The 115,343-nt window shown below is 69.4% G+C and carries 78 protein-coding genes and 1 pseudogene (2 of these 79 cut by a window edge); 35 read left to right on the top strand and 44 right to left on the bottom strand.

From position 1 onward, the window contains the following. Positions 1-359 carry the 3' portion of a hypothetical protein gene (locus tag K8640_RS22425; protein ID WP_223748886.1) on the top strand. Its footprint begins 274 nt before the window's first position, so 359 of the gene's 633 nt are visible here — the last part of the coding sequence; its start codon lies off the left edge, out of view; its stop codon occupies positions 357-359. Positions 360-457: 98 nt separating this feature from the next. Here K8640_RS22425 and K8640_RS22420 read toward each other — a convergent pair whose 3' ends face one another. Both K8640_RS22420 and K8640_RS22415 read right to left on the bottom strand, forming a co-directional pair. After that, positions 458-892 (bottom strand): RidA family protein, encoded by a 435-nt coding sequence (locus K8640_RS22420; RefSeq protein WP_223748885.1) that lies wholly within the window; start codon positions 890-892, stop codon positions 458-460. A 77-nt stretch (positions 893-969) separates the two neighbouring features. Then, positions 970-1,308, bottom strand: a complete 339-nt coding sequence (locus tag K8640_RS22415; RefSeq protein ID WP_223748884.1) for a helix-turn-helix domain-containing protein — start codon at positions 1,306-1,308, stop codon at positions 970-972. A gap of 109 nt (positions 1,309-1,417) precedes the next feature. Here K8640_RS22415 and K8640_RS43195 point away from each other — a divergent pair. The 4 genes and pseudogenes from K8640_RS43195 to K8640_RS22395 form a co-directional block, all read left to right on the top strand. Beyond that, positions 1,418-1,600 (top strand): annotated as a pseudogene (locus K8640_RS43195) (NAD(P)-binding domain-containing protein); the annotation flags it as partial. Between the two features lie 303 nt (positions 1,601-1,903). Then, complete coding sequence (locus K8640_RS22405; RefSeq protein ID WP_223748882.1) at positions 1,904-2,392, top strand: hypothetical protein; 489 nt, start codon at positions 1,904-1,906, stop codon at positions 2,390-2,392. A 245-nt stretch (positions 2,393-2,637) separates the two neighbouring features. Then, on the top strand, positions 2,638-3,690 hold the full coding sequence (locus K8640_RS22400) for a fatty acid desaturase (RefSeq protein ID WP_223748881.1): 1,053 nt from the start codon (positions 2,638-2,640) through the stop codon (positions 3,688-3,690). 281 nt (positions 3,691-3,971) lie between these two features. Continuing rightward, positions 3,972-4,547: a hypothetical protein gene (locus tag K8640_RS22395; protein ID WP_223748880.1), complete on the top strand. Its 576-nt coding sequence runs from the start codon at positions 3,972-3,974 to the stop codon at positions 4,545-4,547. Between the two features lie 267 nt (positions 4,548-4,814). Here K8640_RS22395 and K8640_RS22390 read toward each other — a convergent pair whose 3' ends face one another. From K8640_RS22390 to K8640_RS22380, 3 genes are all read right to left on the bottom strand, one after another. Next, positions 4,815-6,038 (bottom strand): lipase family protein, encoded by a 1,224-nt coding sequence (locus K8640_RS22390; protein WP_223748879.1) that lies wholly within the window; start codon positions 6,036-6,038, stop codon positions 4,815-4,817. A 191-nt stretch (positions 6,039-6,229) separates the two neighbouring features. Further along, entirely contained in the window at positions 6,230-7,447 is a 1,218-nt protein-coding gene (locus K8640_RS22385) for an SGNH/GDSL hydrolase family protein (RefSeq protein WP_223748878.1), read from the bottom strand. A gap of 163 nt (positions 7,448-7,610) precedes the next feature. After that, positions 7,611-7,997: a hypothetical protein gene (locus K8640_RS22380; protein ID WP_223748877.1), complete on the bottom strand. Its 387-nt coding sequence runs from the start codon at positions 7,995-7,997 to the stop codon at positions 7,611-7,613. Positions 7,998-8,181: 184 nt separating this feature from the next. Here K8640_RS22380 and K8640_RS22375 point away from each other — a divergent pair, with 184 nt between their 5' ends. The 3 genes from K8640_RS22375 (at position 8,182) to K8640_RS22365 (ending at position 13,698) form a co-directional block, all read left to right on the top strand. Further along, complete coding sequence (locus tag K8640_RS22375) at positions 8,182-9,207, top strand: DUF3592 domain-containing protein (RefSeq protein ID WP_223748876.1); 1,026 nt, start codon at positions 8,182-8,184, stop codon at positions 9,205-9,207. Positions 9,208-9,441: 234 nt separating this feature from the next. Next, entirely contained in the window at positions 9,442-11,070 is a 1,629-nt protein-coding gene (locus tag K8640_RS22370) for an alpha/beta-hydrolase family protein (protein WP_223748875.1), read from the top strand. Between the two features lie 189 nt (positions 11,071-11,259). After that, the gene (locus K8640_RS22365) at positions 11,260-13,698 is read left to right on the top strand and encodes an aminotransferase class V-fold PLP-dependent enzyme (protein ID WP_223748874.1); all 2,439 of its coding nucleotides are present in this window, start codon (positions 11,260-11,262) and stop codon (positions 13,696-13,698) included. 311 nt (positions 13,699-14,009) lie between these two features. Here the strand turns inward: K8640_RS22365 and K8640_RS22360 are convergent, their stop codons facing one another. Next, complete coding sequence (locus K8640_RS22360; RefSeq protein WP_223748873.1) at positions 14,010-14,381, bottom strand: hypothetical protein; 372 nt, start codon at positions 14,379-14,381, stop codon at positions 14,010-14,012. Positions 14,382-14,784: 403 nt separating this feature from the next. On the opposite strand from K8640_RS22360, the gene K8640_RS22355 reads away from it, so the two are divergent. The 5 genes from K8640_RS22355 to K8640_RS22335 all read left to right on the top strand — a co-directional run bounded on the left by K8640_RS22355 (position 14,785) and on the right by K8640_RS22335 (position 21,747). Further along, positions 14,785-15,069, top strand: coding sequence for a hypothetical protein (locus K8640_RS22355; RefSeq protein WP_370640378.1), 285 nt, complete (start codon positions 14,785-14,787; stop codon positions 15,067-15,069). Between the two features lie 31 nt (positions 15,070-15,100). After that, entirely contained in the window at positions 15,101-15,445 is a 345-nt protein-coding gene (locus K8640_RS22350; RefSeq protein ID WP_223748872.1) for a hypothetical protein, read from the top strand. A gap of 135 nt (positions 15,446-15,580) precedes the next feature. After that, the gene (locus K8640_RS22345; protein ID WP_223748871.1) at positions 15,581-19,657 is read left to right on the top strand and encodes an IPT/TIG domain-containing protein; all 4,077 of its coding nucleotides are present in this window, start codon (positions 15,581-15,583) and stop codon (positions 19,655-19,657) included. Between the two features lie 30 nt (positions 19,658-19,687). Beyond that, positions 19,688-20,374: a response regulator transcription factor gene (locus K8640_RS22340; protein WP_223748870.1), complete on the top strand. Its 687-nt coding sequence runs from the start codon at positions 19,688-19,690 to the stop codon at positions 20,372-20,374. Positions 20,375-20,376: 2 nt separating this feature from the next. Further along, positions 20,377-21,747, top strand: coding sequence for a cell wall metabolism sensor histidine kinase WalK (locus tag K8640_RS22335; RefSeq protein ID WP_223748979.1), 1,371 nt, complete (start codon positions 20,377-20,379; stop codon positions 21,745-21,747). A gap of 16 nt (positions 21,748-21,763) precedes the next feature. Here K8640_RS22335 and K8640_RS22330 read toward each other — a convergent pair whose 3' ends face one another. The 3 genes from K8640_RS22330 to K8640_RS22320 are packed head-to-tail and all read right to left on the bottom strand — an operon-like array spanning position 21,764 to position 23,844. After that, positions 21,764-22,411 carry a polysaccharide deacetylase family protein gene (locus tag K8640_RS22330; RefSeq protein WP_223748869.1) on the bottom strand — a complete coding sequence of 216 codons (648 nt, stop codon included), beginning with the start codon at positions 22,409-22,411 and terminating at the stop codon, positions 21,764-21,766. Then, entirely contained in the window at positions 22,408-22,950 is a 543-nt protein-coding gene (locus K8640_RS22325) for a VOC family protein (RefSeq protein ID WP_223748868.1), read from the bottom strand. The genes K8640_RS22330 and K8640_RS22325 overlap by 4 nt, the downstream gene beginning before the upstream one ends. Before the next feature lie 36 nt (positions 22,951-22,986). Next, positions 22,987-23,844, bottom strand: a complete 858-nt coding sequence (locus tag K8640_RS22320) for a fumarylacetoacetate hydrolase family protein (protein ID WP_223748867.1) — start codon at positions 23,842-23,844, stop codon at positions 22,987-22,989. A gap of 150 nt (positions 23,845-23,994) precedes the next feature. Here K8640_RS22320 and K8640_RS22315 point away from each other — a divergent pair, with 150 nt between their 5' ends. Together K8640_RS22315 and K8640_RS22310 are read left to right on the top strand one after the other, a co-directional pair. After that, entirely contained in the window at positions 23,995-24,747 is a 753-nt protein-coding gene (locus tag K8640_RS22315) for a GntR family transcriptional regulator (RefSeq protein WP_223748866.1), read from the top strand. Between the two features lie 35 nt (positions 24,748-24,782). After that, positions 24,783-25,619 (top strand): alpha/beta fold hydrolase, encoded by an 837-nt coding sequence (locus tag K8640_RS22310; RefSeq protein WP_223748865.1) that lies wholly within the window; start codon positions 24,783-24,785, stop codon positions 25,617-25,619. On the opposite strand, the gene fabD is transcribed toward K8640_RS22310, so the two are convergent. The 11 genes from fabD to K8640_RS22255 form a co-directional block, all read right to left on the bottom strand. Then, positions 25,604-26,527 (bottom strand): ACP S-malonyltransferase, encoded by a 924-nt coding sequence (gene fabD, locus K8640_RS22305; protein ID WP_223748864.1) that lies wholly within the window; start codon positions 26,525-26,527, stop codon positions 25,604-25,606. The two genes, K8640_RS22310 and fabD, sit on opposite strands and share 16 nt — an antisense overlap. A 1-nt stretch (position 26,528) precedes the next feature. After that, positions 26,529-28,121 carry a hypothetical protein gene (locus K8640_RS22300; RefSeq protein WP_223748863.1) on the bottom strand — a complete coding sequence of 531 codons (1,593 nt, stop codon included), beginning with the start codon at positions 28,119-28,121 and terminating at the stop codon, positions 26,529-26,531. A gap of 27 nt (positions 28,122-28,148) precedes the next feature. Beyond that, complete coding sequence (locus K8640_RS22295) at positions 28,149-31,991, bottom strand: beta-ketoacyl synthase N-terminal-like domain-containing protein (RefSeq protein ID WP_223748862.1); 3,843 nt, start codon at positions 31,989-31,991, stop codon at positions 28,149-28,151. After that, complete coding sequence (locus tag K8640_RS22290; RefSeq protein WP_223748861.1) at positions 31,988-35,596, bottom strand: type I polyketide synthase; 3,609 nt, start codon at positions 35,594-35,596, stop codon at positions 31,988-31,990. Before K8640_RS22290 ends, K8640_RS22295 begins: the two co-directional genes overlap by 4 nt. Next, positions 35,593-36,447 (bottom strand): polyketide synthase dehydratase domain-containing protein, encoded by an 855-nt coding sequence (locus tag K8640_RS22285; protein ID WP_223748860.1) that lies wholly within the window; start codon positions 36,445-36,447, stop codon positions 35,593-35,595. The genes K8640_RS22290 and K8640_RS22285 overlap by 4 nt, the downstream gene beginning before the upstream one ends. Next, positions 36,444-37,316, bottom strand: a complete 873-nt coding sequence (locus tag K8640_RS22280) for a 4'-phosphopantetheinyl transferase superfamily protein (RefSeq protein ID WP_223748859.1) — start codon at positions 37,314-37,316, stop codon at positions 36,444-36,446. Before K8640_RS22280 ends, K8640_RS22285 begins: the two co-directional genes overlap by 4 nt. Further along, positions 37,303-40,149 (bottom strand): polyketide synthase, encoded by a 2,847-nt coding sequence (locus K8640_RS22275; RefSeq protein ID WP_223748858.1) that lies wholly within the window; start codon positions 40,147-40,149, stop codon positions 37,303-37,305. The genes K8640_RS22280 and K8640_RS22275 overlap by 14 nt, the downstream gene beginning before the upstream one ends. Further along, complete coding sequence (locus tag K8640_RS22270) at positions 40,139-42,223, bottom strand: C45 family autoproteolytic acyltransferase/hydolase (protein ID WP_223748857.1); 2,085 nt, start codon at positions 42,221-42,223, stop codon at positions 40,139-40,141. The genes K8640_RS22275 and K8640_RS22270 overlap by 11 nt, the downstream gene beginning before the upstream one ends. Continuing rightward, entirely contained in the window at positions 42,213-46,046 is a 3,834-nt protein-coding gene (locus K8640_RS22265; RefSeq protein ID WP_223748856.1) for a KR domain-containing protein, read from the bottom strand. The genes K8640_RS22270 and K8640_RS22265 overlap by 11 nt, the downstream gene beginning before the upstream one ends. A gap of 10 nt (positions 46,047-46,056) precedes the next feature. Next, positions 46,057-50,223, bottom strand: a complete 4,167-nt coding sequence (locus K8640_RS22260) for a type I polyketide synthase (protein ID WP_223748855.1) — start codon at positions 50,221-50,223, stop codon at positions 46,057-46,059. 398 nt (positions 50,224-50,621) lie between these two features. Then, a complete protein-coding gene (locus K8640_RS22255) occupies positions 50,622-51,797 on the bottom strand; it encodes a hypothetical protein (RefSeq protein ID WP_223748854.1) in 1,176 nt (391 codons plus the stop codon). A gap of 170 nt (positions 51,798-51,967) precedes the next feature. Here K8640_RS22255 and K8640_RS42900 point away from each other — a divergent pair, with 170 nt between their 5' ends. Continuing rightward, entirely contained in the window at positions 51,968-53,332 is a 1,365-nt protein-coding gene (locus K8640_RS42900; protein ID WP_305070673.1) for a M57 family metalloprotease, read from the top strand. A 285-nt stretch (positions 53,333-53,617) separates the two neighbouring features. Here the strand turns inward: K8640_RS42900 and K8640_RS22240 are convergent, their stop codons facing one another. The 4 genes from K8640_RS22240 to K8640_RS22225 form a co-directional block, all read right to left on the bottom strand. Next, positions 53,618-54,346, bottom strand: a complete 729-nt coding sequence (locus K8640_RS22240; protein ID WP_223748853.1) for a hypothetical protein — start codon at positions 54,344-54,346, stop codon at positions 53,618-53,620. A gap of 89 nt (positions 54,347-54,435) precedes the next feature. After that, positions 54,436-55,662 carry an MFS transporter gene (locus K8640_RS22235; protein ID WP_223748852.1) on the bottom strand — a complete coding sequence of 409 codons (1,227 nt, stop codon included), beginning with the start codon at positions 55,660-55,662 and terminating at the stop codon, positions 54,436-54,438. A gap of 9 nt (positions 55,663-55,671) precedes the next feature. After that, complete coding sequence (locus K8640_RS22230; RefSeq protein ID WP_223748851.1) at positions 55,672-56,211, bottom strand: TetR/AcrR family transcriptional regulator; 540 nt, start codon at positions 56,209-56,211, stop codon at positions 55,672-55,674. A gap of 201 nt (positions 56,212-56,412) precedes the next feature. Continuing rightward, entirely contained in the window at positions 56,413-57,948 is a 1,536-nt protein-coding gene (locus K8640_RS22225) for a hypothetical protein (RefSeq protein ID WP_223748850.1), read from the bottom strand. Positions 57,949-58,230: 282 nt separating this feature from the next. On the opposite strand from K8640_RS22225, the gene K8640_RS22220 reads away from it, so the two are divergent. Both K8640_RS22220 and K8640_RS22215 read left to right on the top strand, forming a co-directional pair. Continuing rightward, positions 58,231-59,274 carry a hypothetical protein gene (locus K8640_RS22220; RefSeq protein ID WP_223748849.1) on the top strand — a complete coding sequence of 348 codons (1,044 nt, stop codon included), beginning with the start codon at positions 58,231-58,233 and terminating at the stop codon, positions 59,272-59,274. A gap of 124 nt (positions 59,275-59,398) precedes the next feature. Then, complete coding sequence (locus K8640_RS22215; RefSeq protein ID WP_223748848.1) at positions 59,399-60,487, top strand: peptidylprolyl isomerase; 1,089 nt, start codon at positions 59,399-59,401, stop codon at positions 60,485-60,487. 15 nt (positions 60,488-60,502) lie between these two features. Here the strand turns inward: K8640_RS22215 and K8640_RS22210 are convergent, their stop codons facing one another. Both K8640_RS22210 and K8640_RS22205 read right to left on the bottom strand, forming a co-directional pair. Beyond that, complete coding sequence (locus tag K8640_RS22210) at positions 60,503-60,868, bottom strand: hypothetical protein (RefSeq protein WP_223748847.1); 366 nt, start codon at positions 60,866-60,868, stop codon at positions 60,503-60,505. Positions 60,869-60,966: 98 nt separating this feature from the next. Then, positions 60,967-62,292, bottom strand: coding sequence for a hypothetical protein (locus tag K8640_RS22205; protein ID WP_223748846.1), 1,326 nt, complete (start codon positions 62,290-62,292; stop codon positions 60,967-60,969). Positions 62,293-62,710: 418 nt separating this feature from the next. Here K8640_RS22205 and K8640_RS22200 point away from each other — a divergent pair, with 418 nt between their 5' ends. The 3 genes from K8640_RS22200 to K8640_RS22190 all read left to right on the top strand — a co-directional run bounded on the left by K8640_RS22200 (position 62,711) and on the right by K8640_RS22190 (position 68,541). Beyond that, positions 62,711-64,279 carry a PAS domain-containing sensor histidine kinase gene (locus K8640_RS22200; protein WP_223748845.1) on the top strand — a complete coding sequence of 523 codons (1,569 nt, stop codon included), beginning with the start codon at positions 62,711-62,713 and terminating at the stop codon, positions 64,277-64,279. Continuing rightward, on the top strand, positions 64,276-67,653 hold the full coding sequence (locus K8640_RS22195; RefSeq protein ID WP_223748844.1) for an ATP-binding protein: 3,378 nt from the start codon (positions 64,276-64,278) through the stop codon (positions 67,651-67,653). Before K8640_RS22200 ends, K8640_RS22195 begins: the two co-directional genes overlap by 4 nt. Before the next feature lie 159 nt (positions 67,654-67,812). Beyond that, positions 67,813-68,541 (top strand): hypothetical protein, encoded by a 729-nt coding sequence (locus K8640_RS22190; RefSeq protein ID WP_223748843.1) that lies wholly within the window; start codon positions 67,813-67,815, stop codon positions 68,539-68,541. 370 nt (positions 68,542-68,911) lie between these two features. Here K8640_RS22190 and K8640_RS22185 read toward each other — a convergent pair whose 3' ends face one another. Continuing rightward, positions 68,912-71,380: a PKD domain-containing protein gene (locus tag K8640_RS22185; protein WP_223748842.1), complete on the bottom strand. Its 2,469-nt coding sequence runs from the start codon at positions 71,378-71,380 to the stop codon at positions 68,912-68,914. Between the two features lie 271 nt (positions 71,381-71,651). On the opposite strand from K8640_RS22185, the gene K8640_RS22180 reads away from it, so the two are divergent. From K8640_RS22180 to K8640_RS22170, 3 genes are read left to right on the top strand one after another with little or no spacing between them, the layout of a single operon-like run. After that, positions 71,652-72,404, top strand: coding sequence for an ABC transporter ATP-binding protein (locus tag K8640_RS22180; protein WP_223748841.1), 753 nt, complete (start codon positions 71,652-71,654; stop codon positions 72,402-72,404). Beyond that, complete coding sequence (locus K8640_RS22175) at positions 72,401-73,183, top strand: ABC transporter permease (protein ID WP_223748840.1); 783 nt, start codon at positions 72,401-72,403, stop codon at positions 73,181-73,183. Before K8640_RS22180 ends, K8640_RS22175 begins: the two co-directional genes overlap by 4 nt. 23 nt (positions 73,184-73,206) lie before the next feature. Next, positions 73,207-74,229 (top strand): ABC transporter substrate-binding protein, encoded by a 1,023-nt coding sequence (locus K8640_RS22170; protein ID WP_223748839.1) that lies wholly within the window; start codon positions 73,207-73,209, stop codon positions 74,227-74,229. A 99-nt stretch (positions 74,230-74,328) separates the two neighbouring features. Here K8640_RS22170 and K8640_RS22165 read toward each other — a convergent pair whose 3' ends face one another. The 4 genes from K8640_RS22165 to K8640_RS22150 form a co-directional block, all read right to left on the bottom strand. Next, complete coding sequence (locus K8640_RS22165) at positions 74,329-76,644, bottom strand: hypothetical protein (protein WP_223748838.1); 2,316 nt, start codon at positions 76,642-76,644, stop codon at positions 74,329-74,331. 148 nt (positions 76,645-76,792) lie between these two features. Further along, entirely contained in the window at positions 76,793-77,971 is a 1,179-nt protein-coding gene (locus K8640_RS43190; RefSeq protein WP_223748977.1) for a trypsin-like serine protease, read from the bottom strand. 522 nt (positions 77,972-78,493) lie between these two features. Next, complete coding sequence (locus K8640_RS22155) at positions 78,494-79,198, bottom strand: hypothetical protein (RefSeq protein WP_223748837.1); 705 nt, start codon at positions 79,196-79,198, stop codon at positions 78,494-78,496. Between the two features lie 235 nt (positions 79,199-79,433). After that, the gene (locus K8640_RS22150) at positions 79,434-81,653 is read right to left on the bottom strand and encodes a carboxypeptidase-like regulatory domain-containing protein (RefSeq protein WP_223748836.1); all 2,220 of its coding nucleotides are present in this window, start codon (positions 81,651-81,653) and stop codon (positions 79,434-79,436) included. A gap of 675 nt (positions 81,654-82,328) precedes the next feature. On the opposite strand from K8640_RS22150, the gene K8640_RS22145 reads away from it, so the two are divergent. Continuing rightward, positions 82,329-82,874, top strand: a complete 546-nt coding sequence (locus K8640_RS22145; RefSeq protein WP_223748835.1) for an ester cyclase — start codon at positions 82,329-82,331, stop codon at positions 82,872-82,874. A 13-nt stretch (positions 82,875-82,887) separates the two neighbouring features. Here the strand turns inward: K8640_RS22145 and K8640_RS22140 are convergent, their stop codons facing one another. Then, positions 82,888-84,630: a hypothetical protein gene (locus tag K8640_RS22140; protein WP_223748834.1), complete on the bottom strand. Its 1,743-nt coding sequence runs from the start codon at positions 84,628-84,630 to the stop codon at positions 82,888-82,890. A gap of 517 nt (positions 84,631-85,147) precedes the next feature. Between K8640_RS22140 and K8640_RS22135 the strand changes: the two genes are divergently transcribed. The 3 genes from K8640_RS22135 (at position 85,148) to K8640_RS22125 (ending at position 88,780) form a co-directional block, all read left to right on the top strand. After that, positions 85,148-85,654 carry a DUF2780 domain-containing protein gene (locus K8640_RS22135; RefSeq protein WP_255653336.1) on the top strand — a complete coding sequence of 169 codons (507 nt, stop codon included), beginning with the start codon at positions 85,148-85,150 and terminating at the stop codon, positions 85,652-85,654. Between the two features lie 145 nt (positions 85,655-85,799). Continuing rightward, the gene (locus K8640_RS22130) at positions 85,800-88,268 is read left to right on the top strand and encodes an ABC transporter permease (protein WP_223748832.1); all 2,469 of its coding nucleotides are present in this window, start codon (positions 85,800-85,802) and stop codon (positions 88,266-88,268) included. A 245-nt stretch (positions 88,269-88,513) separates the two neighbouring features. Continuing rightward, positions 88,514-88,780 (top strand): hypothetical protein, encoded by a 267-nt coding sequence (locus K8640_RS22125; protein WP_223748831.1) that lies wholly within the window; start codon positions 88,514-88,516, stop codon positions 88,778-88,780. A 69-nt stretch (positions 88,781-88,849) separates the two neighbouring features. Here K8640_RS22125 and K8640_RS22120 read toward each other — a convergent pair whose 3' ends face one another. Then, positions 88,850-90,304: a hypothetical protein gene (locus K8640_RS22120; protein WP_223748830.1), complete on the bottom strand. Its 1,455-nt coding sequence runs from the start codon at positions 90,302-90,304 to the stop codon at positions 88,850-88,852. A gap of 26 nt (positions 90,305-90,330) precedes the next feature. Between K8640_RS22120 and K8640_RS22115 the strand changes: the two genes are divergently transcribed. Continuing rightward, a complete protein-coding gene (locus K8640_RS22115; RefSeq protein WP_223748829.1) occupies positions 90,331-91,287 on the top strand; it encodes a phosphotransferase family protein in 957 nt (318 codons plus the stop codon). A gap of 1 nt (position 91,288) precedes the next feature. On the opposite strand, the gene K8640_RS22110 is transcribed toward K8640_RS22115, so the two are convergent. The 4 genes from K8640_RS22110 to K8640_RS22095 all read right to left on the bottom strand — a co-directional run bounded on the left by K8640_RS22110 (position 91,289) and on the right by K8640_RS22095 (position 94,606). Beyond that, on the bottom strand, positions 91,289-91,606 hold the full coding sequence (locus tag K8640_RS22110) for a hypothetical protein (RefSeq protein ID WP_223748828.1): 318 nt from the start codon (positions 91,604-91,606) through the stop codon (positions 91,289-91,291). Then, entirely contained in the window at positions 91,603-92,556 is a 954-nt protein-coding gene (locus K8640_RS22105; protein ID WP_223748827.1) for a triacylglycerol lipase, read from the bottom strand. Before K8640_RS22105 ends, K8640_RS22110 begins: the two co-directional genes overlap by 4 nt. 366 nt (positions 92,557-92,922) lie before the next feature. Continuing rightward, the gene (locus K8640_RS22100; protein WP_223748826.1) at positions 92,923-93,144 is read right to left on the bottom strand and encodes a hypothetical protein; all 222 of its coding nucleotides are present in this window, start codon (positions 93,142-93,144) and stop codon (positions 92,923-92,925) included. A gap of 88 nt (positions 93,145-93,232) precedes the next feature. Further along, a complete protein-coding gene (locus tag K8640_RS22095; RefSeq protein WP_223748825.1) occupies positions 93,233-94,606 on the bottom strand; it encodes a sigma 54-interacting transcriptional regulator in 1,374 nt (457 codons plus the stop codon). Between the two features lie 337 nt (positions 94,607-94,943). Here K8640_RS22095 and K8640_RS43185 point away from each other — a divergent pair, with 337 nt between their 5' ends. Then, on the top strand, positions 94,944-96,095 hold the full coding sequence (locus K8640_RS43185; RefSeq protein WP_223748824.1) for an ADYC domain-containing protein: 1,152 nt from the start codon (positions 94,944-94,946) through the stop codon (positions 96,093-96,095). Here K8640_RS43185 and K8640_RS22085 read toward each other — a convergent pair. Continuing rightward, the gene (locus tag K8640_RS22085; RefSeq protein WP_223748823.1) at positions 96,076-99,273 is read right to left on the bottom strand and encodes a serine/threonine-protein kinase; all 3,198 of its coding nucleotides are present in this window, start codon (positions 99,271-99,273) and stop codon (positions 96,076-96,078) included. The genes K8640_RS43185 and K8640_RS22085 overlap by 20 nt on opposite strands. 352 nt (positions 99,274-99,625) lie before the next feature. On the opposite strand from K8640_RS22085, the gene K8640_RS22080 reads away from it, so the two are divergent. The 3 genes from K8640_RS22080 (at position 99,626) to K8640_RS22070 (ending at position 101,500) form a co-directional block, all read left to right on the top strand. Next, the gene (locus tag K8640_RS22080) at positions 99,626-100,066 is read left to right on the top strand and encodes a hypothetical protein (protein ID WP_223748822.1); all 441 of its coding nucleotides are present in this window, start codon (positions 99,626-99,628) and stop codon (positions 100,064-100,066) included. Positions 100,067-100,130: 64 nt separating this feature from the next. Further along, entirely contained in the window at positions 100,131-100,814 is a 684-nt protein-coding gene (locus K8640_RS22075; protein ID WP_223748821.1) for a hypothetical protein, read from the top strand. Positions 100,815-101,014: 200 nt separating this feature from the next. Further along, a complete protein-coding gene (locus K8640_RS22070) occupies positions 101,015-101,500 on the top strand; it encodes a hypothetical protein (protein WP_223748820.1) in 486 nt (161 codons plus the stop codon). 36 nt (positions 101,501-101,536) lie between these two features. Here K8640_RS22070 and K8640_RS22065 read toward each other — a convergent pair whose 3' ends face one another. After that, complete coding sequence (locus K8640_RS22065) at positions 101,537-102,220, bottom strand: hypothetical protein (RefSeq protein ID WP_223748819.1); 684 nt, start codon at positions 102,218-102,220, stop codon at positions 101,537-101,539. Positions 102,221-102,310: 90 nt separating this feature from the next. Between K8640_RS22065 and K8640_RS22060 the strand changes: the two genes are divergently transcribed. Beyond that, positions 102,311-104,131: a hypothetical protein gene (locus K8640_RS22060; protein WP_223748818.1), complete on the top strand. Its 1,821-nt coding sequence runs from the start codon at positions 102,311-102,313 to the stop codon at positions 104,129-104,131. Positions 104,132-104,153: 22 nt separating this feature from the next. On the opposite strand, the gene K8640_RS22055 is transcribed toward K8640_RS22060, so the two are convergent. After that, positions 104,154-104,585: a hypothetical protein gene (locus K8640_RS22055; RefSeq protein WP_223748817.1), complete on the bottom strand. Its 432-nt coding sequence runs from the start codon at positions 104,583-104,585 to the stop codon at positions 104,154-104,156. Positions 104,586-104,962: 377 nt separating this feature from the next. Between K8640_RS22055 and K8640_RS22050 the strand changes: the two genes are divergently transcribed. Then, the gene (locus K8640_RS22050) at positions 104,963-105,484 is read left to right on the top strand and encodes a hypothetical protein (protein WP_223748816.1); all 522 of its coding nucleotides are present in this window, start codon (positions 104,963-104,965) and stop codon (positions 105,482-105,484) included. A gap of 602 nt (positions 105,485-106,086) precedes the next feature. On the opposite strand, the gene drmB is transcribed toward K8640_RS22050, so the two are convergent. The 4 genes in view from drmB to drmD are tightly spaced (at most 8 nt apart) and all read right to left on the bottom strand, a layout consistent with a single transcriptional unit that may run on beyond the window. Then, positions 106,087-107,934: a DUF1998 domain-containing protein gene (gene drmB / locus K8640_RS22045; protein WP_223748815.1), complete on the bottom strand. Its 1,848-nt coding sequence runs from the start codon at positions 107,932-107,934 to the stop codon at positions 106,087-106,089. Continuing rightward, on the bottom strand, positions 107,921-111,259 hold the full coding sequence (gene drmA, locus K8640_RS22040; protein ID WP_223748814.1) for a DISARM system helicase DrmA: 3,339 nt from the start codon (positions 111,257-111,259) through the stop codon (positions 107,921-107,923). Before drmA ends, drmB begins: the two co-directional genes overlap by 14 nt. 8 nt (positions 111,260-111,267) lie before the next feature. Then, positions 111,268-115,185 (bottom strand): DNA methyltransferase, encoded by a 3,918-nt coding sequence (locus K8640_RS22035; RefSeq protein ID WP_223748813.1) that lies wholly within the window; start codon positions 115,183-115,185, stop codon positions 111,268-111,270. Next, positions 115,185-115,343, bottom strand: partial view of a DISARM system SNF2-like helicase DrmD gene (gene drmD, locus K8640_RS22030; RefSeq protein WP_223748976.1) — the end only. It continues 3,021 nt past the right edge of the window; 159 of the gene's 3,180 nt are visible here — the last part of the coding sequence; its start codon lies off the right edge, out of view; the stop codon is at positions 115,185-115,187. Before drmD ends, K8640_RS22035 begins: the two co-directional genes overlap by 1 nt.

The raw sequence follows: 115,343 nt of genomic DNA, 5'->3' as shown, positions 1-115,343 counted from the left end.
TCGCATCAGCGCTCGGCGTGCTCACGGGCGAACCGCTGGCCCTGGACCTGCTCGAGGACACCGTGGCGCGAAGCCAGGACCAGTGGGCCAAGGGCATCGCGACGGAAGGGCTGCGCCGGGCCTCGCCATCGAGCGATGCCAGCGCGCGTCTGGCGCGGCTCATCCGCACGCGGCCTCGGGAGTCGATGCTGCTCGACGCCGCCGAGATGCTGATGACGCGACATGGCCTGTGGGCCTACGACCTGGCGCGCCAGGATGAGCGACTGACGCTCCTGCGCGCACTGACGGAAGACGATGACGCCGCCCGGGACGAAGCCCTCGGGCGGATTCTCGCCGCGCCCGTCAAACCCTGGCCCTGAGTCACCGAGGAGAGCCCGTGGAGACACCCCTCCATCGGCAAGCGTGACGACGAAGGCCGGCCTCGCACGAGGGCCTCCCGAGCCGGAGCGTCGGCTCCTCAGGTCCGAAGGACGGCGACCGCCTCCACCTCGAAGAGCATCCCGTCCAGCGCCAGCCGGGGCACGGGCATCAGCGTACAGGTCGGCTTCATTCCATCCCCCCAGGCCGCGTCCAGCTCGGGGCCGATGATGCGGAGCTTCTCCTCCGTGTGGTCCACCACGAGCATCGTGAGCTTGGCGACGTCGCCGACGCCCGCTCCCACCGACGCCAGCGCCGTGCGGACATTCTGGAGCGCCTGCCTCACCTGGAGGCGGAAGTCAGGCTCCAGCGCGCCGCTCTCACGCTCGCCGCCCTGCCCCGCCAGATAGATGAGCCGGGTTCCGGCCGCCACCTGCGCCACGTGCGAGAAGCCGTAGGGCGCCGGGTCGAACAGCCCCTTCGGATTCGTCAGGACCAACGGAGGAGTCTTCGAGGATTCAGTGCTCTGTCCCATGATTCACCTGTGTGGAGTCGGCCCCCAATATGCGGGCCGGCACTCCCGCCTTCAATCGAATCGGACCGGAGGCGTCCTCAGTGCGGCTCGGCCGATACCTGGGCCGCGTGACGCAATCCCCACTCCACCAGGGGGTGGGCGGCCTGGGCGAGCGCGAGGCCCGTGGGCGTGAGCGAATACTCCTCCTTGGGCGGCACCTCGTCGAACACCGCGCGGCCGACGACGCCAGCGGCCTCCAGCTCCCGGAGCTGCTCGAACAGGACCTTCTCGCTGACGCCGCGCACCCGACGTCGCAGCTCGCCGGAGCGCACTGGCCCTGCGTACAGCTCGCACAGGATGGCCGACTTCCACCTGCCTCCGATGAAGGCCCGCGCCACACCGAGGTCGCAGTCCGCGGCCGATTGCCTCCTCACCATGTTCCCGTCTCCTCCTCGTCCGGCACTTACAATTCTGTAAGGACTTGTGCCGCGCCGCGATTCATCCAAATAACAGACGCACGCATCCAAAGTAGCGCCCCCGGGGACAGCCAACATGAGCAATCCACGCGGCGACGTGACGGTCATCGGGCTGGGCAAGCTGGGCTCGGCTCTCGCGGGAGCCTTTCTCCGGGCCGGGCATCGGGTGACGGTCTGGAACCGCACCGCGAGCCGCGCCGAGCTTCTGCGACAAGCCGGGGCCGTGGTGGCCCCAGCGCGGCGGCGGCGGTAGAGGCCAGCCCGCTGGTGGTGGTGTGCGTGTCCGACCATCCCTCCACTCGCGCCATCCTCGAGGTGCCGGAGGTGACCTCGGCCTTGTCGGGGCGCACGTTCGTGCAGCTCAGCTCCAGCACACCGCAGGTGGCTCGCGACCTGGAGACCTGGGCGCGCGGACGGGACATCGACCTGCTCCGCGGGGCAGTCCTCGCCTGCCTCGACAGGCTGGCACCGAGGACGGCGCCATCGTGCTCTCGGGCCCCCGCGAGGTGCTGCGCCGACATGAGGGCGTCCTGCGTGCCCTGGGCGGCACGCTCACATGGGCGAGGCGATAGGCGCCGCCTGCGCGATGTTCTCGGCGGTGCTGACGTATCTGGCCACGCACTGGATGGGCGTTGCCCATGGCGCGCGCGTCTGCCGCGCCGAGGAGCTGGACGCGACGGCCTTCGGCGTGACTCTGCACGCGCTCGCTCCCGCTCTGGGTCAGGACGCCCGCCACATGGCGAAGGAGCTCCAGACCGCGGGCTACGCCAACCCCGAGAGCACGCTGGAGACGGCGGGCAACGACATCCCCCGGCTGGTGCAGCTGTCTCAGGAAGATGGCATCAGCGATGCGGTGCCCCGCTTCGTCGCCTGCATCCTCCGCCAGGCCATCGACGCGGGGCCTGGCGCCGAGCAGCATGCCGCCCTGTTCAAGGTCTTGTACCGGACGCGCCAGGCGGTGTCCGACGACCGGCGCACCGTGCGGACGCAACGTTGTGCTGGCGTGGCACGCGGACCTGCAGGCAGGCGCCGCGGGCCAGATTGAGGGCAGCCGGTGAGGCCACCCCTCGCTGACAGCCGCGTGCCAGGCAAGAGGCTGAGTCATCGCGGACCGGCAGGATGAGGAGGGCCCCCCGGCACGTTTCACGAGGCCGGGGAGCGCGTCTCCTCCCTCGCGACGCTCGCGCCTGCCCCCTCGAAATCAAATATCGGGTGACACCTGGCACGACCGCCGGAGTTTCATGAGACACTCACGCTTTCCCACGCGTCCGGCAGCCTGCTCAGGATTTCATGTCATTTCTGGATCGCATCCTCGACCCTCCGAGTTACGGCTACGAAAAGAACGGCGCGCTCCATGTGCCCACCCACCGGGAAATCCTCTCGGAGTTCTTCTCCCGACTGAACATTCTACGAACCCGTAAGAACTGGCTGGCCCTGACGGGGTGGGCCACGACGTTGGGGTTCGGCATCCCGCTGGCGCTCTTCTTCACCCATCACTTCAGCGTGTGGCTGCTGCTGGCGGGCTTCGTCTACAGCATGGTGGTGTTGGGCACCCACGGCACCATCTGGTTCCACCGCTATGCCACGCACCGTGCGTTCAAGTTCAAGAACGCCTTCTTCCGGGAGCTGTGCCGCAACCTGGTGGTGAAGACCATCTCGGAGGAGGCCTATGTCATCTCCCACCACGTGCACCACGCCAGGTCGGAGCAGCCAGGCGACCCCTACAACGCGAAGGCCGGCTGGCTCTACTGCTTCCTGGCGGACGCGAATCATCAGGGTATCCGCAAGGACTTGAACGCCAGGGATTACGCGCAGCTGTGCAAGCTGATGGAGCACACGGGGGTGCACCTCAACAGCCATGCGCAGTACCAGAAGTGGGGTTCACTCTGTCACCCGGCCTGGACGGTGGCGCACTTCCTGGCGAACTGGGCAGTCTGGTACGGCGTGTTCTTCCTGCTCGGCGGGCACGCGCTGGCGTTGGCGCTCTTCGGCTGGTCCGGGGTGTGGGTCGTGGGCGTGCGGACGTTCAACTATGACGGGCACGGGGGTGGGAAGGACCGTCGGCGTGACGGGGTGGACTTCAACCGGCGCGACCAGTCCATCAACCAGCGCTGGCCGGGCCTCATCACCGGGGAGTGGCACAACAACCACCACCTCTATCCGCAAGGCGCGCGCGCGGGCTTCCTGCCGTACCAGTTCGACCCCGCCTGGCAGTGCATCCGCGGCGCGCACTGGCTCGGCGCCATCAGCAGCTACCGCGACTTCAAGCCGGAGTTCATGGCGCGCCACTACCTCCCCTGGCTGGAGGAACAGAAGGCCAAGGCCGTCGCGGTGGCCGGATGAACCCGAGTTCGTGATTCTCGGACGGCCTCGGACGGCGCGCCTGGGGTCCACCCTGCGTGGAGATGGGCTGACAGAGCGCTGGGCGTCGCCCTTCGCCCCTGGTGCCTCGAGCAGGCGAGGAGGAGGTGAGCGAGGGGGGGGTGGAGCAGCTGCTCCATGCAGGGAAGATGGGACCATCGTACAGGGCCAGCGTCAGGCGACGAACGCTGCCGCGGACCGCTTCGGAGACGCTGAGTCGGGCGCGCCGCTAGCCTCGTGGAGCAACCACTCTGGAGGTCTCGATGGTCAAGCCTGGCTGGCTCGTTGCGGTGGTTTCGACCGGGATGCTGTACGTGGGCTGCGGTGAGCATCAGGGCGGCTCCGCGGAGGGCGAGGTGCCCGCCTCCGTCGAGCAGGGCCTGTCGACGCTCGTCACCTGTCCGGTGGGCTCCGTGACGGTGACGTTCGACCCGCCGCTGCGACGGACACCCCAGGACGTCGTCACCACCTCGACGGGCGTCCTGAGCAACTGCGTCACGCTCCTGGGCTCGCCGGTGACCTCGGCGACCGCTTGGAGACAGCTCAACGAGCCGGGCCTCTCCTGCGCGAACCTCCTCAAGACGCCTTCCACCACGCTGTCGCTGACCTGGAATACAGGCGAGACCTCGACCCTGCGCAGCACGCAGGTGCGGGTGGCTTCCGAGCCGGCCGTGGCCATCGCGGAGGAGACCGGCACCGTCCTGTCGGGGAAGTTCGAGGGCGCCACCTCGGTACGAACCGCGACTTTCGTCTCCACGGACCTCGCGGCCTGTGATTCGCCCGAAGGGCTGTCCTCGCTCAACGGGCTCCTGTCCCTGAGCCTCGTTCAAGTGCTCTGACTCCAGGTGGTTGCCCGTGGTCACCTGTCCCGTGGGCACGGTGAGCGTGACAGCCGCTGCGTCGCTACGCCCCCTCCCGCGGGACGTCCCCACCCTCGCGAGCCAGCTCCACGGCAACCGCCCCCCCCTTGACCGGGCCACATCCCGCTCATGCGAATGCTCGTCATCGTGGAGACCTGGGGCCGCGCAGCGTGGCGGTGCTGGCGCCGCTGCTTTCGAAGCAGGCCCCCGCCGATTGACCGACGGGGGCCGCTCGCCTTCTCGACCTCAGGCGATGTTCCGCACCGCTGCGGAGCCCTCCTTCGTCCCCGCGCCGGGTGAAGCGCTCAGGAGGCTCACCTTCGGCCTGGCCACGGTGGCGGGCACCCCGAAGAAGGCATCATAGGCGTCGATGTGCTGCTGCCCCACCGTCGTCATGAAGTCCGCGAAGTCCGCCGGCTGGGCGGGCAGCGGCGACGGCATGAAGAACTGCGAAGGCAGCCTGACGTAGGGATTCGGGTCCGGGACCCGCTCGTACAGCGGGTGGATGGTCCCATAGGCGAGGTTGGCGTCGAGCCCGAAGACACCGGTGAGGGGGCCGTAGAGCGTCTGGATGGACTGGTTCTTGACGTAATCCCACACGACGTCATTCTGCACGCTGTGCGGCTGGACGTTCATCAGGTTGGTCCAGCCATGCGGCACCACGTCGTACACGTTCGTGATGACCTGGTTCCAGTAGCCATAATTCGCGATGCCGGTGATGTACGTCGGAACGAAGAGCCCGCTGAAGTAGTTGACGAAGCCCTGGTCTCCCGTCGTCGGCGCGGCCGTCGGCAGCACGAAGACGTCGTTCCAACGCTTCACATCGAAGATGCTCGGATAGAGCCAGCGAGCCAACGTCGGACTGAGCGAGCCTCCCAGGCTGTGCCCCGTGAAGACCAGCGTCGACTTGGGCGACTCCTTCGTCCCCAGGAAGGTCTGCAGCGACTGATTCGTCCGCGGGTCCAGCATGTTCAGCAGATTCGTGGTCCCCCAGGCCGCCCCTTGGGAGACGTTCCCGATGTTGGAACGACTGGGATTGGTGCTGTTCGTCGGGGTGATGCCCATCGGATAGGGCACGGTGACCGAGACGTTGTTGTCCAGACAGTCCGTGTCGTACCAGTTGTACGTCGTGTCCCGATTCCCGTTGGTGCCAGCAACCGCCACGACATAGCAGTCCGCTTGCGCGTTGTAGGCCACGTACATGACGTTGTCGGCCACCTTCGACACGCGGCCCTTCCCCGAGCAGTCCTTGTCCGTTTGATAGACACAAGGACCCCACACCCGCGTCCACACGCCCAATTGCTGCGCATTCTGGGTCAACGCGCCGTCGATGATGGGCCCCAGCGCGAGCGCGATGTTGGAGGCCGTGTCCTCGATCTGGTCCCCCAGGCCGGAGAACCGCGAGAGCCGGTAGACCGTCTGGATGATGTTGTAGCTGCCGCCTGGATTGATGGGCTGCACGACCTTCATCTGGAATTCCTCCATTGGGGGTGGTGAGCCCCTCGGAGCAGAAGACATGCCAGCACGCCAGAGCCGGGCCCCAATGCAAACACAGGCATTTGCGAACCCCCTCCAGACACTTGACGCGTCAGGGCGGGCACTTGACGTGTCAGGCCTGTCCGGCATTCGTCGACAGGAGAACTTTCCCATGCCCTGGCACATCACTCGAGCAGGTGGAGGTCCACGGCCTCCGCCATGAGCGCGTGGCCCGCATCGTTGGGGTGCAGTCCGTCCACCGTCAGCGTCGCTCGCATCGCGTCGGGGTCCGCCGGGTCCCTCAGCACGGCCTCGAAGTCAATCACCGCGTCGAACCGGCCCGCCGTGCGAATCCACTGGTTCACCGCCTCGCGCGTGGCCTCGTTCGCCGCCGTGAAGTAGGGATGGCCCTTCATCGGCGTCAACGTCCCGCCATACACCTTCATGCCCCGGGCCCTCGCCCGCTGGATGAGCTGCTCGTAGGCCTGGGTGATGCGCTCGGCCCCGGATGCCGCCCCCGGGCGGCCGATGTCGTTGATTCCCTCCAGCAGGATGACGGCCTTCACGCCGCGCTGGGTCAGCACGTCGCGCTCGAAGCGGCGCAAGCCGCTGGGGCCATAGCCCTCCTCCAACAGCCGGTTGCCCGACAGCCCCGCGTTGAGCACGCCCACGGCGCGTCCGCCTCGCGCCCTCAGGCGTTGCGACAGGCGCGCGGGCCAGGTGCGCTCCTGGTCCGCCGTGGTCCCCACGCCATCGGTGATGGAGTCGCCGAACGCCACGACCAGGGACGCATCCGCCACGGCGTCGACGTGCAGCGCGGTGAGGAAGTAGAGGCTGCGCGTGGTGAGCGCGGGCACGAAGCTCGCGGCCCCAGCGTGGTCGCCACGGCCAGAGACATAGGTGCTCCGCGTGCCCTCCAGGTGCCAGGACACGGCCCCCGAGCGCTCCAGGAAGTAGAGCGACACCGCCACATCCCGCAGGCCATCGACCGCGAGCTCCACGGGCTCGCTGGTGGCCGTCCTCCCCGGAGGGATGCTGACGGACGCCGTGCCGGCGAAGCGGACCTGCCGGTCCGTCGAGGGGTCGATGGAGACGCCCTGAGTCCTCAACCCGACGCGAACCGCCGCGACCTGCAAGGGTTGCGTACCGTACTGGTTGCTCAACACCAGCCGCAGCCGGGGGCCCGCCAGCGTGGGCCGCACGAACATGCGCACCGTCTGGTCGCGGAAGCTCGGTCCGGCGAGCTCATCCCCCACCGTGGCCGAGGCCGACGGGTGCATCGGCGCGGTGAAGGCGGGCAGCCAGTGCGGCGAGGCGAGCGACGCCTTCTCGCCACACGCGCACACGACCCACACCATGACGGCCCACCCGAGGTGACACAGGCTCCTGAACAGGCGCGACATGGTGCCTCCCGAGGCTCAGGGCTCTCGTCCAGGCGGAGCCCACCGCACGGCGCGCCGGGTGGCCATCACCCTCTGGCGCCACCAGCAGGCCTGGAGGCGCACGCCGGACCTCTCCCAGACGTGCGACGCGACGTCGAGCGACCTGGCAAGCGCCCCCGAGTGCTCACGAGGCCACGGCGCGACCACCCGCGCCGCGCTGGAACAACCAGGCAGCCCCCAGGAACAGCGAGACGAAGCCCGCGGTGAGCCCCAGCACCTCGGCCGGAGGACTCCACGGCAAGCCCCAGCCCGCGAGCACCGCGACGAGGCCGATGACGGCCTGGGTGACGGCCATCGCGACCAGCGTCCGCGCCATGCCGGCCGCGCGCAGCCGGGTGATGAAGCAACCGGCCACGCCGATGAGCACCACCCCACCATGGAGCAGGTTCACGCGCGCACCGTCAGAGCCGATGATGCCGACACCGAGGCTCAGCCAGACGAGGCAGGACACGGCGAAGAGCGAGAGGCCGACGGCGGCGCGGTACGAGGTTCGGGGAATCGAGATGGACATGGAGGGGCTCCGGTTCGACGGGCGATGAGCACGGCGTGAAGCCCTGACAAGGTGGCACCTCTGCACGAGCACGGCGGCGACGCTCCCGACCAGCGGTCGGAATCCGCCGCCAGACGTCGCCGGACGCGGGCGGCCGGCCTCCCCCTGCTTCGTTGATTCCGGAGGACTCCAGTAGACTCGCGCCATGCTTGCTCGCGTGGGCTCCTCCGTCGTGCTGCTCGTGTTCGCGTTGCCGTGGTGGGCCATCACCGGGTTCGCCGACTACATGGCGGGCTCCAGCGTGAGGCGTCAGGCCCAGTCCGCGAGCTGGCCCACCGCGCAGGGCACCATCACCGCGAGCGAGGTGCGCTCGGTCCGCGGCAACAAGAGCACCACGCACGGCCTCGAGCTGACCTACACGTACTCCGTCGACGGACGACGGCACGAGGGCCACAAGTACCGCATCATGACCTCGCGCTCGGGGGACCTCGAGGAGGCCCAGGCGCTGGTCGCCCGGTACCCCGTCGGGGCTCTCGTCACCGTGCACCACGCGCCGGGCGACCCCTCGGAGGCGGTCCTCCAGGCGGGTCTCGGGGGCACGGAGCTGGTCGTGCTCCTGATACTGCTTCCCTTCAACCTGGTGGCGCTCTGGCTGCTGAAGCTGGTGGTGGGGTCCTTCAAGCCGGAGTCGCCGCTGCTGTCCCCCTTCACACGGGAGGACGGCAGCGAGTGCGTGGTGCTCGACGCACCCGACACGGCCACCTCGGCGGCCATCACCATGGCGACCTCCGCCCTGCTCTGCGTCGTGCTCACGAGCACCCTCGCGGGCGTCAACCCGCCCCTGGCCGCGGGCGTGGCGGCCTGGGTCGTCGTCTTCGCGTGCGGACTGCTCGTCGGGCGCTACCTCCACGCCCGGAAGAAGGCCGGCCACTACGAGGTCCGCCTCCACCGCCGGGAGCGGAGGCTCTCGCTGCCGCCCATCCCGGGACGCAAGGCGCGGCTCGACGTCCGGTGGAACGACGTGCTGTCGCTGCGTGTCGAGTCCCAGGTGTCCGCGAAGAACAAGACGCGCTACCGCGTCACGCTCGAAGTCGCCACCGCCGACGGCACGGCGCGACAGGAAGCCGTGTGCGGCCATACCCGACAGGAGCAGGCGGAGGCGCTGGCGCGGTGGCTGAGAAAGGACCTCCAGGTGAGGGAGGTCGCGCTCCAGGCGCTGCGCTCGGCCTGACCCGAGGCGCATCGGGCCACCGGGACGCGGCGGGCGCGTGCACGGAGGCTCGCCCGCCCCATCCATCGCGCCGGGCAGGAGCGGCGAGCGCACGCTGTGGGCCGCGCCCTCCGCGCCTACCCTTTCCCAGGGACGAGCAGGGCGAGTCTGTCTTTCGGGGGTCACATGGAGCGCCTCATCGGAAGCCCCGCGCGAGCAGCATCCGCGCGTGGGGGGTGGCACCGGAGTCGGGCCATGGCCTGGTGGCGCCACTTCACGCTGCCTGGTGCGTGGGTCGCGCTGGTGTTCGCGTGTCTGTCATTCACCCCCTCGCTCCTGCCTCGCGGCGGCCCCTTCCAGGGGCTCGTCAGCGGCATCAGCGCGGTCATCGGCTACGGGCTCGGGGTGGCGGGTGCCTGGCTCTGGCGGGAGTTCGCCAACCGACCTCCGCGCACACCCAGCGCCCGGGCCTGGCGAGGGTTCCTCGGGGTGGCGGCCGTGGCCCTGGCCGCATCCCTGGTGCTGGGCTGGCATTGGCAGGCGAGCATCCGGGAGCGGATGGGGATGCCCCACCCGGGCCGTGCGGGCTACCTGTTCGCGCCCTTCATCGCCGCGCTCCTCTTCCTCCTGCTCATCGGTGCGGGCCGAGGGCTGCGCGCGCTCTCCCATCGACTGAACACGCGCCTGTCGCGCCACATCGGCCCCCGCGCGGCCCGGGCGACGAGCGGGTTCGCGGTGGCGACGCTCACCTTCCTGGTCCTCAGCGGCGTGCTGTGGGACGGGCTCATCTCCCTGGCGGACCGCACCCTGGCCCTCCAGGACACGACGACCGCCGAGGGTGTGTCTGCGCCACGAAGCCCGCTGCGCTCCGGGAGCCCCGACTCCCTCGTGCCCTGGGAGACGCTGGGCCGCCAGGGCCGCAGCTTCGTGGCCCAGGGCCCCTCGGTGGAGGAGCTGTCCGCGTTCCATGGTGCCCCCGCGAAGGAGCCCATCCGGGTGTATGCCGGTCATGCGTCCGCCCCGGATGCGGAGCGCCGCGCCGAGCTCGCCGTCCGTGACCTGGAGCGCGCGGGCGGCTTCGAGCGCGACTTCCTGCTGGTCGTGACGACGACGGGCAGCGGCTGGGTGGTGCCCGAGTCCGTCGAGGCCTTCGAGTTCCTGACTGGTGGCGACTCGGCCATCGTCTCCATGCAGTACTCGCATCTGTGGTCATGGCTCTCCGTCCTGGTGGACCAGGAGCGGGCGCGCGAGGCGGGACGGGCCCTCTTCGACGCCGTCTACGAGCGCTGGTCCCGGCTCCCCGAGGACCGGCGCCCCAAGCTGTTCGTGTTCGGGGAGAGCCTGGGCTCGTACGGCGGGGAGACGGCCTTCAGCGGCGAGCGGGACCTGGCCAATCGCACCCACGGCGCGCTCTTCGTCGGCCCACCCCAGTTCAACACGCTGTACCGCGAGTTCACCGACCAGCGCGACGCCGGCAGCCCCGAGGTGGAGCCCATCTACCGCGAGGGCCGCATCGTCCGCTTCAGCCGGCGCCCCGGGGAAGAGATTCCCCCCGCCATGGCGCCCTGGGCAGACGCCCGGGTGCTCTATCTGCTGCACCCCTCGGACCCCATCACCTGGTGGAGCCCCCGATTGCTCTTGCGACGGCCGGACTGGCTGCGCGAGCCCCGCGGTGACGACGTCGTGGACGCGATGGTGTGGCTGCCCTTCGTCACGTTCTGGCAGGTGACGGCCGACCTGCCGCTGGGGATGGCCGTGCCGCCCGGCTACGGACACGTCTACACGGGCGAGCACGTCGACGGATGGCTGGCATTGCTTCGCCCCCAGGGATGGACCGGACAGAAGACCGCGCGACTGCGGGCGAGACTGCGGCCGACGCCCTGACCGTGCGGGCTCCTGGCCCGCACAATGACATCCATGCGGGCCACCCCGAAGACAGCCCACCCCGGGGATACCACCAATCCCCTGAGGCATCACACCACCATCACCGCCAGACATTGACCCTTCCGGACCCCAATGAGATACAAACACAACAAGGCGGCCACGCGCCCCGGCTGCCATTGGGAGCCCGCAATGCACAGCACCGCGCCGCACCACTGCAAGACCGTGTCGGAGCAGAAGTGGTCCCTGAGCACGTTCATGGAGTTCTACGAGCGTGTCCTGGGCCCCCGGCTCTTCAAACCCTATGGAGAGCTGCTCGTCCGGGAGATTCGCAAGGACATCCGTCCGGACGCTCCCCCGACGAGCATCCTGGAGGTCGCGTGTGGGACGGGCCGCATCACCACCCACCTCTACGAGGACCTGGCCCGGCCGCTGGGCTTGCGGCTGGTCGCCACGGACCTGTCGAAGATCGCCATCGACATGGCGAGGAAGGTGGTCAGCGAGGAGCTCCGACGGGACGTCGTCTTCCACGCCGACGTGGACATGGCGGACATGCCCTTCGCGGACAACAGCTTCGACATCATCGTCTGCGGCTTCGGGCTGATGTTCCCGCCGGACAAGGCCCGCGTCGCCCGGGAGTTCAAGCGGGTGCTGCGGCCGGGCGGGAAGCTCTACGGCACCGTCTTCCACTACAACGAGCTGTTCGACCTGGCCCGGCGGCAATCCCAGAAGCACTTCGGGACGCCCTCGGCCATCATGGACGCGGCCCTCAGCCTGACCGACCCCTCCGCCATCACCCACGCCTTCTCCCTCGAGGGGCTCTGTCGGGGCGTCAGCGAGGTCGCGACCTCATGTCCCCTGTCCTTCCATCTGGACGACCCGGACACCCGCGAGTTCCTCTTCAACGCCTGCATCCTCCTGGAGGAGTTCAACCAGTGCGACACCCTCACCCGGGAGGGGTACCTGGACACGATGCTCCGGGAGTTCCACGAGCAGGTCCCCACCCGGAACTACCAGGTCAAGGCCTGGCTCCTGCGCGGCCAGGTGGACCAGGCCTGCAAGGAGTCCGTGGCCCCCAGTCCCCGGCCCGACTTCTCGGCCTTGAGCGCGTTCCGACAGCTGCCGCCCCAGTTCGTCGAGAGCCCCGCGGACAGGCCGCTCCCGCTCGCGGAGGCTCAGCTGCTGCGCCCCTACCACGCGATGAAGGCCGCCTTCCTGGCCGAGCACCCGACCTACCCCGAGGCCGAGGTCGAGGCGCTGCGCGACACCGAGTTCTCGCGCCTGGATGCCCTCCAGGAGGCGTACCTGGACCACGTGGGCGGCACGCTCGCCCCGGAGAGCCTCCTGACGCAGGACTACCAGGTGCTCAAGAGCACCATCCTCGGCAACCCGCACACCGGCTCGAAGTCCTCCGACGCGGCCTTCGAGAAGGCCCGCGCGGAGATCTATCGGTTCTTCCGCTGTGCGCCGGAGGAATACGAGATCATCTTCACCCCCAACGCCAGCGGCGCCATCCGCCTGGTGGCGGAGTCGTTCCCCTTCGAGAGCGGCTCGGAGGTCCTGCTCACCAAGGACAACCACACCTCGGTCCACGGCCTGCGCGAGTACGCGAAGTCCAAGGGCGCCTCGGTGAAGTACATCCCGCTGGACAAGGAGCTCTTGATTCTGGACAGCTCGATGCGGCGCTCGCTCGAGAAGCTCGCCCCGGGGCACCCGCATCTGCTCGCGTACCCGGCGCAGTCCAACGCCACGGGCGCCAGGCATGACTTGAAGTGGATTCCGCTCGCGCAGGAGAAGGGCGCGATGGTGCTGTGCGACGCGGCGGCGCTCGTCCCCCAGTCCCGGCTGGACTGCTCGGTGCATCACCCGGACTTCGTCGCGGTCTCGTTCTACAAGATGTTCGGCCATCCGACGGGGACCGGGTGCCTCATCGCCAGGCGCTCCTCGCTTCGCAAGCTGACCCCGCCGTCCTTCGCGGGCGGCGCGGTGTGCTACTACTCGGGCCCGTGGTCTCCCACGGACCGGCTGCTGCACCGTGACGACGGGAAGCGGTTCGAGGTCGGCACGCCCAACTACGCGTCCTTCCACGCCATCGCCCAGGGGTTCGAGTTCCTCTCCCGGCTCGGACTGGATGAGCTCCGCGCGCGGTCGACGGCGCTGGCCAGGTGGCTGGAGACGCGGCTGTTGGAGCTGCGGCACGACATCAAGGCCCAGGCCCCGCTCTGCCGCATCTACGGCCCGCCGCCCGAGCACAAGGGGGCGACGGTCATGCTGAACTTCTTCGACTGCTACAACGCCGTCTTCCCGCACGCCCTGGTCAAGCGGGCCGCCGAGTCCTTCGGCATCACCGTGCGCAACGGGTGCTTCTGCAACCTGGGCGCGGTGCAGCAGGCCACGTACACCACCGCCGGCGCGGAGCACTGCGAGCTCGACAAGACGGAGAAGATCCTCGACTGCAAGACCTTCGACGACAAGATCCTCAACAAGGGCAACTGCGGCGCCATCCGCGTCTCGTTCGGACTGGGCTCGAACTTCCGGGACGCCTACCGCTTCTACCTGTTCGCGAAGTGCCTGCTGAACACCGAGGGCGCGCGGCTGGCGGACACCCTGGCAGACGCTCCGGTGAACTGAAGGTCCGCGGGCGCGAATCACTCCCGAGCGGGGGGCGGGATGACGTGGGGCCACCCGCCGTGGGCGCGCGGGAGCCCCGTGAGCAGGAAGTCGCGCACGGAGGTCTCGAAGTCGAGCCAGAGAGGACCCACGACAGCGTCCAGCCAGCACTCCTGGTTGTGGGCCAGGAGGCTCGCGGCGGTGTGGAGAACGGGGGCATCCTCCTTCACGGCGACGGGGACTGGGCACGCGGCGCCTCACGCGACAACGGGCGGCAGCCACCATCAGGCAGTGACTCCCGCACCCCGCCCAGCCCCGTGGGGACGACCGGGTCAGTTACAGACGGTGGCCTGGAAGTTGTGGTCGTAGAAGTACGCCCACGAGCGGCGCACGTAGCCCGCCGGGTCCGCGTCGTTCACGCCCGGCGTGAAGGTCTGCCAGGTGCCGTTGAACCACTGGATGGAGTACTGGACCACGTCGCAGCCATAGGCTCCCGAGCACTGGGCCGGGAAGTAGTTGCGCAGCAGTCCATTGTCCGTCAGCAGCGACGTGTCATCCGCGCTGGGCACGTTGTCCAGCCCCGCCACCCAGCGGTTCTCGAACGTCGGCCCCGAAGACCAGGACCAGCACGCCGCGGACGCCGTGCCACTGACCAGGACTCCCATCACGACACCCCATCCCAACAGGTTCGTCTTGATGCGCATGGCTTTGCACCTCGTATTCCTTCGGGTTTGTCGTCACGACCAGGCAACGACGCCGAGCACGGACCTCTACCGCGGCCCGACCGCGCTTGAGCGCATTGCACGACTCAACGACTCAACGACTCAACGACTCAACGACTCAACGACCATGACAAGCATTTCCGCCACATAGACAACCAGTCGCCGGCCCGCGCGCGAAACGATGCGAGGAATTGCGTAAGGGTTATCCAGGGCGCCTGGTCGGAAGCCGCACGTCGCGCTGCGAGCGGACGCCGGCCCGCTTGTTCGCGCCACACCCCAAAAGCAACAAACCTATTAAAACCAGAAATTTGCTCGAAACCCCACAAACACAATCACCTTCGGGGGCCGGTCATCTCGCCGGCACACACACCAAGGACAATCACCCGTGAAGATGAAGTCACTCATCATCGGTCTGGCGTTTGGAGGGATGTTGGCGGCGTGCGGCGGCGCGCCGGAGGAGCTGACGGACGCCGAGGGCACGCTCGGTGAGACGGAGCAGGGCATCTGTGAGGGGTACGCCAATGGGGCGCGGCACTGCACGTTCAAGTGCACGGCCAACGACTGGCGTCACTGGTACGGCTACAACGACGTCGCGTGGGGTCAGTGTGAGGACGTGGCGCGGCGCGACTGCGGCCGCGAGCCGTACAGCGTCTGCTGGAGCATCCCCTGAGCCTGCTTCCCTCACCCCCGGAATCCCTCCCATGAAGAAGCCGACGAATCCCCTGTTGCTGGCGCTGACCTCCGCGATGTTCCTCGCCGCGTGCGGCGCCCCTCCGGAGGAGGCGACCGAAGCCTCCTCGCTGCCGGACCCGGCCTCCGTCGTGATGACGAAGGACCGCGTCCCGGGCGAGGTGAGCGCGTCCTGGACCGCCAACTGTGCCGGCTGGGCGCAAGGCGGCCGCACCTGTTCGTGGCGCTGCCGCAGCACCAGCGAGTGGATGTGGGCCACGCAGACCGTCGCGTACGGCGACTGCAACGCCTACGCGAACAACTTCTGCGGACGTGATGCCTACGCCGTCTGCTGGAGCAGCAACCCGCACCCGTAGTCCCCCGAGGCCGGAGGACCGAAGGCCCCGGGCTCGCTCGCGCGTCCGGGGCCGCTCCACACTTCCTCCACATCCTCCCCGCATCCTGCCCCCACTCGGATTGGCGCTTGGGGCGCCATGCAGGGGGAGATGGTCATGAAGGATGTCAATCAGGGGTGGAACACCGCGGTCAACGTCGATGCCTCGCTGCTGACGACGATGGCGGCCAATTTCGCCGCGGGCGCGCAGGACCCGACGGTCACCTTGCAGCAGGGCTCGGTGACGGTGGGGCTCCAGCAGCTGTCCGTCGCGCTCGACAGCCAGACGGACTCGGTCGTCTTCAGCGTCCCCTGCACGGGCACCGTGGCCCGGCAGGCCGTCGACGGGACGCTGAGCGTCGGCGTCCGGCTGGCGAGCCTCGCCATGGGGTGCGTCTATCCGACGGCCTACCTCGCCACGAACGGCCTGGCGGGTTGTGACGCCAGGGCCAAGGCCCCCTGGACGCTCGACAGCAACGCGCTGACCGTGGAGGTGTGGGTGCGAACCCAGGCGACGCAGGCGCAGACGCTGGTGTCCGTGCCCGACGCGGGCCTCTCGGTGGGAATCAATGGCGGCAGGCCCGTGGTGACCTGGGGAGGCCAGACCTGCGTCGCCCCCGGCTCCGCCGCGACGCTGGATGATGGCCACTGGCACTTCGTGGCCGTGTCCCTCGCCGCCCAGGTCATCACCTTCTACGTGGACGGACAGTCCAAGGGCACCGCGACGCTGTCCTCGCAGCCGCGGACGAACGGGCAGAGCCTGTGCATCGGCCAGGGCCTGGACGGCGAGGTGGCCTCCGTGCGGCTCTGGACGCTCGCGCGCACCGCCGTGCAGCTCCAGCAGGCGATGAACGCCACCCTCCCCCTCCCCCAGCCAGGCCTCGTGGGCGTGTGGACCTTCGACGACGGCCAGGCCGTCAACCAGGTCGACCAGGGCGTGGCCACCCTGCAGGGCGGCGCCACGTGCGTGACGACGGCGGACTCGGGGGACGAGGACGACGCCAAGGCCTGGAACACGCTCTGGTTCCTCGACCCGGAGCACACCTTCACCGTCACCATGAGCCCGAAGTCCGGCGTCTCCGCCCTCATCGAGACGGCGGTGCTCGGTCAGCTCCAGGCGGCCATCACCCAGGGCAAGGCGACCGGCGCGGTGAAGCCCCCGCCGCGCGCGCCCACGACGATGACCTTCTCCCTGACGGCGGGCGACGCCCCGGACCTCATCGCCCTGATGATGAGCGACCACGCGCTCCCGCCGGGCTGGCCCGCGCCGACGCCCTTCCCCTCCACGCCCACCTTCACCACGTCCCCGACGCAGAACCTCGCCATCCTGGTCGATGACACGTTCCTGCTCCAGGAGATGATTCCCGCGCTGGCCAAGGCCATGAAGGTGCCGGAGTCGGACTTCCAGGTGAAGGGGAGCCCTCCGGTGCTCTCGCTCACCCAGCCCGTCACCCTCCACGCGAAGGGGCAGAGCATCCACCTGAAGGCCTTCACCCTCGGCTTCACGGAAAAGGGCCTGGCCCTGGTGATGAAGGCCACCGCCTTCCACATGGCCATCCAGCTCACGGGCACCGTCACCCTGACGGTGCGGCAGAAGGATGGCGTGGGGAAGCTCTACTACGACATCCTGGACCCCGAGGTGAGCTACGCCCCGGACTCGAGCGACCCCACGGTCCAGAAGTTCGAGATGCTCCTGGCCCTGCCGCTCGTCGGCGTCGTCGCGGCCCTCATCGTCGCCGTGTACATGGGCATCGTCATGTATGTGATGTCCAAGCTCCAGGACGCGCTCGACGACGCGGATGGCTTCGTCGACACGGGCTCGAAGGGGCAATCGCTGTCACTCCAGCGGGTCGCGTTCGACAACGGCGTGTATCTCTATGGACAGCTCACGCCCGCGAACAAGGGCGCCTCGCGCGGCGCCACGCCGAAGGCCGCGTCCGCCCCCGTCCTCACCGGGTTCAGCCCCGACGAGGGCGCCTCGGGCACCCAGGTGACGCTCACCGGCACGGGGCTCTCCAACACGCTTGAGGTGAGCTTCAACGGGACGCCCGCCGATTACTTCCGCTGCTGGAGCGACCGCCAGGTGGTGGCCCGCGTCGCGGACGGAACCACCACGGGCCCCATCCAGCTCACGACGGCCCAGGGCACCGCCGTGAGCGCCGCGCCCTTCACGGTGGCCGCGCCCCCGACGCTCAGCTCCGTGGGCCCCCCGAGCGGCCAGCAGGGCGACGCCGTGAAGCTCTACGGCACGGGCCTGCTGTCCACCAAGAGCGTGTACTTCCACGAGGACATCCTCGCGTCCTTCACGCTCGTGTCGGATGACCAGCTCATCATCACCGTGCCCCCGGGCGCCGTCAGCGGCCCCATCACCGTGTCGACGCCTGGCGGCACGGCGACGCAGGACGGCTTCGTCGTCAAGGGAAGCCAGGTGCCCGCCCTCACCGCCTTCACGCCCACCGCCGGCACCCCGGGCACCGAGGTCACCGTGACGGGCGCGGGCTTCACCGGCACCACGGACGTGACGTTCAACGGCGCGCCCGCGGCGTCCTTCACCGTCCTGGATGACCACCACCTCGTCGCGGTCCTGGGGAGCCGGACCACCTCCGGCCCCCTGCGCGTCACCAACAGCCGGGGCACGGGGGTCTCCTCCAGCGCGTTCAACGTCCTGTCCGCGCCGAGCGTCGACAGCTTCTCGCCAACCAAGGGCACGCCCGGCACCCCCATCACCCTGCACGGCTCCGGCTTCGCGGGGGCCACGGCGGTGCACATCGGCACGCCCGGGGTGCAGGTGCCCATCGTCTCGCTCGGCGACACGAGCATCACCGTCACCTCGCCCTCCGGAACGGGCAGCGGCCCCGTGTCCGTGGAGACGCCGGCGGGCATCGGCGCCTCGAAGGACGACTTCCAGGTGCTCAGCGTCGCGCCCCCCGTCCTCACCACGTTCTCTCCGCTCACCGGCGGCCGGGGCACGGCCGTCACCATCACCGGCTCCGGCTTCACCGGCACGACGGGCGTGGCCTTCGGAGGCGTCGCCGCCCCCCTCTTCGAGGTGGTGAGCGACACCGAGCTCACCGCGTACGTGCCCAACAAGGCGGTGAGCGGCCCCCTGCACGTCACCAACACGAAGGCGGATGGCTACTCGCCGATGGCCTTCACCTTCGTGGCGCCGCCCACCCTCAGCCAGTTCGCCCCACCGTCGGGCCCGGTGGGCACGCAGGTGGTCCTGACGGGGACGAACCTGGGGAGCGCCACCGAGGTGCGCTTCGGCAGCGCCTCCTCGGCGCAGGCGGCCTTCACGGTGCAGGGCAACACGAAGCTCACCGCCACCGTGCCGTCCGGCGCGCTCACGGGCGACGTGTTCGTGACGACGCCCGGTGGCAAGGCGGCCACGAAGAGCACGTTCAGCGTGAGCACGAACGTGAAGCCCGTCGTCACCGGCTTCACACCGGACACGGGAGGCCCGGGGACGAAGGTGACCGTCACCGGCAGGGGCTTCACGGCGACGAGCGGCGTCTGCATCGGCGACACCCCGGCGCGCACCTTCGAGGTGAACAGCGACACGGAGCTGGTGGCCGTCATCGACGCGGACACGACGACGGGCCCCATCAGCGTCACCAACGCCGCGGGCACGGGGAGGTCCTCCCTGTCCTTCACCGTCCCCAAGGTCGTGTGGGTGGACGGCTTCACGCCGCCGAATGGAGAGGTCGGAGCGCAGGTGCGCATCCAGGGAGGCGGCTTCACGGACGTGCAGCGGGTCAGCTTCGGGGACTCGGCCATGCCCGCGTCCTTCACCGTGCAGGGTGACACCGCGCTGACGGCCACGGTGCCCTCCGGCGCGGTGCAGGGGCCCATCCAGGTCGTCACCTCGCGGGGCGCGGCGCACTCGGTGCAGAGCTTCCAGGTGGACGCCTCCGCGGTCGCCACCCTCACCCGCGCGACGCCGGGCTCCGGTCCCATGGGCACGCAGGTGACGGTGGAGGGCGCCCACTTCACCGGGACGACGGGGGTGCGGCTGGATGGCGCGGCCGTCGAGCGCTACCAGGTGGTGAGCGACACCCAGCTCATCTTCCTGGTGCCCTCCGGCGGCACGTCGGGGGCCATCGTCGTGGAGAACAGCCGGGGCGCGTCCCAGGGCAGCGTCACCTTCCAGGTGACGAAGGCGGAGGGCTCCATGCCCAAGGCCCTGGCCGGCTAGGCTCGTGCTTCGGGCACGGAGGTCGTCCCCATGGATTCGCAAGGCCCCATCCTGGTCGTGGAGGACGACCCTCCCATCGCCGCGGGCATCGTCCGCGGGCTCAAGCTCGCGGGCTTCCAGGTGACGCTCGCCACCGACGGCTACCTGGCGCTGGAGGCCGCGCTGAAGGAGCCTCCCGCGCTGGTGGTGCTGGACCTGAACCTGCCGGGCCCCGACGGCTTCGCGCTGCTCGAGGCCTGGCACCACCGGCTCCATGTCCCCATCATCGTCCTGTCCGCGAGGCAGGAGCTGGAGGCGCGGCTGCGCTCGTTCGGACTGGGCGCCGCGGACTACCTGGCCAAGCCCTTCTGGATGGAGGAGCTGCTCGCGCGCATCCGCGCCCGGCTGCGGCTGCCGGAGACGAACGCGCGCCGGGTGCTGACGTGGGCGGACGTGCGCGTCGACCTGGATGCGCGCTCCGTCAGTCGGGAGGACCAGGGGCTGGTGCCGTTGACGCGCCACGAGCTGGACGTGCTCTTGTACCTGGTCGAGCGCCCCGGCCGCGCGCTCACCCGTGAGCAGATCGCCGACCAGGCCCTGCCCCTCAACGAGGAGCGGGACGCGCGGACGGTGGACTCCCACGTGGCGCGCATCCGCAAGAAGCTGGGCCCCGCCGGCGCGCGGCTGCGCACCGCCTGGGGCATCGGCTACCGCTTCGACCTGGAGGACGCGCCTTGAAGATGTGGCAGGGGCTGGCCTGGAGGACCGCCATCGCGTCGCTGCTGTTGGGCCTGCTCGCCACGCTGTCGGCGGCGTACGTCACGTTCAACAAGACGGCGGAGCTGGCGGCCCAGGGCAGCGCGCGCCTCTTCTCCGAGGCCATGATGCAGGCCCATGGCGAGGCCTGTCGCGCCGCGCCCCAGGGATGGAGCCACACCTTTCCCCAGGGGCTCCAGGTGCGCGCGTTCGACGCGGACAGGCTCCTCGAGCGTGGGGGACCGGACCCGGCGCTCGTGGAGCGGCTCGCCGCGGGCGAGCCCCAGCCGATGTCGCTCCACTACCCGCGCCTCGAGGGAGGTGTGTGGGCCGGGAGCATCCTGATTCGCGCCGCGGCGTCGGGGCCCTGCAGCGTGCTGGAGTACCGGTGGCCCGTGGTGGCCAGCCGGATGAGCGGCGCGCTCTGGTTCATGCTCGCCGCCATCACCTTCACCGCGCTGCTGGCCGCGGCCTCCACGTTCGCCGTCATCTCCCCGCTGCTCAAGCGCGTCCGGCGGCTCCACGCGGCGGCCAGCGGCCTGGGCGGCAAGGCCTACGCCTCCACGAACGACGCCGCGCGCGACGAGCTGGGAGACTTGTCACGCGTCCTGGACGTGGCCCAGGCGCGGGTCCAATCGGATGCGGCGCGCATCCTGGGACAGCAGCAGGCCTTGGAGCGCTTCCTGTCGAACGTGGCGCATGACCTGAAGACGCCCATCGCGTCGCTGCAGCTCGCCCTGGAGCTGGCGTCGAGCGCACCCGCGGAGGAGCTGCCCGAGCTGCTGGTGCGCGGCCTCGAGGACACCGTCTATCTCACCGCCCTGGTCGACAACCTGCGGCTGGCCTGCCAGCTGGGCGAGGGCGTGGATCCACTGGACGGCGAGCCTCGCGCGGCGCTGGGGATGCTGGTGGAGCGCGTGGCGCGCCGACTGTCGCTGCTGGCCCGCCGCAAGCAGCTCACGCTGGAGGTCGCCCGCCCGGACCACGAGCTGTGGGCGCGCTGCCATCCGACGATGCTGGAGCAGGCGGTGAGCAACCTGGTCCACAACGCCATCGCCCACGGCACGCCGGGCGGCCACGTGGTGGCCGTGCTCGAGGAGCCGGCCCCGGAGCGCTTCCGCCTCACCGTGTTGGATGACGGCCCGGGCGTGCCCCCCGAGGACCTGGGGCGGCTCGGCGAGCGGTTGTTCCGGGCGAGCGGCGCCCGGGAGCGGGACCCGCGCGGCAGCGGGCTGGGGGTCGCCATTGCCCGCGAGCTGTGTCAGCGCGCCCACCTCACCCTGGACTTCAGCCGGAACGAGCCGTGTGGACTGAAGGTCGTGCTCGAAGGTGCCCGCGTCCCGGCGCCCTCGTGACGCCACGCGCGACGGCTCAGCCGCCCGCGACGAGCCCCGTGAGGTCCAGCACGATTCGTCCGTCGACGATGGGCAGACACTCCGGGGGACACTCCTGGGTGAACCGCACGCCTCGCTCCCGGGCCCGGTGGAGGAACCCGTCGAGCCCGTCCAGACAGGCCTCCGGGATGTCGTGCAACACCATCAGCGTGTGAGGCCTCGCGGCGCAGTCCTCGAGCGCCTTCTCGGGCCAGCCCTTCGCATCCAGCCAGTCCCCGGGCACGCTGTTCCAGAGCGCGCACGTGTACTGGTGACGGACCAGGTGCTCGACGGCGCGAGGGCTCAGCAGGTGCGGCCCCAGCTTGCCGCCGCCGCCGAACGGACGGAACCACTTCGCCGTGGAGACCAGGGGCGAGAGCAGCGCGTCCGTGGCGGCAATCTCCGCCTCCACCGCGTCAGGACGGGTGTCCTCGCCGAGCGGCGTGGCGTGCGAGAAGGAGTGGTTGCCCACCCGGTGGCCCTCGTCCCGCGCGCGGACCACGAGCCGGCGTCCCTCGTCCGTCCCCAGGTGCTTGCCCAGCACGAAGAACCACGCGGGGATGGCGTGCGACGCCAGCAGGTCGAGCACCCGGGGCGTCACCACGGGGTCGGGCCCGTTGTCGAACGACAGCGTGAGCAGGCTCACCGGAACACGTTGTTGGACGTGCGGTCCCCGGACAGCCAGCGCTTCAGCTCCTGGTGGGCCTTCGCGCGGCGCGCCTGGAGCAGGTCCTGGGTGATGGCCTGGGGGCTGTCGTGGGTGAACTCGACGATCATCCCGTTGGGGTCCTTCACGTACAGCGAGCGGCAATAGCCATGCTCGAGCACATACGTGTCCGGCTCCTTGTAGCCCGCCGCGCGCAGGCGCTGCTCGATGCCCTGCTGCGTCTCCACGTCGACGTTCAGCGCGATGTGGTGGAACGGCGAGGACGGAATCTCCGGCCCGAAGAGCTGCTGGTCCTCGGGCTTCTCGAACTGGAAGAACGCGAGCGCGCTGCCGTCCGCGAGCTCGAAGAAGGTGTGACAGTAGGTGCGCATGGCGCCGAACAGCTCGTCCGACTCGCACCAGGTCGCCACCAGCGGAAGTCCAATCAGGTCCTCGTAGAACCTCCGCGTCGCCTCCAGGTCCTTGGTCACATAGGCCGTGTGGTGAAGACGGCTCGGCAGCTTCGCTTGCGTGGACATGGGTCCTCCCAGGGGTTGGTCCTCAACGACTCGAGCTCACGGCGCACGGACGACGGGGTTCTTGAGCACGCCAACGCCTTCGACGATGACCTCACACACGTCACCCTCGCGCAGGAAGCGAGGAGGGTTGCGCGCGGCGCCCACCCCGCTCGGCGTGCCCATGGCGATGACGTCGCCAGGCTGGAGCGTCATGGCCACGGAGAGGTCCGCGAGGACGGTGGCGACGTCGAAGATCATGTCCGACGTGCTCGCGTCCTGGAGGACCTCGCCGTTGACGCGCATCTGGATGCGCAGGCCCCGCGCGCCCGCGGGCAGCTCGTCGGGGGTGACGAGCTCGGGCCCCAGCGGGCCGGTGGCGTCGAAGTTCTTGCCCACGGTCCACTGGTGGGCGCGCTTCTGGTAGTCGCGAATCGAGCCGTCGTTGAAGAGCGTGTAGCCCGCGACCCACTCGAGCGCGCGCTCCTTGGGGATGTGCCGCCCCGGGCGCCCCACCACCACCGCCAGCTCCGCCTCGTAGTCGAGCTGGCTCGAACAGGCGGGCACCACCATCGGCTCGCCGTGGCCCAGCAGGCCCGACGCCACGCGGGAGAAGACCACCGGGTGCTTCGGGGCCTCGTACGTGGCCTCCGCCGCGTGGGCGACGTAGTTGAGCCCCAGGCACAGGAACTTGCTCGGCTCCGGGACGAGCGGCCGATAGGTGAACTCCTCGTCGGAGAGCACCGGCGCTCTCGCGACGTGCCGGGCCAGGTCCGCCAGCACGTCCGGCCCCCGCTCGAGCAGCCCTCGCAGCGAGGTGCCGACCCCCGCGTCGAGCGCCGTCGCGTTGAGCATTCCCCGGGGCGTGCGCACACCCAGCGCGGGCTCCCCCTTCACCAGAATCGATGCAATCCGCATGGTCGCCGGTCTCCCTCGTGCGAGCGCAAGGCTAGCCAGATGGAAGGCCTCGCTCAACCGATTGTCGACAAAATTCGTTTTGCATCCAGCGTGACACCTTGTGTCAAATCCGCGGCGTGACGTATAGGTCGCCTGTCCGTGAGGAAATCGATGGCCGCCCCGTCCCGCATCCGGGTTCCCGTGTCGGAACCCACGCTCGCATCGACCGTGGTGGACCGGTTGCGAGCGGACATCCTGCAAGGTGGCCTCGCGCCGGGAGAGAAGCTGCGGCTGGAGCACCTGGCGCCGCGCTATGGCGTGGGGCGCACGCCGCTGCGCGAGGCGTGTTGCCGACTGGCCTCGGAGGGGCTGGTCACCATCGAGGACCAGCGTGGCTTCCGGGTGGCGCCCATCTCGCGGGCGGACCTGTTGGACCTGACGCGGACGCGGCAGCAGATCGAGACGCTCGCGCTGCGGGGCGCCATCGCCCAGGGGGACATCACCTGGGAGGGAGAGGTGACAGCGGCGCTCCATCGGCTGCAGCGCCGCGCTCCGGCGTCTGGCAGCGGCGTGCTGGATGACACCTGGGAGCTCGAGCATGCGCGCTTCCACGCGACGCTGCTGAGCGCCTGCCAGTCGCCCTGGCTGCTGAAGTTCCACGCGATGCTGTTCGACCAGACGGAGCGCTACCGGCGCCTCTCCCTGGCCCATGGCAAGGCGGGACGGAACGTGGAGGACGAGCACGCCGCCCTGGTGAAGGCCACGCTGGACCGGGACGCGGAGCGGGCGTGCGCGCTCTTGACGGAGCACATCGCCAAGACGACCGAGCGGGTGCTCGCGAGCCACCCCGGGCTGCGCGCGGTGTCCGTCCCGGCCCAGAAGCCTTTGCCGACAAAAACCCGGCGGCCTCGCGCGAGGGATTGACGCCAGGCGCGGCCGCGCGTACTGGCCGGAGGCACATGGTACGCACGCGCTTCGTCGAGGGTTCAGGAGGGGTTCGGCTCGCGGTGGATGAGTCGGGCCCGGCATCGGGTGCGCCGAGCATCCTCTTCGTGCATGGGCTCGCCCAGGGCCGTGGGAGCTGGGACGAGGTGCTGCGGGGGCGGCTGGCGGAGCGTCATCGCCTGGTCGCCATCGACCTGCGAGGGCACGGGGACTCCGACAAGCCCGAGGGCGATGGGCCCTATGTGGACGGGGTCCACTTCGCTGGGGATCTCGAAGCGGTCATCCAGCAGCTCGGGTTGGTACGGCCCGTGGTCGTGGCCTGGTCCTACGGAGGTGTCGTCGTCGGCGACTACCTGCGGCGTCACGGCGACGAGGCGCTGGGCGGTCTGTTCTTCGTGGCGGCGTCGCTCAAGACGGGCAAGCCGGCGCGCGCGCTGTTCGGCCCGGGGATGATGTCCAACGCGCGGGGGCTGATGTCGGAGGACGGCGCGACCTATGAAAGCTCCGCGAGGGCCTTCGTCGAGGCGTGCGCGGCGGGCACGCTCGACGCATCGCGAGTCGACGCGAGCGTGCGAGCCATGCAGCGCGTGCCGGTGAATGTCCGACGCGCGCTGCTATCCCGGGCGGAGGACTACTCCGTGGAGCTCGAGCGCTGCCGTCGACCGGTGGCCACGCTCCACGGAGAGCTGGACCAGGTGGTGCTCCCCGCCATGAGCCGCGAGGTGGTGCTGGCGTGCGCCCGCTCGGGTCAGGGCACGTGGTTGCCCGGCGTGGGCCACGTGCCCTTCATGGAGGCGACACCCCGGTTCGAGGACGCGCTGGCGTCCTTCGTGGCTCAGGCGTCGAGCTGAGCCAGGACGGTCGGCTCCAGGAACGTCAGCGTCTGGAGCGTCGGCGCCGTCCTCCGGGCGAGGGACGAGACGACCTTGCTGTCCCCCACCTCCAGCACGCGTGTCACGCCCTGCTCGACGAGCGCCTGCATGCACTGCGTCCACAGCACCGGCCCCGTGATTTGGGTCAGCAGCGAGCGCCGGATGCAGACCAGCGTCTTCACCGGCTTCGCGGTCGTGTTGAGCAGCACGGGACATCGAGGCATCCGGAGTTGCAGGCCCGCCACCACGGACTTCCACGCCTCCTCCACCTGCCCCATCAGCGGCGAGTGGAACGCATGGCTCACGTCCAACAACACGCACTCCGTCGCGCCCGCCGACAGGGCCACATCCTTGAACCGCTCCAGGACACTCCGGTCCCCGGACAACACGAACTGCCTCGGGCTGTTGTGGATGGCCATCACCACCACGCCCTCTCTCGCCGCGTCGTGACACAGCTCCGCCAGCCTCACCCCGTCCAGCCCCATCACGGCCAGCATCCCGCCCGGCGTTGTCACGCTCGCCATCAACTGCCCACGCTTGCGCACCGCGCGAACGGCCGCGGTCAACGGCAGGCACCCCGCCGCCACCAGCGCGGAGAACTCCCCCACGCTGTGCCCCACCACCACCGAGGGCCTCAGCCCCCGCTCCTCCAGCTCCGCCAGGCACGCCACGCTCACCGTCACGATGGCGGGCTGCGCGTTCTCGGTCGCTGTCAGCCGCTCGAACGGCCCCTCCAGGCACAGCCGCTTCAAATCCTCGCCGATGGCCTCCGAAGCCTCGTCAAACACCCTCCGGGCCGCGACGGAGCGCTCCAGCATCTTCCGCCCCATCCCCACCTTCTGGGAGCCCTGCCCCGGGAACAGCCACGCCCACGCCGTGTCGCTCATGTCAGCCCACCGCCGCCGTGACACCAGGGCCCATCGCCATCCGCTCCACCTCCGCCACCCAGCGCTCGGCGAACTCACGCGCCGTCTCGTCGCGGACCGTCGGCGAGAGGTACTCAAGCACGCCGTGCACCTCGCCCCCCGAGTGGATGATGACGACGCCGAAGCAGGGTCGACCCGTCAGGGAGCCACGCACCAGCACCCGCTCCGTCTCGACACCTTCGGGCAGGGCCAGCTCCTCGGGCTGCCGGATGGTACTCACGAGCAGCGAGTAGTTGAACGCGGAGGGGTCCGCGTCGTTGCTCCGAAGCCCCGCCCGGAACATCCCCGGGGGCATCAGCGTCAGCAGCCCCATGTTCACCATGAAGCTCACGGCCTCGTCCGGCTCCCTCAGCTTCCGGATGGACTCCGAGAGCGTCTTCTCCAGCGCGGGTGAGCGCAGGTCCTCGGGGCTCGCCACCACCTGCAACATCCCCAGGTAATTCCCCAAACCAGACGGCACCCCCAACGCGCTCCGCAGGTTCGTGGGAACGAAGGTCCTGAAGCGCAGCTCCGCCTGGCCCCGCTCGCGGCGCAGCGCGCTGGCGGCCCGGAAGACCGCGCCCACCAGCAGGTCATTGCGGCTCACGCCCTCCGCCGTGGAGACCGCCTTGAGTCGCCGCCACGTGTCCGCCGGAATCCGCAGCAGGTGGTGCCGCGTGTGCGTGGGCCGCGCGGCCGCGTCATCGGCGAGCACCGCGGAGGCCCCCTTGTCCGTGTCCCCCATGGAGAAGTGACGGCGCACCAGCCTCCACATCCCCGCGAAGCCCCGAGGCCGCAACAGCTCCCGCAGCCGCTGTCCCCCATGCACGGGAAGCCGCGGCGACAGGGGCCGCCCCGCGCGCAGCTCGTTGTATCGACGCACGAGCAGGTCCAGCATCAGCAACCCACCCTCGCCGTCGACCGCGCAGTGGTGCACCGTGAGGCACAGCCGGTAACCCCCTTCGGGCCGTGGCGCATGAATCACCCGCCACGGCGGCAGCCTCCTCAAGTCCATGGGCGCATCCAGCAGGCGTGAGTCCTCCGCCTCCACCGGCGCGTCGGACCAGCACAGCAGCCGCGAGGGCTCCACCCAGGGATGACGGGCGACGAACCTCGCCACGCCCAGCGTCGCCTCACGCACGAACGAGCGCGCCAACGGGAGCTCGCTCAACACCGCCGCGACCGCGCGCTCCAGCGACTCGCGCTCCAGCGGCGTGGCCGTGTCCACGAAGTGGTGCGAGTTCATCCGCGAGCCAGGGCCATCCTGCAGGTAGAAGTACCGGTCCAGGCCGTTGAGCTTCAGCGCCCCCGACTCGGGCGCGAGCGGAATCACCAGCAGCATCAAGGCGGCGGCCACCAGCGGAGGCCACGCGGGCATCACCAGCCACAACAACGCCGAGGCGACCGCCAGCTCCACGAGCAGCCCCCGCCGAGGCACGCGCAACAAGCTCAGCGCGCCCACCGCGAAGCCGAGCCAGGCCCACCCACCGAGCCACGCGGAGAGCCCACACAACAACAGCCCCGCCGCGCGGGTACCCACGACGAACGGCGTCTGAAAGAACGAAGAGGAGGACATGGGGCGAGTCATGACGGAGCCGAGGGGCTACACCCGTCCCGACATTCCTTTCTGGCGACCATCGAGGAGGGGCTTGAGCACCGGACCCAGATGTCCCAGCACACTGAAGCGCAGCCCCTCGACCTCGACGTAGACCTGACGCGTCCGGGGGTGGAAGGCCACGACGCGAAGCCTGGCGATTCCATCCTGCATCCCCAGGTACGTGCTGAGGACGGCGACCTCCTCACCTTGAGGGAGCGGAGCATGGAGCCGCAGGCTGTCGGCCCCCTCCGGGAGCACGAGCGACTCCAGCGAGTAGTACGCCGTCATCCCCGCCGCGTGGTTGATGGCATCGAGCGCGAGCGGTGACACCCGCAGGCGCGGTGTGCTCGTGAACGAGAAGAGGTCGCGCGTCCCCATCTCCTTCACCCACGCCGCTTGCTGCGTGGCCGACACGAACCGGAGCTGACGGCAGCCCTGCATGCGAGGCCCCAGGTAGGCCTCCTCGCCCTGGTTGTAGAATGGACCGAAGTCCTGACGTCCCTCCGCCGTGAAGAGCGCCGCCGTGCTGGCCTCCACCGTCACGTCGCCCCCGTCCTGCCGCGCGCCGAGCAGCACCGTCCCCGTGTAGAGCTTGCGTCGCAGGGGCGGCAGGTCCGCGCGCGGCCGCAGCTCCATGTCCACCTGCACCGTCACCGCCACGCGTCCGAACGCATCCGCGCCCCCTGCCCGCGCATCGACGAGCAGCCGCGTGCTCCGGCCCTCCCACACCTTCGCGGCCTGGTGGTAGCGGACCGACTCCAGTCCCCTCACCTGGAGCCCTGGCCTCAGCAACAAGGCCGCCTCGGCCATCAGCTCCATTCCGAAGGTGCCCGGCAGCACGGCGACGCCATTCACCTTGTGCTCGCGAAGGTACGGGTCCGTCTCCAGACGCAGCTCACGCAGCGCGGTCAGCGACGTCTGGGTGCGCTCCAGCACGGCGCCCACCATCGGGAAGGTCTCGGGGCTCAGCGCCTCGTCGTCCTGGCGCCCCCGGTACTCCTCCACCACGAGGTGGTAGTTCGTGCCGCCCATGCCGAAGGCGCTGACGCCCGCCCGACGCGGCCCTCCATCCGCGGGAGGAGCCCAGGCACGAGGCTCGGTGATGACCTCGAACGGCACCGTGTCCCAGGCGATGTCCGGGTTGGGGCGCTCACAGTGGAGCTGCGGCGGCATCACCTTGTGCTCCAGGCTCTTCAAGACCTTGACCAGGTTGATGACCCCCGCGGCCGAGTGCAGATGGCCAATCATCGACTTCACCGAGCCGATGCCCACCGAGCCCGGCGCGCGCCCCTGCATCACCTGCGAGTAGGTGGAGATCTCCGTGAAGTCCCCCACCGGCGTCGCCGTGCCGTGGCACTCGATGTACTGGATGGACGCAGGGGAGACGTCGGCGCGCTCCAGCGCACGGCGGACCGCCAGCTCCTGGCCCACGGGGTTGGGCGCGAGCAGCGACTTGCCCTTGCCGTCGCTGGAGGAGCCGATGCCCTTGATGAGCCCGAGGATGGTGTCCCCATCCCGCTCCGCGTCCTTCAGTCGCTTGAGCACGACGACGCCCGCGCCCTCACCCGGGATGAAGCCGGACGCGTCCGCGTCGAAGGGACGGCTCCCGGTTCCACTCATGCCCCGGAAGGTGCAGTTGATGGCATACAGCTCCGGCGCCAGGTCCGCGAAGGAGCCGCCCGCGAGCACGACGTCGGCCAGATCCAACTGGAGGTTCGCCACCCCCGCCTCGATGGCCGCCAGCGAGGACGCGCAGGTGCTCTCGTAGATGCCGGTGGCGCCCTTGAACCCATACACATGGGCGATGAGCGTGGCCTCCGAGCTGCCCGCGTATCCCGCGTGCGTATACGGCGTCATGGGCGCCATGTGCGCCTTGAAGTTCCCCTCCGCGCGACGGGCGAGCCCATCGACGGCGCCAGCGGCCAGCCCGCTCTCCTCGAGCACGCGGCGGAACAACCCATCCATCTCCGTGTAGGCGATGCGCAGCTCCACCTCGCGCTCGCGCAGGCGGCCCGGCATGTCCGCCATGAAGACGGCCGTCCTCTTCGGGGCCTTCTGGGGCGCCGTCGTCTTGCGGAGCGCCTCCGCCGCGGCCGTCAGCGCGAAGACGTGTGAGCGGTCCAGCTGGACGGCCAGCGTCGGCGGGATGAGGAACGCCTTCTCGTCGAAGGTGAAGTCCTCGACGAAGCCGCCGAGCGGACAATAGATCTTCCCTGTCACGCCCTCCGGTCCGAAGTACCGGTCGATGTCGAAGCGCTCCTTCGGAATCCGGATGATGGAGTCCTGCTTCGCCATCACGTTCTCGAAGAACGTGTCGCTGTCGCGCGCACCGGGCGCGAGGGCGCCGTACGCGACGACGGCGACGGGCTCCCGCTTCGGCGGAGGACCGAGGCTCGCGACGAGCTGGGCGTGGTACTCGGGCAGGTACTCCTCCAGCGTGAGGTGGTAGGCCTGTCCTCCCATCGCCAGGGAGTTGATTCCGGCGCGACGCGGGACTCCGCCGGCGGGCGCCTCCCACGGCGCGGGCCGCGAGCGCACCTGGAACGGCGCGCCCTCCACGCGCAGCTCGTCCCGCAGTTCGCGCACGTGCGCCTGGGCCGGCAGCGTCTGGTGCTTGAGCGCCATCAGCGTGCGGACGATGCCGGGCAGCGTGGAGGCCGACAGCAGGTAGCCCACCATGTTCTTCGTCGACCCCAGCGTGAGTCCACCCGGCGCATGGCCGTTGAACACCTTGCCCATGGCGGTCAGCTCGGAGGCCTCCAGGAACTCCACGCCGTTGGCGTGGCACTCCAGGTACTGCACGGACTCGGGCGCGTATCCCGCGAGTTCATAGGCGCGCTGGGCCGCGGTGACCTGCGCCTCCACGGGCGGGCTGATCAACGCGCCCCGGCGGCCGTCGTTCGCGCCGCTGATTCCGCGGATGACGCCGAGGATGGAGTCGCCCTGCTTGAGCGCATCATCCAGACGCCGCAGCACGAAGAAGCCCGTGCCCTCGCCCAGCAGCGTCCCGGAGGCGTTGGCGTCGAAGGGCCGGGGCTGCGCCTCGCGGGTGAGCAGGCGCATGCGCTCGAAGGTGACGAAGGGCGCGGGCGTCAGGTACGGGCTGGTGCCGCCCACCAGCGCGACGTCGTAGTCCCCCAGCGAGAGCCCGTTGACCGCGCTCTCCAACCCCAGGAGCACGGACGAGCACGCCGAGTTCACCACGAAGTGCGGGCCCTTCAGGTCGAACAGCGAGCAGGCGCGCCCCAGGGCCAGGCTCATGCCCGACACGGTGCCTCGGGTGAACTCGCGGTGGCTGACCTCGCGGAACGTCTTCTCCGAGGACTCCAGGATGCGACGGCGCGCCTCCTCGGGGAGCCCGGAGTCCTCGACGGCCTTCTGGATGGCCTCCATCAACTGCGGCAGGTGCCAGAGGAACGGATGGGTGATGCGCGAGTCGTAGCCCATCTCCGAACCACCCATGATGACGGCGGTCCGCTCCCGGGCGAACTCACGCTCCAGCAGGCGAGCATCCGCCAGCGCGCGCCGGATGGCCTCCACGGTGTACAGCTCGCACCGGTGCAGCTCGTCGAGCATCTTCGGCCCGACCTTGTACTCACGCCAGGGCAGCTCCAGCTCGCCGAAGAAGGACGCCCTCCAGACCTCGCCCTTCTCCGTGTCGGACGCGTCCTGGCTGTAGAAGCTCTCCCACCGGAAGCGCGACTCGGGCACCTGCGCGAACCGGGGCGTCCCGGCGACGATGTATTGCCAGAGCTGCTCGGGCGTTTCGGTCCCCGCCACCATGCACGAGGCCCCGATGATGGCGATGGGCGTGGACTTCCGGTTGGCGGACTGCGGATGCGAAGTCATCTCACGGACTCGTTGAGCAAGCGGTGGACATCACTGAACGCCAGGAGGCGATGGAAGCGCGCGACTTCACCCGTCGAGGCCGGGTGCCCCAATCGGACCACGTCCGGAAGCGCCTGGAGACATGCCCCGAGCGCCTCGCCAGTGCCGGCCTCGAGGAAGACCCGGACGCCGTCGTCGTGGAGGCGGCGCACGTGCGGGCCCAAGCGGGACGGCTGCGTGTCCAGCAGGGCGAGGTGCCGCGCGAGGAACGCCTCGGGCAGCGGTGCCTCGTAGTACCGACCATGGATGGCGGAGAGCACCGCGACCTCGGGAGCCCTCCACGTGAAGCGGGTCAGCTCCGAGCGGAGCTGCGGGAGGCCCTCGATGGCGTGGGCGGACGCGCCGAGGCTGGAGCGCAGACGCAGCGCGCTCAGCGCGTCCTTCGCGGAGAGCATCCCGCTCGCGACCAGCGCGCTGTACTCGCCCGTCCCCTCCCCCAGCAGGACATCGACACGCAGTCCGTACGAGCGCAGGAGGCGGTAGTACGCCACGCCCGCGAGCACCTCGGCCACGTCGGCGAAGAAGGCGTCTTCGGCCCGCGAGGCCGCATGGAGAGGCTGCCCCGTCAGCGACTCGAAGGCGGAGCCGACCTCCGTGAGCGTCTGCTTCACGGAAGCAAACCGCGCGGACAGCTCGCGCAGCATCGCGGCACTGCGTGCGCCTCGATGTGGAAACACCCACGCGACCCGACGCGCGAGCAGCCCGTCGCGCGGACGCGGCATCGACTCACGCGGGGAGAACTCCTCCACCACGGCGTGGTAGCTGGTGCCTCCCAGGCCCAGCGAGGTGACCCCGGCGCGACGCGGCCCCTCGCCCGAGGCCGCCCAGGGCTCGATGTCCGTCGGCACCCGGAAGGGCAGCTCCCGCCAGGGGATGGCCGGGTTGGGCGTCGCGAAGCCCACGTTGGGTGGGACCTGTCCATGGTGCAGCGCGAGCGCGACCTTGAGCAGCGACACCGCGCCGGCCCCCGAGTTCAGGTGGCCCAGGTTCGACTTGATGGAGCCCAGCAGCACCGGCCCCCCGACGCGTCCCTGTCCGTAGACGGCGCGGTACGTCTCCACCTCGACGGGGTCTCCCACGGGTGTCCCCGTGCCGTGGCCCTCCAGGTACTGGAGCTCGTCTGGCGAGACGCCCGCCTTCTCCACGGCCCGGCGCACGGCCTGGACCTGTCCCTCCGAGGACGGCGCCCAGATGGAGGCGCTCTTCGGGTCCGTCGCTCCCGCCACCGCGCGAATCACGGCATAGACGCGGTCCCCCGCGGCCTCCGCGTCGGAGAGCCGCTTCAGCGCGAGCATCGCGGCGCCCTCGCTCGTCACGTAGCCATCCGCGCGCGCATCGAAGGGGAACGAGCCGCTCTGGGACAGTCCTCCGAATGAGCACCACTGGACCAGCCCATCCACCCCGAGCGACGCATACATGCCGCCCGCGAGCACCAGGTCACACTCCCCCGTGCTCAGCCACTGAGCGCCCAGCTCCACCGCCGCGAGGCTGGAGGCACACGCGGACTCCACCATCATCGCCGGGCCCTGGAAGTCCAGGTGGTGCGCGACGCGTCCCACCGCGAGGCTGCCCAGGTAACCGGGCAGCGTCTGGTCGGTGATGGGGGGCAGGTCCTTCTTGTAGTCCCGCTCCACCTCGCCCCGGATGAGCGCAGCCGTCGCGTCGTCGACGCCGCGCTGGCGCAGATGCTCGGCCAGGCGTCCGTCGAACTCGGCGTGGTACACGCGCGCCTGCGTCTGGAACTCGCGCTCCAGGGGAGGCATGTAGCCCATCGCGAGCCCCACGCGCTTCGCGTCGACCGTCCCCGAGTCCTGGAGCGCCTGCAGTGCGGCCCGCATCGTCCAGCTCTGCCCCCGGTCGATTTGCGCCGCGACCTCGTCGGGGATGCGGACCTGTTCCTGGGGCCAGCTCCCGTCGACGATGGTGCCCACGAGGTTCGTGTAGGGCCGGGCCTTGCTCTTGCGCGTGGGGTCCAGGTAGCGCGCGGTCTCCGCCCGCTCCGGCGGCATGGCGCCAATCGCGCAGTGCTTCGCCAGCAGGTTGCTCCACAGCTGCTCCACGTTCGCGGCGCCAGGGAACACACCGCCCAGGCCCACGATGGCCACCGGCTCGGAGGGCCGAGGAGGCGGCAGCGTGCGCGCCAGTCTCGAGTGGGTCTCGGAGGAGAACTCCTCGAGCGTCAGGTGGAAGCTCAGCCCGCCGAAGCCGAACGCGCTGACGGAGGCCCGCCGCAGTCCACCCGCCACCGCCGGCCAGGGCGTGCCCTGCTTCGCGAAGTAGAAGGGCGTGCCTTCCAGCGAGATTCCTTCCGCGCCCGCCTCGAAGGAGCGCTGCGCAGGCAGCACCTGACGGCTCAGCGCCAGCGTGGCCTTGAGCAGCCCCGCCGCACCCGAAGCGGCCTGGAGGTGGCCCGTCAGCTCCTTGACCCCTCCCAGCATGACGGGAGCGGCACCCGCTTCATCTCTCCAGAGCGTGCGCAGGCTCTGGAACTCCGTCGCGTCCTCGCTGGGAATCCCCGCCGCATGGCACTCGACGTACTGCACGTCACGAGGCGCGTAACCGGCCTGGGCGTAGGCCCGGCGCATCGCGAGCACCTGCCCCTTCGACTCCGGCACGACCAGCGATGGACCATGTCCCTCCGAGGCCGCGCCGATGCCGCGGATGACTGCGTGGACCTTCGCCTCCGCCGACACCGCGTCGTCCAGGCGGCGCAGGACGAACACCCCGACGCCCTCGCCCAGCAGCGTGCCGCTCGAACGACGGTCGAACGGCGCCAGCACGGTCGTGCCCAGGCCGCCCAGCTTGCTGAACGCGACCAGGTCATGCGGCGTCAGCAACTGGCTGCATCCCGCCACCACCACCGCGTCACAGTCACCGGCGTTGAGCTGCTGACTGGCGCTCTGGAGCGCCGCGAGCGTGGAGGCATACCCCGCGTCCACGGCGAAGTGCGGGCCACGCAGGTCGAAGAGCTTGGCGGCCCTCCCTGCCCAGATGCTGCTGAAGGACGCGGTCGCCTCCGTCTCACTGGTGCCGCCCAGCTCCGCGTCGAGCTGCCGGGTGAGCACCTCCGCGAGCTCGGAGGCGAGCCCTGGGTGACGCGCGCTCAACGTCGTCGACGCAGCCAGCGAGCGCAGCATGTCCACCAGCCGGGCCTGCACCCGCGAGCCCGGGCGAAGGCCACCGCCCAGAGAACCCAACACCAGGCCGATGCGCTCCGGAGCCACCGCGCCGAGCCCAGCGCGCGCATCATCGAGCGCCTGCGCCGTGGCCTCGATGAACGCCAGCTGCATCCGGTGCATGTCCCGGAGCACCTTGGGCGGAATCCGGTACTTCTTCGCGTCCAGCCGGGGCTCCTCCACGAGCGCGCCGTGGAGGCTGTGCGTGCGGTCCGGGGCCGAGCGCTCGGCCGCGAAGTACCACTCCGACGGGAACTCCCGAGCGTCCAGCGGGCCCAGCGCCGAGGCCCCCGTCATCACCTGCGTCCAGAAGGACTCGACGTCGTTCGCGCGCGGGAGGACACAGCCGACTCCCACGATGGCGACAGGTCTGAAGCGAGGGGCGCTCATGGCACCTCCCGCACGGAGAACCCGCGGAAGAGCGCGACCCGTCGTCCCTGCTCGTCCCACGCGACGACGTGGAAGGTCTGCAGGTCATCGTGGGCCGAGGTCCTCCGCGCGAACACCTGGACCTCTCCGCGCGGAATCGCGTGCAGTTCGCCGGACGCGAGCTCCAACGGGAGCACCGTCCGCTCGCGGCACAGCACCCCCAGCGAGAAGGCGACGTGCAGGATGGCGTTGAGCAGGGCCGCGGGCCAACCCGGCGCCCTCGGGTCCTCCTGCCAGCCGGACTTGGAGTGGCCCGGCGGCGCGACCACGGCGAGGAGCTGGTCTTGCGCGGGACGCCGATACCGCAGGCCCGCCAGGAACGTGGGCCCGTGCTGAATCTCACGAGGCAGCCGGTACAGCGCCTCGTAGCTCTCCGCACCCGTGAAGTCCAAAGGCCGGAAGCGCGCGGGCGATTCGGCGCGCTCCCCCATCCGCACCTCACCCGAGGCATGCGTCCTGTGGATGCGCGGGAAGCCCTCGCGAGGCGGCGCCATGCTGGAGGAGATGCCCACCGTGACGCGGTTCGCCTCCGCGGCCTCCGCCGTGACGGAGAACTGCAGCGCCCTTGTGTCCTTGAAGCGCGCGGCCTGCACGAAGCGCACGTCGCGCACGCCGAGCACCTGCCGCTCCGGTTGCATCCGGTGCGCCGCCTGCGTCATCAGCCCCACCAGATACGCGGCGGGGAACACCGGTGCGCCCTCGACGACATGGTCCAGGAGATAGGGGTCCGTGCGGATGTCGACCCCGCGCTCGAAGCGCCAGCTCCCGTCGGTGGCGCTCACCTCCCCCAGCGTCGGCCCCTGCGCGCTCATGTCGAGGCCGCTCCCGGGGCCAGCCGCCACCCCTGCCCCACCCGACGCCAGTCCTCGCGCGTGTCGTGGAGGACCGCCAGCGCATAGCCCTGCCCCGCCACGAGCACTCCGGAGACGGCCTGCTCCCGCCGCCCTGGGACGTCCAGATGGATGGAGCGGACGAGCGCATCCGCCCCGCCCGTCAGCGGCGCGAGCCGGAGCTCCTCCACCTCGGCCTCCCTCCAGCCGGAGAACGTCACCTGCTGCAGCGCCGCCCTCAGCCCTTGTCCCGTGCACTTCACCAGCGCCTCCTTGAGGCACCAGCCCAGGTTCCACAGCTCATCCGGCGACCGTTGCCAGAGCCGGGCCCGCGCCTCGAGCCACACGCGCTCATCCCGGATGAACACCTCGTCCTGGAACGCCGCGCCCCGAGGCACGACGCGCTCCAGGTCCAACCCCACGCGGCCATGGCTCGTCACCACCGCCATCGCGAGCTCGCGCGAGTGGGTGATGGACACGTCACACGCGGGCACGCCAGGGGGCAGCTGCGCCACGGGGCGCCCCTGCTCCGGCCCGGCCAGCATCTGCGTGAGGCCCACGTCCTGGGGTGACACGCCGTGTCCCTGCGCGTCCAGATGCGCGCACAGCGCCAGCTTCGCGGCGATGCGGCCCGCCAGGTGCGCCACGCGCCGCGCGAGCACCACATGCATCCCGCTCACCGCCAGCTCCGCCGGAGTGAGGACGCGGGAGATGAGCCCATCGGGCCGCGCGGGCCAGGCACGGCGCACGTGCGCCAGCGGCACCACCATCAACGTGACGCGCTGCCCACCCGGCAGCACCACGGCGACAGGGCCACTCGCGGGCTCCCAGTCGAGGTCAGGGAGTGTCACGGTACTCCTCGAGGATGAGGTGGTAGTTCGTGCCACCGAACCCGTACGCATTGACGGCCGCGCGTCGGGGCGCGTCGCCCACCTGCCAGGGGCTGGCGTCGCGAGCGAAGGACAAGGGCCCCTCGCACGAGGCCAGCCGCGCGTTCAGCTCGGCCCCCGTGAGGAGCGGAGGGAACACGCCTCGCTGGAGCGCGAGCACCGCGCGGAGGACACCTGCTCCAGCAGACGCGATGTAGGAATGTCCGATGTGCGGCTTGATGGCGCCAATCCGCACCGGCCGGGCCTCGCGGCCGTAGACCTCCACCAGCGCGCCCGCCTCGGGCAGGTCTCCCTCCAGCATCCCCGTCGCATGCGCCTCGACGTACTGGATGCTCTCCGCGCCGACGCCGCTGTCCCGCAGGGCCCGACGCATCGCCAGCGCCTGGCCGCGAGCCTGGCTCGCGAAGATGGACTTGCCGCGACCGTCGGTCGAACCACCGACGCCGCGAATCAAGGCGTGGATGCGGCCGCCGTCCCGCTTCGCATCCGAGAGCCGCTTCAGCACGAAGATGCCGCAGCCCTCGCCGTGCACGAACCCGTCCGCCTCTTGCGAGAACGGCCGCATCCGCCCCTTCGGGGAGATGGCGCCGACGAAGCACATGTTCACGCAGTAGGGCGCGGTGATCTGCGACCACACGCCGCCCACCACGGCCACGTCCCACCGGCCATCGCGCAGCCCCTGGATGGCCAGGCTCAGCGCGGTGAGCGTCGACGCACAGGCGGACTCCACCGTGAACGCGGGGCCTCGGACATCCAGGGCCCGGGCCACGCGGGTGGCCGGCGCGCTGTTGAGGATGCCCGGCAGCGAATCGGAGGAGATGGGCGGCTGCTGTCCCTGGAAGGCCTCGCGCGCCTGCGTGATGAAGCGCTCCACGCGGTCCGTGGGCAATCCCGAGCGCGACAGCACCTGTCGGTAGACGCCCGCGAGCTCCGGGAACGCCAGCCGCGTCTCCACGGCGATCTCCTGCAGGTTGCCCGGCGTGGTGGCCACGATGACGGCCGTGCGCTCCGAGGGCAACGCACGACCCGCGTCGGCGACAGCGGCCTTCGCGACCTCCAGCGTCCAGCGCTGCGCCGGGTCCATGCGCGCCACCGCGTTCGGAGGAATGCCGAACTCCGTGAAGCGGAACGACGCCTCCGCCACCAGCGCGGCCTTGGGCGAGTACACGCGGAAGAACGTCTCCCGACTCGTCCCACCCCAGGCCCGCGAGGCGTCGTGGTAGAGCGACACCGGCCAGCGCGACTCGGGGATGTCGCCCACCGCGCAGTGCCCCTTCAGCGCGTTCTCCCAGAGGACCTCGGGGCTCGGCGCGTCGGGGTATTTGCACGCGAATCCCACCATCGCGATGGGCTCCGCCGGAGGACGCGGCGCGCGGCCACGGACCTGGGGCGCCTGTGCGTCATATGCCTCCACCACCGCGTGCCACGCGACACCTCCGAAGCCCGCCGCATGGACGGCCGCCCGGCGTGGACCTCGCGTCAGCGCGGCCTGCTCCGTGAGGACCCGCGGCGACGTGCCACCTGGCGCGACGTCCGGATGGAGCGTCCGGAAGGAGCGCTGCGGAACGAGGGTCCGCTCACGCAAGCTCAACAGGACCTTGAGCATCGCGGCGAGGCTCGACGCCGTCTGCAGGTCCCCCACCGACTCGGAGATGGCGCCGAGCGATACACCGTTGGAGCCCCTGTATGCGTCCGACAGGCCCTCGACGAGGTGGGCATCCCACGAGGGGACACCCGTGGCGCCCGTCTCCACGAAGCAGACCGAGTCGGCCGCCACCGCCGCGCGTCGGAGCGCCTCTTCGGCCGCCCTGCGATGCGCCTGCGCGTCCGTGGCCGTCATCGAAGGGCCCGCGCCCCGGTTCACTCCGCCCACGCCTCGGAGCACGCCCTGGATGGGGTCACCATCCCTGCGCGCGGCCTCCAGCGGCTTGAGCAGGAACATCACCGCGCCTTCGCCCAGCGCGGTGCCATCCGCCCGAGCGTCCAGCGGGAACACGCCGCGCTTCGACAGCCGGCGCAGCTTGTCGTGCAGCACATACTCCATGGGCGACAGTGCGGGGCTGGCCGCGCCCACCAGCGCCATGTCCCACTCCCCGCTCATCAGCCCCTGCACCGCAGTCTCCAGCGCGGCGAGCCCCGAAGCGGCGTGTGCGTCCACACAGAAGTGCGGCCCGTGCAAGTCGAAGAGGCTGCACACGCGCCCCAGCACCGGGCTCATGAAGCCCCAGAAGGCCCAGTCGTCCGAGCCGTCGATGTGCTGCCGGACGAGCTCCTCCTGGACCTGCCGAGCGACGAGTCCGGCCTGCTCCGGGGAGAGCTCCTTCCAGGCCTCCGTCTGGCTCGCGGCGCGCAGCAACTCGGGCAGCCGCCACTTGGTGTTGAAGCCCAGGTTGCTCTTGCGCCCCATGCCGCTGGAGCCGGCAATCACCGCGACCCGGTCCCGCGCGAACTCGCGCTCCGGGGTGTAGCCCGCGCTCGTCATCGCCTGGACGGCGGACTCCAGCACCATCATCTCGATGGTGTGCAGCAGGCGCGTCTCGATGGGCGGGACCTTGAACTTCTTCCAGTCGAACTTCAGCCCCTCGACGGGCGCGCCGAGGAAGGACGTCGTCCGGTCGACCGCGTTCGGGTCGTCGCTGCCATACGCGCTCCAGTCCCAGCGCGCGCCGGTGAGCGGCCGCACCGCCACGTGTCCCGCCAGGAGGTTCTGCCAGAACGTGGGCACGTCATGGGCGTCCGGGAGGACACACCCCATGCCGATGATGGCGATGGGCTCCTGCGCTTCAGCTGGCATGCGCGCGCACCTTCGGCTCGGAGGAATGCAGCCCACCGGAAGGGTCCAGGGACGTGCGCAGGTACACCTTCTGCTCGGGGGTGTACGCGTCCACGCTGATGGAGCAGTAGTCGTGCGCCTCCAGGCAGATGCGTCCCGCCTCGTCCCAGACGGTGAAGTCGTAGAACAGCAGCTCGCCCACCTCGCGGTTCAGCCGCGCGCGAACGCCGAGCCGCTCACCCGCCCCAGGCGTGCGCCCCAGCACCAGCCGGTGCACGCCCTTGGGGACCGGAGCCCGGAGGTTGTGGAGGATGCCCAGCGTCCCCGCGAGCTGGAAGCAACCGTCCAGGACGAAGGGGTCCAGCCAGAAGCGGGCCCTCGGCACGGAGGCGAAGTAGCCCGTCGGCTCGGGGACCCGCAGGCTCGCGACGGCGTCGCGCGGCCCGGGGTAGCTGATCCAATCCACGATGCGGAACGGCGCCCCGACGTGGAAGTAGGCGTCCTTCACGTAGGAGCGGCTGAAGGGCAGCTCCCCTTCCGCGCCGCGCGCCTTGGCGAAGCCGGGAGGAATCACCCGCGGGTGGCGAGCCCCCAGTCGCACCTGGGCGCGGTAGTGCAGCACGTCCGAGCGCAACACCGCGCCTCGGGGATTGAGCAGGTCCGCGTACGCACAGACCTCCCACACCTCGTCGCGGCGCACGGCCCGGACACAGGCCTCGGTCGGACGCTCGGGCCGGACGCGGATGAACTTCTCCAGCGACACGTCGCGCACTTCGCACACGTCGCCCTCACCCGCGACCGCGGCCACCTCCGCGAGCCACTCGATGGCCGCGGCGCCGGGCAACACGGGGATGCCGTTGACCCGATGCTCCTTCAGGTACACGTCCTCCTGGAGCGCGAACGTCCGAGCCCAGCAGCCCTGCTCCCGCGCGCTCCCGAGCATCGGGAAGCCGCCCTGCTCCCGAGCCTCGGGCGCGGCGCCCTGGAACAAGGGCCCCAGCTGCAAGCGTCGCCGCGTGGCCAGCGCGGCCGGGATGGCCCCCGCCGCGAAGTCCAGCGTCAGCGACTCCGGCTCGTACGCCATGCTCAGCGCGTTGTCCGCCCGGCAGATGGACTTCATCGACGGGGTGGCGCCCTCGCTGTCGCGCAGGAAGTCGACGGCGGTGTCGAGCGTGAGGTCTCCGCGCCGCTCACGGACCAGGTGCTCCAGGCGCCGATAGCGATGGAGCGAGTCCTCCTGCATGTCCTGGAGCATCTCCAGCGCCACGGCCTCGTGGCCCCGAGCCGCCTTGTGCGCGACGCGCAGGTGGTTGGTGGAGACGACGAAGTCCTGCTCCGGCGGCGCCGTGTACTGGCCGGAGTGCGCCCCCACCTGCTCCCAGACCATCGCCTGTCCCGAGCGATGGGTGAGCATCAGGTTCCAGCTCCCACCGCGCGCAGTCGCATCCAGCACGGCGCGGGCCTCTTCGAGCGAGTGCGCGCGCGACAGCACCTCCCGGTTCTGGAACGTGAGCGGATAGAACACGCGCGGGTCCAGCGGCGCGACGGGGACGTTGACGCCCAGGCTCAAGCCCGCCGCGTTCATCCCCGAGCACACGCCCAGCGCCGCGGGCCAGAACGTGACGGACACGTACGGGATGCGCCCCTCCAGGCGGTACACGACACACGTGGGGCGCAGGAACTTCGCCAGCGACGGGTACGGCACATCCAGGTTGTGACCGTGGAGGACCTTCCCGCCCGTCGTCGCGCGCCCGAAGGCCGCGAACTGCGAGCAGCCGATGGGCGCGCCCGAGAGGATGTCGAGCACGAGCGTGTGGTAGAGGATGGTCTCCCTCGGGAAGCCGCTCGCGTCCGAGACGCCTCGGACCTCCTCGTGGATGTCCTCGGGCAACAGCGCCGCGAGCGCCGCCATGCGCTCCCGCATGGCCTGCTCCGTCACGCCAAGCTTCTCCAGCATGGGACGGATGGACTCGTCCTCGATGGAGACGGCGTGGGCGATCTCCTCCCGCATGAGGGCGCCGTACTGCCGGCCGACCTCATGGGGCCGGCCCGACAGCACCACCAACGGGAGGGATGCGGACGAATCAGATGGCATAGCGGGTTCCGCCAGCCTCCTTGCCGACGACGCGGAGCGCCTCCTTGTCGTGGCGGGGCAGGTTCAGCGTCTCGAAGGTGCGCTCGTCCGCGATGACGACCTCGCCCGCCGAGCCGCCGTACAGCAGCTCCCCGACGAACCAGTACGCGCCCTCGTCGACGTGGATGACGCAGATGCCCATGGCGCGCAGGCGCTCCAGGTAGTCCGCGTTGTTCTCCACGATTCCGGCGCCCACCCACACCGGCCAGTCGACGGTCACGCTCCGCACGCCGGGCCGCAGCGTGGAGTAGACGAGCCCCGCCTTGGCGACGAGGTAGTTGGCCAGCGAGTAGTCCGTCTGCCCCTTGTTGCCGTAGCGACCGCTGCCCGAGCCGAAGTTGATGAAGAACTGGAGGTCGTCGTTCCAGGTCTCCTGCGCGAGCACCTGCCACAGGTGCGCCTTCGACGCGAGCGTCCGGACGAACGCGTCCGAGGACTTCATCGGCAGGCTCTTGGACTCCTCGATGGTGGCGCCGTGGACGATGCCGTCGATGCGGCCGTGCTCGCGGCGCACGTCGGCCAGCAGGGCCCGCACCGCGCCCACGTCGGTCATGTCGCAGACCTTGTACTCGAGCGAGATGCCCTGGCTCCGGCAGTCCTCGAGGTTGCGGTGCAGCTCACGCCGGTTGGCGATGTCGGAGTCGAAGACACGCCGCGCCTGCACCGGCGTCTTCCCCGGGTGCTCCGCGAGGTAGCGCTTGATGAAGGACATCCGATAGGCGGGCAGCTCCGCCTCGGGCACCTTCAGCCACTCCTCGCTGCCGCTCGGCGGCACGGTGCGGCCCGTGATGATGACGCGGGCGCCGGTGGACTTCGCGAGCAGCTTCGCGCACGGGTAGACGACGCCGCGGCCTCCACCCGAGACGACCACCACCGAGCCGGGCCGGAGCGACACCGGCGCGGACTCCTTCGGGAAGGACGTCTCGATGTCACGGAAGACGTAGCGACGGCCGCCGGTGTAGCCGACCTCGACATCGAGGTCCGCGCTGACCAGCTCGTTCCAGACCTGCCGCGCCCACTGCGACGCGTCCTGGCCATCCAGGTCCACGACCTTGCAGCGCGAGCCGGGCAGCTCCCGCCGCAGGCACTTGACGAAGCCGCCCGCCGCGCCGGCCAGCGGGATGCGGCCCTGCGCATTGGCGTGACCGAAGAGGCCTCCGCCCGCCGTGGCCACCAGGTACCAGCCGCCCCCGGGCAGCGCGCCAATGCGGTCGTAGACGGCGAGCGCGCTCTGGTACAGCCCCAGGGAGAAGGTGTTGACGGTGGACGCCCAGGCAGAGGCCTCCTGCTCGTCCAGCTTCGCGGTGGGCGCCGTGGTGTGCAGGAGGATGAGGCCATCCAGCGGCTGCTTCTCCTGGAGCTCCTTCAGCGCGCGGCCGGCGCTCTCGGGGTGACGCCAGTCCAGGGACACGCCCTGCTCCGGCGCGGGGCCGGAGGACAGGATGACGACCCGCGCGCCCGCGGCTTCCAGCATCTGCGCCAGGGCCTTGTAGGCGCCATGCGCGTCCGTGGAGATGCCGAGCGTCTTGCCCTTCAGGTGCGCGACGCTCGGGGCATCGACCTGCGGGGCCAGCTCCACGGGGTGGACCTCGTAGCGCTTGCCCGCGAGCTGGGCGGGCGCCGACACCGACTGCGACGCGGACTTCAGGCGCCCCTCGAGGTGCTCGGCCAGTCGCCGCAGCGACGCGGTGTCCCCGCGCGCCTCGCAGCGGGCGATGAAGCGACGGACGTCATCCAGACCGAGCGTGCCCTGCTTCGCGGCGGGAGCCGCCTCCGATAACGCGGGCGCCACCACGGCGTTGGCGACCAGGTACTCCGACATCTTCCGCACGGTGTTGTAGTTGCGGACCCGGAACTTCTCGTTGCGCGCCACGCCGAACTTCTCGCGGGCCATGGCGAACGCTTCAATCTGCGTGACGGTGTCCACGCCCAGGTCGACCTCCAGGTCGAGGTCGGGCTGGATGAGCTCGATGTTGTAGCCCGTCTTCCCCTGGAGCACGGAGACCAGGAAGGACTGCACCTCCTGCACCGTGGGGCCCGGGGTGGGAGCAGCGATCGCCACGGGAGCCTGGGGCGCGGGGGCCGCCGCGGCGGGCGCCCTGCTCGTCAGGTACTCCACCATCTTCCGCAGCGTGTTGTGGTCCCGCAGCCGGAAGTTCTCGTCCTTCTCCACGTTCAGGTACACCCTCGCCATCGCGAAGGCCTCCACCTGTTTCACCGTGTCGATGCCCAGGTCCGCCTCGAGGTCCAGCTCCGCCTCGAGCATCTCCGCCGGGTATCCCGTCCGCTCCACCAACGCACCCACCAGCAGCTTCATCACCGAGTCAGCATCCACGGTGCTCGCCTTCGGCGCCGGAGACGCCACCGGCTGGGACACGGCGGAAGCGGACGCAGCGACCACGGGCGCTCGCGCAGCCTCGGTCACGAAGGCGGAGGGCTTCACGTCCTCGGTCGACGACCTCGCAGCCTGCACCGGCGGCGATGAGCCGACGGATTCCCCCCACGCGGCGCGCGGCGCCCCGGAGACGGACGCAGCGGGCGACCGCGAGGCGTCGGGCGAAGCCTTCGCGGCTTCTCCCACCGGCGCGGAGGCCGCCCCCGTGGAGGCAGCGGGCACCCGCGAGGTGTCGGACGAAGCCTTGAGGGTCCCGCCCTCCAGCGCGGATGCCGTCACGGTGGAGGCCACGGAGGACCGCGAGGAATCAGGCGAAGCCTTCGCGGCTTCTCCCACCGGCGCGGGTGGCACCACGACGGAAGCACTCGTCGCGACAGGCGTGGTCTTCGCAGGCACAGGCCCCGCGACCGCGGCGGCCCTGCCCGCCAGGTACTCCGCCATCTTCTGCAGCGTGTTGTAGTGACGCACGCGGAACTTGTCATCCCGCTCCACCCCGTAGGTCATGCGCGCGTGGGCGAAGACCTCGACCTGGGTGATGGTGTCGATGCCCAGGTCCACCTCCAGGTCCAGCTGCGGCTGGAGGATGTCCAGGCTGTAGCCGGTCTTCGCGGCCATCGCGTCCCGCAGCAGCAGAAGGATGGCGTCGGCGCTCGGCGCGCTCGACACCGGAGCCACGGGAGCCTGGGGCGCGGGGGCCGCCGCGGCGGGCGCCCTGCTCGTCAGGTACTCCACCATCTTCCGCAGCGTGTTGTGGTCCCGCAGCCGGAAGTTCTCGTCCTTCTCCACGTTCAGGTACACCCTCGCCATCGCGAAGGCCTCCACCTGTTTCACCGTATCGATGCCCAGGTCCGCCTCGAGGTCCAGCTCCGCCTCGAGCATCTCCGCCGGGTACCCCGTCCGCTCCACCAACGCCCCTACCAGCAGCTTCATCACCGCCTCGCCATCCACTCCGCCCGCCTGCTTCACGGGCTCGGCGATGGCGAGCGCGGGACGCGCGGACGCGGCATCGAGCCGGGCGAGCGCCCCTCGCGTCTCCACGAGGACCGTCTCCAGGACGGGCCGGTCGCTTCGAGCCGCGCAGTCATCGACGAAGGCCAGCACCTGCTCCAACGAGACTTCCACGTCCCTCTCCACGGTCGTTCCTTTGTCCAGGTGCTTCGAGAGTCCCTTGGCGAGCAGCGCCACCGTCGTGCCGTCCACGCGCGCGCCGACCGGGACCTGCAACTTGCGCTCGACGGAGGACACCGCGTCCTGGACCTCCGAGGGCGTCAGCCCGAGGTCCTCCACGAGTCCGACATGGGGCGCGAAGAGCTCCGGCACATACCCGGTCCTCTCCACCAACGCGGCCACGAGCTGCTGTTGAACTGCTTCCTGATGGGAGACGTTCATCTCGAGAGACCTATTCGCGGAGCAGATGGTGGGCGTAGCTGAAGGCGAGGAGGCGGTGGAACTGCTCGACCTCGCCCAGCTTGGGGTGATTGCTGGCTTGCGCCAGGTACGGCAGACCCTTCAACGTGGACTGGATGAACGCCGTCAGCGACCACTTGGGCCCGGCTTCGATGAACAGCCGCGTGCCCTCGTCGTGCAGCCGCCGCACGTGCTGACCGAAGTGGACCGGCAGCACGTATTGCAGCGCGAGGTGCCGGGCCATGAAGCGCGCGTCCGTCTCGGGCGCGTAGTAGCGCCCATGAACGCTGGAGAGGACCGGGAGCTGGGGAGCATTCCAGGTGAGCTGCTCCAGCTCCGCGCGCAGCAGCGGCACCGCGCCGGCGATGATGCGTGAGTGGTACGCGTGCGACACCGGGAGCACGCGGACCTCGAACCCGTTCGCGCGGCACCAGCGCGCGACGAACTCGACGGCCTCGACCTCGCCCGCGACGATTCCCTGCCCCGGAGCATTCTCCGCGGCCACCGTCACGTAGCCGCCCGCCTCGGGCAACACCCGGCGCAGCCGGTCGAAGTCCCCGCTGACGCTGAGCATCCTCCCGGGGGACTCCACGCGCAGCCCGGTCACCGCGCGGGTACGCCGGTACACCGCGCGCAGCGCCTCTTCGAAGGAGAGCACCCCGCTCGCGGCCAGCGCCGCGTACTCCCCCGCGCTCTGTCCCAACAGCACATCCACCCGGATGCCCTGCGCGCGGATGAGCCGGTAGAGCGCCACGTTCGCCACGAAGACGGCGGCGTGCACGGTGTCGTCGTCCTGGCGATAGCCCTCCTCCGTGCCAGGAGGCACCCAGAAGGTGCTCGAGAGCGACTGCCCCGTCATCGCCGAGAAGGCGGCATCCGCCTGCGCGAGCGTGCTCGCGACCAGCGGGTACTCCACCGCGAGCTCGCGCAGCATGTTCGCGTACTGCGGCCCCTGCCCCGGGAACACCGCCGCCACCTTCCCCACGTGGAGCTGGCGCGCGTCGCGCACGTCGTAGAAGAAGAGGCCCTGCTCCGGAAGGCTCGGCGAGCCCGTGCCCGCCAGCAACGTCCGGGCGCGCTCCAGCGCCTTGCGAGCCCCCTGCCCCCGAGGCAGCGTCATCGCCAGTCGGCACGGCAGGGCCGCATCCGCCCTGGGCCCACTCCGAGGGTCCATCCCTGGCTCGCGCTCCACCGCCTGGAGCAGACGCGCCACCTGCTGACACAGGTGCTCGCGGCTCGTACCGGAGAGCGCGAGGAAGGGAGGCCGCGTCGGCTCCGCGCTCGTCACCTTCACCGCGTCCTGCGCGGGCTTGCGCGGGTACTCCTCCAGCACGGCGTGGAAGCTCGTCCCGCCCAGGCCGAAGGACGTCACGCCCGCGCGACGAAGCCCCGGCCCATCCATCACCCAGGGCTGGACCTCCGTGGGCACCTCGAAGGACACCTGCGACCAGGGGATGCGCGGGTTGGGCGTCTCGAAGCCGATGTTCGGCGGCACCTGCTGGTGGTGCAGCGCCAGGGCGACCTTCGTCAGCGCCACGGCGCCGGCGCCCGAGTTCAGGTGGCCGACGTTCGACTTCACCGAGCCCAGCAACAGCTTCCCCTCGGAGGCGGCCCGGCCGTAGACGGCCTGATACGTCTGGACCTCGATGGGGTCACCGACGGGCGTCCCCGTGCCGTGGCCCTCCACGTACTGGACATCGGTGGCGCGGATGCCCGCCTTCTCCACCGCCCTGCGGACCGCCTGGACCTGTCCTTCCGAGGAAGGCGCCCAGATGGAGGCGTTCTTCGGGTCCGTGGCCCCGGCCACCGAGCGCACCACGGCGTAGATGCGGTCCCCCGCTCCTTCCGCGTCCGACAGGCGCTTCACGGCGATGAGCGCCGCGCCCTCGCTCGTGATGTAGCCGTCCGCCCTGGCGTCGAACGGGAACGAGCCCTTCTGCGACAGACCGCCGAAGGAGCAGCACTGGCTCAGCGCATCCACGCCGAGCGACGCGTACATCCCCCCCACCAGCACCAGGTCGCACTGCCGGGTGCGCAGCTGGTTCATCGCGATGTCGAGCGCCGCGAGGCTGGAGGCACATGCGGACTCCACCATGAGCATCGGCCCCTGGAAGTCCAGGTGGTGCGCGACGCGTCCCACGGCCAGGCTGCCCAGGTACCCGAGCAGCGTGTCCTCGGTGATGGGCGGCAGCTCGCTCTTGTAGCGCGCCTCGGCGGACGCGCGGAGCTTCGTGGCCGTGGCCGCGTCGACCCCGTGGCGCTCCAGCTGCTCGGCCAGGCGCGCGTCGAACTCGGCGTAGTACACGCGGGCCTGGGTCTGGAACTCCCGCTCGAGCGGCGGCAGGTAGCCCATCACCACGCCCACGCGCGACGGGTCGACCTGCTGCCGCGTCGCCCCGGCGTCCTCGAGCGCCTGGAGCGCGGCCTTCATCGTCCAGCTGTGTCCCCGGTCGATCTGCGAGGACATCTTGGGCGGCACGCGGATGCGCGCCTGGGGCCAGGCGCCGTCGACGATGTAGCCGGCGAGGTTGGTGTAGGGCCGCACCTTGCTCTGCCGCGTGGGGTCCAGGTAGCGGTCGATGGGCGCGCGCTCGTCCGGAATCTCACCGATGGCGCAGCGCTTCTGGAGCAGGTTCTCCCAGAACGCGGCGGGATTCTCCGCCTGCGGGAAGACGCCGCCCAGGCCGACGATGGCGATGGGCTCGGCCACCTGCGGCGCCCGGAGCGTGCGCGCCAGCGCCTGGTGGTACGCGGGCGAGAACTCCTCCAGGGTCAGGTGGTAGTTGATGCCGCCGAAGCTGAACGCGCTGACCGAGGCACGACGCGGCCCCTCCTGGACCTCCGGCCACGGCCGCCCCTGGTTGGAGATGTGGAAGGCGGAGCGCGAAAGGTCGATGCCCTCCGCGGCCTCCCGGAACGAGTGCTGCGGCGGCAGGAACTTGTGGTGCAGCGCCAGGGCCGTCTTCATGAGCCCCGCCGCGCCCGAGGCCGCCTGCAGGTGGCCCGTCAGCTCCTTCACGCCGCCCAGTCGGATGGCGCCCCGCGGGGCGCTTGCGCCGAACACCTCCTGGAGGCTCTGGAACTCCGTGAGGTCGCCCAGGTTGGTGCCCGTGGCGTGGCACTCCACGTATTGGACGTCCTGGGGCGCATAGCCGGCCTGCGCGTAGGCCCGGCGCATCGCGAGCACCTGGCCCCGCGAGTTGGGCGCCATCAGCGACTTGCCCTTGCCATCCGAGGCCGCGCCGAGGCCGCGCAGCACCGCGTAGACCTTCTCGCCGCGCGCGAGCGCGTCATCCAGGCGCCGGAGCGCGAAGACCCCCACGCCCTCCCCCAGGAGCGTCCCGTTGGCGCGGCGGTCGAACGGAGCCAGCGTGGAGTCGGACAGCCCTCCCAGCTTGCTGAACGCGATGAGGTCATGCGGGGTGAGCAGCTGGCTGCAGCCCGCCGCGAGCGCGACGTCGCAGTCGCCCGCGTTGAGCTGGTCGCACGCGGTCTGGATGGCGGCCAGCGCGGAGGCGTAGCCCGCGTCGACCGTCGCGTGAGGCCCCCGGAGGTTGAAGAGCTTGGCGGCCCGCCCCACCCAGACGCTGCTGAAGGAGGCGATGGCCTCGTCCTCGGTGATGCCCGCCAGCTCGCGCTCGACCTGCTGGGACGTGGCCTCGAGCAGCTCGGAGGCCAGGGACGCCGGGAGCGCCGCCTCGGCGAGGGCCCGGGAGAGACACTCCCGCATGTCCAGCAAGCGGGTGCGCACGCGCGTGTCCGGACGAAGCCCTCCGCCCAGGGAGCCCAGGGTGAAGCCGACGCGCTCGGGAGCCACCGTGTCCATCACGCCCCGCGCATCCTCGAGCGCCTGCGCCGTCGCCTCCAGGAACGCGAGCTGCGTGCGGTGCATGTCCTGCGCGACCTTCGGAGGGATGCGGTACTTCCGATAGTCGAGCGTCAGCTCGTCCAACGGCGCGGCGTGCCTGCAATAGGTGCGGTCCGCGGCCGTGCGGTCCGCCGCGTAGTACCCGTCCAACCGCAGCTCACGCCCGGTCAGCTCCCGAATGGCCGTGGGCCCCGTCAGCACCCGCTCCCAGAACGCCTGGGGATTGGATGCCTTTGGGAATACGGCACCGATGCCGACAATGGCAATCGGCCGAAAAAGGCGCTCCTCCATGAATACCCTCTGACGTCCCCAATGGATGCGCTCGGCGAGCGCCGGGCCAATGCCTTGTCGCAAGCGCACGGGCCCTCCCCTCGATTACAAGGTAGACGAGATTGTTCAGGCAGATCAATCCCTCCGTTCATTTCCTCCCCTCGGACAAATGGCCTTTCACGAGGGTGGAATTTGTAGCGCGGAGAGACACACGCGTTTCAACCTCCCTGAGAATGTCACGGTTCGGCGAGCACTCGAGGTGACATCAATGACACATCAGACACCACCCAGGTCGACCCAACCCGCGCGTGCGCCCCCACCCCTGGCATCGGCCCCTCCTCGGAGAAGCCAGACACCGCGAGGTCACCGCGCGGGGACGTCATGGATTGTGTCCGCCCCACCTTGGAGCCCCACGCGGCTCAGGGCTGGGTTTCGGCGGAGCCCGGCGCGGCGGGCGCCTGGGGCAGCTTCTTGAGCAGGTCGATGTTCGGCCCGCCGATGGCGAGCAGGGTTCCGGCGATGTACTTGCTGGCATGCCGCCGGGGCAGGCCGCGCATCCACGTCGGCTGCTCGGGCATGGCGCCGCCGGTGGACTGGCGGTCGTCGATGGTGACGCCGCGCTCCCAGAGCATCGTCAGCATGGAGGTGGGACAGGGCGTGGCCAGCTCCTGCTGGAGCTCCGCGTAGGCCGCGCGATACGACGGCTCGGCGATGGGCTGGAGGTATCTCGCCGAGTTGCTGGCCTCGACCAGTCCCGTGCAGCGGGTGATGGCCGAGCCGCAGCTTCGGGCCCTGCGGGCCACGTCCACGGGCGCGACGATGCTGGAGAACGACGTGCTCGCCCAGAACACGGCGCGCATGCGGTCGCCCTGCGCCTGGCTCATCGGGGTCCACTCGGCGGGAGGCTGCTTCATCAACGCGTGCGCCTGGCGCTCCTGCCCCAGCAGGGCGTTGCCAATCATCGCGCCGATGAGGGTGTCCGTCCGATACGACAGCCACGCCAGGTGGCGCACGTCCCGGGCGGCCTCCAGGGGCTGCCCTGTCTTCACGCCGTGGAGGAGCCGGAGCTTGGACCACTCCAACAGCGCGATGAAGTGGGGCACCGGAGCCGTCATCATGTTGTACGGCTCCTCATGCCGGAACGGGAGGTTGCGCGCGAGGTCCCACCGGTCGAAGCGCTGGAGCTCGCGCATCCACTCGAAGCGCAGCGAGGACAGGTCCGGGTCCGCGGCGAACCACTCCTCCAGCGTCTTCTTCTCCTTGAGGTGCGCGGGAAGCTGGAGCGGTGAGTCCGCGGGCATCGCGGGGCCCGGGCTCTCCCAGTGCACCCAGGCGTTGAGCACGGGGCCCGCGTCCCCGTCAGGGCGTGGCTCGCGGAACCACGGGTCGGCGGCGAGCTTCTCCTGCTCCCGGCAGAACAGGTCCAGGTGCGCGACGACGTCCTGCCGCTGCGCGTCCAGCGTGGGCTCGTATCGCGAGCGCATGAACAGGTCGAACGCGACCAGGGCCACGACGATGAGCACGACGAGGAGGCTGACGAACCAGACCAGCACTCGCGACACGCTTCCCCGGGACCACCGCACGCTCGGACGCATGTCTCGACTCTAGCAATCCCTCGCACCTCCCCGAGAATCCAATATTCAACCTAATCAATTTTTACAGCTATTTACTGTTTAGGCCGGAGAGATGCTCCCGGAGCGTCGCCCGGTGGCATGGGACTCCAGGCCGGCGGCGCGCTCCCCGCGGTCAGAGATGAGAGGGCCCCATGTTCAAGAAGGCAGCAGTCCTCGCTGTCAGCTGTGGTGCGTTGTGGGTCGGCTGCGGTGTCGACCCGGAGATGGAGAACGAGGAGATCGTCTCCAACCTGGTGGAGGCCGGCTTCCGCGTCGACGACCTCCTCATCGCCGACGGCAAGGTGTACGTCGGTCGTGACGCGCACGTCACGCTGGAGGCCTCCCGGGAGATGCTCCAGTCCCTGGACGAGAGCTCGGAGCAGTACCGCACGACGAACCAGGTGGGCACGGGCGTGACGAAGATCTGCGTCAACCCCACGCCCGATTTCAACACCTACAGCATGCTGAGCCAGGGCCTGGACCTGGCCATCGCCAACTACAACGAGCGGGGGCTGCGCCTCACCTTCGCGCGCGGACCGACCACCGGCTGCACGGCGAACATCACCGCGCAGACGACGACGGGCACGGGCGGCTCGGCGGGCTTCCCCTCGGGGGGCCTGCCCTACGGAATCATCAACATCGGCACGGGCCTGCAGGCCTACAGCGCGGACGTGAACGAGCACGTCATCACGCACGAGCTGGGGCATGCCATCGGCTTCCGCCACTCGGACTACTACAACCGCAGCATCAGCTGCGGCGCAGGCGGTGACGAGGGCGACGCGGGCGTGGGCGCCATCCACATCCCGGGCACGCCGACCACGGCCACCGTGGGCGGCTCCGTCATGAACTCCTGCTTCCGCTCGACGGAGACGGGCGAGTGGACCAGCTCCGACATCACCGCGCTGGACGCCCTCTACGGCACCGGCGGCGTCGCGGCCTGCTCCACCTACAGCTTCACGTCCTACCGCGGGCAGAACGGGACGCAGATCCGCTGCAGCTGCCCCGCCACCAGCAGCGGGACGGTGTGGGGCACGGACATCTACACGGACGACTCGAATGCCTGCGCGGCCGCGGTGCACGCGGGGGCGATTGCCTCCAGCGGCGGCACGGTGACGGTCGTCATCCAGCCGGGCCAGGGCAGCTACGCGGCCAGCACCCGCAATGGCATCACCACGCTCTCCTACGGCGCCTGGCCGGGGAGCTTCACGTTCACGAACACGACGCCGGTGCAGGCCTGCTCCACCTACGACTTCACGTCCTACCGCGGGCAGAACGGGACGCAGATCCGCTGCAGCTGCCCCGCCACGAGCAGCGGGACGGTGTGGGGCACGGACATCTACACGGATGACTCGAACGCCTGCGCGGCCGGCGTGCACGCGGGGGCGATTGCCTCCAGCGGCGGCACGATGACGGTCACCATCCGACCCGGGCAGAGCAGCTACACGGCCAGCACCCGCAACGGCATCACCACGTTGTCCTACGGGGCCTGGGCGGGGAGCTTCTCCACCAGTCCGTAGTCGTCACAGCGGCCCGATGCGCCGTGGCCCGGGGGTGGCTCGCTGATGAGCGCCTCCGGGCCCTGCCCGGTTGGGAGTTCTCCGCCCGCCCGAGTCGAGCGCGCCCGGTGAGGAGCGAGCCGGAGGTGGCTCGCTGAAGCGCCCCTCGGTCCATCGGGAGTCGAGACTCCTGGATGACCGCGTGCACGGCGCCAGCGAGTCACTCCACCGGCGTGACCGTCCTTCCCGCACACGAAGCGTTCAACGTGGCGCCCTTGGGCCAGGGAGACCTCGCCTGTTGCGCGCTCATGGCGCGGCCTTCGTCGGAGGCGGCTTCGAGAAGACGGAGCCCGCGGAACGCGGCGAGATGCGCTGATACCGCGCATACGCCTCCACGAGCGCCGTGCGCAGGGCGGTGGGCTCCGTGGGCCCATGCCGCGCCACGGTGCTGGCCAGCGCCTCCAGCAGATAGGCCTCGGGCGCCATCAACGTCCGCGTGAGCGCGATGGGAGTCGAGCCCAGCGCCTTCAACACCGGGCCGAAGTACTGCTCGCTCATGCAGGCCAGGACGACCACGGGCCGGGGCGTGGCGCCCGGTGGCACCTTCACCTGGGGAGGCTCGCGGTCCATGAGCCGGTCATGCCCGGCCCACACCAGCAGGTCGGCGCGACTGGCGCCCGCCGCCGCGCGCAGGAAGTCCTCCAGCGCCGTGTCGATGGCGTCGCCTGCGTAGGCCAGCAGCTTCAGCCGCACGGGTCGCTCCCCCTTCGCGGGGGTCCGCTCGAGGATGAGCTCACGCAGCACCACGCTCCCCTCGGGCCCCGGCTCGCGGCTCATCACCTTGAAGCCAGGAGCCCGGGACAGGTACCGCTCCGCGCCGTACATCGCGCCCCAGTAGAGGTTCGTCTCCAGCGCGCGCGGAGCCCCGGCGGCAGCCCGGCCACACTCGATCAACGCGTTGTCACACAGCGGGACGAAGACCTCGACCTCCACGGGAGGCGCGGCCAGCAGGGTCAGCATCACGAGGGTCAGCACTCGAGGTCTCCAGGGGCGTCGCCTTCAGACACCCCGGGTCCTGCCTTGCGTTCCACCGAGTGGGCCGCTCCCTCATGCGGGCCCGCGGCTCAGCCTCCGCCTCGCGGCGCTGTCACGCGCCTGGCCGACAGCACACCCGCCAGCGCCATCACGAGCCCCCCGGCGAGCGGCACCACGAGCAACCCCAGGCGCAGCCCCACCGCGTCGGCGATGAGCCCCACCACGGGGGGCGACAGCAGGAACCCCAATCGCATCAACCAGCTCACCACCGTCAAGCCCGTGCCGGGCCGCAACCCGGGCAGCTCGTCCGCGCCGTGCATCGCCGCGGGCACCAGCGTGGCCACACCGAAGCCCGCGAACGCGAAGCCCACGATGGTGGCGGGCACCGAGGGGAACAACAGCGCGCCCCCCATCCCCAGCGCCGCGAGCGCGCCGCCCGTCCGCGCCACGGCCCGCTGTCCGAACCGGTCGACGAGCCGGTCCCCGAACAGCCGCCCGATGAACTGCGCCCCCACGAGCGCCACGTAGCCGAACGAAGCCACCGCCACGCTCGCCCCGAGCGTGCCCGAGAGATAGACCGCCGCCCACGTCATCCCCGCGTCCTCCACGAGCACGCCACTGCTTGCAATCAGGACCAGCGCCGCCATCGAGAACACGAGCCGCAGTCGCCCCGCTCCCCGCTTCACGGAAGCCCCCTCCGCGTGCGCGGCGGCCCCGGAGGCTTCGGTGGGCTCGGGCCCGGGCAACAGGAAGCGCAAGGCCGTCAGCGAGACGCCGGAGAAGAGCAGCGCGGAGAGCCCCAGGTGGAGGCCCCGTGGAACAGCGAGCCCCGCCGCCAGCCCGCCCATGAGCCCGCCCACCACCGCGCCCACGCTCCACAGCGCGTGGAACGAATTGAGGATGGAGCGGCCATAGAGGCGCTGCACCCGGAGGCCATGCGCGTTCTGCGCCACGTCGGTGATGGCGTCCATGCTGCCCGCCAGGAACAACGTCACGGCGAGCGCGGCCCACGAGGGCGCGAGGCCCGCGAGCAGCAGGCCCAGCCCCGTGAGCACCGTGCCGGCGACAGCGACCCGGGACGAGCGGAAGCGACGGATGATGGCTCCCGCGGCGAGCCCCGCCATCAACGCCCCGAAGGGGAAGGACGCGATGGCGAGCCCGTACTGCGCATTGGTGAGCCCCAGGTCCGCTTTGATTTGCGGATAGCGCGGCAGCAGGTTGGCCAGGATGGCGCCGTTGGTGAGGAACAGCACCGCCACGGCGGCGCGGGCCGCGCGGTGCGCCCGAGGCACCGACGGAGGGAGGGAGGAGTTCATGAGGCGGCTCTAGGGGGAGAGGAATCGGAGCACGGCGTCGCGAGTGACGTCGCGGCCATGCGGTGTGGCGTCGAGGCTGACGTGGATGAACAGCCCTTCGATCAGCGCATCGAGCTTGTGGGCCGTCCGCGAGTCGACGTGGCGCTCGAGCACCGCGCGGCTGCGGCGCATCCAGTCGTGGGTGATCTGCCTGAAGGCGGGCTTCCGGGCCGCGAGGGTGTACAGCTCGAGCGTGAGCACCAGGTCATCCGGCCCCGCCACCAGGTCCTCGTGCACCAGCTCGACGATGGCCGCCGCCAGCTGCTCGCGGTCTTCCACCGCCGACAGCCGCGCCGCGAAGCGCTCGCTGACCCGCTCGGCGAAGCGGGTGAAGGCCTCGCGAAGCAGCTCATCCATGCTGGTGAAGTGGTAGGTCATCGACCCCAGCGGCACGTCCGCCCGCTCGGCGACACGCCGGTGTGACGTCCCCGCCACCCCTCCCTCGGCGATGACCTCCAGCGCCGCGTCGATGATGCGGTCGCGTCGGGCCGGGTCACTGCGGCGCTTCACCACGGAGACTCCTGCCACGGCAGGGCCTCGACGTGAGCGCCCCGGAGCGTGAATCGAAGGTTCGAACGAGCCCCCCACACGGGACAGCTCCCGCATGTGTACGTTCGTACATATCGACACGGACCGGAACGACTTTGTTCCCGAGAACGGCCAGGACGGAGGGACGAACCAGACGCCCCCGTCCCGGCCGCGCCCCCTCGGCTACCTGCGGATGCGCAGCGTGACGGAGTTGAACACCTTGATGTTCTTGCCGTCCTCGCGGATGACGACGTAGTCATCATTGGGAGGCACCGGCCGGATGAACAGGCCTTGCACCTCGTGCTCGTTGACGGACTCGGCGCCGAACCGCGCCATCACCATGGTCCCCATGGCCATGCCCGTGCAGCCCACGCACTTGGGTGCGCGATAGACGAACACCGTGCCGCCCTCGATTTGATTCGAACCATTGAGGCGCGGCTTCGGCACGGCGATGAACAAACGCTGGTCCGTGCCGGGGATGTCCCAGACGGCCCCCAGCGGGTGGGGGTTGCTGCTCTCGGCGTTGCGCCCCACCGGCCGGAGCGTGATGTCGACGGTGCCCCCGTTGTCGACGACGGAGTTCACCTGGACCAGGTCCTCCTTCTTCGTCCACCCCAGCCAGTGCAGCTGCGGGAGGTTGTAGTTGTCCGAGCCGTTGCTGCCCATGTACGTGCTCGAGTCACCGTAGTGGTCCACCTCACCCGTCGTCGGGTTGCGGGTGTTGCCGTGCGCCAGCCCCAGCACGTGGCCGACCTCGTGGGCATAGTCACGGAACAGGCCCCCCTTGAGGAAGACGCGGTTGGAGCCCGCGTTCGAGACGGAGCACATGCCGCTGGGCATCGAGTACACGGTCAGGAACGCGTTCGAGCGGGCCTTCTGGACCGCCTGGTTCTTCGCCTTCGAGCAGTTCGCGCTCGTCACCTCCACCGTCTGCGACGCGGTGATTTCCAGCCCCACCTGCCCGCCCGAGGCGACGCCGAAGAACGAGTAGAGGTCGCGGACGTTGTTGCGGATGTCGGACAGCGAGGGGGTGCTCCGCCCCGCGTAGGTCACACGGACGACCTTGACGGTGTGCTTCTTGTTGATGGCGCCCAGCCGCTTGTTGTGGTTCTCGACGCACGCCGGCTCCGACGCGGAGCAGGTGTACCGGTAGGGCGAGGCGGGGGCCTCCACGTCCTGGACCCGGTACGAGCGCACGCCGTCGTTCGCGCTCGCGCCGCTCGCGAACGAGGTCTCACAGAGGTTGGCGCTGGTCTCGACGGTGACCGAGTCCCCGGAGCAGTCCGCCCCGGCATGCAGCGTCACCGCCTTGCCGATGGCCACGTCGACGTACGAGGCCCCCGCCCCGGCGGGGAGCGCGTAACAACCGTTGGCCGAGGACTCCTGGAGGATGGTCGAGTCGCCGTGACAGTCGTCGCGCAGGACCACGGGCGCCAGACGCGGGGCGAGCAGTTTCGCGCGCAGCGCGGCCCAGTTGTCCGCCGTGCAGGCGTCCGACTGGACCTCCTCCAGGAACAGGCCGTCCTCGAGCTCCGCGTGCTCGTACGTCCTGCACGTCTCCCACATCTCGCTCCAGTGCGCCCAATCACACGTCCCCGCCGCGACGTACCCCTCGACACAGGCGAGCGCCGCCTCGAGCGCGGGGGAGACCACCGCCTGGCGGTTGGAAGAGACGGAGGCCGCGGTGCCACCAGCGCCCCCCAAAGGAGGCTGGGACATGGGCTCCTGGAGCCCGCCATCGCAGCCTGAGACCCATGCTCCGCACAACATGACGCCCACCATGGACAGCTTGCGCATACCGCTCCCTGCCGCGGCCCGGGCCGGGGGGCACCAGGACACGTGCTCAATGAGGGTGATTGTGGAGTTCCGGCTTTTACACGGAGTCAGGATAAAAAACCATCCGTTCAATATGGTTTTCGGACCGACCCCGACGCAACTCCCGCGGGCTGATCGCGATAATCCCGGCAAGTTCCTTCTTTTTTGAATTCGTGAGGCCCCACCATGGGTTTCGACATCCGGAAGACCATCAACACCGTCCGCACGAACGTCCAGAAGACGGTGCAGGACGTCAAGAAGACCGTTGAGGACAACAAGGAGCTCATCAAGGGCGCCACGGCGGTCGCCACCCAGAGCGCGAAGGCCTTCGGGTACGGCAAGGACGCCTTCCAGCAGATCAAGAACATCAAGAACGGCGCCGAGGGCCTGCTGACGGGCAAGAACCTCGATTTCGTCAGCAACCCCACCTACAAGGCGGGTGAGTTCAAGGGCCTGACGAAGCTGGGCGCCGGCATGAAGGCCGCCGCGCGCTACGCGGGCATCCCCGGCGCGGTGATGTCGGGCGCCACGGCCATCAAGGACATCCGCCAGGCCATCCGCACCGGCAGCAAGGACGACATCCTCGCCGCCACGCGCTCCTCGCTGGACGCGACCAAGGCAGGCATCACGGCCGCGACGGGCGGAATCCTGGGCGGCAAGGTGATGGGCGGCGTGCTCGGCGGCACCGTCTTCAAGGAGAAGCTGGAGGCGGGCAAGAAGGCCGTCGACGCGTTCAGGAAGACGCTCCCCAACGCCAGCGACGACGTGCTCAAGGCCGTCAAGAACGCGGCCACCACCAGCCTGTTCGAGGGTGGCACGGCCAAGGGCGTCAGCCGGGCCGTCAAGGCCGCCGCCTCCGAGACGGCGAAGGCGACCAGCACCCTGGCCCAGGGCCTGGGCACCGGTCCGCGCACGGCCGCCAAGGCGCTGCTGAAGACGGCGGGCTCCGAGGTCGGTGAGGCCGCGCTCAAGCAGGGCGCGAAGGCCGCCGCCGGCACCGCCGCCAAGACGCTGGGCCGCTTCGCCCCGGGCGTCAACGTGGCCATCGCCGCGGTCGACGTGGCCAACGCGGGCGCGACGCTGATGGACAAGAACGCGAGCACTGGCAAGAAGGTGACGTCGGTCATCACCGCGGTGGGCTCCATCGCCGCCGCCACCAACATCCCCATCGTCAGCCAGGTGGGCGCCGCGGTCTCCACGGTGTCCAGCATCGTGGGCGCCTTCTTCTAGAGCAGCGACCCCATCGCGGGGTTTGTCAGAGCGGCTCGGCTGGACTATGCCCTGGTCCATGCCGAGCCGTCGCTTTTCCCCCCATTGGCGCGGACGCTGGCAGGCCTATCTCCCGGGAGCATTCGTGAGCAGCAAGCAAGGGTCTCAAGGAGCAGGTCAGGGCGTCGAGCGGCTCCTCAAGATGAGCCCGGTGGTCAGCCTCGTGTCCGCCAAGGCGCTGGAGCTGCCCACCGTGAGCGCGCCCTCCCTGGAGGGCATCTCCGTGCTGGTCCCCACGCCGCCGGACCTGACGGAGGAGGACCTGCTGCGCGCCTTCCACGAGAAGCACCGCGCCGTGTCCCCCTCGCGCGAGCGGCAGGCGGGTGAGCCGCTGGCCCTGGGCGACGAGGTGAAGCTCAACATCGTGGGCTACTGCGATGGCCGGCTCATCCCCTTCTCCTCGCGCTTCGGCCTGACGACGGAGCTGGCGCCCATCGAGATGCTGCCCGGGCTCAGCGAGTCGCTGGCCGAGGGCGGCAAGGTGGGCGAGTCCCTGCAGGTCGCGCTGGAGCTTCCGGACACCTACCCGGTGGAGTCGCTGCGGGGAAAGCCCGCGCGATTCCTGGTGGACGTGCTGGGAGCGCACGAGGTGACGCCGCTGCCGGACAGCGACCCGGAGTTCCTCGCGAAGCTGGGGATGGGCGCCACGCTGGACGAGGTGATGAACCACCTGCGCGAGGAGCTGGAGGACCAGGGAGCCGCCGAGCTCTGGGTGCAGGCGCGGGACCTGGTGCTGGACGAGCTCATCCAGCGCGCCCCGGTGGAGCTGCCGCGCGCGCTGGTGGACGAGGAGCTGCGCCGCCGCTGGGTCCAGGCCGAGGGCCAGGGCCTGGTCGACCACCAGTTCGACGTGGACGAGCAGCGTGAGGCGCTGGAGGGCTGGCTCACGGACGACACCACGCGCGCGGACGTCGAGCGGCGGCTGCACATCGGCATCGTGCTGAAGGCCGTCACCGAGGAGCACAAGCTCCAGCTGACGCCGGAGAAGCTCGAGCAGCTGGTGGCCCTCCAGATGGAGCCCTTCGGGCTCACCGCCGCGGATGCCCACGCCGCCCTGCGCGAGTCTCCGGAGACGACGAAGCGGCTGGCGGAGATGGGCTGGTACCTGCTCGCGGTGGAGTACGTGATGAACCGCGCGAAGGTCACCTTCGAGGGCGCGGACCAGGCGGGCTGAGCGCCCCCTCGGGGCTCAGCTCTCGCTGAACCACAGGCCCGCGGCCCCCGCCAGGCCCAGCCCCACGAACAGCGCGGCCAGGCCCCAGGTCTTGCCGCGCGACATGCGCAGCGACTCGCCATACCGGTAGCCGCACACCAGCACGAGCAGGGCCAATCCCAGACAGATGGACGCGGGCCCCAGCGCGACGAGCACCTTGCGCGGCGTCCCGCTCACGTCCAGGACCCCCAGCAGCGCCAGCGGCCAGAAGCCGATGACGAGCAGGCCGAGCACCAGGCCCCACCCCCACTTCCCCTCGGGGGAGGTCAGCTCCATGAAGTCCAGGAAGCGCGCCCACGGGCCCTGGGGTGGCTCTCGACGGGGCGGGGCGGACGTCGGCACGGGCGGGGCTCCTGGGACAGGGTGCGGTGCACCGGGGATGCACCGCGCGAGGATAGGACAGCGCCCCCCAGCCAACCAGGGCACGGAGGCCCCGTGTCTCAGCGGCGGCCGAGGAACTGGGGGTCGGTCCAATCCCAGAGTCGCTCCGGGTGCTCGTCCACGTCGAGCGGCAGGCTGTTCCAGCGATACACGGCGCGCGAGCTGGCGCCATGGATGTGGATGAGCAGGCTCAGCGTGGCCAGCACCGCGAAGGTGGCCGTCAGTCCGCGCCGGGCCTCGGGGCCCTTCCACTGGAGCGAGCGCACCACGGGGACGAGGAAGAAGACGAGGTAGGGCACCATGTCCGTGAAGAAGCGCGGGCCATACGAGTGCCCTCCCCACCAGTGCGGGAAGGTGGAGATGGAGAACCAGTGCAGCGCCACCACCGCGAGCAGCACGGCGTGCAGGCGGGTGAAGGTCCGGGCGCGCACGTCCAGCCACAGGCCCCAGGCGCTCAAGAGCAGCACGGGGGTGAAGACGAACAACCCGCGGCCGGGGGACACGAGGTTGCCGGCCAGGGCCTCGGCCACGCGCGAGGAGGACCACTCCAGGCGCTGCGGCTCGTAGTAGGGCGCGAGCACGGAGCCGTAGTGGACCTGGTTCACCGCCACCCAGGGGATGGCCACCAGGAGCGCGCTCGCGAAGAACCTCCAGGCCTGACGCGGGTAGGTCCACACGACGTAGAGCGACAAGAGCAGCACGGACAGCCCGTTGGTCGGCCTCATCACGTAGGCGAGCGCCAGCGGGAGGCCCGCCCAGCCGACGACGGCGGGATTGTCCCGTGCGCGCACGAGGCAGACGAGCGTCAGGGTGAGGAACAGGAGCGAGGGGCCGTGTTGCCACAGGGCGCGGCTGGCGGTGGAGAGCAGCGGCGTGCAGAAGACGAAGACGGCGGCGAGCAGGAGCGCGCGACGGCGGGACAGCTTCAGCGACATGCCGAGCACGAACATGGCGACACCCGCCAGGGCCGTGACCGCGGAGGCGAAGTAGCGCTGCGGCTCGTTCCACGCGTTCAGGTCCACCAGGCCGGTGGTGTCGTGGAGGTGGCGCCAGTGGGCCAGGGACTTGCCCAGTGACGGGTGGAGGCCGCCCACGGGGGTGACGAGCCGCACGAAGCCATCCACCAGCGCCACCATGGGCACGGCGACGAGCGAGGGGCCCAGGGGGAAGTAGTTGTAGTAGTGGCCGTCGCGCTCGAAGAGGCCGTTCTGGTGCACCTGGAAGGTGGGCGCGTATTCGTCCAGGGCGATGTTCCCCTCGCGCAGGAGCGACAGCGTGGTGGGGAGCGTCAGCTTGGAATCGAAGGGGGTGTAGACGGGGAACGCCGCCAGCACCGCGAAGAAGCCCAGGAAGAGCAGCGCGTATGTCGCCCAGGGACGGGACATGGAGGCCCCTCTTAGTGCCTCGCGCCACGGGGGTCACCCGAAACCAGCGGCGGGTCAGGCCCCTGCCCACTCCAGCCTCGTCCTCCAATCCCTATCAATGACAAGTCATCCCACCGCGTCCCGGACACGGGAGCGCACGCGCATGGCATCGCCCGTGCGCCTCCGCGCCACGCGGAGCCAGGCCCGGCCCCCCGGGCGTCCGGGCGGGCGTCCGGCGCCGGCCCACCGAGGAGGCGTCCGAGCGGTGGACGCCCGGAAGATGCCTGTTCGTTGACTCCTGGCGACTCCAGAATCTTTGTGACACGGCCGACCCGGCCGGGCTGATAACCCAGGGCCACGCGAGCGGGGTACCGAGGAGGCACATTTGGGTGGGGCTGGAACAGCCAGGGGCACACGGGACGCGGAGCTCTTCGACGCAGTGGATGTCTCCCTCTGGGTGGAGGACTTCACCGCCGTGACGAATGCGCTCGACGCCCTGCGCGCATCGGGCGTCACGGACCTGCGCGCCTGGCTCGCGGAGCATCCCGGCTTCGTGATGGAGGCCGCGGGCTGGGTGGAGGTCCTGGACGTGAACGAGGCCACCGCCCGTCTGCTCGAGGCGCGCGGCCGTGACGAGGTGATGGGCAGCCTGTCCCTCTCCCGCATCTTCCTCCCGGAGACGGCCGCGGCATTCACCGACGAGCTCGTCATGTTCTGGGAAGGCGGCACGCGCCTGGAGCTGGAGACCGTGCTCAAGACGCTGCGAGGCCGCCACGTCGACGTCATGCTCACCCTGACCCGGCCCTCGCCGGAGCACAGCGACCGGGTCTTCGTCACCATGCGGGACGTCACCGCCCAGAAGGCGTCCCAACGCGCCCTCCAGGAGAGCGAGGCCCGCTTCCGGAACATGGCGGACCACGCCCCCGTCATGCTCTGGGTGACGGACGTCACCGGCCGCTCTCTGTATCTCAGCCGCAGCTGGTACGAGTTCACCGGGCAGACGGAGGCCGAGAGCCTGGGCTTCGGCTGGCTCGGCGCCGTGCATCCGGACGACGCCGAGCGCGCGGGCACCGTCTTCCTCGCCGCCAACGCCGACCACCTCCCCTTCCAGCTCGACTACCGGCTGCGACACAAGGACGGCCGGTACCGCTGGGCCATCGACTCGGCCAGCCCCCGCTTCGGATCGGCGGGCGAGTTCCTGGGCTACATCGGCTCGGTCATCGACATCTCCGCCCGCAAACAGGTCGAACAGGAAAGAGAGCGACTGCTGGTCGCCATGGACGAGGCCATCCGGATTCGCGACGAGTTCCTCGCCGTGGCCAGCCACGAGCTCAAGACGCCCCTGACGCCGCTCCACCTGAAGCTCCAGACGCTGGCCCGGGTGGCCCAGGAAGGCCGCGGCCCGCAGCTGCTGGAGCGGCTGCCCGCGGACCTGGAGGTCATGCAGCGACAGGTGAAGCGCCTGTCGACGCTGGTGGGCGAGCTGCTCGACGTCACGCTCATCAGCGGAGGCCAGCTGCGCCTGGAGCCGGAGCCGGTGGACCTGGGCGCGCTGCTCCACGAGGTGGCCCTGCGCTTCGACGCCGAATCCCAGCGCACCAGCACCCCCATCCACACGGAGCTGGGCGAAGTGGTGGGCCAGTGGGACCGCGCGCGGCTGGAGCAGGCCGTGTCGAACCTGCTCGCCAACGCCCTCAAGTACGGCGAGGGCCACCCCGTCCACCTGCGGACCGGACGCACCGCGGAGCACGCCTGGTTCAGCATCCGGGACGAAGGCATCGGCATCCCTGCGGAGGCCATGGACCGCATCTTCGAGAAGTTCGAGCGCGCCGTCTCCGAACGCCACTACGGCGGCCTGGGCCTGGGCCTGTACGTCACCCGGCAGAACGTCCGGGCCATGGGGGGCACCATCGACGTGCGCAGCGCGCCGGGCCAGGGCGCCACCTTCACGGTGCACCTGCCCTGCCGGGTGTCGGGTGAGAGCGCCGCGGGAGGACTGGCGCGATGAGGGGCCCCCGAGCCGTGGAGGAGGTGCTGCGCGGCGGCGGCGAGTGCGGCGCGTTGCTCCGACGCATCGACTGGGAGAAGACGCCCCTGGGCCCGGTGGAGCGCTGGCCGCAGTCCCTGCGCACCACGGTGGGAATCGTCCTGGCGTCCAACTACCCGCTCTACCTGGCGTGGGGCCCGCGCTACGTGCAGATGTACAACGACGCCTACCGTCCCATCTGCGGCGCGACGAAGCACCCCGCCGCGCTGGGACAGGAGGCCTCCATCACCTGGCCGGAGGTGTGGGACACCATGCTCGCCCCCGGCTGGGAGCGCATCCAGGCCACCGGCGAGCCCATCCGCGTGGAAGATTTGATGATGCCGTTGGACCGCAACGGCTACGTGGAGGAGTGCTACTTCTCCTACAGCCACAGCCCCATCCGCGACGAGTCCGGCGGCGTGGGCGGCATCTTCGCCGCGCTCACCGAGACCACCGAGCGCGTGCTCAACGAGCGCAGGCTGCGCACGCTCTCCGAGCTGAGCGCCGCGGCCCTGGGACAAGCGACGCCGGCGCTCACGTGCCGGGAGATGGCGCGCGTGCTCGCGGGCAACCTGAACGACGTGCCGCTCGCGCTGCTCTACCTCACCGATGACGCGGAGCGCACGGCGAGCCTCGTGGCGCTCAGCGGCCTGCCGTCGGACAGCCGCGCGGCCCCCGCCCGAATCCTCCTGGACGAGGAGCCCCGCCCGGACACCTGGCCCCTGGCCCGCGTGGCACACACCGGAGAGTCGCTGCGGCTCGAGCAGCTCCCCGAGTCCCTGGGGCCGCTGCCCGGTGGCCCCTGGCCCGAGGCGACCACGTCCGTGGTGGTGCTGCCCATGCCCCGTCCCGGACAAGCCCTGCCCCTGGGCTTCCTGGTGTTGGGCATCAGCCCCCGTCGGGCGCTGGACGAGGCCTATCGCCGCTTCCTGGAGCTGGTGGCCAGCGGCGTGACGACGGCGGTGACCACCGCGCGGGCCCGTGAAGAGGAGCGCCGCCGCGCGGAGGCCCTGGCCGAGCTGGACCGGGCCAAGACGACCTTCTTCAGCAATGTCTCGCACGAGTTCCGCACGCCGCTCACGTTGATGCTGGGCCCGGTGGAGGACGGCCTGCGCGACGCCGAGGAGCCGCTGGGGCCGCGCCAGCGGCATCGCCAGGAGACGGTGCACCGCAACGGGCTGCGGCTCTTGAAGCTGGTCAACACGCTGCTCGACTTCTCGCGCATCGAGGCGGGCCGGACGCGGGCCTCCTTCGCGCCCACGAACCTGGGCGCGCTCACGGCGGACCTGGCCAGCGCCTTCCGCTCCACCGTGGAGCGCGCCGGCCTGAGGCTCGTCGTGTCGTGTGAGCCCCTCCCCGAGCCCGTCTGGGTGGACCGCGAGCTGTGGGAGAAGGTCATCCTCAACCTGCTCTCCAATGCCTTCAAGTTCACCCTGGCCGGGGAGATTCGCGTCGCGTGCGCGGCGAAGGACGACGGGGTGGAGGTGTCGGTGACGGACACGGGCACCGGCATCCCCGAAGCGGAGCTGCCGCGCATCTTCGAGCGCTTCCACCGCGTGCAGGGCGCGCACGGGCGCAGCTACGAGGGCAGCGGAATCGGGCTCGCGCTGGTGCAGGAGCTGGTGAAGCTGCACGGGGGCAGGCTCGCCGTGCGCAGCGTGGAGGGACATGGCAGCACCTTCACCGTGTGGCTGCCCCTGGGCCATGCGCACCTGCCCGCCGGGCACCTGAAGCCCCAGGAGCCAGGTCACACCACCCACCTCCGGGCCTTCGTGAGCGAAGCGCGGACGTGGCTGGAGGCTCCGGCCTCCATCGAGGTCACCGACGACGAGGCGCCCCCGCTTGCGCGCCGTGAAGACCGGACGTCCCACGCCAGCGAGACGGTGCTCGTGGTGGATGACAACGTGGACATGCGCGACTACGTCCAGCGCCTGCTGGGCGGACGCTACGCGGTGGAGACGGCCGCCAACGGGCATGAGGCGCTGGAGCAGGCGCGGGCCCGACGGCCGGACCTGGTGCTCAGCGACGTGATGATGCCGGGGATGGATGGCTTCGGGTTGCTGCGCGCGCTGCGGGCCTCGCCCGTCACGGCGGACATCCCCGTCATCCTGCTGTCGGCCCGCGCGGGCGAGGAGGCCACCGTCGAGGGGCTGGAGGCGGGCGCCAATGACTATCTGGTGAAGCCCTTCTCCGCGCGGGAGCTGCTCGCGCGCGTGGAGGGCAACCTCGCCGTGGCCAGGGCACGCGAGGAGAAGCGCCAGGTCGAGCAGGCGCGGAAGGCCCTGGCCGTCGTGGTGGAGCAGAGCTCGGATGCGATTGGCATCGCGGACACCGAGGGCCGCATCACGTATCTCAACGAGGCCGGCCAGCGGATGCTCGGCGTCCCGGGACAGGAAGCGGCGCGCCACACGTCCCTGCTGGACTACTTCCCCGAGGAGGACCGTCCCTTCGTCCAGGACACGCTCCTGCCCGGCGTGGCGACGAAGGGGCGCTGGGAGGGGGAGCTGCAGGCGCGAAACCTCCGGACGGGGGCGCGGCTGCCCGTGCGCTACGCCATCTCCACCCTCACCCACGCCCGGACGGGCCAGCCGGTGGGCGTGGCCGTCATCGCGCACGAGCTGTCCGAGCAGAAGCGCCAGGAGGCCGAGACGCGCCGGCGCGCGGAGTTCGAGCAGCAGCTCATCGGCATCGTCAGCCATGACCTGCGAAACCCGCTCAGCGCGATTCAGCTGGGAGCGTCGGTGCTGGCCCGGCGGGAGGAGCTGAGCGAGCGCAACCTGCGCTCGGTGCTGCGCATCCAGGCCTCGGCGGAGCGCGCGGTGCGGATGACGCATGACCTGCTGGACTTCACCCAGGTGCGCCTGGGCGGAGGTCTGCCCATCCACCGGCGGCCCGTGGACCTGCATGAGCTGTCACAGCAGGTGATTGAGGAGCTGCAGATGGGCCACCCGGAGCGGGAGCTGCGCGTGGAGTCGGACGGGGATGCCTTCGGTGAGTGGGATTCGGACCGCATCGCCCAGGTGCTGGGCAACCTGGTGGGCAACGCGCTTCAATACAGCCCCGCCAGCTCGCGCGTGACGGTGCGTGTCCAAGGCGAAGCACCGCGCGTCGTCCTGTCCGTCCACAACGAGGGACCGCCCATTCCCGACGACGCCCGCGAGCGGCTCTTCCGTCCGCTCCAGCGCGCCCGCACGGCGGACAGCAACACGGGGCGCAGCATCGGCCTGGGGCTCTTCATCGTGAAGCACATCGTCGAGTCCCACGGGGGCACCGTCGACGTGACGTCCCAGGACGGCCAGGGAACGACGTTCATCGCCGTGCTGCCCCGGCTGGCTTCGGGTCGAAGCACGAGCTGAGCTGGACCCCACCCCGCAGAAACATCCCCATGCGGGCACGGCACTGAGTGGATGACACGCTCGAAGAGTTGTCATCCACGCCATCAGCCAATAGACATACTCAATACTCCCCTCACCTCGGCATCCGTGGCGCGTCTCCCAGACGCCCAAGGAGACTCCATGGAAACCCCAGGCGCCCCATTTCCCCAACTGCTGTTCTTCAACTCGCTGGCCGACGCGGACCAGAAGAACATGCTGGTGGCCATCAGCTGCAATCGGAAGGCAAAGGAGCTCATCACGCCTCGAATCGCCAGACAGCTGCTCGAAGAGCTCGAAGGCAAGACCTCGGGCCAGTTGGGGATTTTCATCGCCGACGAGGTGATGAAGTTCAACGAAATGGCCATGAACATGTCCGAGCCCAAGGCCCGGGCACTTGCCTTGGACTATGGAGACCACTTCGAATCACTGTTCGCCCTGGCGCTGTCGGAATGCAGCGAGGCGTTGAAGCAGCGGACCCACATCTTCCGCTGGAATGAAATAGAGACCGCGGAACTGCTCGACAAGACGCGGACTGTCGAGGACATGTACGACACGCAACCCCAGGTCCGGCAGATGATGGATGTCGCCGCCGCCAAGCTGCTGGCCTGGCGCTGCCCCGACGTCACACCCTCTCCCAGACGCCTGCGGGCCATCCTCGACTTCATCTTCCGGGAGGTGCCCATCGTGGGAGCGTGGGGCCCGCCCCTCCACGTCCGGAACATTCCCTGGCACGGTCTCATCTATCCGGCCATCAATCCGCGAGGGATGAACGTCATCACCGGCCTCATCGCGGAGCTGGATGAGTGGATGGGCAAGACCATGCGCCATGTGCTGGTGATGCACATCGCGCAAGAAGGCTCTGTGTATTGAGGTCGGGAGCCGCGACCACCGAGCCGCCCGCGGGCCGGGGTGTCCTGCTGCCCCTGCATGCCTCGACAGGAGACCGTGGTGTCCACGAGCGCATGAGGGGTGCGAGCGAGGGCAAGGCCGTGCAGACTCCGGGGGAAGTGCCTCACGCGGAGTCTCCGGTGTCCGTTCCCGCTGTTCCCAAGCCGCCGCGCCGTCGTCCGGGCGCGGTCCTCGCCACCGCCGTGCTGCTCATGAGCGCCGCGCCCGTCCCCGTGAGGGCGCGGTGGCGGAGCTCGGACGACTGCGGACGTGCGCTCCGGGCGCGTACCTGCGGCGCGTCCAGTAGGCCCAGGGCCCCGCTCCGTGCGAGCAGCGGGGCCGCGGGACATCACTACGGGCGCTGCTGCGCGAGCAGCCACTCGTAGAGGTTCGGGGAGTGGTACGTGTGGTCCGTGGCGTAGGCCCGGCCGTAGGCCGTATGCCCCACGTTCTCGTAGCGCGTCACCACCGGCGCCGACGGGGGGGAGCAGGCGTTGAGTCGCGCGACGAAGTCCGTGGCCGTCCTCCCCCAGCTGGCGTCATCCGCGCCGTAGAACTGCCAGACCTTCACGTCCGCCTGCGCCAGGTAGCACGCGTTGGTCGTCACGTTGTCCAGGTCCGGCGTCCAGATGATGCCGCCGTAGTGGGCCCCATCCGTGGGCGCGATGGCCGCAATGCGCTGCGCGTTGGCGAGCGAGAACTCCACGAAGGCGGTGGTCCCGAAGCCGCCCAGCGACAGGCCCGTCAGGTACACGCGCTTGGGGTTGATGCGCAGGCCCGCCAGCGCCACGTCGAGCAGGCGTTCGATTTGATAGGGATGCCAGCTCGCGCCGGCCTCGCCGAGCTGGGGGATGAGCACCACGAAGGACTCCGTCACCCCGTTGATGGTGAACTCCAGCGGGTGCCCCGCGTTGATCTGCGCTGCCGGGCCATGGCTCAGCACCCGGGGCAGCTCCGTCGTGCCGTTGCCACGCTCCCCGATGCCGTGGAGGAAGATGAGCAGCGGCCACTGACGGCTCGGGTTGGCGTCATACCCTCGCGGCAGGGATTCGTAGTAACCCATCTGCCCGTTCCAGAGCTTGGGCACCGTGGTCACCCTGGGCGTGAGCGTGCGCTGAGTCACCGGCGGCGGCGTGCTGACGCGCCGGTGCGAGAGCATCCAGTGGTAGATGTTGTTGGCCGGCGGCTGCGTCGGCGATGCCCCCGAGCCGATGATCCAATGGTTCCCCGTGGCGGGGCGCGTGTAGCGCGGCGCCGGATCCGGCGCGGGTGAGCAGGCGTTGAGCCCGTTCACCGCGGCGTCGGTGTAGCTCACGTGCACCGTGCCGTCGTCCGCCGCGTGGAAGGCCCACACGGGCACGTCCTCGGTGGCCAGCCGGCAGATCTGCGACACGCCGTTCACGCTGTAGACGCGCCCACCCGAGAAGGGAACGATGGCGGCAATCTGGCGAGCGTTCGTGTCCGAGCGCTGCGGGAAGCTCCAGGTGTGGAACGCGCCCAGCGAGAAGCCCATCAGGTACACGCGGTCCGCGTCGGTCCGGAGGTTCGCCTTCGCCGAGTCGATCATCGCCTGCGTGAAGAAGTCCTGCCAGTCGCCGTAGTTCCCGTGGAGCTGCGGAATCAGGACGATGAAGGACTCGGTGACGCCGTTGATGTCGAACTCCAGCGGCACGTTGTCCCGGACGAGCGTCATGTTGCCCAGGACGCTCGGCAGCGACTCGGGGGTGCTGCCCTTCTCGCCGACGCCGTGGTGGAAGATGATGACCGGCCACTTGCGGTTCGGGTCCGTGTCGTACCCGCGAGGCAGGGACTCGTAATAGTGGATGACCTTACCGCTCGCCGTGACGGACTTCGAGGTGAGGGTGCGCAGGGTGGGCGTGCCGCTCCCCGTGCTCGGCACCACCGACACGCTCACGTCATCCGACGCGCTCGCGCCCAGGGCGTCCGTCACCGTGAGGCGGAAGACATAGGTGCCCTGCTCCAGGTTGCCCGCGACGAGCGGCGTCCAGGGGTTCTGGTAGAGCCTGGCCGTGGTGGGACCGGAGACCTGCGACCACACGAAGGTGGTGGCCTGTCCCTCCGGGTCGGAGAAGGACTGCTGGAGCGCCACCGTGTTGGTGGGCAGCGGCACGGTGCGGTCCGCCCCCGCGCTCACCACGGGCGGCTGGTTCACCACCACGCCGCCGTCCTGCTCGATGACCTCGAGCACGCCCAGGTAGCCGAAGAGGGCGCCGGGCTTCATCGTCACGGTGATGTCCAGCGCGCCGTTCGAGGGCACCAGGTTCGTCAGCTGAACCACGCCGTCGATGTTGTTGGTCACCTGCAGTTCCACCGTCTGCGCGCCCACCGTGTAGCGCGTCGTCCGGTCCGCCGAGTCCCCCGCCATCCGCGACGCATAGAAGCGCAGCGAGTAGGTGCCATTGATGGCCAACCCGGAGAGCCGGACCTGCGCCTGCGTGTCCGTCGTCCCCTCGTTGGTGCCGATGAAGAACGTGTCCCGCGTGGCCGACGCGGGATAGACGGTGCTCGCGGTGGTGCCTCCACCGTTGTAGGCGCCCGTCCAGCCCTGCCAGAACCCGTCTGTTATCTGGAGCGACAGCGCCGAGCCCACGCCCGCGCTGTCCACCAGGTTGCTCAGCGATGAGCCGGTGGAGCCGAAGTGGAGGTTGTTCCACCCGGGCGTGGCGGTGGGACCGTCGCCGAAGTCGACCAGGAAGCGCCGCTCGGCGGCCTCGGCCTCGGTGGCGCCCCAGGCCTGGAGGAGCAGTGAGACCACCGCGAACATGGGAAGTCCGGGCATCGCCCGGCGGGAGAGACGCATGATGGAGAACCCTCCTTGGCTCACCATCATAGTATTCAGATATAGCACAAATTACATGAATTTCCGACTTAATCAGTCATCATGATACTGTTGCAGCATCACTCAGGCCCTTCGGCGGAAGGGCCACGGGGCGCCCCCGCCCACGCCCTGGACGCGAGATCCACGCTCGCCTCGGGCGGGCAGGACGGTTAGAAACACCCCTTCCATGGCGCCTCCCGGCCTCGCTCCCCCCGCTCCCCTGCCCCCCGTCTCCGGAAGTGGGGGTGTCCGCGTGAAGGTCGAGGGCCTGCGCCGCACCTTCCCGGGTGACGTCGCCGTGCTGTCGGGGCTGGACCTGGAGGTCGCGCCTGGCGCGTTCGTGGCGCTGCTGGGGCCCTCCGGCTGCGGCAAGTCCACGCTGCTGAGGCTGGTGGCCGGGCTGGACCGCGCGGAGGCCGGGCACATCACCTTCACGCCGACGCTGGAGCGCACGCCCGGTGAGCGCGCCCCCATCGCCTATGTGTTCCAGGACGCGCACCTGCTGCCCTGGCGCACGGTGCTGGACAACGCGGCGCTGCCGCTGGAGCTGACCGGCGTGCCGGAATCGGAGCGACGGGCCGCCGCTCGCGCCGTGCTCGAGCAGGTGGGCCTGGGGGATGCCACGGACCGTCATCCCGCCGAGCTGTCCGGCGGCATGCGCATGCGCGTGTCCCTGGCGCGCGCGCTCGTCACCCGCCCCCGGCTGCTGCTCCTGGACGAGCCCTTCGCCGCGCTGGACGAGCTGACGCGCGGCCGGCTGGATGACCAGCTCCGCGCGCTGTGGCGTCAGTTGGGGATGACGGTGCTCTTCGTCACCCACTCCATCTCCGAAGCCGCCTACCTGGCCGAGCGCGCCGTGGTCCTGTCGCGGCGCCCCGCGCGAGTGGTGCTGGACCGGACGCTGGAGCTGCCCACGGAGCGCGGCGCGGCCCTGCGCACCGAGGCCACCTTCGCCCGCGAGGCCCGGCTGCTCCACGAGGCGCTGGAGCAAGGAGAGCGCTGGTGAACCGCACGGCCCTTCGCGCGGCGCTGCCGCCGCTGGTGGCGCTCGTCGTGCTGCTGACGCTCTGGGAAGCCGCGGTGCGCCTCTTCGAGGTCCCGGTCTGGCTGGTGCCTCCGCCCTCGGCGGTGGGGGCGGTGGGAGCGAGGGAGGCGGGCTCGCTCCTGGGCGCGGCGCTCACCACGGGACGCGCGGCCCTGGTGGGCTTCGGGTTGAGCGCGGTGCTGGGCGTGCTGGTGGCGGTGACGCTTGCGTCCTCGCGGATGGTGGAGCGCGCGCTCTACCCGTACACGCTCTTCCTGCAGACGGTGCCCATCGTGGCCATCGCGCCGCTCCTGGTGCTGTGGTTCGGCCCGGGCCCTCGGGCCGTCGCGGTGTCCTCCTTCATCGTCTCGTTGTTCCCGGTCATCGCCAACACGCTCACCGGGCTGCGCTCGGTGGAGCCGCCGCTGCGAGACATGTTCCGGCTGTATGGCGCCGGGCGCTTCGCGACGCTGTGGAAGCTGGAGCTGCCCGCGGCGATGCCGCACCTGTTCACCGGGTTGAAGATTGCCTCGGGCCTGTCGGTCATCGGGGCCATCGTCGGCGAGTTCGTCGCCGGCTTCTCCGAGGGCTCGGCGGGGCTGGGAATCCTGGTGCTGGCCGCGTACCGTCAGCTGCGCACGGACCTGTTGTTCGCGGCGGTGCTGGCGGCGTCGGGGTTGGGGCTGGTGTTGTTCGGGGCGGTGAGCCTCACGGGGGCGCGGCTGCTGCGGCGCTGGCACCCGTCGGCGCAGGGGAATTGAGTCACGTGGGAGGGAGGCAGAACGTGAGCGGACGTCTCGTGAAGCTGTTGGGGTGCGTGGGGCTGCTGGTGGTCGCGAGCGCCTGTTCGCGCCAGAAGGAGGAGCCACAGCCAGGCGCCCAGGCGGGCACCCCGGCGCCTCAGAAGGCCGCTCTGGCCAAGGTGAAGCTGGCGCTCAACTGGGTGCCGGAGCCCGAGTTCGGCGGCTTCTATGCGGCGCGCGACTCGGGGGCCTTCGCCCGTCATGGCCTGGAGGTGGACATCCTGGGCGGCGGCGCGGGCGCGCCGGTGCAGCAGATGGTGGCCACGGGCAAGGCCGAGTTCGGCATCAGCGGCGCGGATGAAATCATCACCGCGCGCGCGCGGGGCCTGGATGTGATTCCGCTGTTCGCGGTGTACCAGACGTCGCCGCACGCCATCATGGCCCACGCGTCTCGAGGGGCGAAGGGCATCCAGGACGTGTTGTCCTCGGGCACGGTGGCGCTGGAGCCGGGCCTCTCCTACGTGGCCTTCCTCAAGAAGAAGTACAGCTTCGACCAGGTGAAGGTGGTGCCCTACGACGGCGGCGTGGCGCGCTTCCTCGCGGACAAGGACTTCGCCCAGCAGTGCTTCGTCACCGCCGAGCCCATCGCCGCGAAGCGGCAGGGCGCCACGCCGGCCGTGTTCCTGGTGGCCGACGAGGGCTTCAATCCGTACATCGCCGTGGTCATCACCCGGAGGCAGTACTGGAAGGAGCACCCCGAGCAGGTGAAGGCGTTCGTGGCGGCGGTGCGCGAGGGCTGGCGCGCGTATCTGGACAACCCGGGTCCGACCAACGCGGTGATGGGCAAGCTGAACACGACGATGGACGCGGAGACCTTCGCCGCGGGGGCCGAGACCCAGAAGCCGCTCATCGAGACCGAGGAGACGAAGGCCCGGGGCCTGGGCGCGATGAAGCGCGAGCGGTGGGAGCAACTCTCCCAGCAGCTCGTGGAGCTGGGCCTCATCGACAAGGCCCCCTCCGTGGACGAGTACCTGCTGCCGGAGTTCACCGGCGCGCGGGAGTGAATGAGTCTGGACTCGGTCAGGCCCCAAGCGGGAGGACCCGGTGGCCCAACGGAAGGTGGGCCACCGAGTCATGTGTGCATCGACCCAAGCAGCAGCAAGTCAGTGCAGTTGGAGCAGCGGCACCCGGTAGCCAAGACTCAATCCAAAGGAGACGTTTCGTCGACTGGCCTCCTCGTTGAACTTCCACTGTGGTGCATAGCGAGCATCCAGAATAAGGTTCCAATTCCGGTAGCTCGCGCTGATTCCGAGTCCTGGAGCGAAGGCCGTCATCGGCTCGGGCTTGACCGCCTGCGCAGCCCTGTCTGAGACATTGAGGCTCGCGTATTGTCCCAGGTCGAAGACAGACACATTCCCTCCCAGCCCAACATGGTCCGATAGGCCGAACTCCACGTTGACCCCCAGGGGTAGCGCAAGATGGGTCCCTGCTGGGAAATCATTCACCCGAGTGGAGGCCCACCTGAAGGCCCTGATTCCAGGCGTCACCGTGAGCGCCACGGCGACATCTCCCACTTGCTGCGTTCGGTCGCTGGCCAGGTCCACGAACGTGTTGATGCTCTGTCTCCGCAGTCGACGTTGCTCTTCCAGGCTCAATTCGACTCCTGGGCTGCCCAGCGCATTCAATGAGGGATAGGATTGGAGATAGTTCGCGAAGGCGCTGGCATAACGCATCTTCCGGTCGAACTTCTCCGCAGGATCTCCCGTCAACTTCACCGCGGCGATACCCGCAGCGGAGACCAGTGCCAGGGTGAAGTTCTGCTTGAGCATGGCCTCGGACATCTCACGATACGCACGCAACTCGCGCTTCCGCTGGAGCCGCACTTCTGGCGTGTCGTTTCCTGCCTCCACCAGGAGCTCGAGTGTCTCGAACGACATCGCCGCGGCCTCAATAGCGGTTCGGCGGCTGTCCTGCTGGCTGCGCGGAGACATCACAGCAATCCCGTGGGCCACGATGCTCGTCAGCCGCCCCTGAAGGGCGACATAGCGTGGGTCGTTTCCAAGGTTCTTCAGCAATGGATGACTCTTCAGAGACATGAACAACTCGGGGTGTTCGATATGACGGCGGACCAGATGGCTGTCACAATCCCCCTCGACATGGCACGCGGCGATGACCGTCGCCGCGACGACAAGCCCACCCCTGATGATGAGCGAGTCGGGCACGCCACCCACCTCCTGCAGACGGTGCAGGCTGTCCTCTCGGATGGATTCCACGAACTGCCGGACCACCAGCTGTGCGGCGGCGATGCTACTCCCCGTGGACTCAGGCTCCAGTGAGAACTTGACCAACAGCGCGAGCCCTCCAACGATGGCTGCGAGCCCCTGGTTCGGATCCCTCGCAATCAGCGCATGGGTTTCCGTGCCCTGTCTCATTCCATACATCCCTTGTTTCAATGGAAGGGCCAACAATGTTGCCGCGAAATCTGCAATATCCTGCTTAAGTGCGACTTGAAGCCCCGCGCTCGCTGTTGCCAACTCTTGGAGACGAACCCGTTTGAGTGCTTCACAGGTCCGGTGCAATACCGGCTGAGGCGACCCTCGAGCCTCCCACTTCACGCCCTGGAATGCTTGATCCACCAGGTCTTCAAGACTGGCATCACACAACTTGGCGAGAATCTGCTCACGAATGGCCTCCAGCGCGGCAATCTCCACCCGCTCCAATGCAACATCCGCGACGGCCTGGAAGAGTTCGGAAGTCGCTGAAATAGCGCTGTCCTCGAAGCTTCGCCCACTCGATGGCAGCGGAACCGCGACCTCCCCCCGCTGTCCGAAGTTCTTCAGCAATTGCTGGGGCGAGAGCAATGGTCCCGCCATTATGTAGATGGGAATGCTGCTCCACCCGGCAGCCAAGTCATCCCCAGCAGCCGCAGCAGGGCAGGTATCATTCTGCCCCGAACGCATCAAAGGCATTTTCTGTGTATTCCCGGTCTTCCGAAATGCACAGGCGAACAATTCCTTCTGGCCTTCCCTGACCAGTCGATCCTTGTAATTGACGAACCCGAACTGAGACCAAGACGTATCTGCGAACGGAATGCTTGGATGCTGGAGCGCATGCGCGAAGAAGGAAAGCTGCCAGGTCCCCACTCCGAGGACCACCGACTTCGCGAGAGGAGAGTTGATCGAGGGGTCCCAAACAACCTCGATGTGATCTCCCGCATAGTCCTCGTCGAGGGGCCGGACGATTCCAGCATCGGCGCCATTGAAACCACTGTCCTCCGTCTTGAACCTGTCAAAGCTGGCCTTAGTCGTCGACGGAGGAAGGCTCGCCGGCAACAATGTGATGCGCACCGACTCTCTAGAGACGATGATCACACCTTGACTCAACAGGGCTGTGCCTTCAGCCGGATGCCCCTTTCCCTGCCCGGTATCCCCTGCGATCCCTCCATCACCTCCTCCCAGATGGGCATCACCGCGCGTCACGACAATCTCCCCCTGAGTCGCCGCCACACTCCCAGCATCAGGAGTCCCTTCCGCTGCCATAGGAGCGGCGCCTCCCCACCCCAGACTTGGAATCAAGAGTCCCAGCAACACGAGTCGTGAAGCTCCCCGCCAAAGCCTCATGTTCGTTCTACCGTCCCTTCTCGTTGCGCCCGGTCTGGGCCAGAGTCGACAGGCGCGAATCGAGCCATGACCGGATGGCATCGATTCGCGTATAGATTCCTCCCTGCCCGCATTGCACGCGAGCCCCCGCCGTGGAGCGCGAAGTGATAGCAATGAGCCTGCGCTCCACCCCCATGAGGGGGAAATTCTCCGGGTCAGCACAGTACGTCCGAGCAATACATGCTGGAACCCTCGGCATGAATTCGAACAGCCCACCCCCACTGTCCCCCGAACACGTATCACGCCCAGGGCTTCCGCCTACGCGCATCTCGTGCCGAGGATTGCATCCCTCCCTGAAAGAACGCTCGGCGCTACAACCCCACCCATCCCCATCCAACAAGACCTCTTGCTTCGCACCGAACCCGGACTGACCATTGACCGAAGAGGCTCCAAATCCGGCATGCGACAAGATGTGACTCGGAGGCGTGCCATCTTTGGACTGGCGTCGCGCATGTCGTGGGCTCTCCAACGGGCGAGCCAATCGCAACAGTGCGATGTCGACCGAGGGGTCCGGATGTCGCTCGGTCTCCACGACGGGAACCACCATCTGGACCTCTTCAATGGAGTCTCCCACCATCACCCGGTAAGCAGGCAGGCAGTGTGCCGCGGTCAGGACGATATCCGGCTCGAGGAGGACACCTGAACACTGCCATCGCGCGGCGCTCCCCACCGCGACGATGTCCGCCAGCGAGTCGCGCCCATCGCAGACGGGCAGACATGGAGCCTCGTCGATCTCTCCGTCGCAGTCATTATCCACTCCGTCACAAGTCACCTCTTCTGGTTCGTAGTGCGGATTCGAGCAATCACGTCTGCATTCGCATTGGTCTCTGAACTGCTGCAGGACCGCCGTGAACCGAGCATCGGGCAAGCAGGTTCCTTCCCTCCCACATCCAGCATTCGGAAGCGCGGGCCCTGGATGTCGCGCCGGATCATCAGCATCGAAAACCACAAACTGAGCTATCCCATCCGTACCCTGACGCCATTCGGCAAGGAACTGGTCGCGAAGTTCCTTCAGGCGCCCCCGACGGGATTCCGAGTCAGCAGGCTCGACGCGGCTCTCCCCAGCGACGAAACAATCGGGAACTCCGTCCGAAGCAATGACCAGCACCGCCGGGTCCCCCTGCTTCGCGCTCTGGCCCAGTCGCATCCTGCCGAACTGAAGCGCTTGGGTCAGTGGCGTGTCGTACCTCTTATCCGGGCCTGTGACAGGAAGCAGCAACTCCCGAACGTCGACGGCGAAGTCTTTCTCCAAGAGCGCGTCCTCGCTTGTCTTCGCCGTGCCGAACCGTCCTCCAACCATCGGCTGGAACCGAGCCCCCGCGTCACCTGTCCGACAAGAAGCCTCCCAAGCCGCATCAGGGCTTCCTATCGCCGCCGGCTGAATTGATGAGAACCCCCAGACCTCGGCTCCGATAGAACAGTGCCTCGGAAGGTCACGTGCCCACTGAGCCACAAGATCCAATTGCCTTCGAGACTTCTCCCGAACAAGGGCATACGCAGAAGGCTTCCCTCCCTGCCCGATCATCGAGCCAGAGAGGTCGAACATCAGCAGAAGCCTCAACTGGAGAGGAGCGGGTTGCGGAGCATCCACTCCTCGTGCAGGTGACGCGACCAGCGCACACGCGAGAGCCATCCCCATCACGCGAAGGTGCATAGAGGATCGTCTCCGTCAGGGATTCCGCCTATCCGACACTCGCTTCTCAAATAGGATGACGCGCATCGAATTGGCGACGGCACGCATGATGAGTTCCTCTGGCAACTTTCCCCCTGGGACGAACTCCTTCTCCTGGCCCGCCTTCAGAAGTTCCTCAACCAACTCCCCATCCTGCCGGTAGCTGAAGTTCACCTCACGAAGTGCCCTGAGTCGAAGTCCGCGTTCGTGCGAGGCGACGAAAACCGACCCACGCATGGGCAGCCACTCCACCATTGAATCCTCGCGATAGAGAAGATCCACGGGCGAGTCACTACAATCGATGGCGACATCCAGGACGTACTCGTCATCACTCTCGCAACTCGTCGCCCCAGAAGACTTGAGACAAAGGGCACCTTCCGCGTGGCTCGCCACCAAGGCACGTCCAGCCTTCACGGCAACCCATGTCCCCGCCGAGACCTCCAGGGTCCCATCAGCGTTCGCCGTGCATTGGCCCGTCGACTTCGTGCACTCCAGACTCAGGGCCCCTACGGGAACGACGTATCCCTTGTCTCGTATGGAGATACGACGGGGTTCGCCCTCACACGTGAGCAACAACTTGCCATCCTTGGTGCTCTGCCCCTTCGCTACCCGGAACTTGGAGGCACCACAGCCAGCCGAAAGAAGTGCGGCCCAAAGCAGCAGAACGGCGTACGCCCACCTCTGCGTCGGAATCCGTTGCATGTCCCCCCCACTCATGACCTCTGGGAACCACAGACTTTACATAAAGAACAAATCCGTCTGCAATTGAGTCAGTACGGACCCTATCCATGACAGCCCGCAGAAACTCCGATTTCGGAGGAGTTCCGAGTTCAATGCCAACAAACACCACACGGCTGGTGGGTTTCCCTGACAACGAGGAGCCATCAAGCCGCCCGCACAGCTCACGAGCAGCCAGTCCGCTCGCGCCCCCACGGATTCAGAGGATGATGTGCGTGATGGGTGACCAGACGGGCTGTAGGTCCCGGGTGACGCTCTGGGCCTCGGGAACCACCAGCACCTCGGTGTGCACCAGGTAGGGGCCTCCCTGGGGGCGCTTTCCGACGAGCAGGTATGTGTAACGGCCCGCGGGCAGCGCGTCGTAGACGACTTCGGGAGAGGACGGATTCGGCGGAGCGGGCACGCCCTGCTCTCGCATGAGCCGCTCGAAGCCTGAATAGGTGCGCACCTGCGGGACGCTCCCCGGGATGAGCACCGCCGCGTGAGGAGCGACATCCTCGGGAGCGACGCCCGTGAAGCGGGGCATGCGCAGACGCAGCGAGGAGCGCCCATCCTGCTCCTGGATTTGGAGCACCCGCTGCTCCTCGGGCGCCAGCGTGACCCTGCGTGGGACATAGCGGCCGGAGCGTTTCTCCGACCAGGCATTCCCCAGGGAGTCGTGCACGGAGAGGACCTTGAAGACGTACTCCCCGGGCTCCAGCCCCGCCACGTCGAAGCTCCCATCCCGGACCTGCAGGATGCTGGGCGAGTGGCCCTGGTGGTCCCCCAGGGGAAAGACTCGCAGCACCACGTCCGCGGGCCGCCCCTCGCGGTCCTTCACGGTGCCCGACACTCGCGCGCCCGAGGAGAGGCGCAGCTCCAGCGGCTCCTCGCTCACACGCAGCGAGCCTCGCAGGGGCAGGTAGCCGGAGCGGGAGACATCCAGGCGCAGTGAGCCGGGCTCCACCGGGGCGAGCTCGAAGCCCCCTGTCGCGTCCGTCCTCGCGCTCGCCAGCTCCGGGGCCTCCGTGCCCCCGGAACCCGCCTGCGTGTGCTGGACGGCGACCTTCGCGCCCTCGATGGGAGCGGAGGTCCTCGTGTCCAGCACCCGTCCGCGGATCCGCTTCCCACCTTCGAGGATGAGGTCGCCCAGGTCCACGTCCTGACCGGGCTCGACTCGCACCTCGCGGAGGGTGCGCAGCAGGTCCGGGGCGTCGAACGTCAGCCAGGTCACGCCCGGCTGCTGGATGGGAAACCGGAAGGCCCCGTCCTCGTGCTCGAAGGGCTCGTCGTTGAGGGTGAAGCGGGTGATGGGCGTGCCGTCCGAGCGCCGGAGTCGTCCCAGGATGCTGCCCTGATAGCGCATCACCAGCGTCACGTCCTTCGCGCCCGCCAGGACGGTGCGCCGGGAGTCCTCGCCATCGTGCTCACGCTGCACGTAGCCAGGCTTCTCCACGGAGAGGAGGCAGTTGCCCGGTAGCAGGTGGTGGACCGTGAACCGCCCCGAGGCATCCGTGCGCGCGGACGAATCCGACACGCGGTGACCATGCTCTCGCTCGTACCGCTCGGCGTGGGCTTCCGGGTCCGACCGGGCCGACACCTCGGCGTGAGCCACGGGGCGCCCGGCTTCGTCCACCACGGTGCCGGACACGGAGCGACCGGTGTCCATCCGCAAGGTCACCGTCGTCGGCTCCGAGGGACGGACATCGATGACGCGCGACATCCGATGCGGGGCGCCCGTGTCGAAGACCGCTTTGAGCGTGTATCGGCCGGGTTGCACGGTGCGCAGTTGGAAGCGCCCCTGCTCATCGCTCGTGGTCTCGGCGACATGGGTCTGTTTGCCCTCGACGAACAGGAAGAGATTCACCTCCGGGAGCACGATTCCCGAGGTGCTGACCACACTGCCCACCACCTGCCCACCGGCGCGCAAGACGAGCCGGAGGTCCTTGGCGGGCGCCGAGACGTCCACGCGTGTGACGACGTATCCCTCTGCTGAGGCGACAAGGAAGTGGGGCCCCGCCTGGGCCACCTCGAGGACAAAGTGGCCCGCGTCGTCGACCTCCGTCTCGAACCGGTCGGAGACGTAGTCTCCGAACCGCTGCGTCACCCCTCCGGCCAACTCCACGAGGTCCGGCTCACCGGCAGGTCGAGCGACATCCTTCATCAGTCGGGGCGGCGTCATCGCGGCCACCGTCGCCCGCGTCACCGGCTGGTCGTCCTCGTCGAGGACGACCCCCTCCAGGAGGACAGCGGGGGCAAGACGCGGAGTTCCGCCATCGTAGGGTGCCTCGGACGGACCCGGGGTCGACGGCGCTTCGTCGGGCCGTGTCACGGTGGACGGCTCGCGAACCTCGGGCACGGTGGGCAGGGCGGCAGGACGATTGAAGGAGAAGAGCGCCCCGGCCACGACCAGGGCGAGCACCCCCAGAATGATTGCCACCACGGATGACCTGCGCATGCACCCTCCCGGGGAGATGACGCTATCAGGCGATGGCCCCCTGCCGGCGTCCTTGATGACCCACAGGTCTCGGAAACAGATACGCCCGCCTTGCGGGGTTGGTGTCGCGCCCTACCCCGTGTGACAAAGACTGTTGACGCACTCGCCCGAGACATCCCAACCGTGGAGCGTCAGGGATTGCGGGCCGAGCCCGGCTCCGTGACATGTCGCATCAATCACTCGAACCCATATCACCGAGCCTGTGCATCGGTTCAGTCGCTTGACGGCTGATTACAGGTGCAATTGAATCCCGCCCTCCAGCCGCGAGCGGCTCACCCGGTCACCGCGAGACTGGAGCTCACGCAGCACCCGTCAGGAGCAGACCATGCAGATCAAGACCAAGGTTCGCGGTGGTCCCCGTACGTGCGGTGGTGGCGTCATCATCGTCGGGCCCTACAACCCCAACAACCCCTACGAGCAGATTCCGTAGCACCGCTCGCCCCTCATCCGGGCGATGACGACTCGGGTCGCCAGCGGGAGGTCCTCTCCTGCTGGCGATTCGTCGTTTCCGCCGTCGGACGCGCTCGAACTCCGGCCTGAACCTCCACCGGCAGGCACGCTATCTTCCCGCCCTGCTTCCCTGGAGCGTGCGCTCGAGGGAGCGCCACCGAGGCGAGCATGACTCCCGAGACTCGACGCAAGGCCCGTCAGAAGCTGGTGCTGGACCACTTCCGCGACGAGGTGCGGCAGCAGTGGGACGACGTCCTGTCGACGTTCCCTCATCCCCACTACGAGCTGGTCCCCACGATGACGGTGCACGACGGCGGCTCCGCGGTGCGCGAGTACTACCGGAACACCCGCGTCGCGTTCCCCGACCAGCACCACGAGCTCATCTCCCTGCGGCACAGCGACGACGCGGTCATCGTCGAGTTCTGGCTGATGGGGACCCACCTGGGCCCTCTGGGAAACATCCCGCCCACGGGCAGCCGCTTCCGCGTGCGCATGACGGGGTTCTTCATCTTCGATGCGTCGGAGACCCTCGTTTGCGAGCGCGTCTATTTCGACACGCTCAGCATGCTCAAGCAGCTCCTGGGCGGCCTGGACATGCGCTCCCCCAAGAACTGGCTGCTCGCCGTGCGCTGCTTCAAGGGCCTGTTGTCCATGACCCGCGGCGAGCCCCCGGCGGTGCTCACCCAGACGACACCTCCGGTGCTCGAGGACTGAGGGCGCGACCCGCTCACAAGGTAGGTGGCTTCGGAGCAGCCGGAGCCACGCCCGCGGCAGCGGCGGCGGAGGCTCCCACGGGCGCGGTGCCTGCCGCCGCCGTCGCTGTCGACGCACCTGTCGCCCCCGCGGGAGGAGCGGCGGGCTGACCCTCCGAAAAATCCGAATCATCGTATTGGTAGATCAACGCAAACACTTCGCGTGGCATGGCCTGGCGCTCGAGGCTTTCTCCTATCCCTGCCTTGATAGCCCCTTGCCTCCCGAACTTTTTCCGCCGAGCATTGAATGGGCCGAGGTGAACTCCACAACTCCCAAGCATATCGAGAGTCTTCGCATAGGCTTCGTCGAAACGGCCGGCGGCCTCCAGCGCGCTGATGCCCCCGAACTTCTCCCCGAAGACAGGGAACTCCTGGGCCAGTGCGTGGCGGTTCATCCGTACCCAGTATCGTTTGACGAATCCCCGGAGGCGAGGCGCGATGTCGTATGTCTCCGCAAGCCCCGCCGCGAACTCGGAGTACTGCGTCAGGAATTGCTTGCTGTTACAGTCCTCGATGATCTTCGCCAGCTCGCCAGGGTTCAATTCATTCTCGGGGTAGTTCGCGCACCGGACGATGAACTCGGCGATGTTCCCTGCCTGCTTGACGAAGCTGTCGTACAACGCCTGCTTGTGCGCAGTCCCCTTCGTGCGCCAAAGCTGATAGGCCATGGGAATGCCGGCCGAGATGGCCTCACTGAAGGACTGATCTCCTTCCGCGATGGTGAAAGACCTGTCCGCGGCGCGCCATAGCTGCTGCATGTCAGAGTAGGCAATCACCTGCTTGGGCTTCATGGCCACGACCTTGAACACCCTGTTGCCCAGACTCAGGGTCTCGACGGTCAGCGTGTCGAACTCAACGGCCTTGCCCCTCTTGAGCTGGGCCAAGGGGCCCTTCCGTTGCTCGAGGTATCGCTCAAGATACGTGATTCCAAGCCGACTCTTCTTGCTGTCCTCCCCCACGGTGTGATGGTTGACGGGGAGCACGATGGCCTGGGTGATGCTCGGGTCGAAGATGACTCGATCCAGGAGGAGGTCGTAGCGAGCCCTCTCCTTCTGGCCGGCACCATAACCAAAGAAGAACCGCCACTCCTGGCCATGCTTCGGGAGCACCTCTCGCAGGTGTGGCTGGGACAGGTCCAGCTTGCTCAGCGCGAGCGGCTGCCTCAGCGCCAGGTTGCTCATGATACCGATTTCGTGTTCACGCAGCCCCGAGCTGCGCGTGTACTCGTTCAGCTCCTTCGCCGTGCGGTAGCCATACTCCGTGACAACCAGCCGGTCCTTCGTGCCGACCATGCCGGGAGTCTCCAAGGCGACCTCGTGGTACTCGTCTTCAAGAGCGCCCTTCTCGACCCCGGCGAAGCTCGACAGCATCGTGGCGAGGTCCGGGTGGTTGGAGTCGATGGCGACCGTCCACTTCGTGCCCACCATGAGCATCCTGCAGGTCTGCAGGCCGTTGATCAGGTCACCGAGGCCATTTTGATTCGCGGAGCGGACCAAGAGGTCCAGGTGCGGGATGTCCAGGTTTCTATACGGCTCATCCATCTTCTTCTGCTGGAGCGCCGTCAACTTGCTCGGCGCGCAGGGCTCCGCTGCTGCTGCTGCCGCCTCCTTGGGACTCTTCCCGACAGCCTTCTTGCGCGCCTTGGACGTCGGGGCGGAGCCCGAGCCGGCGGCCGACTGGGCAGCTGACTTCTTGTGCAACCCGGTGAGCATCGCCACGCTCACCAACACCTTGCCTTTGAACCGGTTGCATTCACTCGCGGCCCATCCGAGAGGGACGCGTGCTTTGTTCAGCCCCTCCGTGCAGGTGGCGCAGAACACAGGTTGCGCGCTCGAGGCTCCAGCCAGAGGCTTCCCACAACTTGCACAAGACATGTATCGGCTCCATCCCGAGGACTTCGCGCATGAGGTTGATGCGGGAGCTTCGTGTCGACCCTGGCGCAGGGCAGGCACGAGGGGGGCCTGCGCCAATCCCGAGCGGCACGACGCGATGTCTCGCGGTGCCACAGCGGGCGACTTTCCGAAAATGCATTGCAGGTGCCATGCCGCAACACCTGACGTCGCCAGATGCGAGGGAGCGAACACTCCGTGGCGCCCCGGGTCCCCGAGGTCCGCGTTCACCCCGGACGCGCGCGCGTCCTCGTCGGACGTCCTGCGCGAACAACCGAGGCCACTACACGCGCGGCCCCAGGTCGGCTACGAAGCAGGGCTCCTCGCGGACACGAAGGGACATGACATGGACCTCATCGGACAGCTCTCCCAGCAGCTCGGAGTCGACGGCACGCAGGCGCAGGGACTGGCGGGCGGCCTGCTGAAGCTGGTGCAGGGCACGGTGAAGGAGAAGCTCGGCGCGGACACCGCGAACCAGCTGGGCCAGGCCATCCCGGAGATGGACACGTGGCAGAAGGCCGCGCCCGCCGCCGAGCCGGAAGGTGGCGGGCTCATGGGCGCGCTCGGCGGGCTCATGGGCGGACAGAGCGGCGCGGGAGGGCTGCTGGGCGCGCTGGGCGGCGCCGCGGCGCAGGGCGCGGAGGTGGCCGCCGTCGTCTCGCTGCTCGGCCGCTTCAACCTGGACGCGAGCAAGGCCACCCTCGTGGCGCCGCTGCTGCTCGACTTCCTCAAGTCGCGCCTGGACCCCGCGCTCGTCGGCAAGATCCTCTCCGTCCTCCCCCTGCTCACCGGCGGCGGCGCCTCCGGCGGCGGCGGGCTGGGAGGCCTCGGAGGGTTGTTCGGCGGGCGCTGAGGTCGCCCGCCAGGGAATCCCCGGTGTCCCGCTGGGCACGCACCGGGACTCCAGCGGCGCTGAGACCCGGAGTCCTGGGCGAGCCCGCGCGTGCAATCGCCCGCGCGCGGCGCCGTAGGACGGCACTCGCCCCCGAGGTTCCCCCGTGCCCGCGCTGCTCGAGGATGTCCGCTTCGCCGTCCGGCTCTTGCTCAAGAGCCGGGGCTTCACGCTCGTCTCGCTCCTGACGCTGGCCCTGGCCATCGGGGCGAACACCGCGCTCTTCAGCGTGGTCAACGGCGTGCTGTTGAGACCGCTGCCCTACCCCGAGCCCGACCAGCTGATGCAGGTGGTGCGCATCAACAAGGACCACGGGCGCTCGGCGTCACAGTCCATCGCGGCCTACACGTGGATGACCGCGGAGGGCTCACCCTTCTCGCGCGTCTCGGCCCACGAGCAGCTGCTCTCGGGCTTCAGCGTCGTGGGTGACGGTCTGCCGGAGCGGCTGCCGGGCGCCCGGGTGACCGGGAGCTTCTTCGAGACCTTCGGCACGAGGCCCACGCTGGGACGCGGCTTCCTTCCGGAGGAGGACGTGGTGGGCGGCCCCCGCGTGGTCGTCCTCAGCGAGGGGCTGTGGCAGCGGCGCTTCGGTGGCGCACCGGACGTGGTGGGCCGCTCCATCGTCCTCAACGACGAGCCCTACACGGTGGTGGGCGTGGCCCCCGCCACGTTCGCCCATCCCCGGGGCGCACTCCTGTGGACGCCACTCCAGCTCGACCTCACCGACCACGCCGACGTCAACTTCCTCTTCGTGACCGGACGGCTGCGCCCGGGCATCACCCTCGACGGCGCGACGGCCATGCTGCGGACGCTGGGTGGACGCGTGCGCACGCAGAGCCCAGGCCTGCTCGACGAGGGCCAGGACTACGTCCCGGTGGAGCTCAGGACGTTCCTCGCGGGCGACCTGCGACTGGCGCTCTGGGTGCTGCTGGGCGCCGTGGGGCTGGTGTTGCTCATCGCATGCGTGAACCTGGCCAACCTCCAGCTCGCGCGAGCGGCCTCGCGCAACCGCGAGTGGGTCGTGCGCGCGGCGCTGGGCGCGGCCCCGGGGCGGCTCGCGCGGCAGATGCTCACCGAGAGCCTGCTGCTCTCCGTGCTGGGCGGCGGGCTCGGGGTGCTGCTGGCCTCGGCGGCGCTGCCCGGGCTCCTGTCACTGGCGCCCGACACGTCCCCCCTGCTGACCGGTGACGGCGCGCAGGTGGGCATCGACGGCACGGTGCTGGGCTTCACGCTGGGCGCGTCGCTGCTCACGGGCCTGTTGTTCGGGCTGCTGCCCGCGTGGCAGGCGTCGCGCACGGACCTGGAGACCGCGCTGCGCGAAGGGGCCCAGCGCACGAGCCTGGGCCCCACGGGCGGGCGCACGCGCGCGCTGCTCGTGGTGGGCCAGGTGGCGCTGGCGGTGATGTTGCTCGTGGGCGCGGCGCTGCTCATCCGGGGGTTCTTCGCGCTGCGCAACGTCCAGCCGGGCTTCGACCCGCGCGGAGTCCACGTGCTGCGGATGTCGCTGCCGGAGGCGCGCTACGGCACGTTGGAGGCCCTGGAGCGCTTCGAGACGCAGGTGGAGGAGCGCGTGCGGGCGCTGCCCGGCGTGGAGGGGGTCGGCTCCACCTCCGCGCTGCCCATGGGCGCGGGCCCCAGCATGTCGTTCTCCATCGAGGGCAGATACACGGGTGATGACAACGGCCCCGGCGCGGGCTGGGGACAGTACCGCCCGGTGACACCGGGCTACTTCCAGGCGCTGCGCATCGGGCTGGTGCGCGGGCGGCTCCTGACGGAGTCGGACGTGGCGGGCTCCGAGCCGGTGGTGGTCATCAACGAGACGGCGGCGCGCCGGTTCTGGCCGGGCGAGGACCCCTTGGGCCAGCGCATCCGCGTGGCGCACTCGGTGCCCAGCCTCCGGGACGAGGTGCCTCGCGCGGTGGTGGGCGTGGTGCGGGACGTGCGCGAGGATGGCCTGAACGACGAGCCGCCTCCGGTGATGTACGTGGCGCCCGGACAGATGTCCCAGGGCATCGCCTCCCTGCTCGTGCGGATGATTCCGCGCAACCTGCTGGTGCGCGCTCCAGGAGGCCACGCGGAGGTGGTCGCGGCCGTCCAGCGCGAGGTGTGGACGGTGGACGCGCAGCAGCCGGTGATGGAGACGCTGAAGCTGGAGGACCACGTCGCGCGCTCCCTCGGCTCCGAGCGCTTCAACATGGTGCTGCTGGCGATGATGGCGGCGCTGGCGCTCCTGCTGGCCGCGGTGGGCATCTACGGCGTGCTGTCCTATCTGGTGGGTCAGCGCACGCGGGAGCTGGGCGTGCGCCTGGCGCTGGGCGCCACGCGGGGCCAGGTGGTGCGACTGGTGCTCCGGCAGGGCCTGGGCTCGGTGGCGGGCGGCGTGGTGCTGGGGTGCGCGGGCGCGCTGGCACTGACGCGGCTGGTGTCTGGCTTCATCCATGGCGTCAGCGCCCTGGACCCGCTGTCGTTCATCGCCGCGCCGCTGGTGCTGCTGACGGTGGGGCTGGTGGCGACGTGGCTGCCAGCACTCCGGGCCTCGCGCGTGGACCCCATCATCGCGCTCAAGCACGACTGACATCCTCAGCCGATTCGAATCCGTCACTTTCGTCCAGACGCCCGATCCGGCCTGGACGAAGTCGCTTCACTTGAAGTCGGATTCATCCACACCGGAGTTACCCTGGTATCGGCGTCACATGTTGAACGAGGCGGCTTCGAGGTCTCGTCGCACCCTCCCCTTCATGAGATGCGGTGCGGTGCCCATCGAGGCGGGCTCGCCTTGGATTAGGCTGGCTTCGTCCCACTCACCCGACGAGGCACCTCATGAAGCAGTCTCTTGTTGTGACAGCGGTGTTGTTCAGCCTCTCCCTGCTGGGCTGTGGCGGTCCGGTCAGCGAGCCCGAGGCCGTGCCCGAGAGCAGCCAGGACTCGGCGCTCTCCCAGTTGGCGTGCTCGGGCCATCCCGCGTGCAGCTCGCTCGTGAACAAGCGTTGCTTCAACGAGGGCGAGGCCCAGACCTGCTGCGCCGGCGACACCACCGGCGAGCTGTACTGCGTCTACTCCGAAGGCCGGCTCATCTTCGTGTACTGACGCGCCCGCCCTTCCTCGCCAGGGCGCTCGTGGCCCGTGGCGAGGAGGGCCCTCCGTGGCGGAGAGGGATTACGCGTAGCGCGCCTGGAGGCGGAAGCGGTTGACCTGGTCGCGGAGCTGGTCGCGCACGTCCGCCACCGAGCCCGAGTACTCGAAGGCGGGGTCCTTGCGGTCGGTGGTCGTCGCGGAGAAGCCGCCGCTGAGGGAGCCCAGCCCCCGGCCGAAGCCCTGGGAGAACTCGGTGACGTCGGTCTCGTACGGCGTGAGGCTCGCCTCGAGCTGGGTCACCCCGGCGAACTGGTTGAAGGCCTTGCCGAAGCGGCCCTGGAGGAGCGACTCGATGCCGCCCGAGCCGAAGACCTCGTCCACACCACCGGAGAACGCGAGCCGGGCCTCGGCCTGGCCGCCGAGCGTGCCCGCGATGGGCACATTCCCCTGCGCCTTCACGTCCGCGGTGAGCGAGACGGAGACCTCCCCCGTGCTCACCGCCGTCGACGCGAGGTCCTTCACGAGGCTGCCCGGGTTCCGCATCACGTCGCTGACGCTGAGGTCGTCGGGGAGCTCGAAGCTCTCCTGAACCTCCAGCTTGACGTCCCCGCCGAGCTCCCCCTTGAGGCCGGGGATGCCGCCGGCCACCTCGGCGGAGATGTTGGTGTACTGGCTGAGCACCACCCGGGGCGGGCCGTCGCCGAACTCGAGGCGCACCTTCGCGCCATACTCCTGGTTCACGCCGCCTCCGAGCGAGGCCTGCTGGCCGCCGCTCAGGCTGGCGGCGAGCTCGGTGGACGAGTTCGGGTTGAGCTCGAGCGCGGAGACGTTGTCGAGCAGCGCGCCGTAGTCCGGCGTCGCCCCGTCGAGGGCCCCGTCGATGCCCCCATCGAGCAACCCCGAGACGCCGCCGGCGACGGGGCCCAGGAAGGTCCGGGCCGCGTCCGCCGCCTCCTCGGCGCTGTCGAAGGTGAACTCGACGGTGCCACCGGTGTTCGAGAAGGCGCCACCGGTGACCTCACTCCCCTTCTGCTGGAGGCTCCCCATCAGCCCCGCCCCCGCCTCACCCGCGACGGCGAGCGTGAACGAGCCGTCCTCGTTCTTGGTGAGGGTCTGCGTGCCCTCGAGCCGCCCGCCGATGCCATACACCGAGCCATCGAGGCTCGCGCGAAGCTGGTAGCTGTCCCCCGGGCCCAGGTCGTCGAGCTGCTTCTCGATGGCGAGGAAGTCGACCTGGTCCTCCACCGCGTCAATCACCCTGCGCCCGACGTCCTGGGCGAAGTCGATGCCCTGCTCGGCGGTCTCGACAATCCGGTCGCGCGCCGTGGCGAAGGGGTCGAGCAGGACGGAAGGGGATGGCGCGGACTCGACGAAGCTGCTGACGCCCTCGTAGACCTCGGTGGCCTGGGACGTCGCCGTGTCGAGCGCCTCCTCGCCAACGTCGACGACGTTGTCGACCGTCTCCGTCACGGCATCCTTCGTGGCGTTGTAGGCGTTGCTGATCGGATTGCTGATGGACGACAGCGAAAGTCCCATGGTCCGCTCCCGGGGTGGGTGGGTTCATGGGTGATACGCAGCGGAAATATCCCGGTTACACGGGTCAGGTGGGTGCGGCTCCAGCCCTCACGGAGGCGGAGGCCGCCGCGCGCATCCACAAGGGGTTCCCCTCGCTCGCGACGGCGCAGGTCATCCACCTGGGCGAGGGCCTGGACCATCAGGCCTTCGAGGTGGATGGACGCTTCGTCTTCCGTTTCCCCAAGAGCGACGAAGCCGCCTCACACCTGGCCTGGGAGGCGCGCCTGACGGCGTGGCTGGCGCCCCGGCTGCCCCTGCCGGTCCCCCTCTATCGATTCCTCGATGGCCCGGCCGAGGGCCTCACACCGGGCCTCGGGGGCTACGAGAAGCTGCCCGGAAGACCCGCGTTGCTCGTCGACGCGGGTCGGCTCGAACTGTCCAGGTTCGGACGTGAGCTGGGGGCCTTCCTGGGGGCGCTCCATGCGCTCGGGCCGGCCGAGGCCATGCGGCTCGAGGTCCCGGAGGACGACGACCCGGAGCTCGAAGCCTGGTCGGCGGCCGCCGTGGAGGAGCTGCATGTCGCCGTCGAACACGGCCATGTCGGAGCCCAGGAGGCCACGGCGTGGGAGCGGCGATTCCTGGAGCGCCCCACGGAGGGACGCGGCGCGCCCCGGCTGCTCCACGGAGACTTCGCGGCCGAGCATGTCCTGGTGGATGCCCGGGGTGCCCTCACTGGCGTCATCGACTGGAGCGACGCGTGCATGGGAGACCCCGCGAGGGACCTCGCCGGGCTGCTCCACTGGGGCGGCGCGCCCATGCTGGCCTCCGCGATGGAGACGTATGGCGCGGTGAGCCCCACCGTCCTCGCGCGAGCACGATGGTTCGCCGCTTGCCGCGCGGTGGCGGACCTCGCCTTCGGGCAGACTCAGCGGCGGCCGGAGTACCTCTCCGCCGGTCAACGGGCGCTCACCCTGCTCACGGAGCCCTCGTCCTCCCTCGACTGATTCACGGGACTCGGGTGCTGTCGCGCAAGGCCTGCTGAGCCTCGTTCGTCCGGGAGCGCTGGTGGTGCTCGACGAGGTCCAGCGCGACGTCCAGCGTCCCGTCGACGGCGCGGTTGACCCAGCGGACCATCCCATACGTACCGGCCAGGGTCGTGTCCTGGAGGGACTGCAGGACGCCCAGGGGGGCGTCGAGCGCGGGGATGAACCGCAACACCTGGAAGGGCTTCGCGGCGGTGGAGCGGTGGATGCGCTCCACCGCCGTGGCGCCCTGCTCCACCGCGTCCCGGACCAGGTCCTTCACTCCACGCAGGCGATTCATGAGGCCTCCATCGTGAGCGACGCGCGCAGCCGTTCGTAGACCGACGCGTGGTGGGCGAGCGTGACGTGGTCGATACCCGCGACCACCTGGACGTTCTGCGCAGGAAACAGCGGGCTCGAATCCCGAGGCCCGGTACGACCCGAGGCGCTCGCCAGCGAGATGACGCCGTCACCGAACAGGGCGGAGACCCACCGCCCCTCCTGCCCGAGCGCGCCGACGATGAGGTGGTGGGCGATGCCCTGCGGAGGCCGCAGGGGCGTGCATGGCGTCGAGGTGTCTTCCCAGTCCTGTCGGCGGAGTCGAGCGACGCCCAGGTCCTTCACGCCGCTGCTGCGCAGGTCGACGACGTCGGCGACGAGGCGCGTGTAGGGGTTGGGCACGGCGCGGAGCACCTGGGCGACGACGGTGCCCATGCGCTCCAGGGGGCTGCCGAAGTGGGGCACGCCGATGGAGCAGGAGCGTCTCACGAGGCAGAGCCAGGGCAGACCCGCCTCGTCGGCGAGGTGGCAGGCGCTGCGCAACACGAGGCCGCCCATGCTGTAGCCGACGAGGACGAGCTCGGCGATGGGGACGGGGAACTCGGCGACCAGTCGCTGCAACAGGTGCGCGAGGGTCTCTCCGTTGTCGGAGATGTGCAGGCCCGTGTTGTAGCGGAGGTAGAGCGGAGTGAAGCCCGCGTCACGCTCCAGGAGGGTGCCGTAGTCCGTGGTGGGCTCGGAGGGAAAGGCCCAGACGGCCTCGGTCACGGCGAGCCCGTGGACCCACAAGGCCACGCGCCCCGTGGAGGTCGGATGCGCGGCGCGCAAGGCCTCGCGCTCGACGGGGAGCGGAAGGCCCTGGTGATAGAGCCCCATGGGCGTCGCGAGCGCGTTGTTCTGACGGTGGAGATAATCCCCCAGCACGCCATTGAGCACACCGAGCGCCACGTCGACCTTGCCGACACTTGCCATTCATCACCTCCGCGAGGACAGTGACACGTCGCGTCATGGATGTCGAATCACGGCCCGGTGCGGGGGGAGCGGTGACGGAGGGATTCGAGGCCAGCGTGCTGTTCCAACCGGCGGACAGGGCCCTCACTCCCGCCCCCCGATGGTGCGCAACGGCCGGGTGCGCTCGCCGGGCGCCGATGAAGGTTTGAATAGAAGAGACGGAAGGCGGCCATGTCCCCCTGGGTCACCACGCGGTCTCCGGCGTTGCGACACACCCCGTCGAAGACGACCTTGTTGGCCTGTCCCAGGGTGGCCACGGAGAGGCACGGGCCAATCACCGAGCCGTCCCGGTCGACCCAGACATCGAAGAACCAGCGGCCCGACGTGTCATTGAACGTGGCCGCGTCGATACGGATGTTCCGGTTGCAGCCCAGGGGCAGGCAGGCGGTGCGGGTGGAGGTGCGTCAGGTCGCGCGTCTCATGGATGGGGAGCTGCCACCCGTTGCCGGTGCCGGACAGGAAGAACAGCTCGTCGTGCTCCTTGTGGATGTCGGGGTCCGCCATCCCCGCAACGAGCAGCGTGCGCCGTCCAGAGTCCTCGCCGCGCATGGCCCGGGCGCCCCCGGTGAAGCATGGACAGCGGGATGACGGCACGAGCGGTGCTCATGGTCTTCCTCCTGACGACAGCGTCTTCGATTCACTCCTGCGCGTCCGTGTCGGGAACGGCGATTTCCTGGCGGTCGAGCAACCTCCGGAGCTGGGTGCGGTGCATCCCGAGCGCGCCCGCCGTGGCGGTCACGTTGCCTCCGTGCTGGCGCAAGGCGTGTTCGATGCGGGTGCGCTCGTCGGCGGGCAGAGGCTTCGCCTTCGAGGGGCCTTTCCGAGGCGGTGCGCGTGGCGCTTCGGCGGGCTGTGACAAGGCCTGCCCGAAGGCCACTCCGGCGTCGGGCTTGAGATGACCGCCCTCGACCCGCGATGCGCCTTTCCGCTGCGCCGCATGTTCGGCGACGCCCAGCTCGGACATCAGCTCCCGGATGTTGCCGGGCCAGGGCCTGCGCAGACACTCCTCGACCAGCGAGACGTGCAGGCGCCTCCCGGGTGACAGTCCTCGTTCGAGCAACAGGGGAATCTCCTCGGGGCGCTGGCGCAGCGGCGGCAGGGTGACGTCCGGTCGGCCGATGCGGAAGTACAGGTCCTCCCGCAACCGTCCGTTCGCCACCTGCGCGCGCAGCGCCTTGTTGCTCGCGCAGCAGACGTGCAGGTCGACCCGCTGCGCCTTGGACGCGCCCAGCGCAGTCACCTCCCGGTTCTCCAGCACGCGCAGGAGCTTCGCCTGCACCGCCAGGTCCAGCTCGACGACCTCGTCGAGGAACAGGGTGCCGCCATCCGCGGACTGGAGATAGCCCTGTGCATCCACGTCGGCCCCCGAGTACGCCCCCTTCCGAGCACCGAACAGCAACCGCTCCGCGAGGCTCTCGGGGATGGCCGCGCAATTGACGGCGATGAAGGGGCCACTCCTCCGAGAGGAGAGGGAATGGAAGGCGCGCGCCACCCCCTCCTTGCCGGTCCCGCTCTCTCCGTGGATGTACAGGGAATGGCCGAGGCTGGCCTGGGCGATCTCCCTGAGCAGGCCTTGCATCGCGGGCCCTCGCACGAACTGCTCCACCACTTCGACCCCGTGCGCCTCGAGCGGCCGCAGGTCCAGGCTGGGAACGAACAGCGAGTCTCCCATGCGCACCACGCGCCGGGCCTCATGGGCAGTCCCCTTGGGAATGGCCGCTCCATCCACGAATGTGCCGTTCTGGCTCCCCAGGTCCGTCACCCAGAAGCGCTGCCCATCGAAGCGGACCTGGGCATGGCGCCGCGACATCTTCGCGTCCTGGACCTCTCCCAGCGCGGCGACGCCTCGCCCCAGCTCCAGCGCGCCCTCTTTCAGGCGCAGCGCCACGGCCATGGCCCTGCCCCCACCAAAGAGGCGCATCAGGCCCGGGACACGCGCCTCTGCGTCCGTGCCCCCACCAGCGCCCCCGCGGCTCGCGCGCAGCGTCGACCGCTCCTGTTCCGTTTCCATGACGGCCATCCTATGCCTGTGTCACGGCACACTTCAGGTGGCACCACCGTTGACCTTCCGGGGCGGCCAGGGAGGCCTCAAGAATTCGGGGTCCTCGCCGTCTCATGGCGTGGGATTCGCCAAACAAGCCATACGCCTGGATGGAATGGACATGCCCCTGAAGCAAGCCCCCTGCCCCTCCGTGTCCGACTCGCGCGCGCGGTCGCGGCTGCTGTGTCTCTTGATGTTGTTCCTGGTCCCAGGGGTCAGCGGCTGCTGTGCATGGTTTCCCGGGAGCAAGTCCTGCGTGAAACCCACGCCGCCTCCCGGAGAGCCCGACCCCAACGAAAGCCTGCCCGTGCGGGACTGTAGCGTGGAGACCTGTGAGCTCGGAGGGAGGGCCCAGCCCCTGACTCCCTGGGAATGTCCGACGGGACAACCCAACTGCCAACCTCCCGAGACGAACGGACTGGGCATCTACGTCATCGAGGGCGGAAACTACTGCTTCGTGGTGGATGGCAGTCCACGCTTCTGTCCCGAAGCCTTCGAGAACGTTCCGGCCTCGGCCAGCTTCCCCCAACCCTCTGTCCGATTGATGGGCCGAGACCCCACCCGGCGAGGGGACCGGCTCGGCGCCCACACCGTGAGCGGGCTCATTCAGAACCCTCAGGCTCCCGGCGGCGGCGAGGGCGTCCGGATTCACAGCATCCAGGCCACGGGCACCCAGCTCACGGTGAACTACTGCTCCCAGTCAAGCCCCTGCCTGGACAGCGCCACCGGGGTCCGCTCCCTGAGGGGCGAGGAGCTCCACCAGCTGAAGCTCGTGATGCTGCTCCCAGCCGACGACGGCGGCGGGCCCAGGAGAGCCGTCATCCTCGAGCTGGCCGTGACACCCCGCGCGGATGCGTCGGCCCGGGTCCACGCGTACGACGTCCTCTATCGGGAATACGGGACCGGACTGCCCTGGCTGAATCACTGCGCGCCGCGGGGCATCACCGCCCCCGACAGGGACCCCACTTCGTTCCTGCAGGGGCTGCGCATCAACAGCGTGAACGCGGCCGTCGAGCCCGTCCCCGCGTGGACCACCATCGGCTGTGAGTCGGGCGCCATCGTCACCTGCCTCGACTGGGGCTACGCCCCCTGGAGCCCCGACACGGGCGGCTACGACGTGCTGCGCGGCCATGTCTTCGGCTCGTGCCTGCAGGCCAAGCGCGCCGCGTACTTCGTCGGCCGCGGAGACCTCGCGAGCTACACCCGGAACGGCACGCGCATCGCCAGGCGCGACGAGTTCGGCCTGGGGAGGAGCGCGAACAACCACGTCGAGGAGCTGCGCACGCTGGAGGCCCTCTGGAGTCCCCGGGGCGCGGTCTGCCTCAACGCGGAGAATCGCCGGGTCCCCGACATGCCCCTGCCCGAAGGCCTGCACGGGATACCGCCATGCCCCAGGCCCCCCACGTGGACCCCGGCGGGAAAGCTCGCCACGGGCAGGCTCACCCCGGCGCCGGACTGAGCCCCGCCTCGCGGAGCGCGGCCGCGTGCTCCCGTCGGAGCAGTGGATTGAGGGTGAGGGCCTTCACCAGTGACTCACGGGCCCGACGCAGCGGCTCGGCGCGCTCCGCCTCCGAGCGTGCCAGCCGTGCCTGGAGCAACAGCAGCCCTCCGCGGACGGCGTGGGCCGAGGCCAGCTTCGAGTCCAGCGTGAGCGACAGGTCCACCTGCGCGAGCCCCTCGGAGATGAAGCCAGGGGCCTCGCGGGGTGACACGGCCTCCGCCAGACGCAGACAGGCCCTCGCCAGCTCCTGGTGGGAGTCGTTGTAGGGCTGGATGTCCACCGCCTTGCGCGCTTCGGCGCGGGCGCGCTGGAGGTGCTGGAGTCCGGAGCCCCCGTTGCGTCGCGCCCAGGTGGCCTCCACGAGCGCCAGCCGCGCGCGCAGCACCTGGCAGTCGGCGCAGCTCGCATCCCCGCGCGACGCGGCCGCCAGGGCTCGCTGGCCCGCCTGGAGCGCGGCACCGGGGTCCCTGTCTTCTCCCACGGCCTGGGTCGCCGAGAGCAGGTGCCCCATGGCCAGGGAGAAGTGGGTCCGCCCGAGGGTCGGATTGATGGCGAGCGAGCGCTCGAACCAGCGGGAAGCACGCTCCAGCGGCGCCCGCGCATCCGCCCCCGAGGCGACGAGGTACTCCGCGCGAAGCAGCTCCGAGAGCCCCAGCTTGTTCAGCGCGGAGTGGAAGTTGCCGTTGATGGCGAGCGCGGCCTCTCCCGCCGCGAGGGCCTTGCGCACCTCGGGCTCCGGGTCCAGCCCCCGCGAGAGGCCCTGCGCCGCCATCGCGTTGTACAGCTCCGCCAGGTTCGAGTACCCGAACACGTATCTCGGGTCGTACCTCACGGCCAGACGCAGCAGGCGCTCCGCCTCGGCATAGGCGGCGGACGGGTCCTCTCCGCGCTCACGCTGGCGATTGCCTCGCCAACGATGCACCAGCGACAAGTCATTGAGCCCCCAGGGGTATTGGGGCTGGAGCTCCAGGGCCCGGCCCAGGCGGGAGATGGCCTCGTCCCAGGCGGGCTCGGGGTCTCGTCCCTCCCAGGAGGCCTGGAGCCCTTGGAAGAAATGGCCGACCCCCAGGATGTCATGTGCCTGGATGTCCCGAGGAGACAGCGCCACCGCGCGCGCCGCGGTCTCAAGGCAGTCGGTGAGGATTCGTTTCGGGTCCGGCCCCTCGCCTCCGGGATTCGCGGCGCGGTAGCGATTGAGGAGGATGAAGGCCTTGCGGGTGTAGGCGGCACCGCGAGACGGCGCGGCCAGGAGGCCCTGCTCCGCCGCGGCCAGCGCCTTCTCCAGCGATGCGCGGGGAGACTGGCCCTGGCGCCGGTCCAGCTCCGCCTCCTGCAACCCCACCTCCGCCAGCGCCTCGTAGCTCCGCGCGTCGCTGCGTCCCAGCTCCACGGCGCGCTCATGGAGGCGACGGGCCTCGTGGAACCCCGAGCGCGCCTTGTCGTATTCGCCCCGCTCCAGTTGCTCCATCGCCCGCGCATGCGCCACGTCTCCCGCGAGCTTCCGGGCCTCGTACAACCACGGAGCCTCGGCCTCGGCGAGCAGCGCGGCCCGCGACGCCGCGTCGTAGTCACGGCGATAGAAGGCAATCAGGCCCTCCAGATACCGGGGGGACTCCAGCTCCAGCACCCGGCTGTGCTCGAGCGATTGGAGCGCGGGCTGGAGGTACTGCTCTTCGACGGCACGCTGCCGCGCCGCGACCCACGTCGGGTCTCCACCGCGCCGCGCTTCCTCCATCGCCTGGTGGTAGCGCTCACCGAGGACCCGGCCCAGCGCATGATGAAGCTCCGGCGAGTCCAACCCCTTCTGTCTCGCCTGCGTCAGCGCTTCGTGGGCCTGCTCCAGCTCGTGCAGCGCGAGGTGGCCCCGCCCCAGCGCGTACTGGACGAGCGCGTCCCCAGGCTCCCCCAGCGTGTGCCTCCAGGCCGCGATGCGCGCCATGCGCTCGCGCACGAGCTGCTGCTCCCGACCGGTGTCGTGCAGGGGAACCGTGTAGGCCATGCGCAGGAACCACTCGATGTCCTTCACCTGCTGGCCCAGCTGCTCGGCCATCCGCGCACGCCCCTCCGATTGCAGTCGGGCATGACGTGCCTCCAGGCGGGAGGTGACGCCCAGGACCGCCAGGAGGAGGATGCTCGCGAGCGACACGGCGGAGACCGCCACCAGGGCCCGGTGCTTGCGCGCGCGGCGCCAGAGTCGGGAGAGCAGGCCCGGACGTTGCCCGAGGATGGGCTCTCCGTCGATGTAGCGCCCCAGGTCCTCGGCGAGGGCGCGGGCCGAGGGGTAGCGCTGCTCGGGGTCCTTGCTCAGGCACTTGAGGACGATGACCTCCAGGTCACCGGGCAGGTGCGGCACGAGCGTGCGCAGGGGCGGCGCCTCCTCGTGGAGCACCTTGTTGAGGGTGCCGACGAGCGTCGTGTCCGAGAACGGAGGCGCGCCGGACAGCAGCTCATGGAGGGTGGCGCCCAGGCCATAGACATCCGAGCGCCGGTCGACCGCCCGCGTCTCTCCACGGGCCTGCTCCGGTGACATGTACCCGGGGGTCCCCATCACCGCGCCGGACCGGGTGAGGCCCTGCTCGAGGCCGGACTCGTGCGCCAGGCCGAAGTCCATCACCACCGGGACACAGCGCCCGTCCTCCCGCCGTCGCACCAGGATGTTGGCCGGCTTGAGGTCGCGGTGGATGACGCCCAGCCGGTGCGCCGCATGCATCGCGGCGGCGACCTCTCGCATCACCTGGACCTTCTCCGGGAGCGACAGCCCTCCGGCGACCTGGTCGAGCCGTGGGCCCTCGATGAGCTGCATGGCGATGTAGTCGCGGCCCTCCGCGTGGCCGACTTCGTACACCGCGCACACGTTCGGATGGTCGATTCGCGCCTGCGCCCGGGCCTCCTGGAGGAAGCGCATCACCCGGTCCGGGTCGGCGCCTCGCACGAACTTCAGCGCGACGGTGCGGCCCAGCCGCCGGTCCCAGGCCTTGTGGACCTCGCCCATGCCACCGCGGCCGAGCAGCGCCAGCAACGTGTAGTGGCCCACGGAGGAGTCCCCCTGGAGCCCGGTCTCCCCTGCCCCCGGCGCGATGCTGCGCTCCGCGGTGGGCTGCGCCGCCTCCGGAACATCCTCCCGGTCATCGTCCACGTGTTCCCCCTGGCAACAGGATAGCCCATGGCGGTCGCCCCAGGCGCACGGCCCCGGCCATCCGGGCACGGTGTGCCCGGCACCGCTCGGTGCTGTGCCTGGGCCGTGCCCGACAGGCCGACGGTCGCGTGGGACCAGAGGGAGAGGCCCCTGGAGACCGCGGCATCCGGCCAGGCACGCGGGCTGCAATCCCTCGCACCCGACGCGGATGCATGGAGACGGCGTCACGACGGACGCCTCAACTCCACACACCCACGCTCATGCCGCCGAGCCGAGAGGCCGGCTCCGGCAAACACACTCACGTGCCTCGAAGCATCTCCACTCCCAGAAAGCGGAACCCATGACCCATCACATGAAGACCCTCGTTGCATCCGCGCTGGCGCTCGCCAGCGTCGCCGGCACCGCCAACGCCCGCTCCGTGGCCGGGTGGCACGGCAAGCCGCAGCTCCAGGTGGACGGCGCCTGCATGGGCGAGTCCTGGACCACGCAGACCAACAACTGCACCCGGGCCGTCACCCTGTTCTTCCCGACCACGGTCGACAGCTCCGGTAACTACCGGCTCGTCGTGAACGCCTATGGCGCGACCACCGCCAACAACGTCGGCTGCCGGTTCTTCGGCCTCACCAGCGATGCGACGGGCATGTACTCGGTGCCCGTCACCTACCTCCCGAGCTTCGGCACCAACCAGAACATCTCGCTCGGCCCGGTGTACGCGCCTTCCGGCGGCACCCTGAACGTCGCGTGCACGCTCAGCCCCGGCGGACGCGTGAACAGCGTGAGCTGGTTCCAGTAGTCGCCTCGAGCCGCCGCCATCCGCCGTCCAGGTGGCGGCGGCTCAATCCTCCGAGGTCATGACCATGAAGCCCCGGCAACTCTTGACGGGCGGCGCGCTCGCCTGCGCGTGCGCCACCGTGCTGTTCGTCTACCAGCGACACGAGAGGGACGAGCTCCTTCAGCGCGCCTCCACGGCGGAGCCGCTCGCGGCCCAACGACAGGAGCCGGCCCCTGCTCCCGAGCCCACGCCGCCCATCCGCCTGCGCGAGGCGCGCGTCGAGGCCGCCGTCCCTCCGCCCCTGGCCCCCGGGCCCACGGCCCCCGAGCCTGCTTCTCCGCCACGCGATTCCGCGGTGACGCCACCCCCTTCGCCCGTGTCCACGGCGCAGCTGAGACAGCGCCTCGAGGCCTACTTCGGAGATGAGCCTTTCGACCCCGCCTGGGCTCGGAGCGCCGAGCAGCACGCGAAGGACGGCGTGAGGGCCGCGCTGCCAGACCCCTCGCAGCTCAGGTCCGTCGAATGCAGGGGCAGCCTGTGCCGCATCGAGACGGAACATGGAGACAGCGAGCAATCCCTCACCTTCGTGCAGGCGGCGTTCATGGATCCGAAGCGACAGGTGTGGAACGCGGCCTTCGTGACGGTGCGCGGTGAGGACTCGACCGACGACAGAATCGTCACCGTCACCTACCTGGCGCGCGAAGGCGTGGAGCTTCCCATGGAGCGACTTCTTTCTCCGGGGACCGATGACACCCAGGCCTTCCAGTAGCCGCCACGACGGGGGACGCCTGCAGCAGCCTCAAGGCAGACAGGCGTCCTCGCGGCCCCAGCGGTTTCGCTGGAAAGTCAGGGTCAAGGAGTGATTCCAGGGCCTGTCCGAATCAGGTCCAAGTTCGCCCTATATCCCCTCCATCGTGTGCGTTCAGGGGCCCGAGCCGGGCCCTCGACCTCCTGAACGGAGCCGATGGCATGAGTGAGCAGGGACAGAACGACGGGGCGCGGGACTTTGACTTCCTCATGGGACGCTGGCGGGTCCAGAACCGTCGGCGCAAGGAGCGGCTGACGGGTTGCACGGAGTGGCTGCCCTTCGAGGCCACCGCGGAAGAGCATCCGCTGCCCGGCGGGCTCGGCAATCAGGAGACGTATCGCAGTGAGTTCTGGCCCGGCTTCGTGGGCCTGGCGACCCGGGTCTACAACCCGGCGACGAAACAGTGGTCCATCTCCTGGGTGGACAATCGCAACCACACCGTCGACCCGCCGGTGCTGGGCGGCTTCGTGGGCGACGTGGGCCAGTTCGAAACGAACGACACCTTCGAGGGCCGCGCCATCCGCGTCCGCTTCACGTGGACCCGGCTGGGCCAGGACACCGCGCGCTGGGAGCAGGCATTCTCGCCAGACGAAGGCCGCAGCTGGGAGACCAACTGGGTGATGGAGTTCACCCGCCTGAAGGAGTGAGGACGTCCGCCGCGCCGATGCGCGCCGCATCCGCGCTCAGGGATGGGCCGTCGAGGCGGGCGCGGCCATCCGCACGCGGACGCCGAAGCCGAGCCACAGATGAACGGTGCGCTCGCGGAGGCTCTCGTCGCCCGTGCGGCCGTTCATCTTCACCTCGAGCGAGTCATAGCGCCCGCCCGAGCAGCTGACGAAGAGCCCCGCCCAGAAGCTCCCACCGAAGTTCCTGTCGAACCCGGCCTGGAGCGTCACGTCCGGTCCCGAGTAGGCGATGTCGATTCCTCGCACGTTGAACGAGGCCCGCTCGTAGCCGAGCGCCACGCCCGTCCAGGGGTTGTAGGGCCCCGAGGGAATCCAGTGGTAGTTCCCCTGGAGCCCGAAGCGCAGGTGGCGGCCCGGACACATGTCGTCGCTGGAGCAGCGCAGGCGCATCTGCGCATGGGAGAGCTGGAGCCAGGGGCCGAGCTCGACGTTCGAGCCGATTCGCACGGTGGGCTCCACGATGGCGGCGAAGAGCCCCTTGTAGACCTCATACAGATAGAACGGGTCCGGCGAGCCATCCATCTGCCCTCCCGGCATGAGATAGCCCGCACGCACGGAGAGCCCCAGCCAGCGCGGAAAGTCTGGGTTACCCTCCGTGGGCACCTGCGCGATGGCCATCGAGGACACCAGCAGTGACACCAGGGCCAGCATCCGCGCGGTGGGACGAGAGAGCTTTTGCATGGGTGGGCGCCGGGTTATTACGGTCGCTCGACGGTCGTCAACCCAGGGCTCCCGGTGTCTCCCTTTCGCTCCTCATCCGTGACGCGTCTGATGACGCTGGTGGCTGTCGTCCTGTTCAGCGCTTGTGGTGGCCCTTCCGCCGAGGAGGACCTGCGCGTCTGCGCCGAAGTGGAGTGCACCGCCGGCCGCTGTGTCTCCGAGGACGGAGCCCCCGTGTGCCGCTGTAGCGCCTTCGAGGAAGCCGCCGGGCTCACCTGCACCATCGCCGCCTTCCGCCCCTCGGACGACCACGGCGACACGGTGGAAGCCGCCACCCTCCTGGCCCCCACGACGGACTTCCAGGAGGCAGACATCCATCCCGTCTTCCGGAACAAGGTGGACCGGGATGTCTTCGCCGTGCCCCCGCTGGCGGGTCATGGCTTCCGCGTCACCCTGCGTCCCGGCACGCTCACCGCGGTGTCCATTGAGGTGCTGGATGCGCAGGAGCGGCGGGTCCACGTGAGCTCCTACCGCGCACCGGAGGGTGAGGTCCTGGAGTTCGTCTCCACGCCGGAGGCGCCCCGGTTCATCGCGGTATCCTCCGGGACGGGCCGCGAGGGCGCGGGGACGTACGCCTACCGGTTGGAGGACCTGGGCAAGGATGCGCACGGCGACACGCCCGCCACGGCGACGCCCATCACGGTGCCGAGCGCGCCGTTCCCCGTCGCACTCGAGTTCGCGGAGGACAGCGACGTCTTCTCCTTCCGCACCGAGCCGGGGCGCGGCTTCCGGTTCTCCTGCGAGGCCGAGGTCTCGGTGACCTTATGGGACAGCGCGGGCGCCCAGGTGCAGGGCAGCGGGGGGCGCACCTCGGTGGGCCAGCTGAGCCAGGAGGCGAGCACCTGGTACGTGCGCGTCTACAAGGGCAGCAAGGTGTTCAACACGCAATGCCAGCTCGACGACCTGGGGCCCGACGAGCACGCGAACGGGATGCTCGGCGCCACCCCGCTCCCCATGGGAGTCCCCGTCACGGCGCGGCTGCAGGGCAGCAACGACGTGGATGTCTTCTCCTTCGAGGCAACCCAGGGCCACGTCTACACCCTCGGCGACTCCCCCGCGCGCGAGCGCCTCATCCAGCTCACGGACGCGGCGGGCACGGTCCTGACCGAGACCGCCTGGGGGCGCATCGTCCTCGAAGCGACCTCGACGGGGCGCTACTTCGTCTTCGCGCGTGCCCTGAAGGAGACTCCCTGGTGGAGCGACTTCCAGGTGGAGCTGCAGGACCTCGGACCGGATGACCACGGCGACACGCCCGGGACCGCCACCCGCGTCGAGGTCGGACAGGTCGTCGAGGGGCTCATCCACAGCTCCACCGACCTGGACGCCATCGCGCTGCAACTGGATGCGGACGGAGTCTATCAGGTCACCTGCACGCCCGACTGCTCGCTGAGCGCGAGTACGCCTGGCAGCACCTTCCCCTTCCGCATGCATATGACTTCGAGCAAGGGCGTCTGGAAGGCGCACCTGCTGGCATCGACGCTCGTCACCTTCATCATCGACTCGCGCTCCGCGCCCTACGCCTTCACGTTCCGGGTGGAGCGGGTGGGGACGGATGACCATGGCGACGACGCGGCCCACGCCACGGTGGTGACGCTCCCGGTGAGCCTGGAGGGCGTGTTCGAGCTGGGCTCGGACCTCGACGAGCTCGCCGTCACGCTGGAGGGAGGGACGACCTACGTCGTGTCCTCCAACGGAGCGACCGTGCAACTGTTCGACGCCGGGGGCGCGAACGTTCCTGTCATCTACGACGCGGTGACGAGGACCCGGAGCGTGACGACCACCGCGCCAGGGCTCCACCGCGTGGTGCTCTCGTCTCAGGACCCACTGGTGGGCATCGCCAAGAGTTGGAGCTTCGCCCTGAACGCGCCGTGAGCCACGCGGCCCGGGCGTGCTGCTACACGGCCGGACGACAGTAGGCCACGAACCCCAGCGCCGATTCTTCTCTGCGCACGCCTTGCCCGAGCAGGCGCAACACCTGCTCGAGGTCCGCTTCGACAACCAGGTCGAGCTGGTCGCAGTGCGGTTCGAAGACGACCACCCAAGGCCCGCCTGGCTTCAACTGCTCGGACAGCATGCTCTTGAGCGCCTCCCATTCAGCGGCCTCGACTCGGAGGTACTTCCACCCCGTCGTGACAAAACCGGCCGGCAGCGAGCGCACGATGTGCGCCGGGGGCTCCCTCTCCAGCAGCTCGACCCCAGCGGGTGAAGTCCATCCACCAAGGTCCTCGGTGAACTCCTCGCCTCCCCAAGAGACAACTCGAACCTTCCGGGAGACACCCCCGCCCAGGTGTACTTCGGGTATCCAGATCTCCAGGCAGGCATCCATCGAGTGGTTCACTCCCCTGGGTTATCGATCTTGGGGTCCTCGGTCCAGCTTCCATGATTCCATCGAGGACAAGCTCGCGCCGAGTACCTGGGGACTTCATCGAGCGCGAGCCGTCCTGCCGCCAAGCCGCACAGACGGTGTCAGTGCGGGGCATGTGGGCCTGTACCTTTGAGCCAGGACAGCATCCAGGGGGTGACGGATGAAGATACTGTCACGTGTTTCAACGGACGATGACTCAGGGCGCATGGGCAAGACGCTGCGCCTGCTCCGTAGGCTTCAATAGACGGGAGTGAAGAGACAACGTGAGTTGACTCGCACGCTTCCGTCATGGGCCTCACCTTCGTGGGGCTTCGTCACCTCGAACGGGAGCAGTCGTCATGACATCCACCAGCCTCTTCAAGTCCGCATCTGCGTTGTTCCTGGTATTGGCCCTGTTCGTCACGAGGGAGGCCCGAGCGGAGACGGTCGCCCTCACGTGTGTCGGAGCGGAAGTCACCGAATTCGAGCCAGGCCTCACCAACGACGCCAGGCCGACCCACATCTCCGCCATCGGCACTCACGGGTGTGCGGGGCTGCCGCTGAATCTTCCCTCCGCCATCGCCACCACGGAGGCCGATGGCATCCTCGGCTGTGGGTTCGGCCAGGCGGCCTCGACCATCCACATCAAGTGGAGCGATGACACGGTGAGCGTCGTGTCGGGCACCACCGTGGTGAACGCGAAGCCGGCGGGGGAGAACGTCATCGTGCTCACCGGGACGGTGGTGAGCGGCCGGTTCCTGGGCGCGACGGTGATTCGCACGCTGACGCTGCTCAACACGGACGTGTTGGGGTGTTTCACGGCACAGGGAGTCACGGACGTGGCGGGCCCCGTCACGCTGGTGGTGACGAAGCTGCTCTGAGGACGGGGACTGGACGCTGCCCGCCACCTCGATTTCAAGCGTCGCGGGCAGCGCTCTCTCCAGGCTCGGCCGGGCTTCTCAGTCGGTCAGGCAGACCCAACGGTTGTGGGGGATGGCCTGACACATACAATAACCCCAGGTGCCATTGGCCCAGGTGCAGCTGATCTCCGTCTCCGGGCTGCAGACCTTGCCCTGACGGGCCTCACAGGAGACAGCCTGCGCGGACACCTCCTGCTCGGGAGGGGTGCCGGTCTCGGTGCCCTCCGCAACCTCTGCTCCGCCACAGCCAATGATGGAAACGAAAGCCGCGAACGCCAGTACACGACGAACCATGATGGAAACCCCGTTGCAGTTGTAGCCCTCGAATCCAACGGCGGGCCCGCACCTTGGGTCAAGCGTCGCCCTCCTGACGCGTTGCGCCCAATGTCCACCCGACGTCAGAGCTTGTGGCGCCGGAACGGGTTGTTGAAGGGTTGCGAGTTCTCCTTGTCACTGGAGCCCGGGCCTGACGCGAGCTTGCCCCCGGCCGCAAGGTGTCCGTGGACCGACGAGAGGATGCGCCCCCGCGTTCTGTCGCCCCAGGTCCACGGTCACCTCGCCGCTCAGGTCCACGGCGTCTTCAGGAAGGCGACGTCCTCGTGGCCCAGCGTGGGCACGACGAGCGCTCGGTCGAGGTACTGGTTGAAGCGCTCGCAGGAGCACTCGGGGAGGAAGAGGCACCCGTGGCACGCGGCGCCCTCCAGGTCGCGGTCGTCACGGCCCGTGGGTTCGTGATGCGCGCAGACGGGGTCGTTGGAGCACAGGCGCGCGTCCTCCAGCGCCCGGGCGAGGTGCTGCCCCAGTCGCCTCCCCTCCTCCACCAGGCCGCCCAGCGTGCCTTCCGCGCCCGTGGTGCCCGTCATCAACAGGATGCCCGCCATGGGGACGGCGTCGCTGTGCGGCGCGCAGTACAGCCGCTCGCGGATGGAGCTCGCGGGATAGCCACACTCCAGCGCCACCTGGGTCATCAACAGGTGCGCCAGTGAATGGAGCAGGTAGAGCCGCACGCCCGGGAAAGGGAGCTTCGAGCCGGAGCCCTGCTTCCAGCACTCATAGCCCGCCCGGAGCACCTCCTCGCGCCGCAGCACGGGCTCGGACAGCTCCCAGGCGTGCACCTGCGGCTCGTCGAGCACCAGCAGCATTCCCTCGCCCTGCATCTCCGTGACGGGGACCCAGTCCCGGTGGAGCGACATCGGCGCGAGCGCCACGTCCAGGTCGTAGCGCCCCTGGAGGTCCTTCGTCAGGGGCTCCAGCCGGGTGAAGCCGACCTGGGCCTGGACCTCCCGCAGCCGTCGCGCCAGCACCACGCGTTCGACCAGCGGGGGCAGTCCCTGGGGCCGAGCGATGCGCCGGGCCCAGAAGACCTCGGTGCGGTCCCTGGGCATCTCGCCAGGCTTCTCCTGGGGCTGTGCGAGGAACTGGAGCCACTCCGCGGTGCGGATCTCCGGGACGGCCTCGGGCGAGTGCTCGCGCTCCGCGGTGATGGCCGCCAGCACCTCCGCGTTGGAGGCGGAGCCGAGCGCCGCCTGGACCTGGGGGATGGTCCGGAAGGCCGGCAGCGTCTCCGCGGTGGCGGACTGGAGGATGTTCCACGCGGACTGCACCTTGCGCCGGAGTGACTCCGGTTCAGGGATGGTGATGGCGCTGGTGGTCTGCGCGAAGTAGCCGTTGCTGGCGGTGCGGACCAGCAGCCGCTGCTTCTCGTCGCAGCGCTCTTTCGCCTCCAATCCCAGCCAGGGCCGCTCCCCGTCGCAGCGGTCCTGCTGCTCCTTGTGGGTCATGTCGATGAGTCGTCTGCGCTTGCCGCACGTCGAGCACGCGACCTCGATGTCACTGAAGTCACCGCTCACGCCCTCCTCGAGCTTGAGCTGGGGGGCGTCGCAAGGCTTGCGCTCGTGTGTCCACCAGGTCCAGTCGATGTCCGACAGGTGCCCACGAGGACAGGCCGAGACGAAGCGCACCGGCACGCAGCGCTCGGGCTTCGCGTCCCCACCCGCGCAGCGGTGGCGGTACTCCTGGTTCACGCGCTCCAGGCTGTTGGCCCGAACCAGCGTGCGGCAGTGGGGGTTCTGGCAGACGAACCAGCGCGGGAACTCATACACCTGGATGCCGCAGGACTCCGTCGGCTCCCGCTCGTCTCCAGCGGGAGGCTTGCGGAAGGGAGCCTCCTTGCTGAGCGGCCACTTGTTGCGGTGGTAGAGCGGCTCGACGATTTCCAAGAGCCGTGGCTCGTTGACCACCTCGCCCTGCCCCTTGAGGCGCCAGAAGTCCAGGCCGCCCACGAGGACCGCGTCATTCAGCAGGTCCAGCATGCTGCCGGGGCCGAAGGTGGAGACCACCTGGCTCTGGCGCACGCGCCCATCCGGCGGCCGCGTCGAGCGGGCCCGGGTCCACTTCCTACGGCTCGTCATGCGCCACCTCCTCCGTCGCGGCCTTCGGGGCGCGGTAGCCACCCAGGGGCTGACGTGAAATCCACAGGTGCACCGAGGACTCCACGTCACGCATGGACGTGGGTGCCTCGAACTTGAGTTCGTCCTGGGTGAGGTCGTCGGTCCGGTCCAGGAAGCCGTGCAGCAGGGGCTTGAGCCCCTTCCCCTCCGGGTCGTAGCGAGAGTACGCGCGCTGGGCGGCGTCCTTCTTCGCCTGTTCGATGATGTTGCGCCACGAGTCGAGCAGGCCTCGCGCGCGCTGCATCACGATGTCGCTGGCGCGCTCCGCCTCCTCCGTGGGCAGTTCTCGGCCCGCGCGTTTCGCCAGTGCTTCGAGCGCCTGCTCCAGCCGGTCCCGGTGCGCCTGCAGGGACTTCCACTCCAGGGGCGCGGTCATGGCGGTGTCCAGCAGCCGGCCCAGCGCCACCACCACGCCCGCCAGCCCCCGGTCGAGCGCCGGTGCCGAGAAGGGAGTCACCGAGGTGGCCTCGACGAAGCGATAGAACGACTCGTGGTACGTCCCGAAGCGCTCGTAGTGGCTGCGGTCTCTGGGCTTGGCGGCGTTGAGGCACGTCACCACGAGGCCGGGCTTGTTCATCTTGCGGCCCACGCGGCTGGACGCCTGGATGTACTCGCTGGTCGTCTTGGGTTGTCCCGCCACGACCATGAGCCCCAACCGGTCGATGTCCACGCCGACGGAGATCATGTTGCTGGCGAGCACGACGTCGATGCTCTGGGGCTGACCGTGCGTGAGCTCCAGGCGGTTCTTCGAGGCCTTGATGTCGGCCGTCTTCTCCCGGCTGGTCAGCTCGATGGGCTCGCCGCGGATGGTCCTGCCCCGGTACCAGGGATGCTCGGCGTCCTTGCTGAAGTCCTCGGGACGACGGCGGACGCGGTCCATCACCAGTCGGCGCACCTCGTCCTCGACCAGCCGGCGCATGCCGCCCAGCTCACGCAGGCTGTTGAAGTAGCCGACGAGCGTCAGGTACGGGTCCGCGCTCACGGCGCCGTGGAGCTGTTCTCCGCGCGCGGCGGCGGCGAGCAGGCTGACATAGACGCGCAGCAGGAGGGCCTTCATGGGCCGCCCGGGTGCAGCCACGCCCAAGTACTGGCGCGCGCCCTTCTTGCCCACGGAGGCGAAGAACGTCTCGGAGGCATCCACGCCGGGCGGAGGGAAGAGCGCGACGTCCCGTCCATAGAGGCGACTGACCTGTTGCCGGGAGCGGCGGACGGTGGCGGTGGAGGCCACCAGCTTCGCCCGGGGCGCGAGCGTCAGGACGGCGCCTTCGTAGAGGCCCACCATGGAGCCCAGCGGGCCGGAGATGAGGTGCAGTTCGTCCTGCACGATGAGCTCCGGGGGAAGCAGTCCCTTCGGGAGCATCACGAGCGCCGCCTTCACATCCGCGGCATCGTTGCATGGACCGACGAAGCGCTTGCCGGTACGACCGAGGACACGACCGAAGAGCGAGCCCGTCTCTCCACGCCACGGCAGCATGGCGAACTTGTCCACGGTGGCGACGAGGAAGCACGGCAGCTCCCGGTAGATCTGCTCGTCGACGAAGAGGACGGGGAGCCCTTCCGGGTTGCGGCCGAGGTTGAAGGCGCACGCGATGTTGGCGCAGCCGACGAGCACTTCCTCCGGTCTGGATTTGGAGGGGCGGAGGATGAAGCATTCCCGTTCGAACGGAGTGGCGCACCAGGGACATGTGGCGAGCGGGAACGGAGACTGCGCGCGGGCGCTGTTGTCGTTCTTGTATTCGGTGATTTGTGTGGAGGCCTGTTCCAGCGTGTTGGCGGTCGCGGAGCGGCCGACCCACAGTCCGATGGAGAAGCGCACGGCGCCCAGGCGTTGGGGCTCTTGCTGGCGGAGCCCTTCGAGCGCGCAGATGAGTGTCGCGGCGCGACCGAGCTGGTCGAGGGTGAGCAACCGCAGCGTGTAGCGAAGCAGCACGGCCACGCCCAGGCCGCCGTGGAGGTGGGCCTGCCCTCGGAGGCGGCGCAGGAGCAAGGTGAAGGCGATGAGTCCCAGGTAGGCCTGCGTCTTTCCGCCGCCGGTGGGGAAGAAGATGAGCTCCACGAGCTCACGGTCCGCATGGCCTTCGTCCTCGACGGAGGGGAGATTCAGCAGGATGAACGCGAGCTGGAAGAGACGCCATTTGGGAGCCTCGTCCTGCCGGACCTTGCGTTCCGACTGGGCCATGACGCTGTTCATCCAGCGGAAGGCGTCGAAGGCGAGAGGTTCCCGGGCCAGGAGCTGGATGCCGTCCTCGATGCGGTCAGCCGCACGGCGAGCCCTGCGTATGAGTTCATCCCGTGTCTCCTCGCGGCGTTCGCTGCCGACGGCGAGATTGGCCTGGGTGGCCACCCATTCACGGTAGGTTCGGACCAGGGGGAGCAGGGCCGCCACGGCCTCCGAGGGCGTCGTGAACGCGGCGAGTTCCTCCATGCTCACCGTGACCTCGTCAAGCTGCCGCGCTTCGACAGGCAGCACCTCGACGCGTGGCAGCCAGTCCGTTTCCACGCGGGTGACGGGGACGGAGGTCGATGGGATGCGCACGGAGATGCCATGGCCCACGGCCCACCGCTGGCGGTCACGGAACTGGAGGTCGTTGACGAGGTCGTCTTCGTCCTCGCTCCTGGCGTCGCTGGAGTCCTGTCGGCTGACGAAGCCCTGCGCACATTCTAGGGCGAGGTGGGTTTGGAAGACGTAGGCCTCGTCCCGGTCGGCGGAGGTGCTGGTGGGAGGGCGTGCGTTGACGAGGAAGATGGCGACCGCGAGCTCGCCTTCGCGCGTCATCTCCACATGGCCCTCCAGGCGCAGGCCACCGCTGTCCTGGACGTACAGTCCTTCCCGCAGAGTCGCGTCGTTCAGGTGCAGGGTGACGGTGCGTTGATGGAAGGTGCGGCGCCACTGCTTGCGCCCCTCTGCATCGATGCGCTGGTAGTCCGCCCAGCAGACATGGGCGGTGAGCTGGGACGTGCCCGCGGGGACGAAGACGGACAGGCCCATGGACGCGGGCAGGCGGCGCACCTTCTTGGCGGTCGGGTCGGGTCGGGAAGATTCCTCGTCGTCCTCGTCATTGCCCGCGGCCAGGTCGTCTTCCTCGTCATCGGGGTCATCCTCGATGACACCCTGGTCGAGCGGGACGAGGAAGCCCGTCAGGTACCAGCGGGACGGTGGTGTGCGGAGCACTTCCGAGGCGTCCGAGACGGGAGCCCCTGGAGGCTTGTGGAACGGACCGACGAGGTCCGCTTCGAGCGCATCGATGAGGTGGGAGCGGACCGCTCCCGTGTCAGAAGCATGCATGGGAGACCTCAAGCGGTCTGGGCGCGGGACTTCGAGGGACGGCGGACGGTGGGATGCGCTTCCTCGTAGGCGCGGCGTTCGTTCAGCTCGAAGAGGCGGTCGAGAACTTCGTCCTCGAAGGCTTCGAGCTGTTTGGGAGTAGCTCCGCAGTACGGAGGAACCTGGATGTCCTTCCAGCCATAGGCATCCAGGACGGCCTGGTCCACGGCCACATGCAGGTCCCGCAGACGCTGAGTCGCGGCGTCGGTGACCGACTTGTCCTTGAGCCGGTTGTAAGTCGTCGTCAGGCCGATGCTGTGGGCCTGCATGTACTGGCTGCGCTCGAAGTGGAGCCGTTCGCCTATCGCATCGAGCGCGGAGGCTCTTGCGGAGACCGGGAAGGGGAAGGTTTCGAAGCAATCGCTCGGCGCATAACGAAGGTCGTTGCGCATGGAGGATGACAGCAGACGTGCCCAGACCTCGTGCACCCGTGACTGCAGGGTCGTCAACCAGTGGGCCTGCTCGACAGGAACGACAATGACTTGCTCGCTGAACACGACAGACGGCGACTGCCACGAGAACATTAGGTGCTTCGAGACTCGAGAGGTCGCAAGACAACGACTCAATGGACGGAGCGCTTCATAGAGCTCAGGACGCGGCCGGATAAACTGCCACCAGAACTGCTTCGCGCCTCTGTCCTTGGCCTTGTCTCGCTCAGGTTTCACCAACTCCCGTACGGTACGGATGAGGTCGGGCCAGCGTTCCGCTTCCTGTAGTTCCATCTGCCCGAAGTTGATGACGTGCCTTTCGAGTTCAGGACTCGGGTCGGAATTGAGCTCCTCGCCACCCACGTAGCGAAAGATGCGCGCCGCGTTCTTTGATGATTTCGAGACAAGAGTCGAGCGCTGCTCAGGGCTCAGTACAAACCCCATTCCAAGGACGATGCTTCCCTGGAAGCTCTTCCCCATGTTGGCAGTGAGCGCCACGGGCTCTAATCGCTCGGGTTTGCCACGAAGCCGAGAGTTGATGCACTTCACGGGCAGGCGATCCAAGCGAGGCTCTAGAATCAGGCCGGAGACGTGCCCCTTTGCCAGATGCACTACAGACACCGAGACATTGGCGCCAGCCACCGGCCACTTCATGGAGCGCACGGCGTCGTAGAGGTGACCACCGTGGTCCACCAGGTACTTCAACCCCGTGGCCCTCGTGTCCCCCTGCGCGATGGTGTTGGTGGCGATGAGTCCGAAGCTGCCGTGCTCACCCAGAAGATGAAACGCACGGCGGAAGAAGTGCGCGGAGAGATCCGCGTTGCCGTGCGCCCCCTCATGAACCGCCTGGAGCCAAGGGAGGTAGTTCTCACCACCCGTCTCGATGATGGCGTTCTTTCCCGCGAACGGCGGGTTCCCCACGAACCCATCGATCCACGCAGCCTTGTTCGGCTGCTCATTGTCGAGCGGATCTGGCCGGCTCCCATGGAAGACCTCCGGGAACTCCAGCGGCCAGTGGAACGTCCACGACGGCGCGGAGAAGGCCGCGATGTCCGCCGGAATGGGAGGCGGAACCCCATTCTTCGCCTTGGACAGCCACGCCCCAATCAGGTCCAACCGGCGGACGCGCTCCCTCTCCCGCTCCTTGTCCAACCCCTGGGCGAAGAAGGCCCCGACGCACGCATTCGCGATGTGCTTGATGTCCCCCAACGCCTCGTCCGCATCCCGGAGAAGCCCCTCCTTCACTCGACCGGGCTCCAGGTCCAGTTGCAGCGGCTTGCGGTCCGGCCCTTCCAGGTCGAGCGCGAGCTGGAGGATCTTCTCCCGCTTCTCCAGCGAGCAGTTCAGCGCCTTCGAGATGAACGCCCAGGACAACTCCGACTGCTTCTTGCGGGCTGGGGCCCAGTGGAACGCTCGAAGCTGCTCCAGGTCGAGCCCGACCAGCGAATCCCCGCACTTGAGCGCATGGTCCAGGAAGGTGAAGGGCTCCGTCTTCGCCAGCGTCACGAGCCACAGCGACAGCTTCGCGAGCTTCACGGCCCATGGGTTCTTGTCCACACCGTACAGGCATCGCTGGGCCACCAGCCGGCGTGCCCGCATCACCTCGTCCTCGTGCTTGTCACGCTTCAGCACGCCCTCACGTGTCCAGGCGGCGACAACCTGGTCCGCGAGGAAGCGGCAGGACTCCACCAGGAACGCACCCGACCCCATGGCCGGGTCGCAGATCTTCAGGTTGAGGAGTCTCTCGGAAGACGGCTGCGGCCCCATGGTCTTGAGCAAGGGCTCCAGCGCCCGGCGGACGATGGGGGACGACAGACTCCGAGGCGTGTAGTGGCTGCTGGTCCGTCGCCGCTCGTCGCCGGGTTGCAGCACCAGCTGGGATGCGCGCCGTGCCTCGGTCCCCTTCGCGCGGTACGGCTCCAGCGCGGTGAGGACCAATTGCTGCGTAGAGGCCTGCTCCAGCGCTTTCGACAGGGCCTTTACCGCCTTCGCGTCGAGGCCCGTCTGCTCTTCCAGCCAAGCCGCACGCCGCTTCGAGGGCTGTGCCAGCACCTCGTCCACGGAGACCCATACCTTCGAGGGCTTGAGGCAGATTCCAGCCCCGGTCAGGCGCTTCACGTGGAAGCCCATCAGGCCCTCGTACACGGAGCCGATCTGCTCCACGTCGAGCGACTTGAAGCTCAGTCGCTGCCCATTGAGGAAGACGAGCCGCTCCAGGACCTGCAGGACCGTCTCGTCATCGATGGGAGGCACCCGCGCATCCGTGCCCTCCTCGGAGGAGCCCACTCCCCCCAGGAAAGGGAATGCGTCAGGGTCGAAGAGTTCCCCACGCCGTGCCGGCATTCGCAGCTTGTCGTGCGAGGCCCCCAGGTAGATGCACCGGAAGAGCGCCAACAACCGAGGCCACGCACCGAAGCGCCGATTCATCGAATCGGGGTATTGGCAGCAGTCCTCGACGAGCTGCGCGTGAAGAGCCTTCACCGACAGGTCATCGCGATAGGGCTCCTGGTCCACGGGGAGCAGGCCCCGGTCCTCCGCGTAGAGGATGAAGACGAGCCGCAAGAGCGTGGAGAGGAGCCCGCCGTAGACATGCTCCTCACCTCGTGAGAGCGCCTCGTCCAGGGCCCGAGAGCCATCCCGTTCCGCGGCCGTCTCGAAACCCGTAAGCAGGATGCCGAGCGCTTCCAGGACCTGGTCGGCCAGCTCGTCGGTGACATCCGCCTGCCGGCGGCGTGACTGCTCCAGGAGCGCGGGGAGCTGATGCTCAGGCAGCACGCCGAAGAAGCGGCGCGCATGCAGGAGCATCACCATCGCGTCGAACAGCGGACGACCGCTGGCGGTGACGAGGTCCTTGAACCGGAAGGTGATGTGCCCGGAGGTCTCTCCGTGGGGCGCATAGACGAGGCGCACGGAGTCCCCGTTGAACAGCAGACCGATGGGGACACGGGCCGCCCGCAGCAGTCGGTCGAACTTGGCGGTGGGCTCGTAGAACCACGCGCCCGTGGTGTCTTCCTTCTTGTCCAGGTCCAGCCCGGCCGGCAGCTCCCAGGTCAGGAGCGCGAAGCCCTCCGCGGCGCGGCTGATGGGCGTGGAGTCATCCGGCAACCCTTCCGGCTTCGAGGGAGGAGGCCCTCGTCGCAACAGCCCCCGCGAGGGCTTGAGGGTCTGTTGCCCCTCCTCGATATCGAGCTGGAGGTCCTCCGGAAACCTCGTGGTGAAATCCTCCTCGGTGTAGCCCAGCACCTCGCGGAGGAAGCGCGGGACATCCGTCACGCGAGGTGACTCCCGGCCCGCCAACAGGACGAAGCGCGACTGAGCGGACACGGGCAGGCGCTGCATGCACTGCGCGTCCTCGAGGACCGGGATGGAGACCACCAGTCCTTCGATGGGCTGCGCCATCCCCATCCACGTCTGGTGATAGCGACGCTCGACATCCCCGCCAAGGCTCTGACCGTTCATCAGCGAGCCCCCGGCCACAGGTAGACCATGCCCACGGGAACCAGGCGGGCGACCCGCACGGCGTAGGTGGCCTTCAAGGATTCAGGTTGTTCGACGAGTTCCCTGCCGAGTGCCGCCAATCGCTGTTCGAGGTGCACCTTGTCCCTCCTCCATTGGTC

Origin of the sequence: Myxococcus sp. XM-1-1-1, assembly GCF_020037095.1 — a bacterium.
In the GTDB taxonomy this organism is placed as follows: Bacteria; Myxococcota; Myxococcia; order Myxococcales; family Myxococcaceae; genus Myxococcus; species Myxococcus fulvus.
Note: the sequence above shows the minus strand (reverse complement) of the source record. Positions and strands in the feature narration are given on the sequence as shown.

What these genes read in the sequence shown, in the direction of transcription:
- K8640_RS22420 (WP_223748885.1), bottom strand. Translation starts at nt 892, where the DNA reads ATGGGACAGAGCACTGAATCCTCGAAGACTCCTCCGTTGGTCCTGACG.
- K8640_RS22415 (WP_223748884.1), bottom strand. Translation starts at nt 1,308, where the DNA reads ATGGTGAGGAGGCAATCGGCCGCGGACTGCGACCTCGGTGTGGCGCGG.
- K8640_RS22405 (WP_223748882.1), top strand. Translation starts at nt 1,904, where the DNA reads ATGGGCGAGGCGATAGGCGCCGCCTGCGCGATGTTCTCGGCGGTGCTG.
- K8640_RS22400 (WP_223748881.1), top strand. Translation starts at nt 2,638, where the DNA reads ATGTCATTTCTGGATCGCATCCTCGACCCTCCGAGTTACGGCTACGAA.
- K8640_RS22395 (WP_223748880.1), top strand. Translation starts at nt 3,972, where the DNA reads ATGGTCAAGCCTGGCTGGCTCGTTGCGGTGGTTTCGACCGGGATGCTG.
- K8640_RS22390 (WP_223748879.1), bottom strand. Translation starts at nt 6,038, where the DNA reads ATGAAGGTCGTGCAGCCCATCAATCCAGGCGGCAGCTACAACATCATC.
- K8640_RS22385 (WP_223748878.1), bottom strand. Translation starts at nt 7,447, where the DNA reads ATGTCGCGCCTGTTCAGGAGCCTGTGTCACCTCGGGTGGGCCGTCATG.
- K8640_RS22380 (WP_223748877.1), bottom strand. Translation starts at nt 7,997, where the DNA reads ATGTCCATCTCGATTCCCCGAACCTCGTACCGCGCCGCCGTCGGCCTC.
- K8640_RS22375 (WP_223748876.1), top strand. Translation starts at nt 8,182, where the DNA reads ATGCTTGCTCGCGTGGGCTCCTCCGTCGTGCTGCTCGTGTTCGCGTTG.
- K8640_RS22370 (WP_223748875.1), top strand. Translation starts at nt 9,442, where the DNA reads ATGGCCTGGTGGCGCCACTTCACGCTGCCTGGTGCGTGGGTCGCGCTG.
- K8640_RS22365 (WP_223748874.1), top strand. Translation starts at nt 11,260, where the DNA reads ATGCACAGCACCGCGCCGCACCACTGCAAGACCGTGTCGGAGCAGAAG.
- K8640_RS22360 (WP_223748873.1), bottom strand. Translation starts at nt 14,381, where the DNA reads ATGCGCATCAAGACGAACCTGTTGGGATGGGGTGTCGTGATGGGAGTC.
- K8640_RS22350 (WP_223748872.1), top strand. Translation starts at nt 15,101, where the DNA reads ATGAAGAAGCCGACGAATCCCCTGTTGCTGGCGCTGACCTCCGCGATG.
- K8640_RS22345 (WP_223748871.1), top strand. Translation starts at nt 15,581, where the DNA reads ATGAAGGATGTCAATCAGGGGTGGAACACCGCGGTCAACGTCGATGCC.
- K8640_RS22340 (WP_223748870.1), top strand. Translation starts at nt 19,688, where the DNA reads ATGGATTCGCAAGGCCCCATCCTGGTCGTGGAGGACGACCCTCCCATC.
- K8640_RS22335 (WP_223748979.1), top strand. Translation starts at nt 20,377, where the DNA reads ATGTGGCAGGGGCTGGCCTGGAGGACCGCCATCGCGTCGCTGCTGTTG.
- K8640_RS22325 (WP_223748868.1), bottom strand. Translation starts at nt 22,950, where the DNA reads ATGTCCACGCAAGCGAAGCTGCCGAGCCGTCTTCACCACACGGCCTAT.
- K8640_RS22320 (WP_223748867.1), bottom strand. Translation starts at nt 23,844, where the DNA reads ATGCGGATTGCATCGATTCTGGTGAAGGGGGAGCCCGCGCTGGGTGTG.
- K8640_RS22315 (WP_223748866.1), top strand. Translation starts at nt 23,995, where the DNA reads ATGGCCGCCCCGTCCCGCATCCGGGTTCCCGTGTCGGAACCCACGCTC.
- K8640_RS22310 (WP_223748865.1), top strand. Translation starts at nt 24,783, where the DNA reads ATGGTACGCACGCGCTTCGTCGAGGGTTCAGGAGGGGTTCGGCTCGCG.
- fabD (WP_223748864.1), bottom strand. Translation starts at nt 26,527, where the DNA reads ATGAGCGACACGGCGTGGGCGTGGCTGTTCCCGGGGCAGGGCTCCCAG.
- K8640_RS22300 (WP_223748863.1), bottom strand. Translation starts at nt 28,121, where the DNA reads ATGTCCTCCTCTTCGTTCTTTCAGACGCCGTTCGTCGTGGGTACCCGC.
- K8640_RS22295 (WP_223748862.1), bottom strand. Translation starts at nt 31,991, where the DNA reads ATGACTTCGCATCCGCAGTCCGCCAACCGGAAGTCCACGCCCATCGCC.
- K8640_RS22290 (WP_223748861.1), bottom strand. Translation starts at nt 35,596, where the DNA reads ATGAGCGCCCCTCGCTTCAGACCTGTCGCCATCGTGGGAGTCGGCTGT.
- K8640_RS22285 (WP_223748860.1), bottom strand. Translation starts at nt 36,447, where the DNA reads ATGAGCGCGCAGGGGCCGACGCTGGGGGAGGTGAGCGCCACCGACGGG.
- K8640_RS22275 (WP_223748858.1), bottom strand. Translation starts at nt 40,149, where the DNA reads ATGCCAGCTGAAGCGCAGGAGCCCATCGCCATCATCGGCATGGGGTGT.
- K8640_RS22270 (WP_223748857.1), bottom strand. Translation starts at nt 42,223, where the DNA reads ATGCCATCTGATTCGTCCGCATCCCTCCCGTTGGTGGTGCTGTCGGGC.
- K8640_RS22265 (WP_223748856.1), bottom strand. Translation starts at nt 46,046, where the DNA reads ATGAACGTCTCCCATCAGGAAGCAGTTCAACAGCAGCTCGTGGCCGCG.
- K8640_RS22260 (WP_223748855.1), bottom strand. Translation starts at nt 50,223, where the DNA reads ATGGAGGAGCGCCTTTTTCGGCCGATTGCCATTGTCGGCATCGGTGCC.
- K8640_RS22255 (WP_223748854.1), bottom strand. Translation starts at nt 51,797, where the DNA reads ATGCGTCCGAGCGTGCGGTGGTCCCGGGGAAGCGTGTCGCGAGTGCTG.
- K8640_RS42900 (WP_305070673.1), top strand. Translation starts at nt 51,968, where the DNA reads ATGTTCAAGAAGGCAGCAGTCCTCGCTGTCAGCTGTGGTGCGTTGTGG.
- K8640_RS22235 (WP_223748852.1), bottom strand. Translation starts at nt 55,662, where the DNA reads ATGAACTCCTCCCTCCCTCCGTCGGTGCCTCGGGCGCACCGCGCGGCC.
- K8640_RS22225 (WP_223748850.1), bottom strand. Translation starts at nt 57,948, where the DNA reads ATGTCCCAGCCTCCTTTGGGGGGCGCTGGTGGCACCGCGGCCTCCGTC.
- K8640_RS22220 (WP_223748849.1), top strand. Translation starts at nt 58,231, where the DNA reads ATGGGTTTCGACATCCGGAAGACCATCAACACCGTCCGCACGAACGTC.
- K8640_RS22205 (WP_223748846.1), bottom strand. Translation starts at nt 62,292, where the DNA reads ATGTCCCGTCCCTGGGCGACATACGCGCTGCTCTTCCTGGGCTTCTTC.
- K8640_RS22195 (WP_223748844.1), top strand. Translation starts at nt 64,276, where the DNA reads ATGAGGGGCCCCCGAGCCGTGGAGGAGGTGCTGCGCGGCGGCGGCGAG.
- K8640_RS22190 (WP_223748843.1), top strand. Translation starts at nt 67,813, where the DNA reads ATGGAAACCCCAGGCGCCCCATTTCCCCAACTGCTGTTCTTCAACTCG.
- K8640_RS22185 (WP_223748842.1), bottom strand. Translation starts at nt 71,380, where the DNA reads ATGCGTCTCTCCCGCCGGGCGATGCCCGGACTTCCCATGTTCGCGGTG.
- K8640_RS43190 (WP_223748977.1), bottom strand. Translation starts at nt 77,971, where the DNA reads ATGCGACTGGGCCAGAGCGCGAAGCAGGGGGACCCGGCGGTGCTGGTC.
- K8640_RS22155 (WP_223748837.1), bottom strand. Translation starts at nt 79,198, where the DNA reads ATGCAACGGATTCCGACGCAGAGGTGGGCGTACGCCGTTCTGCTGCTT.
- K8640_RS22145 (WP_223748835.1), top strand. Translation starts at nt 82,329, where the DNA reads ATGACTCCCGAGACTCGACGCAAGGCCCGTCAGAAGCTGGTGCTGGAC.
- K8640_RS22135 (WP_255653336.1), top strand. Translation starts at nt 85,148, where the DNA reads ATGGACCTCATCGGACAGCTCTCCCAGCAGCTCGGAGTCGACGGCACG.
- K8640_RS22125 (WP_223748831.1), top strand. Translation starts at nt 88,514, where the DNA reads ATGAAGCAGTCTCTTGTTGTGACAGCGGTGTTGTTCAGCCTCTCCCTG.
- K8640_RS22120 (WP_223748830.1), bottom strand. Translation starts at nt 90,304, where the DNA reads ATGGGACTTTCGCTGTCGTCCATCAGCAATCCGATCAGCAACGCCTAC.
- K8640_RS22115 (WP_223748829.1), top strand. Translation starts at nt 90,331, where the DNA reads ATGGGTGATACGCAGCGGAAATATCCCGGTTACACGGGTCAGGTGGGT.
- K8640_RS22110 (WP_223748828.1), bottom strand. Translation starts at nt 91,606, where the DNA reads ATGAATCGCCTGCGTGGAGTGAAGGACCTGGTCCGGGACGCGGTGGAG.
- K8640_RS22105 (WP_223748827.1), bottom strand. Translation starts at nt 92,556, where the DNA reads ATGGCAAGTGTCGGCAAGGTCGACGTGGCGCTCGGTGTGCTCAATGGC.
- K8640_RS22100 (WP_223748826.1), bottom strand. Translation starts at nt 93,144, where the DNA reads ATGCGCGGCGAGGACTCTGGACGGCGCACGCTGCTCGTTGCGGGGATG.
- K8640_RS22095 (WP_223748825.1), bottom strand. Translation starts at nt 94,606, where the DNA reads ATGGAAACGGAACAGGAGCGGTCGACGCTGCGCGCGAGCCGCGGGGGC.
- K8640_RS22080 (WP_223748822.1), top strand. Translation starts at nt 99,626, where the DNA reads ATGAAGACCCTCGTTGCATCCGCGCTGGCGCTCGCCAGCGTCGCCGGC.
- K8640_RS22075 (WP_223748821.1), top strand. Translation starts at nt 100,131, where the DNA reads ATGAAGCCCCGGCAACTCTTGACGGGCGGCGCGCTCGCCTGCGCGTGC.
- K8640_RS22070 (WP_223748820.1), top strand. Translation starts at nt 101,015, where the DNA reads ATGAGTGAGCAGGGACAGAACGACGGGGCGCGGGACTTTGACTTCCTC.
- K8640_RS22065 (WP_223748819.1), bottom strand. Translation starts at nt 102,220, where the DNA reads ATGCAAAAGCTCTCTCGTCCCACCGCGCGGATGCTGGCCCTGGTGTCA.
- K8640_RS22060 (WP_223748818.1), top strand. Translation starts at nt 102,311, where the DNA reads ATGACGCTGGTGGCTGTCGTCCTGTTCAGCGCTTGTGGTGGCCCTTCC.
- K8640_RS22055 (WP_223748817.1), bottom strand. Translation starts at nt 104,585, where the DNA reads ATGGATGCCTGCCTGGAGATCTGGATACCCGAAGTACACCTGGGCGGG.
- K8640_RS22050 (WP_223748816.1), top strand. Translation starts at nt 104,963, where the DNA reads ATGACATCCACCAGCCTCTTCAAGTCCGCATCTGCGTTGTTCCTGGTA.
- drmB (WP_223748815.1), bottom strand. Translation starts at nt 107,934, where the DNA reads ATGACGAGCCGTAGGAAGTGGACCCGGGCCCGCTCGACGCGGCCGCCG.
- drmA (WP_223748814.1), bottom strand. Translation starts at nt 111,259, where the DNA reads ATGCATGCTTCTGACACGGGAGCGGTCCGCTCCCACCTCATCGATGCG.
- K8640_RS22035 (WP_223748813.1), bottom strand. Translation starts at nt 115,185, where the DNA reads ATGAACGGTCAGAGCCTTGGCGGGGATGTCGAGCGTCGCTATCACCAG.